The organism is Planctomycetota bacterium (assembly GCA_021414025.1).
GTDB lineage: Bacteria > Planctomycetota > Phycisphaerae > Phycisphaerales > SM1A02 > SYAC01.
In genome coordinates this window covers 57,672-173,014 of the sequence record JAIOPG010000006.1, presented here as the reverse complement: position 1 = coordinate 173,014, position 115,343 = coordinate 57,672, and the positions used below count along the sequence as shown (strand labels likewise).

The window sequence follows — 115,343 nt, the reverse complement described above, 5'->3', positions numbered from 1 at the left end:
ACGCGAAGAAAATTCTGCTGGCCACCAGCGTCTGGCACCTGCCGCGGGCGTCGATGCAGTTCCGCGCGCTGGGCTTCGAGGTGGTGGGCCTGCCCTGCCACTACCTCACCGCGGGCGTCGACGAACAATTCTCTCTGGCCATGCTGCTGCCGCGGGCGCAGGCGCTGGACCAGACCGAGACCTGCGTCAAGGAATATCTGGGACTGCTTTCGGCGCGGCTCTTTCCGCCGCGCGAGACCGCGACCGGGACGACACCATGAGCGGCATCTGCGGCCTGATCGATTTCGGGGCCGGCCTGGAGGGCGACGCGCTGCGCTCGCTGATGTCGCAGATGCAGCAGGCGATGATCCACCGCGGTTTCGAGCGCGATACCTACTGGATCGACCCACAGGCACGCATTGCACTGAGCGACTGCCATCTGCTCTCGTCGCGCAAGCCGGCGTCGAGCGACAGCGACCAATCCATTCACATCGTCTATGACGGCGACGAACTGGAGAGTTCGGGGACCAATGCGATCCTGCCTGGCGATCTTCCCGATTCGCTGCGGGAACTCGTGAAGACATTTTCCAATCCGACCAAGAGTCCGATCGCGGCCCTGCGCGGCATCGAGAGCCCCTTCGCGCTGGCCCTGTGGAACGACCGCCTGAAGAAGCTGCTGCTGGCCCGCGACGCCTTCGACGCGCGGCCGCTTTATTTCGCCAGCGGCCGCGGCTGGTTCGCCTTCGCCAGCGAACTCCGCGCCTTGCGGAGCATGCCGGAACTGGGCGCCGCGCTCGATGCCAAGTCGATCGGCGACTACCTCTCCTCGGGCGGCGTGCGCGGCACGCACACCATCCATCGCGAGGCGAGCAAGGTCGGCGCCGGCTGCTTTGTGGAGCTCGACTGCGCCCCGCTCTTCGCCAGCGCCAGCGTGATCTCCATCCGGGCCAGCGATCCCGGTTCGATCGGCAGCGCCACCCTGCTGGCCCCCACCTGCAGCGAGCTGAACTCTTCGGCCTTCCGCAACGACAACCCGAATGGCGATCCGCGCCTCCAGGATCTGGCCCTCGCCGAGCAGGTGGAACTGCTGCGGCGGGCGCTGCTTGAGTCGCTGCATGGCTCGGACTTGAGCTCCGGCGGCGCGCATGTCATGCCGACCGGAACTCTGGCTGACTTCCTGATCGCGGCCATGTGCCGCGCGGAGCTGGCGCTTCCCACGCACACCTACGGATTGTCCAGCGCGGCTGACGCGGAGTCGGCGGCGCTGGCCCATGATGTCGCCCGCCAGATCGGCGCGACCCACCGCACCTGCGAGCCGCTGGAGGATCTCTCCGAGATGCTCAGCCGCATCGCCGCGTCGCTCGACGAGCCCCTGGCAGCCTCGGAAGTGGTGTCGCTGAACACGATCGCGCCCTTCATCCGCATGAGTTCGCCGCGCGCCGTCAGCGGCGCGGGCGCGACCGACCTGTTCGCGGGCGAGGAGTGGGATGGCACGCACACCCAGGGGCAGGCTTCCTGGTTCGCGTCGCTGCGAGCGCTGCTTCGCAGTCGCGATGAGGCGGAGCCCGTCACGGAGTCCGTCGCGCCCCCGTCCTACTGGACTCCCGCGGATCTCCTGGCCGCCGGTGTCGGCGCTTCACGTGGAGCCATTTCGAACGAACCGCGCCCGCGCTCCGAAACTTCCAACGTGGCGCAGGGCCGCAGATCGCTCCGCACCACCGCCATCCCCCTGCTCAACCAGGTCTGCATGCACCACTCGCTCGCGGTGACCACGCCATTTCTGTGCAACCGCGTCGCGCGGCTTGGCGTTCACGGCGTGATGCCGCAGCCGCATGGCGGCAATGGCGGCGCGCTGGTGCATCTGCTGCGGCGCTACCTGCCCGAATCGATGATCCAGCGCATCGCCGCGCGCAACCGCTCGTCGATTCCGCCGCGCCTCGAGGAAGCGCTCATGGATCTGAGCGAGGCCGCTCTCTTTGAACCCGAGTCGCGCGTTCTCACGCTCACCAATCGGATCGGACTGCGCGGCCTGCTCGCCGCCCCTGCGGCCACTCCGCGTCAGACGGTCGATCGCCGCTGGTCGCTGCTGCTGCTTGAATATTGGCTCCGGCGCCAGCCGGAACTGGCCCCGGCCTAGCGATTCTTGACCGGGTTGGTCTGGTAGCCACCCACCAGCTCGCCCAGCAGGATGCGTACCACGCCATCGTCGCGCTGATCAACCGCGGTCTGCAGACGGTCCAGTCGCGCCTCGAGCGAGCTCCAGGACTCGAAGGGCTCACGCGCCAGCCCGATCGAGGGATGCTCGGTATGGCTGGTGTCGTCGCTGATGAGCAACTCCTCGTAGAGCTTCTCGCCGGGGCGCGTGCCGGTGATCTGGATCTCGATCTCGCCGCTGGGATTGGACTCATCGCGCAGCGTGCGTCCCGCGAGGCGGATCATGTTCTTGGCCAGGTCGAGGATCTTCACCGGCTCGCCCATGTCCAGCACGAAGACCTCGCCGCCGTTGGCCATGGCGCCGGCCTGAATGACCAGCTGCGCCGCCTCGGGAATCGTCATGAAGTAGCGCACCATCTCGGGATGCGTCACGGTGACCGGTCCGCCGCGCTCCAGTTGCTCCTGAAAAAGTGGAATGACGCTGCCGGAGGAGCCCAGCACGTTGCCGAAGCGCACCATCGCGAACTTGGTGCGGCCCTTGGACTGTTCCTGCATCGACTGCAGAAGGATCTCCGCCAGGCGCTTGCTGGCGCCCATGACGCTTGTTGGGCGCACCGCCTTGTCGGTGGAGACGAAGACGAAGGCCTTCACGCCCGCGTGCAGCGCGGCCCGCGCCGCGGTGAGCGTGCCGAAGACATTGGTCTCCACGCCGGCGGTCTCGTGGCGCTCGACCATGGGCACGTGCTTGTAGGCGGCGGCGTGGTAGATGGTCTCGATGCGCTGCGCCGCCAGCAGGCGGTCCAGCAGCACGCGATCGTTCACCGAGCCGAGCGAAGTTTCAAGAATCGTCTCCGAGCGCCGGTTGGCGATCAACGCGCGGATCTGCTTTTCAATCACATACAAGTTGTGCTCCGAGTGGTCGAGCAGGACCAGGCGCGTCGGACTGGCCTCCAGGATTTTCCGGCACAGCTCGGAACCGATCGAGCCGCCGGCGCCGGTCACCAGCACGCTCTTGCCGGTGATGTGGCGGTGCATGAGCTCCTCGTTGGCCGCCACGGGCGTGCGGCCGAGCAGATCGTCCACCTTGACGGGGCGAAGCTGCCCCACCTTGGCCGATCCATCGTCAAGCTCCGCCAGGGTCGGCACGGTGAGCACGCGAATGCCCAGCGCGGTCGCGGTCTCGACCAGCCTGCGGCGGCGCGTGCGACTCGCGGAGGGCAGCGCCAGCAGCAGCGCCTTGATGTTGTGCTTCTCGAAGACTTCCGCGAGATCGTCGCCGCCGTAGACGGGCACATTGCGGATCTTGCGGCCGTGCAGTTTCGGATCGTCGTCCATGAAGGCGACCACCAACTGCTCGCGCCCGTGCACGATCGCCGCGTGCAATCCGACGCCGGCGGCGCCCGCTCCGAAGATCGCCACCGGATAGGCCGGCGCGTAGCCGCTCTTGCCCAGCAGCAGCCAGCGCGCGGCGAGCCGCATGGCGCCGATGGCGAGCGTGGTGATGCTGAAGTAGATGAAGGGCACGGTGCGCGGCAGCGTGGCGAAGCGATCCTCGATGAAGGAGATCAGCAGCAGCGCGATGGTGAGCAGCGCCACCCCCTTGACCACGCGCACCGCGAAGATCGGCCCGATGTAGCGGGTGATCTCCTGGTAGAGGCCGGTCACGTGGTAGCAGACGGGGCCCAGGAAGGCGGCCCAGAACATCAGGTGATTGCAGGAGTTCCACGCCTCGGCAATGTCGCCGTACTTCAGCCAGTAGGCCCCCAGCAGCAGACCGCCCGAAAGCAGGGCGTCGGTCACGCCCGCGACCAGAAGTTTGTTTATTCCCGGCAATCGAACGAGGTAGTTGCGCACGCGGGCATGATACTTGAAGCGGGATCGCGAGCAACGGGCTTCGCGGCATCGAAACCGCGATTGCACGGGCGATAGCATCCGATCATCGAGTGCACGATCGCATGCCCACATTAAAAACAATTCAAACCAACATCGACCCGATGGCCAATGAGCGATCATGTGCGGCATAGCGGGCCTGGTTGATTTCGCGGGGGCCCTGAACAATCCGGAGGGCGTGCTCCGCGAGATGGCGGCAACGCTGCGCCACCGCGGTCCCGACGCGTCGGGTGTGTGGTTCGATGCGAAGTCGCGTGCGGGGCTGGCGCACACGAGATTGAAGATCATCGACTGCACTGACGCCGCGGCGCAGCCGATGCGCAGCATCAGCGGCCGTTTCACGCTGGTCTACAACGGCGAGATCTACAACTTTCACGAGTTGCGCGATGAGCTGCAGATGCTGGGGGCGTCGTTCCGATCTCAATCGGACACCGAGGTGCTGCTGGCCGCCGTCGAGCAATGGGGTGTGCAGGCGGCGGCGCGGCGGACGGTGGGCATGTTCGCCTTCGCCATCCATGATGCGGTGGAGCGCAAGCTGCATCTGGTGCGCGACCGGATCGGCATCAAGCCACTCCACTATGGTTGGATTGGTGCCGGCGAACGGCGCACCTTCGTCTTCGCCAGCGAGCTGAAGGCGATCGCAGGCATGCCCGGCTTCGAACGCGCCGTCGACCGCGAGGCACTGGCCGCCTACTTCCAGTTCCTCTATGTGCCAGCGCCGCGGACCATCTGGAAAGGAATCTCCAAGCTCGAGCCCGCCCGCGTTCTCACACTCAACCTGGATTCGGGCGAAACGCAGACCGCGATCTACTGGAACGCGCGGGCGATTGCGGAGCGCGGCATCGCCGAGCCCTTCGAGGGCGGCGACGAGCAGGCCGAGGAGGCGCTCTTTCGTCGAATCCAGGAAGCGGTCGACGGACACATGGTCGCGGACGTCCCGATCGGCTCGTTTCTTTCCGGCGGCATCGACTCGACGCTGGTGACGGCCATGATGCAGTCGCTCTCGAGCCGGCCGATCCAGACCTTCACGGTTGGTTTCAACGAAGGAAAGTTTGACGAGCGAGTCTTCGCCGACAACATCGCCCGACACCTGCGCACCGACCACACCAGCGTGCAAGTTTCGCCACACGAGATGCGCGAGGCGATTCCGCAGCTTGCGGACATGTACGACGAGCCCTTCGCGGACTCCAGTCAGTTGCCGACCTATGTCATCAGCCGCATGGCGCGGCGGTCGGTCAAGGTGGCGCTCTCCGGCGACGGCGGCGACGAACTCTTTGCCGGCTATAACCGCCACCGCGTGATCGACGAGATGTGGGGAACACTGCAAAGGATTCCCGGGCCGCTGCGAGTCGCCGCGGCGCGAACCATCCAGATGTTCTCCACACGGGCGCTCGACGCGATCGGCAAAGTCGCCACTCCCCTGCTTCCCGAGTCGCTGCGCTCCAGCCAGTTCGGCGACCATCTGCACAAGTTTGCGTCGCTGGCGGAGGCGAAGGAGTGGGGCGACGCCTATGTCGCGCTGGTGAGCGCGTGGAACGAGCCGAGCAAACTGGTCATCGGCGCTCGTGGTGGCGCCAACGGTGGCACCCATATTGGCGAAGGTATTGGCGCGGGCCATTCGCCGGCGCCAGAAGCCGACATGCCCGACGCGCTGCGCGGCATGCAGTGGCTCGACCAGACCACCTATCTCGTCGACGACATCCTGACCAAGGTCGACCGGGCGAGCATGGCCGCGAGTCTGGAAACGCGCGTTCCGCTGCTGGACCATCGACTGGTCGAGTTCGCATGGACGCTGCCCGCGGACATGAAGGTGCGCAACGGCCAGGGCAAGTGGCTGCTGCGGAAGGTGCTCAACCGATTTGTTCCGGCGCCGCTGCATGACCGGCCCAAGATGGGGTTTGCGATTCCGCTGGAAGAGTGGCTGCGCGGGCCGCTGCGAAAGTGGGCCGATGCGCTGCTTGAACCCGGGCGAATCGAGCGGCACGGTTTCCTGAACAAGGACACCGTGGCGCACGAATGGTCGCAGTTGTGCGCTGGCAAGGGCGGACACCAACATCGAATGTGGGCGGTGCTGATGTGGATGAAGTGGGCACAGCGCTGGAAGCCGACCTCATGACGAAGACTCTCGCAATCCTGGGCAAGAACGCCAACCATGTGCTGGCCTTTCGCGGCAGCTTGATCAGGGCGGCGCAGTGCAAGGGTTGCCGCGTGATCGCGCTCACGGCGCCGGGCACCGCGCGTGCGAAGCAGCGACTCAAGGAAGCGGGCGTGGAGCACTTCGACACGCCGCTGCAAGGCGGAAAGATTTCTCCGTGGTCTGATATGCGATTTCAAAACGCTGTCGAAGCAGTCTTGCGGGAGCAACAAGTGGACGCACTCCTCGCGTACAACCCCAAGTGCATCGCTTATGGACCGATCGCGGCGCGGCGGGCGGGCGTGAAGCATGTCGCGGCGATTGTCACCGGACTCGGCTACGCATTCATGGGGGGCTCGCCGATCCGGCGACTCGTGCAGTTCTTCTCGACCCGGCTCTATCGGCGCTCACTCGCGGCATGCAATGCGGTTTTCTTCCAGAATCAGCAGGACCGCGATGAGCTTGCGTCGATGGGCGTGCTCGAGCATGTTGCGAATGATCGCATTCTCATGATTCCAGGTTCGGGTGTCGATCTGACGCACTTCGCGGCTCAACCCGTGCCCTCGCAGACTCACTTCTTAATGGTCAGCCGTCCGCTCAAGGACAAGGGCGTCGCGGAGTTCGCCCATGCGTGCAAGATAGTCCGCACGAAGGATCCGTCGATACGCTGCACGCTGCTCTGCGCGCGGGATGACAATCCGACGAGCTTCAGCCGCGATCAAATCGTGAAGTGGGCAAGCGAGGGTTGCTTCGAAGCCCTCGACGAGGTGGAGGACATCCGCCCGCACCTCGCCGCATGCAGCGTGTTCGTGCTGCCCTCCTACCGCGAGGGCACAAGCAAGGTCGTGCTTGAGGCCATGGCAACCGGTCGCGCAATCATTTCAACGGACGCAATTGGCTGCCGCGATCCGATCCAGGTCGGAGTCAACGGACTACTGGTTCCAGTTCAATCAGCCGAGCGGCTGGCGGAGGCCATGCTTCAACTCGCCCACGATCACGCTCGAACCGCTGCGATGGGCGCGGCGAGCCGCAAGGTCGCAGAAGTGCGCTACGACGCAGCAATCGTCAACACCGCGATTCTGAACGCAATCGGACTCGCCTGAATCGCGCATCCCTAGCCGACCTTTCCATCCTTGTCGAGGTCTTCGCCGAAATGCTTCTCCAGGATTTTCAGGAGATCATGGATGGTTTGTTTGGCGTGATTCAAGTCCTCTTCAAGCTGCGCCACTCGACTCTCAATCGTTGTGGCCCTTGAATGCTGCGCCGAAATCTGACTCTGCTGGATGAGGTCCCAAAATAGTCCCATGGTCTTTCCTTTGTGTTAGGACAATCGTTGCTCACCTACGATACCGACACGCCCCATAGAATCCTCCCATGCTCGTTCTGGTCACCGGCGCCGCTGGATTCATCGGCTCGTTCACGGCGCATCAGCTGCTTGACCGCGGCGACCAGGTGGTCGCCTTCGACAACATGAACGACTACTACGACCCCGCACTCAAGCGGGCCCGCCTCGCCCGCCTGGAGTCGCGCAAGGGCTTCTCGTTCTCGCATCTGGAATTGTGCGACACCATCGGCGTCAAGAAACTCTTCGCTTCCTACAAGTTCGACCGCGTCATTCACCTCGCCGCCCAGGCCGGTGTGCGTCACTCCATGGAGCACCCTCTGGTCTACGCGCAGAGCAACCTGGTCGGCATGACCAACATCCTCGAGGGCTGCCGTCACAGCGAAGTGCCGCACATGGTCTACGCCAGCACCAGCTCCGTCTACGGATTCAACACCACGCAGCCTTTTTCGCCGCACCACACCGCCGACCATCCGATGACTTTCTACGCGGCGACCAAGCGGGCCAACGAGCTCATGGCCCACTCCTACAGCCACATCTTCCGCCTTCCCACCACCGGCCTTCGCTTCTTCTCCGTCTATGGTCCGTGGGGCCGCCCCGACATGGCCCTCTTCATGTTCACCAAGTCCATCCTGGCCGGCCAGCCGATTCGCGTTTTCAACCACGGCAAGCACACACGCGACTTCACCTATGTGGATGACATCGCCCGCGGAGTCATTGCCGCCGCCGATCGCATCGCCACGCCGAACCCCAAGTTCGACCCCGCCAATTCCGACCCCGCCAGCAGCAGCGCGCCGTGGCGCCTCTACAACATCGGCTGCTCCAAACCCGTGCAGCTTCTGCGCTACATCGAGGTGCTGGAGCACTGCCTAGGCCGCAAGGCGATCATGGAAATGCTGCCGCTTCAGCTTGGCGATGTGCCCGACGCCTGCGCCGACACCACCGACCTGGCTCGCGACATGAACTACCAGCCCTCGACGCCGATCGAGACCGGCGTGGCCAAGTTCGTGGAGTGGTACCGCGACTATTACAAAGTTTAGTTTTGCACACGTGCATGCATGCACCAACATGCAAGTGGGCGCGCAAGCACACGGCAGCACGAAGAGCCGCCCCGCCCCTCACGCCCCCGCGCGAGTGCGCAGGTTGTCCAGCACATTCATGAAGTTGATGTAGGCGTCGTACGGACTGTCGTAGGGCGAGAAATACTTGTGCACATCGCCGTCGGACCAGTACTTGGTGCACATGTAATACAGATGGTCGCTGGTGGTCAGCTTGCGCCAATCCTCCAGAATGTATTGGTCGCCCTTCTGATGCTTCTCGCGCACCGCGGGCTCGATGCGGTAGAGCTCCTCGACCGCATTGTCCTGCAGCGGATTGCCAAGCCACGCCGACAGATCGCGCTCCATGTCCGCCCATGAGATCGGCTTGGGCACGTCGTACTCCCCCACCGGCCGGTACTTCTCGATGGCCTGCGACGGCGTGAGGAATTCGTTCTGCCCCGGATTGACATCGAAGATCTTTTCCGGCAGCGCGTCGAGGAAGTCGAAGATGCCCGTCTCCGCCCACTGATGCTCGCCGAAGGTCTCGTAGTCCATGAAGAGATTGCAGAGGTGGCCGTCGCCGTTGATCTGGTTCACCCAGCCCGCGAACTTCTCCGCTGAAAGCGGCCAATCCTTCCAGTCGCGGTTGCTGAAACGGAACGCGATGTCGTCGCTCAGCCGGTAGTTCTTCAGCAGCAGCGGCATCGGCGGCCGCCCCTTGGGCATGCCATGCGTCGGCACCGTGTAGAGATAGTTGGGATTGCGGAAGCCCAGCAGCCGGTCGACTCCCTCGCAGACCACCGCCTTGTGCCGACCCATCCACGCGATGTGTCCGCCGACCTCGTTGGAATAGATCAGCTCGGTGTTGCGAAAGACCTTGGGCTTCTGCCCGAAGAGCCGCTCGATCATGGCCTCCTGGATGGCGACCTGCTCCTCGAACTCCTTGCGGCTGAAGAGGAAGCTGAGCGAATGATGGCTGGTCTCGGCCAGGAACTCGCAGGCGCCGGTGTCGGCAAGCCGCTTGAAAAGGTCGATGAGGTCCGGCGCCCATTGCTCGAACTGCTGCAGCGCCACGCCGCTGATGGAATAACTCACCCGGAAACGGTTGTCATGCCGCTTCACCAGGTCGAGGATCTTCTCGGTGGTCGGTCGGTAGCACTTGTTGGCCACCTTCTGCAGAATCGTGCCGTTGGCCTCGGCGTCGAAATAGAACGGGTCGGTGTCAAAAACCGAGTAGCGTCGCAGCCGAAAGGGCTGATGCACCTGAAAATAAAGGACGACGCTGGCCACGGGGCTGAGAGTGTAGTGGTCTTTTCACCGCATGGCTTCAAGGCTCTATTCTGTGTCGATGGACCGCACCACGCTCGCCGCTGAAATCGCCAAGGTCGCCATGCTGCGCGGAACTTTCACGCTCCGCAGTGGCAAGATCAGCCACTACTACCTGGACAAGTACCTTTTCAGCACGCGGCCGGAAATTCTGCGCGAGCTCGGGGCGATGTTCGCCTCCCGCGTTCCCATGGGCACCACGCGTCTGGCCGGCGCCGAGCTCGGCGGCATTCCGCTGGTCTCGGCGGCCAGCATTTCCAGCGGCCTGCCCTGCGTCTTCGTGCGCAACCAGAAGAAGGACTACGGCACCGCCAAGCAGCTCGAGGGCAAGCTGGAGCGCGGCGACCACGTGATGATCGTCGAAGATGTCGCCACCACCGGCGGCCAGGCGCTGGAGGCCGCCAAGGTGCTGCGCGAGGGCGGCGCCGAAATCTCTTCCATCGTGTGCGTGATCGACCGCATGGAGGGCGCCCGCGAGCACGTCGAGGCCGCGGGAATCAAGTTCGACTCGCTCTTCACGGTGCGCGACCTGGGCATCGTTCCCGACGCCACCGCCGCGGCGCAATGATCGACCTGCTCGAGCAATCAAGTCAGCGCCGCAAGGCCAAGCGCATCGGTCTGGTGATCGGATTGCTCCTGGTCGCCGCCGCCATCTGGACCATCGTGCGAAGCGGCTCGCTGGGCAGCCAGGTCTGGCAGCACCTCTCCAGCGCCTCGCCGCTGTTGCTGGCGGCCCTGCTCGCAGCGATCGCCCTCATTCTGCTCTGCACGTCGCTCTCGATGCAGATCCTGGTCAACCGCACGCTGCCCGCGATCCGCGTGGAGTTCCGCGAGATGATGGCGCTGGTTTCGGCCAGCACCCTGGGCAACTTCGTGCCGCTGCAGCCGGGACTGGTCGGCCGGATCGCCTACCACCATCAGGTGCATGGCGTGCCGGTGCCCATCGGCGTATTGGTGGCCGTTCAATCCACCGTGCTCACCGGCATCGCCGCGCTGTGGATCGGCGTCGGGCTCGCTCTGACGCATGCTCTGCACCTCTCCTGGAGCGCCGCCGTGCTCTCGCCGCTTCTGCTTCTTCCATTTCTGCGCGGCGGCACCGCGCGGCACTTCGCCACTGCCTTCTACATCCGCGTCATCGAGACCTGCGTCTGGGCACTGCGCATCTCCATCTGCTTCAGGGTGGTCGGCCAGCCGATCGAGTTCGACGCAGCCCTGGCCCTGGCCTGCGCCGCCAATGCCGCCAACATCGTGCCCTTCATCGGCAACGGCATCGGCATCCGCGAGTGGTGCGTGGGATTCCTGGCCCCGCTGGTCGCCGGCGTGCCGCTGGCCGACGCGCTGGCCGCCGAATTGCTGGGCCGCGCCGCCGAAATCATTTTCTTCATCCCCGCCGGACTGGCCTCATGGCCGCTCCTGCAGAAGCGCCTTCGCGTCCGCCGCTCCACGCGCAGCGTCGCCGACGCCGAAGTCATCGCCGACGGCTGATCAACGCGGCGTGGGCACGGGCTGGTCGCCGCTCTTCTTTGTGCCGCCCAGCACGCCGGCCTCCTCAAGCGACTGGTTGATCTTGGAGGCCTCGCGCACGCGGCTGTCGATCAGGCTTCGCACGCTGCTGGCGGCGGCGATCAGTTGCTCGTTGCCGCTGCGGGCCACCGTGGCCAGGATCGCATCGTTCTCCGAGTCGACCCAGCGCAGCACGGCGCTCATCTGCACGCGGAAATCCTGCGACTCCTTGGCGGCCTTGGCGATCGGCTCGGTCATGTCCAGCGGTTCGCGCGGCAGCACCATCAGCGTCCACGCCTGCGCCGCCGCCGGCAGTTTCTTCCACGCGGCGACGACCTCCTGCCACCCTTCCTTCACCTCGGCCTCCGCGCCCTTTTCCGCGCTGCGGCTGGCCAGATCCCACGCGAAGAGCACCAGCGTCACCAGATCCTCGACCTTGTCGCAATTGTGGATGCTGCCCAGGGCCTCCTCGCGCCAGGTGGCGTTGCGGATGACCGGCGTGATGCGGATCGAGCTCTTGGGAGTCGAGCGGCCCAGGAATCCCGGCAGCACGTTCTCCAAGGTCAGACGGAAATTGGTGAAGAGCTCCGCCTGCAGATTGGCCCCGTCCAGCGGATGGTTGACCAGATCCATCGTGGCCGGCGTCCGCGCCACGTCCACCACCCAGGACATGCTCTCACCGGAGGCAAGCGCGAGCTTGCGGTCGATCGGGAAGACCAGCGGCGGCAGCGACAGCGGCTGCTTGCCGATGGCGATGGTCTCCAGAATGATCGCGGCACGCGAATCGATCGGCCCATCCGGCGTGATCGAGAGCGTCATCGGGCTCTGGTTGGTGATGTCGATCTTGTAGGGCAGCGGATCGAAGGGCTTCGCGGTGGTGGCCAGGAACGCGGCGCTCACCTTCATGAAGGGAGTTTCGTCCTTGGCGAATTTGATGAAATCCTTGGGGAAACGCGCCACGGCCGCCTGCACCTCGGCGGCCTTGGCGGAAGGACCCGGCCGCGTCTTCACCAGCGCGAAGAGCTGGTCGGAGGCGTAGAGGCCGATGGCGTTGGAGCGCTCGTCGCGGCTGAGGGTGAGGAACTCCTTGGCGGCTTCCTTGGTCTTGCCGGACTTGGCCAGGGCCAGTGCATAGCCCAGCTTGGCGGCGGGGTTGCTCACGCTCAGCGGTTCCAGAATGGCGATCGCCTCGTCGGTCATGCCGGTGCGAAGCTTGATCCATCCGTCGAAGCGAGCCTTCGCCTCCGGCGCGAGTTTGTTGAGCGACTCCGCCTGGGCGATCCAACCCGGCACCGGATCGGCGTCGGGGCCGACCGCAAGAGTCAGCCAGCTCTTGTCCAGCAGCAGGCGCGACTTCTTGACGGCATCCTCGCCCGCCGCCTTCATGTCGTCGTCGACGGTCTGGATGGCCTCGGCGAAGGCCTTGTCGAACTCGGGCAGCGAGCCGCTCTTGCAGATGGCCGCGTTGATCGCGTTCATCGTCTCGGGCATGGCGACGGTGAAATTCTGCGCGTTGCGGCCGTCGTTCTTGCGGCGGAACACGCCGATCAACTCCGACTTGCGCTTGTTGAACAGGTCCGAGGCCTGCTTGTGGTTGCCCATGCCCCAGCGCGCCAGCATTTGCTGCGAGATCAGCTGGTCCAGCTCGATGTTGCGCAGATTCACGTCGGCGACGCGGCAGGCGACGCTGAAGAGGAAGTCCGCCTCCGTGTAGAGGCCCTCGTCCAGGCAGATCGCGCCGAGTTCGCTGAGGTGGGTGATCTCCGTGGGGTTGGCCAGGATCGCGTCGACCAGCGCGTTGGCGATGGTGCCCAGCGGCGCGCCGGACTCGATCTGGTAGGCCGCCAGCTGCGCGGCCGCCGGCGGATAGGAAGGATCCATCTTCGCCGAAGCCCGCAACTGCTCCAGCGCGGCCTCGGTGTCGCCGCGTCGGCGCAGCAGCAGCGAGAAGTCGTAGGCCAGGCGGCTGGCGACCTGCGGCGCAATCTTGGCGGCCGCCTCGGGCTTGAGCAGGTGCTCATAGGCCAGGATGCGGTCGTCGGCGGTGGCGTTTCGGTCCACCGCCTCGGTCAGCCGGTAGAGCCGCAGGACCATGTCGCTCGGGTCCAGCTTGGCCAGGTGATTGATCGCCTCGGTTTCGGCGGTTTTCGCGTTGGGAACGCCGCCGCTGGTGGCCGCCGCGATCGCCAGGACCACTCGCCAGCCCGCGGGATCATCCGGCAGCAGCGCCGCGGTGGCCCGCGCCACCTCCAGCGCCCCGACGAAGTTCTCGGGGGTGGGCTCGGCGGGCTCGGAAATCATCTGGATCGCGGCGCGGCTCCAGGACACGCCGAGCCGCTGCGTGGCCTCCAGCTCGATGCCCTTCTCCGGGCCTCCCGCAAGCACACTGGACAGAAGCAAGACCGCGAATGACAGCATCATTTCCAGAGTGTAACCTTCAACGCTGCACTGTTGACCGATCGAAGTCCCAATCCCGCCCGTGAGTGTTTCCCGTTCCTTGGCACTGAAATGAGACGTTTCCAACACCTCGCCATTCTTTGCACGCTGCTGGCGCCCGCCGCACTTTCGGCGGCGCAGGCCCCTCCCGCGCCGCCCAAGACGGCGCCCACCGCCAAGACGGATGTGAAGCCGCCGAGCAAGGAGCTGGTGACCAGCACCAAGCCGCTCGACGCCGAGGGGCTGAAGCAGATCGCCGACTTCGTCAACAACCGGATGGGCCAGGTGCTGGAGGGCGACCCCGTGCAGGTCCGCCAGGCGACCAGCGATGTGATGGCGGTGCTGCGTCAGCCGATCGCCACGCCAATCTTCCGCCGCGCCTTCGCCGACGCCCTCAAACCCTTCGTCGCCAAGGCGGTCGCCGGCAATGATCCCTTCCGCACCATCAACGTGCTGCAGATTGTCCGCTGGACGCGCACGCCGGACGCCCTGGACATCCTCATCCAGCAGGTGACGCCCGCAAGCCAGAAGGATCCGACCATCCGCATCGGGGCCAGCCGCCTGCTGCCGGGATGCGTCGCCACCGCCAACCTCACTGCGCCGCAGATCGACAGCGCCTCGCGGCGCATCCGCGAGGCCGCCGAAAGCGAAAGCGACTGGATCGTCACCGTCCACGAGCTGCAGTCGCTTTCAGCGATGGTGGTGGTCGCGCAGGAGGGGAAGATGCCCCCCCAGCTTGAGCTGGCCCGCGGCGATTTCCTCAAGGTGCTTCACGGCTCCGCGGTGAAGGTCTCCAAGCCCGACGGCGCCGACCAGGTCTTCGCCCTGCAGCGTGGGCTGCTGATCCTGCGGGACATGCTGCTGAAATCCTCCAAGGACCAAATCGACAAGAAGACCCAGGAAGACATCCGCGAGATCACCAAGCTCGCCGCCGACCTGTCCAAGCTGCCGGCCGAGGGCACGCGCGCCAGCGAGCCCTACATCCAGTCCGCCACCGGCGCCGCGATCGTGGCCGGCGTCATCGACAAGCTCCTGGGCCCCGCGGGCGGCTAGCGTCCCCCGCGGCGACGGACCTCCGTGAGACTCCTCGCTCCATTCCTCTTTCTCGCCGCACTGCTGATGCTCAGCGTCTGGCTTGACCGGCCCTATCCGCGCGCCGACCTGGTCTACGCCAACACCGCGGAATCCTTCACGCTTGATCCGCAGCGGCTGAGCTACCAGCACGATGTGCGCACCGCGCGGAGCCTCTTCGAGGGATTGGTCGACGTCGATGGAGTGAGTGGATCGCCCGTGCCTGCGGTGGCCACGAGCTGGGAGCGCACTCCCGATGGCCGCACGTGGACTTTCCATTTGCGGCCCGAGGCGCGATGGAGCAACGGCGAGCCGGTCACCAGCCGTGACTTCATCTACTCGTGGCGCCGCGCGATCCTTCCCGACCTGGCCGCGGACTACACCGGCTTCTTCCTCGCCATCGACGGCGCGCGAGAGTTCTTCGAGTGGCGCACCAAGGCGCTGGCGGAATTCACCAAGGGTCCCGGCGGCGCGGAGGCGGCTCAGCAACTCTGGAAGGAAACCGAGGAGCGCTTCGCCCGCGATGTCGGACTCAGCGCGCCCGACGACAAGACGCTGGTGGTGAAGCTGGCCCGCCCCGTGGCGTATTGGCTGGACCTCTGCGCTTTTCCGGCGATGTTTCCCATCTATCCGCCGCTGGTCGAGAAATTCGCGCGGATCAATCCACGCACCGGGGCCTTCGAGCAGGATCCGGGCTGGACCAAGGGCGGCGTGCTGGTGGGCAACGGTCCCTACGAGCTGGTCGAGTGGCGGCCCAAGCGCATGATGCGCTTCGAGAAAAACCCCCACTACTGGAACGCCGCCAATGTGCCCAGCCAGACCGTCGAGAGCATTCCCATCGAGGATGCCAACACCGCCGTGCTCGCCTTCGAGAATGGCGACATCGACTGGCTCACCGACACGCTGGTGGAGTACCGCGGCGACATGTTCGACCAGGTCAAGCGCGGCCAGCGCGGCAACCTGCATGTGCTGGACGCCTTCGGCACGGATTTCTTCTCCTTCAACTGCAGGCCGATGCTGGCGGATGGGCGGGTGAATCCCTTCGCCGATCCTGCTGTGCGCCGCGCCTTCGTGATGGCCGTCGACAAGGCGACCATCGTGAGCAAGATCACGCGGCTCGATGAGGATGTCGCCACCACGCTGATCCCGCCCGGCTCGATTCCCGGGTACCAGACGCCGGCGGGGCTTCCCTTCGATCCGGCGCGGGCGCGCGAGGAGCTGGCCTCCGCCGGATGGAAGGACCGCAACGGCGACGGCCTGGTCGAGAACGAGAAGGGCGAGCCCTTCCCGACGGTGGAGATCCTCTTCTCCGCGGGCAGCCCCCGATACCGCGACATGGCCGGGGCTCTGAGCGCCATGTGGCGCGCCCAGCTCGGAATTCAATCCGCCACGCGAAGCCGCGATCCGCGCGGCTACAAGGACGCGCTCAAGCAGGGCGATTTCATGATCGCCCGCGGAGGCTGGTATGGCGACTACGGCGATCCCACCACCTGGCTGGAGTTTTGCCGCACCGGTGACGGCAACAACGATCGCAAGTACGAATGCAAGGAGTTCGACGCGCTGCTGGACAAGGCCGCGATGGAGCTCGATCCGGCGAAGCGATTCGAGATCCTGCGCGAGGCGGAGCGCATGGTTGTGGAGCGCGACGCGCCGATGATTCCGATCTGCCACTACGTCACGGTCTACATGTTCGACCCGCAGAAGCTGACTGGCCTGAGCCGGCATCCGCGGCTCGAGCAATATGTCGGGCACCTGCAGATGAAACGGTGATTGAGCCTCGGCTCGTTGCCTCGCAACTAATTTTTCGGCAACACGTCCGCGGCATCACGCCTGCTGGATGCGCGGATCGATCCAGGCGTAGAGCATGTCCACGGCCAGGTTGAGCACGGCCACCAGCAGCCCGTAGGTCAGCGTGATCCCCATGATCAGCGTGATGTCCTTGCCCAGCACCGCATCCACGAAGTGACGGCCAAGCCCAGGCACGGCAAAAACTTTTTCCACCACGAAGGAACCGGTCAGCGCCACCGCCGTCGCCGGTCCGAGCCAGCTCAGCACCGGAAGAAAGGCGTTCTTCAGGGCGTGCCGCACCGCCACTTGCCGGCGCGACAGGCCCTTGGCCCGCGCGGTCCGCGCGTACTCGGTGGTCATCTGCTCGATCATGCCCACACGCGTCAACCGCGCCACCGCCGCCGAGAATGGCAGCGAGAGCGCGATCGCCGGCAGCACGATGTTGGAGAGGTGCCCCCAGCCGCCGACGGGAAACCACCCCAGCTTCGCCCCGAAGATGAGCAGCAGGAACGCCCCGATGACGAAACTGGGCACGCTCACGCCGACCATGGCGAAGATCTGTCCTCCGGCGTCCACCCAGCCGCGCGGACGCAGGCCGCTGAGCACGCCGGTGATGAGGCCGATCGCCAGCGCCAGCAGCATCGCGGCACACCCCAGCGTCACGCTCACGGGCAGCGCGTCGCGCAGAATTTCGTTCACCGTCCAGTCGGGCTGGCGCAGGCTCGGGCCAAGGTCGAAGGGGCGAGGGGCGTTTCCAAGCGCCCAACTCACACCGGTGGCCTTGCCCAGGTATTCAAAATAGAAACCGACCGGGTCGTCCAGGTGGTACTGCTTCTTCATCGCCTCGACCACTTCAGGCGGAGGCCGGCGTCCCTCGGGGTTTTCCAGCGGATTGCCCGGCACCAGCCAGGCCAGCGCAAAGGTGATGGTGTACATCGCCAGCAGCAGCGGCGGGATCAGCACCAGCCTTCGCAGGAAGAGGGAGAGCATCGGCGCCTCGATGCTAGTCGAGTGATCGATAGTGGATTCCCGCGTCGCGAAAAAGGTGGCACCACCAAGCGAGTTTAGCGCAGGCCAAGTCTGCGATGGCGTGCTTCGTAAAAGAGGTGCCCCAAAAGGGGCGAGTTTAGCGCAGGGGCGAGTCTGCGAGCCCCGGAGCGTTGTCTGAGCCCCTGGGGCACCTCTTTGAAGAAGCACGCACGTTCATCAGAGTTCGGGCGAACACTACACTGCGCGTGCATGGCCCGCGAACTACTCATCAGATGCGTCTTCATGGCCGGCTGCTGCATCGCGCTCATGGGTTGCAACACCATGAGCGGGCCCGCGGTCATCACTCTGGACTCCACCGAATATGACAAGGCCTTCGAGGCGTGCATCGATGCCGCCCGCGGCGCAGGCATGCCTCCGCAGGCGGCTGACCGCTCGACCGGCATCATTGAGACCGAACCGCGCAACATCGGAAGCTGGGTCGAGCCCTGGCGGATGGACTCCTCGGGCCCGGGACAGACCTCGGAAAATACGGTCCAGTACCAGCGCCGCCGCGTCCGCTTCGTCTTCGTGCCGGAGGGCTGGCAACCGGAATCAGTCGAAAACGTCGCGACCATGACCGGGCCGGCCGCGCCGGGATCCAAAGAGGATCTGAGCCGCTTCAACCTGGAGACGTACAAGGGCCCGATCGAACTCCGCGCACGAGTTTATGTGGAGCGCAATTTCACCGACGGCATGCGCATCAACACCTGGAGCGCGACACTGACCTCGCAGACCTACACGCCATCGCCCGGCGCGTACGATGGATCGACGCGACTCCAGACCACCTGGACGCCGATCGGCCGCGACGAGGCCTCGGAGCGCACGCTGATGGCGGAGATCCAGGCGAAGCTGGCCGAGCCCGTGCCGACTACTTCAACCCAGACAGCCGCCGCACCGTCATCATGAACGACCGCTTCATCGCGGCATGCATGCCGATGGTGATGCCCACATAGAGCACGACGCTCATGGTCGCCCCCAGCAGGAACGAGGTGATCAGACCGGATTGAGCCTCAAGGCTCGCGGGAATCGCATTGGCCGGAGTCACCGCGGCGAAGACCAGGTTCATTGGGCTCAGGCAGTTCATGGCCGAACCCAGCAGGGCCACGTCCCCGCCGCTGGCGCTGCCGCAGAGTCCCAGCGTGGTCGCCACTCCCATCACCACGCCGATGGCGCCCACGGTGCTGCCGATCACTCCCTTGGATTTGATGCTCCAGCCCAGCCCGGTCATTACGACGAAGGCGAGAAAGACCGACAGCACGAAGGGAAAGACCATCGCCGCGATCGGCAGCACGATCGGCACGTCGAGCTTGCCGGTGCCCACCAGCTCCGAAGTGGTCACGCCGCCGGCGCCGAGTCCGTTGGTCAGCACATAGAAGGCGCCCAGCACCAGCGTGATCGAGGGCACCGCGATCATCGGCCAGAGCACCGTGATCAGGCCGCGCAGTTTCCCCGCGATGTAGGCCCCGGGCTGGATCGGCGTGGTCAGCAGGAGATCGAGCGATCCATCCTCGCGCTCGCGGCTCACCGCGGTGGCGCTCACTCCCGCGGCCAGCAGCACGGCGATCACCACTTCGCTGATGAGCACGGCCGCAAGAATGATGCGGAGAATGCGCGTGTCCACGGCGCCGCCGCGGTGCATGGCGAAGAGCACGACCGCCAGCAGCGAGCCGACAATCAGATAGCCCCAGCGCATGAAGCGCGCCGCCGGCGTGGAGAGCCTCAGGCTGACCTCCCACCAGGCGATCGGATTCTGCCAGACATGCCGCGGCACCCGCTCGTTCTTGGAGTTCACCCGCCGCAGCAGGCGCGACAGCCAGGTGCTGGCCACTTCGGTGCGGCTGCCGATCAGGCGCACCCGCAGGGCCGCGAAGAGCGTCAAGCCGAAGGAGACCAGCAACACCAGATAGGTCTGGGCCCGCAGCGGATCGCCGAACCAGAGTTGCCGCAGCGAACTCACTTCGTTGGGCGCGAAATCTTGCGGCCGGTAGCGGTTGGTCAGCAGCATGCTCTCCAGCGTCAGGAAGGGATTCAGCGGCGTCCACACCGTGGTCCACGAGGCGTCGGAATCAACCGCGGTCGGCACTCGCGCCACGCGGTCCAGCGCCGTGGTCGCCGCGAGGAAGAGCACCACCACCACGTAGAAGGTGAAAATGCTGCGCTTGTTGGCACTGCGCAACACGCTCAGCGCGATGGCGACCGAGCCCATCAGGATCGCCACCAGGAAGGAGACCTGCAGGCTGGCGAGGACACTGCTACCGCGCACGCCGCCGAAGATCTGCGTCATCAGGAAGAGCGGAAAGGTGGCCAGCAGCAGCGCGAAGACGAAGAAGAGCCGGCCGAACAGGTTGCCCAGAATAATTTGCAGACTCGAGAGTGGCGTGGTCAGCAGGATCTCCCAGGTCTTGGGATTGCTCTCCTGTGCGATCGCGCCGGCCATGAAGACCGGCGTGAGCAGGCAGATCGCGGCGACCTGCCCGAAGCTCATCAGGGTGAAGGCGCTGGCGCCGCGCTGGGCCAGGTCCTTCAGGCTGCCGCTGGGCCCAAGCAGGGCGAAAAAGACCAGGATCATCAGCCCCCCCAGATAGACCGAGCGGATCACCAAGTGGCGCGTCCGGCTGCTGCCCCCCTTGATGATGCGAAGGGCGACTGCGTTGTTGGGGCCAAGGGCAAGAAGCCTGTTCAGCGGATGCGGCACAGACGCAGTCTAAAGGCGGGGCCGAAGTGCGGGCCCAACGGACGGGGACCATCCCGGACTCGGAGTGCCGCGGGTCTGTTGACCCTGAGCGCGATCCAAACCATAATCCGGCTACTTAAACCAATCGGACCGCATCGATTGGATTCTCATTTTCACGAGCCGAGCCGCTTCAGGCTTCGCCCGATTCGCAAACGCGAGGCCACATGCCTTCACCGACGACTTTTCCACCGCATTTCGCGGTGTTAGCCCAGACTTCCACGCTTTCCGCCCCCGAGCTGATTTCGATCGCCGTGGTGGTTATTTCCGGCGCCGCGGTCGTGGCCTTGTGGATTTTGGCCGCCCGCAAGTTGAAGCGCATGCGCCGCGAGGGGGATGAGCTGATCGAGAAGGCCCGCATCGAGGGCACGGCCAAGGCCAGCGCCCTGGAGCTGGCGGCCGAGCGCCGCGTGGCGGAACGGCGGCAGGCGGCCGACAAGCAGATCACCCAGTTGCTGGCCGAGGCCAAGGAGGCTCAGGAGCGGGTCGGCCGGCGCGAGGCGTCGGTGGACAAGCGCTCCGAGCAGTTGGAGAACCGCGAGGCCGCCCTGGAAGTCCGCGGCAAGACACTGCAGGCATCCGAGGCGAAGCAGAAGGAGTTGCTCGAGGAGACGCAGCAGATCTTCGAGCGCACCCGCCAGCGGCTTTCCGAGATCAGCGGCCTGACCCAGGAGCAGGCCCGCGAGCAGTTCCTGAGCGAGGTCCGCGACCTCAGCCAGCGCGACGCGGCCATCCTGCAGCAGAAGATGATCGAGGAGGCGGAGCTGAAGGCCCGCGAACGGAGCCGCGAGATCCTGCTCATGTCGATGCAGCGCTACGCGGGCGAGTCGGCGACGGACGCCACGGTGCGTTCGGTCAAGATTCCGTCCGACGATCTGAAGGGGCGCATCATCGGCCGCGAGGGGCGCAACATCCGCACATTCGAGAGAGTGACCGGCGTCGACGTGCTCATCGACGACACGCCGGGCGTGATCGCCATCAGCTGCTTCGACCGCGTGCGCCAGGCCGTGGCCGTGGAGGCGCTGCAGCGGCTGGTCGCCGACGGGCGCGTGCATCCGGCCCGCATCGAGGAAGTGGTCGAGCAGTCGCGCAAGGACATTCACGAGCGCATGCTCAAGGCGGGCAACGACGCGGCGATCGAGGCGGGCGTGCCGGGCCTGCACGGCAAGATCATCGAGATGATGGGGCGGCTGCATTTCCGCACCAGCTATGGGCAGAACGTGCTGCGGCACTCCATTGAAGTTGCGTTCCTGAGCCAGCTCATCGCGGACCAGCTTGGGCTTGATGGCACCATCGCGCGTCGGGCCGGCTTCCTGCACGACATCGGCAAGGCCATGGACCATGAGATCGAGGGCGGGCACCCCGCCATCGGCTTGGACTTTGCTAAGCGCCACGGCGAGAAGAGCGAAGCTGTGCTCAACGCCATCGGCGGTCACCACAACGACATTCCGACCACGACGCCCTACACGCCGATCGTCACGACGGCCGATGCGCTCAGCGGCGCGAGGCCAGGTGCGCGGCGAGAGAGCATGGAGCACTACATCAAGCGGCTTGAGCAGCTTGAGGAGATCGCCCGCAAGCAGCACGGCGTCTCCGAGGCGTATGCGATCCAGGCGGGCCGTGAGGTGCGCGTGATCGTCAACGCCAAGCAGGCCGACGATGCGCGGTGCTTCATCATCGCGCAGGAGATCGCCAAGCAGGTCGAGGCGGAGATGACTTTCCCCGGCGAGATCAAGGTCACGGTGCTGCGCGAGCACCGGGCCGATGCAATGGCCCGCTGATTCGGCCCGCCGCCCAACCCACCAATTCATCTCAAATTCGGCCATTGCTGGATCACGGGAACCCATGCATTGACTCTGCATAGACCTCTGCCTACACTTGCATGATGACGCATATATGCAAACGTCGCCCGGCGAGCCCTCGACATGCCCTTGATTGCTGTCGGCCTATCGACGACCACCTCAATCCAATGCTTTTTAAGGCTCTTTGCGACCCCACGCGGAACTCGCTCGTCAGGTGCATCGCCAAGTGCGGGCGCAGCTGTTCAGTCAATGAAGTGGCTGAATGTTGCACGGTCGATCAATCCGTGGTTTCACGACATCTCAAGCTGCTTGCCCGCGCCGGCGTTCTGGAAGCCATGAAGAATGGGCGCGAGGTGTTTTACCGCGTCCGCTACGCCGAACTCTGCCGCTCCCTTCGAGCTCTCGCAAACGCGCTGGACGAGTGCTGCCCCGGGACAAAGGGTGCTTGCAAGTGCTGCTAGCCGCGCCAGCCTGCCACAAACTTATAAAGGAGATTTGATCATGAACACCAAATCCGACCGCACCTGCTGCTCTGACTCGTGCTGCACGCCCCCTGTTGCCGCGGCAACTCCGAACGCGGACACCGTGCGGGAAAATGTCCGCGAGGGATATTCCAAGATCGCCAAGGGCGGTTGCTGCGGCCCAAGCGGCAGCGGCGGCGGATGCTGCGGAGCGACCGCCTTCACGCCCGAGCAACTGGCTGCTGCCATCGGCTACACCGGCGACGAATTGGCCGCGTCGCCGGAGGGCGCGAACATGGGCCTCTCCTGCGGCAACCCGACCGCAATCGCCTCGCTGAAATCCGGCGAAGTGGTGCTCGATCTCGGCGCGGGCGGCGGATTTGACTGCTTCGTGGCGGGGCCAAAAGTCGGCGCGGCCGGTCGCGTGATCGGCGTGGACATGACGCCGGACATGGTGACGAAGGCTCGTCGCAATATCGCCGCGTATCAGAAGCAAACCAACCTGGACAATGTCGAGTTCCGTCTGGGCGAGATCGAAGCACTTCCCGTGGCCGATTCGAGCGTGGATGTGGCGATCTCCAACTGCGTGCTTAACCTCTCCCCGGACAAGGCGCGCGTGTGGAAGGAGATTGCCCGCGTGCTGAAGCCGGGCGGCCGGGTGGCCGTCTCCGATCTTGCGCTGGTTCGCCCGCTTCCTGATTCCGTCAAGCAGGATGTCGAAGCCCTCGTCGGATGCGTGGCCGGTGCCGTGATGGTGGAGGAGACGCGAACGATGGCGCTCGCTGCGGGCTTGACCGAATTGAAGTTGACTCCAAAACCGGAATACATCGACGCGATGATGAATTGGGAAGACCCGCTCTACCGGCAGATCGTTGCCAACCTCCCCGCGGGATCGAAGCCCAGCGACTACATCACGAGCCTTGATGTGACGGCTCGCAAGTCGAAGTAAGCTGTTGCGATTTTCGGGCTGCTGATTCGAGCCCAGCGTTTACGTCACGAGCACCTGTTCGGCTCGCCACCCACATCAATCGAACGGCGGCGCCGTCGAGGGATCGATGGCTTTGATGGATGTTGCGCAGGGCGGAAAGAGGGAGATCAGCACCAAATTCGTGTCGTTCCAGTCCGCGGTCAGGTACATGTGGTTCCCCTTGCCCAAGTCGGCGATGGTCGTCCAGGTGAATCTTGAGACGCCCTTGACCCAATTCGGATCGTTCACCTTGATCGTGAAGATTTTTCGAATGGTCTTGGGATCGCTGGGCGGACTCGCCGTGTCGCGCAGCTCCGCGACCACACGCAAGGCCACATCATCGAAGGTGAGTGAGCCGCCGTCGTAGGGATCGACCGGATCCACCCGGAACCAGATGGTTCCATACGCACACTGCATGCGGACGACGCCACTGACCGTGACATAAATCCCGTTGCTGTGGATGACACGCGAGGACTTCCCTGCGTTCCAGAGATCCTCGAGCTTGTAGGCCCAGTGATGCGCGGCAAGCAGCAGCGCCAGCGTGACCGACACGGCGATCGCCGGCGCGAGACGACGGGCCGTGCACTGCGCATCGGGCGACTGCGGGACGGCGCAACCGCACTCCGGGCAGCAGACCGCGCCGGACGGATCCGAAGAAAGCGCCCGCAGCGAATATCCGCAGCGAGCGCACCACAATCGGGTCATTTCCGGATTCCGCTTTATCCGCCAGCGCGCCACGATCACGACAATGACATATGGGACGATGATCGACGCGATGAGCAACGATTCGACATCCTCTGGAAGGGCGAGGGGCACCATTGTGTAGGTCGTTCCAGCCAGCTTGAGCCAAAATTCTCGGAGATCGCACGCGACAATGACTGCGAACCCGGTCAAAATCGCGGCAGCAATGGCGCTCGGCCCCTGCATGCACGCGATCGATCTCCGAAGCGTGTCCTTCCAAAGCGCTGTCGCGGCTGAACCATCGGTGCCTCGGAAGGCGATGCGAGCCGCCTTCGGCGCCATCCACTTGGGCGCTCTGCAAGCAAGTCCAAGCCCAAAGAACACGAAGATAAACAGGAACAGCACCGGACCGATCCAGTATTCCGGAGTCCGCCACGAGTTCTGATATCCGGATTCGGCTATTCGGTGCCCCTGGCGGCCGACATAATTTTCGAATTCCGTGCGTTCGGGCCGCACCTGCTCGACGCCGATTTCCCCGTTGCGGATCGTGGATTCCGCGCGGCTGTTCGCCGTTTCGATCGAGGCGTACGGAGCATCACGCCACTCCAGAAGTGCGATGCCCGCCGCGAATCCGGTGAGGAGCCCGACCACGAACACCGCCGCTCGCAACGCCCTCGCCGAAAGCACCCGCAGTCTGGTGTTGTCAGGCGAAGGTCGCAGCGCTTGATCGCCCACTATTTGACCCACAACCCCAGCAGCATGATTGCGATCACCAGCAGCGACAGCGCGACGTGGAGCCAGTTGCGCTGCTGCAGGAATCCGCACGCGACCACCATCGTGCGCAGGAAGGGCATCGCGATGCCACACAGGATGCCCAGCATCATCATCGCCGCGGGGTTCACGCTTCCGACGGCGTGGAGGTAATCCGCCGGCGTGCTCCAGCTTGCGACCGCCGCGCGGATGTCCGCGTGCGACATGCCTCGCGCCCACGCCATCCCCTGCCCCGTGCAGATCAGCGCGATGGAGACGATGGTCAGCACCCACAGCAGCACGTTCTGCATCACGCGGAAGACCGGTTGCAGCTGTCGCGAGCGCAGATAGGCGATTTCGTCGGCCACCTGCCTTGATTGCGGATCAGCGGACCCATCCGTCGGCGGCGTCATTTCAAAAGCTCCATGCCGCCCCTGAACATCATCTGTAGGCCGATCAGAATGATCACAATCAGGAAGATCTTCTTGAGCAGTCCGACTTTGATTCTTGGGACGAGCCACGATCCCAGCATCGCCCCGGGCACGATGCCGATCAGCACCGGCCCCGCGATGGTCGGGTCGATCTTGCCGCCGCGCAGGTAGACCATCACGCCGCTGGCCGCGGTGATGCCGATCATGAAATTGCTCGTGATCGTGCTCACCCGAAAGGGCATGCGCATGCAGGTGTCCATGGCCGCCACCTTGAACGCGCCGGAGCCGATGCCCAGCATGCCGCTCAGGATCCCGGCGATCGTCATCACGCCCAGTCCCGCCGGCACCCGCTGCACGCGGTAGATGCGCGGGCCATCCGCAGTTTCCTCCACGCCATCCAGCTGCAGCAGCCTCGAGCCTCGCGACTGCGGAAGCCGCTCGGTGGGATCCACAACGCCGCGCCACGACATTGCGGCCGTGACCAACAGGCTGACTCCGAACAGCATCGTCAGCAGGTCGCCCGGCGCAATCGTGGCCAGCCCCGCCCCAACGATGGCTCCGAGCCCCGCGACCACCTCCAGCGTGATGCCCACGCGGTAGTTGGACATCGAATTGCGCCCGCGGATCAGCGCCGCCGCGCCGCTGGTGGTGACCACGGCCACCAGACTTGCAGCGATCGCGCTCTTCACGTCGACGCCCATGCCCGTGACCAGCACTGGAATCAGAATCGCGCCGCCGCCCAGCCCCAGCATCGACCCGAAGCATCCGCTGAGCGCGCTGACCGCGATGATGATCAGGTCGAACAGGATTGGGTTCGCGTCGCGCACGTTCGATGTTGTATCAAATACGCGAAGGTACACTTTTGCGATGATCGAACTTCTCCTCGCCGCGTGCCTTGCCGCCGACGCCCCCGCCGACGGCGTGAGCCTGACCGTCTATTCCACCGCCGACGCCGCCAGCTTCGATCCGCAGACCTGGATCGCACAGCAGCGCCAGGGCTACAACCCCACCGCCGCCTACGAAGTCCCCGGCTTCGGCGTGATCCGCGAGATCCGCGGCGTGGACATGCCCCAAGGCGCGGGCTCGCTGGCCTTCACCGATGTCGCAGCCTTCATCGACCCCACCACCGTCGCCTTCGAGGATCTCACCGACCCCGCGACCGTGGTCACCAATCAGCGCTTCGAGTTCGACCTGGTCAGCCCGGAAAAGTTGCTGGAGAAATACATCGACCACCCGATCTCCGCCATGGTGGACATGAACACCGCTCCAATGAACGTGGAAGGCACGCTGCTGGCGGCCCGAAATGGCCAGCTGGTCGTGCAATCAGCTAGCGGAGGCGTGCAACTGGTGAACCAGGCCAACGCGTCGATCACCCTCGGCGCGCTGCCGGGCGGCCTGCGCACCCGCCCCACCCTGCTCTGGGACGTGATCTCGGCGAGCGCGGGCTCGCACAAAATCCGCACCAGCTACCAGACTTCCGGCATCACCTGGCGCGCCGACTACAACCTGATCCTGGATCCAACCGACACCAAAGCCGACATGACCGCGTGGGTGACCATGCTCAATGTCTCGGGCCGCGCCTACGACAAGGCGCAACTCAAGCTGATCGCCGGCGACGTGCAGCGCGTGCAGCCCGGCTTCCGCCGTGGGGGCAGGGCTCCCATGCCGATGGCCGCCGCCAAGAACATGGAGGCCAGCGATACCGGCTTCCAGGAGAAGGCCTTCTTCGAGTTCCACCTCTACACGCTGCCGCGGCCGGCCAATATTCCGGAGAACTCCAGCGAGCAGATCTCGCTCTTCCCCGCGGCCCGCAACATCCCCATCGAGAGGATCCTGGTCTATGAGGGCTCCGACATGGGCGGCTTTGGCGGCGGCATGGTCGATGACCCCGGTTTCGGGGCGACGGGCAAGACCAAGGTGGACGTGTACGTGCGCTTCAAGAACGAGGCGGCCGCCAACCTAGGCATGCCGCTGCCCGCGGGCAAGCTGCGCGTCTCCAAGCGCGACGACAGCGACGGCACGCTGGAGTTCATCGGCGAGGACCTGATCGGCCACACCCCCAAGGATGAGAAGGTTCTGGTGCGCCTGGGCTCCGCCTTCGATGTGGTCGGCAGCCGCACCCAGACCGACTTCAAGTCCGACCGCGGCCGCCGCGAGATCACCGAGTCCTTCAAGATCGAGATCCGCAATCGCAAGGACAAGCCCGTGACCGTGATCGTGCGCGAGCCGCTCTACCGCTGGAGCAACTGGGAGGTCACCGCCAGCAGCCAGCCCTTCGAGAAGAAGAACGCCAGCAACATCGAGTTCACCCTGGATGTGCCCGCAAACTCCGAGAAGCTGATCACCTACACCGTGCGCTACCGCTGGTGATCGCGTGCAAACGCTCTCCGAAATCAAGGGCCTGCTTCTGTCGCGCGGACTCCGGCCGCGCCACCGCTTCGGCCAGAACTTCCTGCACGACCACAATGTCCTGCGCACGCTGCTCAGCGCCGCCAAGATCCGGCAGGGCGAAGTCATCCTCGAGGTCGGACCCGGCACGGGAGTCCTCACCGACCTGCTGGTCGAGGCCGGCGCCGAAGTCATCGCCTGCGAGCTGGACCGCGACCTGGCGCTGCTGATGCGAGAACGCTTCGGCAAGCGCATCCGGCTGATCGAGGGCGATTGCCTGGCCGGCAAGCACTCGCTCAATCCCGAAATCACCGCGCTCATCGATGGCCGTACCTTCCGCCTGATCGCCAACCTGCCCTACCAGGCGGCCACGCCGCTCATCGCCACGCTGATGAACGACTTTCCCAATTGCGAAGGCATGATCGTCACCATCCAGCGCGAGGTCGCCCAGCGCCTGGCCGCCGCACCCGGCACGCACGACATGGGATTGCTCAGCGTGATGGCGCAGTTCTACGCCGTCATCCGCAAGGTCGCCGACATCCGGCCCGGAAGTTTCTGGCCGGAGCCCGAGGTCGACAGCGCCATCATCGAGATCGCGCCGCACAAGCCGCGCCCAACGCCACCGGCGCGAATGCATGAACTCCTGGAGTGCGCCTACCAGCACCGCCGCAAGCAGCTCGGCTCGAGCCTGGGTGATCGCTTCAGGTTTCCGGAGGGGTTCGACCGCACGCGGCGCCCCGAGACGCTCTCGGTGGCGGAGTGGGTCGCATTGGCAAATTTTCAAACGTGAGCTGCGTCACGCAAGGCAACGCAACACCAGACGCGGGAGCTTCGGTCCGTCACACCGGCCGATCCGGCCCGTTCTTGTAGCTCATGTGCAGGGTGTTGCCCGGCGGGTCGTAGGAGACCTCGCTCATGTAGGCGCGCATCAACATGATGCCGCGGCCCGAAGGGATCTCCAGATTTTCCTCGGCGGTCGGATCGGGGACGCAGCTCGGATCGAATCCGGCCCCCTGGTCCTGCACCTCGAACTCAGCGAGCTCGTCGCTGATCCTGCATCGGAACTTGACCACCTTGTGAGGGTCGTTGCAATTGCCGTGACGGAAGGCGTTCACGATCGCCTCCTCAAGGCAGAGACGGATGGAGAACTGAGCGAACTCGGTGTAGTTGTGCTCGATCAAAGTGGCGGCCACACCTTTTTGCACCGATTCCAGATCTCTCCGAAGATCCGTCAACGTTTGATCTTGGAGATATATTTGCATTTCCATTCCGTGACAATCGAATATAAAAAGACCTTACTTGAAGTTCTTCATGGCAATTTCGACAGAATCAACGATTTGGAACATCTTGTTCAATTTGGTGATTTTGAAGATCTCGAAGATCGGCTTCGAGATATCGCTCAATTGAAGTTGCCCATCCTTCGACTTCACGCGGTTATGGCATGTAATCAGAACTCCAAGTGCCGCTGAGGAAAGGTGATCCACTCCGGCGAAGGAAATCAGGACCTTCGGCTTGGGGGTGCTGTCGATCAATGCCACAATGTCCTTGCCGATCTGGCTGATAATGCCCTCTTCAATGATGCTGCGCTGCGTGAAGGTGATTTTCTTCACCCCCCCGTCGTGCGTGATCTGAATGGCGCTTGAAGAAGTTTTATCCATGATGGGCTCCAATCAACGAAGTTTGATCCAAGATCGTCCGCTCAAGAGAGTCTAGCCGCCATCGTCGCGTGCGTCCGCTCACATGCCGGCGCCGCTCAACTGATTCCGCAGGCCGGGGAACAACACATCCTCGGTCTCCTGCTGAATCAGAATCTCCGGACGAATCATCATCAGCAGCGTCTGCTCGGTCTTGGAATTGATCCGGTTGGTGAAGAAGCGGTTGACGATCGGAATCTTGCTCAGCACCGGCACGCCGACCTCAACCTCATAGTCGGTCGTGAGCCGCTGTCCGCCGAGCACCGCGGTGCCCTTGTCCGGCACCGTGATCGTGGTGCCGATCGAGGTGTTGAGGAACTTCGGGGTCTGGAAGGTGTTGGTGGAGGTGGTTCCCAGCGGCGACTGGCTGCCGGCGGCCACCGACTGCTGGAACTGCACCGGATCGAAGGTGACCGGTCCCTGCAGCGAGAAGTTCACGTTCAGACTCACGTAGCGGCGGTCGGCACTGATCACTCCCTGCAGTCCGAGGGCGAAGCCTTCGGAGATGGTGCTGACGATCGGCGTGCCGGTGACACCCTGGGTCGTCGGCGCCGTGAAGCCCGAGACGTATGAGGTGGTGTTCTGCACCGTGATGTAGGAGATCTGGCCATTCTGCATGGTCAGTCGCGGCGAGGTGAGCAGCACGTTCCGCTGGTCCGCCTGCGTGGCGCGGACCAGCAGGTCGACCTGGATGTCGTCGAGGAAGGTGAGTCCGACGGTGAGAGCCGGGTTGAGCAGCGCGGTCGCGCCGAAGGCACCCTTGATGCCGGCGGCGCCGAGGGCGTTCACCAGCGGCAGGCCTTCCTGTTGCACGTTGACCGCGGAGAGGCCGTTGCTGACCGCGCCGTTGGCGTAGGACTCGCCGTTCTTCACCACGCCGACAGGCACTCCGACAGCGCCGGTCTGGTACTGGATCTGTCCCGCGGTTCCGCCGGGCAGACCGATGGCCTGGCCGGTCGCCGTGGCGTTGGCCGGAGCGGAGGCATTGCCCGCCGTTCCGCCGATGCCCGAGAAGACCACCGGGTTCTTCAGCAGGCCGGTTTTCGCGTCGCCGGCGGCCGTTCCATTGGTGTTCTGGAAGAAGAAGTCGCGCAGGTTGAAGTTGGGATCGGCGGCCCGCGCATTGTCGTACTGGGCGGAGTTGCCGTTGAAGTAGATGTCCAGATCCAGGCCGACCTGCTCGAACCAGTCGGTGTCGATCTTGAGCACGCGCACCTCGACGTTGATCTGCAGGGCGAGATCGGCGCGAAGCTGGGAGAGCAGATCCTCGATGTTGCGATGGGTGTCCGGCCGCGCCGTGATCACCAAGCGGGTGTCGAAGGGCTCCATGCTGGCGCCCAGGTTCCACGCGTCGGGATCGACGGTCTTCTGGATGAGGTCCTTGATGAACTGCACGCGGCCCACCGCGCCATCGCCGGTGATGAAGGGAGTCAGTGGGAAGGTTCCGCCGGTGATACCACCGCCGCCACCACCGCCGCCGCTGCCGCCACCGCTGCCGCCGCCACCGCTGCTGCCGCCGCCGCCACCACCGCCTCCACCACCGCCGCCGCCGCCACCACCGCCGCCACCGTTGTTGGAGGAGAGTTCGGGAAGGGTCACGGTGTCGGGATACTTGAAGACCAGATCGGTGAGGTCATACACCCGCGGCCGCTTGGCTTCGGGAAGGTTCTGCAGGGCGGTGAAGGTTGTCACGGCGACCTGGCCGTTCATGATCTCCGCCACGGCGCGACCGCTGTCGGAGGTCGGGTTGCCGACCTGCTCCAGGATCCGTCCGAGCATGACGCGGGCGCTGACGGTGGCCTTCTCAAGCTGGATGCCTTCGGTCTCCTGGGTGATGTCGATCTCGCCCAGCGCCTTCCAGTTGATGTACATCGGCATCTTGGTGATCTGATGCCAGAAGTCCAGCACTTCGCTCAGCTTCTGATTTGAGGTGGTCTCGGGAAAGTCAAAGACCTGGTCGAACTGCTTGTCGACCATCTGATCCTCCGGCGAGCGCTGCACACCCACCGGCGGGAACTTGCTGTTGGAGAAGGAGAGCTTCGGCCAATCCTCGGGATAGGTGATCACCGCGTTGGTGCTCTTGGGTCCGTTGCCGGCGAGGTTGATCTTGGGCGGAATGGTGGACTGCATGTCCTGCAGTTGAATCTGCCCGAACGCGGCGTTGCGCTGCCGCTGGGCATCGGCCCACTGGCGGTACATCTTGGTGCTCTCCAGCACATCGCGCAGAGCCAGGGCCGCGGGATTGGTCGGGTCCATGAAGAGGATCTGGTCGATGACCTGCAGGGCCTCGTCGTACTTCAGCTCCATCTGCAGCTGGCGCACCCGCATGAGCATCTCGCTGATGGTGGCCACGCGCTTCTGCTGGGCCATGCGCTGCGCGTCGCTTGAGGACTTCTGCGCGTCGCTGCGCTGCTTGGCCTGCTCGAGCGTCTGCCCGGCGATGCGCGACTCGTTGATCTGGTCCAGCTGCGCGTTGACGCGCTCGTTCATCGCGTCGTAGTCCGCGGCGGGAATGATCGAGCGGTCGCGCTCCAGGAGCTGCTTGGCGGTGCTGGCGTCCAACTGGGCCCCGGCGTAGTCGCCACGATTGAGCTTCTCGCCCGCACGAAACATGCTGTTTTCAAAGTTGACGCGGAAACTTTCCAACCGCACCGACATGTCGTCGCTGACCTTGTCGAGCAGGCTGCCGCCGCCCTGATCAAGCTGCGTCTGTGCGTCCTGCAAGCCTTTCTTCGCCTCGGCGTTGGCGGGATTCGCGTTGAGCACTGTGGTCCACGCGTCGATCGCCTGGCGCCATTGCGAGGCGGCCATGGCGGCGCGGGCATTGGCCAGCGCCTCGGCGGGATCGGTGCCGCCGGCAAGTGATGGTGGTGTCGCGGGCTGGCTGTTGGAGGTTCCCGACAATTCGTCAGGAGAGGCGGGCGGCGCATCGGGCGCGGTCGCGGGAGGAGCAGACGCGGGAGTCTCGCTGGGCGGCGGTGTCGTGGGCGCCTTGGTCGCCGGCGGAGTCGGATTGCGCGGCGCTTCGGAGGGCGGCGGCTCGATCGGATCGTTCTGCGCGACCGCGGCTTGGTTGACGCCATGGTTGAAGAGTGGAAGCGCCGGGGCCCAGGCGAGCAGGGCGGCGGCCATCAGCAGATACGAATTGAGTCCGCGGAAGTGTGCGTGTTCCGTCTTGAGTCGAGACATCTTGGTGGGCTCCGAGCGTTGGGCTCGCTTGTTCTGTGTTTGTGGAGAAGTTGAAAGAGGGTCGTGACCGATCGTTTCGTGAAACCAAACCGCACGGTTCCGCAGAAGTGGAGGAAGGTACCTGCCACCCGAAAAACCCGCAACAGACTCGCGGAGGGCACCCGGGACTCCCTCCCCTGTGGATAAATCCGATCGATCGGGGCGGAGAGTCCCATCGCTACACTCGCCTTGATGGCCGAAGCCTCCCACCAAGCCGCGAGACTCGCTTTGGAAGATGGAACGGTCTTTCGGGGCTTTGGCTTCGGCGCCTGCCCACCCTTGCAATCCCGCGCCGCCGCACTGGGAGAGGTGGTCTTCACGACCGCCATGTGCGGCTATCAGGAGGCCCTGAGCGACCCCAGCTATTCGGGGCAGATCCTGGTCATGACCGCGACCGAGATCGGCAATTACGGAATCAATGAAGAGGATGTCGAGAGCCTCAAGCCCCAGGTGGCCGGCTTCGTGGTCCGCGAGCTTTCCGGCCGGAGCTCCAACTACCGGGCGACGCTGGACCTGAGTCCTTGGCTCGCCTCCCACGGTGTTGCCGGCATTCACGGCATCGACACGCGGGCGCTGGTTCGAAAGCTGCGCACCCAGGGAACTCTTCGGGGCGTCATCAGTTTCGATTCGGCGCTGAGCGACGAGCAACTGGTCGCCAGGGCGAAGTCGATTCCCTCCATGGCGGGCCAGAATCTGGCGGCCTGCGCCAGCCCGACGAAGCAGGGCAACTGGACCGAGACGCTGGGCAAGTGGAGTGAACAACCTGCAAGCGGCGCGGACCATTTCAAGGTTGCGGCCCTGGATTGCGGTGCCAAGCGAAACATCTATAGGCACCTTGCCCAGCGCGGTTGCGAAGTTCTGACGCTGCCCCACGACGCCAGCGCGGAGGTCATTCGCACGCTCAAGCCCGACGGTCTCTTCATCTCCAACGGGCCGGGCGACCCCGCCGCGGTCGAGGCGACCGTGCGGACTTTGCAGGAAATCGCGGGGGAAATCCCCACTTTTGGCATCTGCCTCGGGCACCAGCTGCTCGCCCTGAGCCTGGGCGCGTCGACCTGGAAATTGAAGTTCGGCCACCGCGGCGCCAATCAGCCGGTGCGCAATCTGCTGACGCAGCGCGTGGAGATCACCAGCCAGAACCACGGCTTCTGCGTCGACGAGGCGTCGCTTCGCGCCGCGGGCGGCGAGCCCACCCACATCCATCTCAACGACGGCACGCTCGCCGGGTTTCGCCACACCCGCAAGCCGATCTTCTGCGTGCAGTACCACCCCGAGGCGAGCCCCGGCCCGCACGAATCCTCCTACCTCTTCGACTGCTTCATCGACATCATGCGCACCCGCGCGCCGGTGACGGCGGAGCAGATGGAGCTGCATCAATCCGCTTCCGCCCGAGTGGCCTCGGCGGCGACGCGGTGAGCTGAGCCGCATGCGCGGTCTCTACGACGAACCCGTCAGCAGGCACATTCTCGTCGCCGTGGAGCGCGGCGTGGACCGCTATCCGGATGGCCTGACCTACGGCGTGCCGAAATCGCTGTCGCAGGTCCGGGTCGGGCACCGCGTGAAAGTGCCCCTTGGCCGGGGCGATTCAACCACTTTGGGGTGGGTGGTGAAGGAGCTCGATGCTTCGCATGTCGCTTCGATTCCCGAGGATCGGATCAAGACCATTCATTCGATCGAGGAGACTCCGCCCCTGCCGGCGCAGGTGGTGGAGCTGGCCCGCTGGATCAGCGTCTATTACTGCTGTCCGCTGGGCGTGGCCCTGGCCGGAGTGCTGCCCTCTGCGGTCAAGAAGGCGATCGGGCGAGTCGAGTCGGTGTGGATCGACCTGCACGAGTCCGGCGCCGCGGCGCTGGGCGCGGCGGCGGGTGGAAAAATTCGGAAACTCACGAACGAACCCGATGGCGCAGCGGCGGCGGCCAAGCCGGCGCGCCTGTCTCCGGCGCAAAGAAGAATTCTGCAGGCGCTGCGCGACGCGCCGGCAGCGCTTCGCCCCTTCGAGGCGCGCGACCTGCTGAAGAAGGCCGCGGTGGCGACGCGCTCGCCCCTCACATCGCTCATCAAGTCCGGGCTGGTGGTCGCCACCAAGCGATCCAGCGTGGAGGCCGGCGCGCTGACACCGGAAAATGCGCCGAAGGATTTTTCCCTGGAGCGCCCCGCGCTGACCGCCGCGCAGCGCAGCGCGGTGGACTCCATTCATGCCGCGATGAGCAAGGGGTTCTCGCAGCACCTGCTCTTCGGCGTCACCGGCAGCGGCAAGACCGAGGTCTACCTGCAGCTGATCGAACTCTGCAGAAATGCGGGGAAAACCGCGATTTTGCTGGTGCCGGAAATCTCGCTCACACCGCAGACCACCGCCCGCGTGCTGCGGCGATTCCCGCGCGACCGCGTGGCCCTGCTGCACTCGGGGCTGACGGCGGCGCAGCGCAACCAGCAGTGGACGATGGTCGCGCAGGGCGAGGCCAAGATCATCGTCGGCGCCCGCAGCGCCATCTTCGCGCCCGTGCCCGACGGAGAGATTGGACTGGTCCTGGTCGACGAGGAGCATGACTCCTCCGGCTACAAGCAGGATCAGGCGCCGCGCTACCACGGCCGCGACGTCGCCATCCGCCGCGCGCAGATGGCCGGCTGCCCGGTGCTGCTGGGCAGCGCCACGCCCAGCCTGGAGAGCTGGTGGAACGCCACGGAGCGCGGGGTCAGCACGCTGCACCGGCTGCCCGAGCGAGCCCCGGGACTGGTGACGCCAAAAGTTGAAATCATCGATTTTTCGCAGGACCTGAAGCACTTCCGAGACAAGCGCGTGCACCTGCTGGGAGCGCGGCTGGCCGACCGGCTGGCGCACGTCGTTGAAAATGGCGGGCAGGCGCTGATGCTGCTCAACCGGCGCGGCTATGCCAACTGGATCGCCTGCGTGTCGCGCTGCGGCTGGATGATGAAGTGCCAGCATTGCGACACCGGCATGATCTGCCACGCCGGCCCGCGGTCGCGCTTTGTGCGCTGCCACCACTGCCTGACCGAGCAGCTCCTGCCGCAGAAGTGCCCCTCGTGCGGGCAGGGTGTGACGGTCTTCGGCCTGGGAACGCAGCGCGTCGAGGAGGAGCTGGCCCACGTGCATCCCGAGCTGGCCAAGCCGGGAGCCGTGCTGCGCGTCGACGGCGACACCATGCAGAACAGCCGCGACATCTATGAAGCCCTGGCTCAGTTCGCCTCGGGCAAGGCACGGGTCCTGGTGGGAACACAGATCATCGCCAAGGGTCTGGACTACCCCAACGTCCGGCTGGTCGGCGTGGTCAATGCGGACACCGCGATCAATCTGCCGGATTTCCGCGCCGCCGAGCGCACTTTCCAGCTGGTGAGCCAGGTCGCGGGCCGCTGCGGACGCGGCGCCGGCGTGGCGCAGGCGATCGTGCAGACCTTCCAGCCCGACGCGCTGGCCATTCGGCTCGCCGCCTCGCATCAGTTCGAGGAGTTCGCGCGGCAGGAGCTGGAGTCACGCAAGAAATTCAATCTGCCCCCTTACCGGCGCATGGCGCGGATCGTGGTGCGCCACGAGGAACTTTCGCGGGCGCAGGAGATCGTCCTGGAAATTCGCCAGGGGCTGGAGCGACTTCCCGAGGCAGGCGACGTCCACTTCCGCGGACCGCTGCCCTGCCCGATCGCGCGGATCTCCGATCGCTTCCGGATCCAGCTCGAGATCCTGGCGCCCGACGCCAACGCGCTGCAGCGGCTGATCGCCTCGGCCCGCAACCGGGCTCTCTTTCCCGGCGGCGAGCACTGCGCGGTCGATATCGATCCGGTCGCGCTGCTCTAGGCGGCGCCATCGCAATCACCTCGCTTTCGCGGGGCTTTTTGGCTAGAATCAGTCGTTTTCAAGCTCGCCCCAAGGAGCGGTCGCGGGCGGCGTTGCGTCGCCGCAAAAGCACTATCTTTGGGGGCGCCTTTCGGAGCAATTCTCGGTGAGCAACAGTTCGTCCCCCAATCCTTCCCCGTCGCCCCGGAACACCACTCCGTCGGTCAATGGATTGGATCCCGCGCTGCTTGAGGCCTTGTACGCCCAGTGGCAGAGCGACCCCGCAAGCGTTGAGCCCACGTGGCAAAACTTCTTCCAGGGATTTGAACTTGGCTACGAGCGCGCCCCGAATCCGGCGACCGAAACGATCGCGACGACGACCGATGCAGGTTCTACCGCGACATCGTCCGCCGCTTCCTCCGCGCAAGCTCTGAGTCGCGGCTCGCAAAGCAAGGTGGACGCGCTGATCAACGCCTACCGAGCGCGCGGGCACCTGGCGGCGGATCTTGATCCGCTGGGCGTCGAGCGCCCCTTCCCCGAGGAACTGCAGCTGGAGTCCTTCGGCCTGACCGATGGCAACATGGCGGACTCCTTCGATCCCGGGACTCTGCCGCTGCCCAATCCCTGCACCCTGACCGAGATCGTCAATCTGCTCGAGGAGACCTACTGCCGGCACATCGGCGTTGAATATCTGCATGTGATGGACCGCGAAAAGCAGCGCTGGCTCCAGCAGCGCATGGAGAGCGTGCGCAACCAGCCGCGCTTCGACGCCAACGTTCGCAAGCGGCTGCTGGAGCGGCTGATCGCCTCCGAGGGATTCGAATCCTTCCTGGAGAAGCGTTTCATCGGCAAGAAGCGCTTCGGCCTGGAGGGCGGCGAGAGCCTGATTCCCCTGCTTGACGCCATCATCGATCAGGGCCCGGCTCTGGGCGTGCGCGAGTTCGCCTTCGGCATGGCCCATCGCGGCCGGCTGAATGTGCTGGCCAACATTCTGGAGAAGCGCTTCGACCAGATCTTCACCGAGTTTGACGAGGCGTGGACCGAGGACTTCCTCTCCGGCGGCGGCGACGTGAAGTACCACCAGGGATATTCGAGCGACGTGAAGACCACCGGCGGACAGCCCCTGCACATCACGCTTGCGGCCAATCCCAGCCACCTCGAGTTCGTCTCCAGCGTGGTCATGGGTCGCTGCCGCGCCAAACAGCGCCTGGCCAACGACACCGAGCGGCGCACCAGCGTCGTTCCGATTCTCATCCACGGCGATGCGGCGCTGCCGGGCCAGGGCGTGGTGGCCGAGTGCTTCAACATGATGCTGCTGCCGGGCTTCACCGTCGGCGGCACCGTCCATGTGGTCATCAATAACCAGGTCGGATTCACCACCGACTCGCAGGATCTCTTCAGCGGGCGCTACTGCACCGACATCGCCAAAATGGCCAACGCCCCGATCTTCCACGTCAACGGCCAGGATCCCGAGGCCTGCGCCTGGGCGGCGCGGCTGGCGATCGAGTGGCGCCAGACCTTCGGGACCGACATCATGGTGGACATGTGGTGCTGGCGGAAGAACGGTCACAACGAGACCGACGAGCCCTCCTTCACGCAGCCGCTGATGTACAAGCGCGTGCGCCAGCAGATCACGGCGATGACCCACTACGCCAACCGCCTCCAGCAGGAGGGCGTGATCTCCGCCGAGGAGGTGGAGAAGCTTAAGAGCGACCTCTTCACGCGCATGGACGAAGCACAGACGCGCACCAAGAAGACGCCGGTGGTCCCCGGCAAGAAGCCCTTCGAGCACATTTGGAGCGGACTGACCGAGGCCTACTCCGATGCGCCGATCGAAACCGGCGTGAAGGAGACGCGGCTGAAGGAAGTCGCCGCGGCGCTGGCCGGAGTGCCCGCCGGATTCACGCCGCACAAGAATGTCGCCCGCCTGCTGGAAATCCGCGGCAAGCTCGGCGGCAAGAGCGGCGTGGATTGGGGACTCGCGGAGCTGCTCGCCTACGGCACGCTTCTGCTCGAGGGACATCCCATCCGTCTCACCGGACAGGATGTGGAGCGCGGCACTTTCAGTCACCGCCACGCCGTGGTCTGCTGCCAGGAGAGCGGCAAGCCGCACGTCGCTCTCAACGAGCTCGGCCCCAACCAGGCGAAGTTCTGCATCCACAATTCACCGCTCACCGAGCAGGCCGTGGTCGGCTACGAGTATGGCTATTCGCTGACCGATCCGCGCATGTTGATCCTGTGGGAGGCGCAGTTCGGCGATTTCGGCAATGGCGCCCAGGTCATCATCGACCAGTTCATCGCCAGCGCCGAGACCAAGTGGCAGCGCTCCAGTGGCCTGGTGCTGCTGCTGCCCCACGGCTATGAAGGCCAGGGCCCCGAGCACAGCTCCTCGCGCGTCGAGCGCTTCCTGCAATTGTGCGCCGCCAACAACATGGTGGTCTGCCAGCCTTCAACGACGGCGCAGATGTTCCACCTGCTGCGGCGGCAGATGAAGGTGAAGTTCCGCAAGCCGCTGATCGTGCTCACTCCCAAGAGCATGCTGCGGCTGCCGGCGGCGGCCAGCCCGGTGGAGGAGTTCACCAAGGGCGCGTGGAAGCGGACGATCGCCGACACGGCGCCGGAGGCGGCGACCAACGCGCAGCGCCTGCTCTTCTGCAGCGGAAAGATCTACCACGAACTCGTCGCCCAGCGCGCCGCGAACAAGGCGGCGGGCATTGCCATCGTCCGCGTGGAGCAATTGCACCCCTTCCCCGCCGACGAGATCAAGGCGCACCTGGATCACCATCCCAAGGCGGAGGTCTTCTGGGTCCAGGACGAACCGCGCAACATGGGGCCATGGCGCTTCGTGCAGGGGCGCATGATTGATCTCTTCGCGGAGCGTCCGGTGAAATACATCGGACGTCCCGACGCCTCGAGCCCCGCGGTCGGCAGCTCCAAGATGCACGCCCACCAGCAGGAGGCGATCCTGAGCGAGGCCGTCGGAGCCCTTGTGGAAGCCGCCCAACCCGCCGAACTCAAGCATGGAGCCTTGAAATGATCGACATTGTGATCCCAAGTCCCGGAGAGAGCATCACCGAAGTCCGTCTCGGCGCGTGGAAGCGCGGCGACGGCGAGTGGGTCGAGAAGGACGAGGTGCTCACCGAGATCGAGAGCGACAAGGCCACGCTGGAAATTCTGGCGACGGCCTCGGGCGTGCTGAAGGTCGCCGCCAAGAGCGGCGCCGACCTGAAGGTGGGCGCCGTGGTGGCGCGGATCGACGAGAAGGCGGCACGACCCGCCGGCGCGGCGGCCAAGGCAACGGCACCCGCCGCCGCTCCCACCTCGACCAAGGAAGCCTCCAAGACCGCGGTCGTCGAGCCGAAGGTCACCAGCGTCGCCCGCAAGATGGCGGTGGAAAAGGGCGTCGATCTGGGCAAGATCGAGGGCTCGGGTCCCGGCGGCCGCATCACCAAGAACGACATCGAGCACGCACAGCTCGCCCCGAAGAAAGCCGCCGCTTCAAACGAGGGCGCCTCGAGGCCATCCCCGGTTCCCAGTGCCTCCGGCCCGCGCGGATTCCGCCGCGAGCGCATGACCAAGCTGCGCCAGCGCATCGCCGAGCGGCTTGTGGCGGCCAAGAACACCGCGGCCATGCTGACCACCTTCAACGAGGCGGACATGACCCAGGTGATGCGACTCCGCGCCGAGCACAAGGAGGCCTTCGAGAAGCGTCACGGCACCGGCCTGGGCTTCATGGGCTTCTTCGTGAAGGCGGTGGTCGGCGCCCTGGAGAAGTTCCCGCGCCTCAATGCCTTCATCGTCGGCGACGAGGTGGAGTACCACGACTTCATCGACGTCTCCGTCGCCGTCGGCACCGACAAGGGGCTCATGGTTCCGGTGCTGCGCAACGCCAACCGCCTCTCGATCGCCGAGGTCGAGCGAACCATCCGCGAGCTCGCCCTCAAAGCCCGCGACAACAAGCTGACCGTCGAGGACATGACCGGCGGCACCTTCACCATCACCAACGGCGGCGTCTACGGCAGCCTGATGAGCACGCCGATCCTGAATCCGCCGCAGTCAGGCATTCTCGGCATGCACGCCATCAAGAACCGCGCCGTCGAGGATCCGAAGAATCCCGGCCATGTCGCGATCCGCCCCATGATGTACCTGGCCCTGAGCTACGACCACCGCATCGTGGATGGCTCGGAGGCAGTCGGATTCCTGGTCGACGTCAAGAACGCCATCGAGAATCCCGAGCGTCTGCTGCTGGACGTTTGAGTCAGTGCCGATCGGGTTCGTCGCGCTGCTGCACCGCGAGCTTGCCCTGCTTCTCGGGCTGGTCGGGCTCCACGCCCATGTAGTTCAGCGTCGCATCGACGATGTCGCGGCAGACCGGACCGGCGATCGAACCTCCGAAGTGGCCCTTGGCCTTGTCGGGATCATCGATCACGACCAGGCAAACGATGCGCGGATTCTCGAAGGGAGCGCCCGCGATGAAGGAGCTGACGTAGCGATCCTCGAAATAGCCCTTGCCCTGTCCCTTGGGTTTGGGCAGCTGCGCGGTGCCGGACTTGCCGAACATCCGGTAGAACTCGCTCTGCGCCTTGCGGCCGGTGCCCTCGATCATGACGCCTTCCATTCCCTCGCGCGTGGTCAGGGCGATCGCCTCGGGCATCACGCGCTTGCGCGGAATTGAGTATTGATCCTCGGTGCCCTCGGTCCCCAGCGACAAGCGTGCGGGCACCATGGTGCCGTCGCGGCAGAAGGCGGAGAAGGCCTGCACCATCTGGATCGTGGTCACGCCGATTTCGTGGCCCATGCAGACGCTGGTCTGGGTGTAGACGGACCAGTTCTTCGGCGTGGTCACCAGCCCTTCGCTCTCGCCGGGAATGCCCACGCCGGTCTTCTGGCCGAAGCCGAAGCGCTGCAGCATGTCCTGCATCTGGCCGAATTTCATGCGCTCGGCGGCGCAGGCCATGCCGCCGTTGAGCGACTTCATCAGGACTTTCTTCCAGGTCACAGGCCCGGGGTACTTCACGTCGCGGATGACGCGCCCGAACTTGGTGACATAGGGACCGTTGGGCAGCGGCACCATCGACTCAGGCTTGAAGACGCCGATCTCCGTCGCCGTGGCCCACACGAAGGGCTTGAAGGTGGAGCCCGGCTCGTAGGGATCGGTGACATTGCGGTTGCGCCCCAGCGAGGCGTGCAGGTTGCGCCCGGGATCGGTGGTGACTTCCTTCCAGCCCTTGCGTGGATGGAGAAAGTCCGCCATCGCCAGGATGTCGCCGGTCTGCACATCCATCACCACGGCGCGGCCGCCGCCGGCGTTCCATTGCTTCACCGCGCTTTGCAGCAGGCGCTCGGCGATCTCCTGCACGACCAGGTCGAGCGAGAGTCGCACGTCGACGCCGTCGCGCGGCGGCTGATAGTCGTTGCCGTCGATCCACAAGGGCTGACGCTTGACATCGCGCAGGAAGACCAGCTGGCCATCCTGTCCGTGCACTTGAGCGTCATGGTGCAGCTCGGCGCCGGCCTGGCCCTTGTGCTCGGTGCCGACGCGGCCCACGGCCAGGGCCGCCAAATCGCCCGCGGGATATTCGCGGATCGGGCGCGACTCGATGCCAATGCCGGGAAGATTCAGGGCGCGGACCGCCTCCACCTGCTCGGGCGTCAGCATGTCGGCCAGATGCACGTAGCGGTCATCAGCGCGCTTGCGCAGAATATTTTCGATTGACGTTGAGGAGGTGCCCAGCGCGCCGGCGATGGCGGTTGAGGCGTCCTTGAAGGGATCGCCCACCGCCTGCGAATCGGGATCCTCGAGCTTGCCCTTGCGGATCTTCTCCCAGCCGCGCTCCCAGATCATCGCGGGATCCGCGAAGAGACGGCGCCCCATCAGACTCGCCGCCAGCACACGACCGCGGCGGTCCACGATCTGTCCGCGCGAGGCGGGCTCCGGTGCGGTGCTTCGATGCACGCCCGCCGCGGCGAGCAGCTGGGCGTCGTCGGTGGTTTTCAACCAGGCCACCCGCGCCGAAATCGACAGCAGGGCTATCGAGACGGAAAGAATGAGCACGCGGCTCCAGGCGCGGATCCGGCTCGACTGGGCGTCGGCGACTTGATTGGCTCCGAACTCGTTCATCCGCCGAATCCCACGGGGGTCGCGTCGGGATCCTTCACGCCTGGCCGCGTGACGAGCCGGGGCTGCGTCGGGGGCACCGGCGCGTCAAGCCGATGCGGAATGGGCCGCCACTGGACCTTCAGGGAGTTGAGCGCCAGTCGAATGGCGTCGGGTCGCACCTTGGAAGCGACCTCGGCGCGGTATCTCCAGAGGTCACGCTGCTGCTCCATCAGCCGCCAGTGGGCCCGCGAATTCTGCGCGGCCACCTCGTAGCGCTTCTGCCGCGTCGCCAGGAGCGCGGTGGCCATGATTCCCAGGCCCAGCAAGATGGCGATCGATTTTCCGAACATGGTTCGGTCCTTGGCTCAGTTGGTTTTGGGAAGCTTGATGGTCATGCCGGGCGAGAGCGCGGCCGGATTGGAGAGCGTCGACTCGTTGGCGGCGACGATGTCCTGCCATTTGCCGTTTTTCCCCAGCTTTTTCCTGGAAATGGAGGCGAGCGTGTCGCCCTTCTGCACGACGTAGGTGTCGCCGCCCGAGGAGGAAGCCGCCGACTTCGACGCGGACTTCGGCGCCGCGGTCTTCGCGGCCGTCTTGGTCGACTTCGGATCGGGCTCGACCACGCTGCTCTTGGCGGGCGACTTGAGGGACTTCGGTTCGACCTCGACCACGCTGGTGCGCTCGCCGATCACGGGAGGGTTCATGTCCACGCTGGCAAGGTCCGATGCCGCAAGCAACTGAACATTCGGGCTCGCCTTCGAACCGCTCGCGCTGTTCGAATGCAGCGCCGCGTTCTCCTGCTCGCTTGGCGTCGCGCTGACTCTCGCGCCCTTGGTGGTGGAAGCAACCGCCGAGCCATGGCGAAGCTTCTCCGCCGGCGGAAGCCGCAGCGTCACGCCCTTGCGCAGCTGCGCGGGGTTGGGCAGCGCCTTCTTGTTGTACTCGGCCAGTTCCTTCCAGAGCGTGCCGTCGCCATAGGTCTTGGCGCAGATGGAATAGAGGGTCTCGCCCTCGGCGATCGGATGGAGCTGGACGCCGGGCTCGCTCTCCTGCACCTTGGTTGCCTTGGACTTGTCCACAGTGGTCACCGGAGTTTCCGGCGCGGGGTTGGGCAAGTTGGGGATGGGGCGGACATCCGAGTTGGGGGTCCGCGCGTCCGGGGCCGCGGTGTTCTCGTTGGAAGTGCGGCGCACGTCGTTGGGGGTGTTTCCCGGCATCACTTCGGCGGGCTGGATGGCGTTGACGCCGGCCACCGGCATCGCCGCGATGGAGATCGGGCGGCTGACGCGCTCGCGCGTCCGATCCGCGGTCACCAGGTTCGCATTTTCCTGCCGCTGGGCGGTGCTGAAGTGATCGCTCACCAGAATGCCCACGAAAAGCAAAAGTCCGAATCCAACCACCATCGCCAGTTTATTTTCTCGAGTCATCTCGCATCCTTGCGTTGTGGCCCCGCATGGGGGCCCGTGTCCATTTGAAATTCCGGCCAACACCCGTTGCCCGATCTTTGTCCATCCTCAAAACCCAATCGCGCGAATCTACACGCCCGCAATCCGAACCGAGCGAAGCTTGGCGGAGCGAGCCCTTGGATTGGCATCGCACTCCGCGTCGCCCGCGACGAGAGGTTTTCGCGTGAGCCGGGACACCCATCCATGGCGCTCCCACTCAACGAAAGCTCTTTTAATCAATCGGTCTTCCAGGCTGTGGAACGCCAAAATTGCCACGCGCGCATTTTGGTTCAGCCAGCCCCGTTGCGACCCCCCCTGCCCCGTTGCGATCGGGTCCTTTTTATGCGGGCGTCCGGCGCCTGAAATGGAGGGGAACGAGCCCCCCGCTTCCGGCGCGACGACCGGAAAAAACCCGGCAATTTCCCGCTCAAGTGTGCTCAGGAGTGATTCCAGCGACTCCAGCTCCCGGTTCACCGCGATCCGCAGGGCCATGAAGGTGCGCGTCGCCGGATGCATGCGGCTCTGGCGGGCCTTTCCTCCATAGGCCTCCACCACGGCGCGGGCCAGGTCGGCCGTGCTTTTCAGGAGTCCCAGATCCCGCACCTGAATGATCCGCCGGGCGATGCGGCGGGAAAATGGATCCTCGCCCAGTTGATAGATCAGATCCGCCAGCTCCGTCTCCGTGATCCGGGCCAGCAAAGACTGGGCGCTTTCACCGCTGGCCTGGTCCAGCCGCATGTCCAGCGGACCCGGCGCGGAAAATGAAAGACCCCGCGACGGATCGTCCATTTGATTGCTGGCAAACCCCAGATCGGCCAGGATGGCGCTGGCCCGAAGTCCTTTGCTCACAAGGATTTCCGCCACTTCCGTGAAGTTGGCGTGGACCGCCTCCACCCGCGGCGCCTGGGGCAGATTTCGCACCCGCGCGGCAGCAAAATCTAGGTTTCGTTGATCGAGATCCAGCAGCAGCAGGGTTCCGCCGCCCCCGATCGCCCGGGCAATGGCCTCCGCATGTCCGCCCCGTCCCGCGGTCGCATCCACCACGATGTCTCCGGCCACGAGCGCGAGTCCTTCCATGACCTCGGCCGGCATCACCGGAAGATGGTCGATGGCCGCGTCCGGAGCTTCGCCCATCGTCACGACTGGGATCGTTCCTGCGAATTGGCCGATGGAACCGCCTTGCGCTCCGGCGGGTTGCGCTTCAGCCATTCCTGGTACTTCGCGCGTTTCACCGAGAACACCACGACCAGCAGGAACGCCGCCAGCACGCTCGCCTCCACCACGATGCCGCGGACGTCGGTCAGCAGCAGCAGCGAGGAGAGGCCGACGCCCAGGATCGTGAACCCCGCGGCGATGCCGTAGAGCGCCAGCACCGCCTTGCGCACGGTGCCGAAGTGGCGCTTGAGCTTGTGGTGAATGTGGTTGTGGTCCGCGTCCGAGATGGACTTGCCCTCGACCTTCCGACGGATGATCGAGAGCGTCGTGTCCAAAATCGGCAGCCCGAAGCAGAGGATGCCAGCCACGGCGTACTTGGTGGTGCCGTTCTCGCCGAAGGTCATGATGATCACCACGCTCAGGAATCCGATGAGCAGGCTGCCGCAGTCACCCAGGAAGATGATCGCGGGGTTGAAGTTGTAAGGCAGGAATCCCAGCGTCGTGCCCAGCAGCACCAGGCTGAGAATGATGCGAGTCCCCGCGAACGTCCGCTCCGGATGCTCGATGGGGATCGAGTAGGCCATGATCAGGCTGATCGCCAGGAATCCGATCGCCATGATGGTGGTGGTGCCGGTGAGCAGGCCGTCGAGCCCGTCGATCAGGTTGGCCGCGTTGCATCCGCCGATGACGAAAATGGCGGTGATCGCGGTGCCGACCCAGTAGTAGAGCTCCGAGTTGGGTACATGGAACGAGCCGATCGAGAAGAGGATGTCCTGTGGGGCTCCGAAGATCGCGGAGAGAATCCCGGCCGCCAGTTGCGGGCCGACGTCCTCGATGGCCAGGGCCGCCGCAGCGATCAACTGACCGGCGATCTTCAAGCGCGGATCCCACTTCCAGATGTCGTCGGCGAGGCCGGTGAAGACGATCGCCAGCATGCCCACCACGATGCTCAGCGGCACCCCCTGCAGCTCCAAGCTCGAGGCCTGCTCGCCGGGGAAGATCACGCTGGTGCCGATGGCGACCAGCGCGCCGGCGAAGATGGCGAGCCCGCCCAGGTAGGCCACGGGATAGGCGTGCAGCTTGCGGGCCTTGTCGGGCTTGTCGACGATGTCCGCGGAGATCGCCACGCGGCGGACGATCGGCGTGACGATGAGCGTGGTCAGCAGCGCCACCACGAAGACCGGCATGTACCCCGAGAGGATTTCAAGTGGGTGCAGCGTGATCCATGCCGCGGGATCGGTGGCCGTGATCGGCGGCGCCGAGGTTGGAATCATCGCCTGCGTCACGCCGCGTGCTCCTTGGTCCGGCGTCCCCGCAATAATTCCGCGATGTCCAGGATCGTCTGATCCAGGGAGATCTTCGGGGCGAATCCGATGGCGCCGCGAAGGCGCTCCAGGTTGGGCTGGCGCACCAGGAGATCCTCGAAACCCCTGCCGAAGACCTGCTCGTGCGGCACATGGACCACGCGCGACGCGGAGCCGGTCAGCCGGACCACGCGCTCGGCGAGCGCCTCCATGGAGATCATCTGGTCGGAGCCGAGATTGAAGACCCGGCCCTGGCACTCCGCCGAGCCGAGCAACTGGATCAGGGCGGGAACGACGTCCCGGACATCGCAAAAACATCGCTGCTGCGAACCATCGCCATGCACCTCGAGCGGCCGATCCGCGACCGCGGCCTGGACGAACCGCGGCAGCACCATGCCCCAGTCGCCCTTCTGCCTCGGCCCGACGGTGTTGAAGAAGCGAATGATCACTGATTTCAATTTCGACTCGGAGATCGCCGCGAGGGTGAGGAACTCGTCCAGCGCCTTGGAATAGCCGTAACTCCACCGCGAGGAGGTGGTGGGTCCGAAGACCACGTCGTCGGACTCGGAGAAGGGCACGCGCACGCCCTTGCCGTAGACCTCGCTGCTGGAGGCGACCAGCAGCCGGGCTCCATCGCGCACCGCCCAGTGGATGGCGGCGCTGGTCTCGAGCACGTTGGTCTCGATCGAGCGGCTGGGGCGATCCACAATCAGGCGGACGCCGACCGCCGCTGCGAGGTGGTAGATCTCCGCGAAGCGCGGCGAGCCCGTCGCCGCGAAGGCGCCGCTCACCGTGTCGCGGACGAAGCGCAGGCGGTCGCCGCCCAGGCTCCGCGCCGCGGCGAGATTGGCCTCGTCGCCGGTGGAGAGGTCGTCCACCACAGTGATGTGGCCGCCGCGCTCCAGCAGCCGCTCCACCAGGTGGCTTCCGATGAATCCCGCGCCACCCGTGACCAGAATGTGTTGCGTTGGTGCGGGCATGGAGCGCTCACGAGGGAACCGGCGGGTTGGTCCCGTCGTTGGTCAGCATCCTGTGCGTCGTGATCGCAATCTCGGGCTGCTGAAACGCGGTGGTCTCCGAGGCGTATTCGGCGATCGCCTCGGCGTTCTTCTTGAAGTAGCCGCCGGCGGTGTTCTTGAGACGGTTCAGGATCGTCCCCAGGAAGAGGCACTTGCTGTCCTCAAGCTGGTTGGCCAGCTTGATGACGAGCCCCTTCTGATCCTGCCAGGCGCGGGCCACCAGAATGGCGGCGTCCGCCTTGTTGGCAAGGGCCAGGCCCTCACCCGCGACGACGCTGGGCGGCGCGTCCAGGTAGATGCGGTCATAGCGCTGCCGGGCCCACTCAAGGAAGGCATCCATCTTCGGCGTGTTGAGCAATTTGAAAGCGCGGGTCGCGGGATTGCCCGCGCCGATGAAGTGCAGGTTGGGACCGAGCTCAGAGAGGGTGTCCTCCGGCTTGACGGTGCCGTTGAGGATGCAGCCCAGGCCGACCGCGGTCGGATCCATGCCCAGGGCCTTGGAGATGCCGGGGCGGCGCATGTTGGCGCCGACCATCAGGGTCTTGAGTCCCATCGAGGCGTCGCAGGCCGAGAGGTTGAGCACCATGGTCGTGGTGCCCGAGCCCGGCATCGGGCTCATCACCACCACCACCCGCGAGTTGTTGCCGGCCAACTTGCGCTCGACCAGGGTGGCGCACTGCCGGAAGTTCTCCGCGGTCATCGACTGCGGTTTCTCGTAGACCACCAGTTCGGCGCGCTTGGGGTTGGTCGGATCGTCCTCGACGTCGGGGATGATGCCCAGGATCCGGCCCGGCACCGCCGCCAGGTCGCTGGGGTACTTGATCCGCTTGTCCATGATCTCGCGGACGAACAGGATGACGATGTAGATGCCGCACACCAGCACCGCGGTTCCGGGGATCATGAACTTGAGCTGCGGAAAGGTGATTTCGCGCGGCTTGATCGCGGGCTGGACGAATTCCACTCGGTGGGACTCGTCGCGCAAGCGGGCCAGGTTCACGTCGTTGATGGTCTGGGCCACCAGCTTGCGCTGCTCCTCGACCTGGCTCAGCTGCTCGCGCAGGGTGCCCAGCTCGGCCATGTTGGAGGTGAACTCCTCGCTCTTCTTGGAGTTGGTCACGAACTCCTCCTGCTGCATGGTGAGCAGGCTCTTCACGGTCTCGACGCGGTTGATGGCGGAGCGAAGGTCGGCGAGCTTGTTGCGGTTGATGATCTCGTCGCGCTTGGCGTCGCGCTGCTTGGCGATCGCCTCCTTGGCGTTCTTCAGCTGGATCAGCTCGGTGTGCGTCTCGCCGAACTGCACCTTGGCCGCTTCATAGCGGCGGGCCATGTCCTCGTGGTCGCGATTGAGGTTCACCATCACCGGGTCGTTGTCGGCGTCGCGCAGATCCTCATCGGAAAGCCCGACCTCGCCGCGCTGCTTCTGCTCGGCCTGCTTCAGGCGCGACTCCGCGACCGAGAGCTCCTTGGTGGTGTTGGCCAGCTCGTCGCGCAATTTCTCCAGGGTCTTGGAGTTCTCGCTGGAGATTTCGTTCAGGCTGGTCATGCCCTTCTGCCGGACGAAGTCCTGGATCTCCTGCTTCTTCTGCAGAATCTTGTCGTCGAGCACCTTGCGGTTGTCCTCGTAGACGCGCAAGATGGTGGCGAAGCGGCTGTCCTCGCGGCTGCGCACGTCCTTGATGTAGGTTTCGGCGACGGCGTTGAGCACCACCGGCACGTCCTCGGGGACGTGCGTGCTCCAGCCCAGGAAGAAGATCTGCGTACCGCGGCGGTGGGCGGCGCGGAGCGAATTTTCCAGGTCGGTCGCGGCCTCGTCGATGTTGAACACGCCATTCTCATCGCGGAACCAAGTGCCCTTGCTCCATTCGGTCTTCTGCACGTCGCCGCTTCCCAGGGCCTTCTTCAGGTTGTCGCGGCTGATCATTCTGGCCACTTCGGTCTGGGCCAGTCGGATGACGGCTTCCTCGGAGGCCAGATCCTTGGCGTTGAGGGCCTTGGCGTCTTCAAGCTGATTGCGGATCTCCAGATAGGCGGTGCCGGTCCAGAGCGGATAGGTGTAGAGGAAGAGGTAGTGCAGTCCCACGCCGAGGAAGGCGCCGCCCACCAGCGCGATGATGATCCCCTTGATGTGCTCGCGGAGCAGACGGACCGGATCGAGCGTGACCGCCGCCTGGCGGGCGCGCGGGGCCTGGGCGGATTTGGGAGTGGCGAGGGCTTGTGGGGTGGGTGGGATGGCGCGGCTCATGGGGTCTCTCCTTCAGTTCATTTCAGCTTGGCTTCCAGCGCCTTGATCTCGGCGAGCTGGTCGTCGGTGGGCGTGCGGGTCTTGGCCTTTTCCAGGAATTCCCGCGCGTCGGCGGGACGCTTCAGTTCGATAAAGGCCTCGGCCAGATGGATCATGGAGCCCGGCTTCTGGGTCATGACGTAGGCCTTTTGGAAGGGCTCCAGCGACTCCTGCGCCTTGCCGGCCTTGAGCAGCGCAAAGCCCAGCGTGTCCTGGAAATCGTCGACGCCGGGATTGAGCTCAACGCACTTGCGGGCCAGCTCGATGGCCCGGGGGAAGTCGCTGCCGCACTTGGCGATCAGGTAGGAGGCGTTGTTGAGCGCGCTGGGATTTGTGGGAATCAGCGCCAGGGCCTTCTCGAAGTACTGGACACCCTTCTCGCAATTCTTGTCCGCGTAGAGCAGATTGCCCGCCTGCATGTAGGCCACCGCCTGCAACTGGTTCGATTCGGCGCCGCCCTGTGCCTTGGCCAGAGCCGCCGCCTGCTCCAGCAGCTCGACGGCCCGCGACGTGCCCTCGGGACCGAGGTCGGCGTAGAGCGTGGCGATGCCGGTGCAATTCCAGTAGTCCATCTCCTTCTTGCCCAGCAGCGACTTGACAAAGACCTCGGACTCCTGTGGCTTCTTCTCGAAGCAGTTGCCCAGGCCGGAGTACCACATGCCCCACTCGTCGGAGCGCATCGCGCCCGTGGCGATGCCGTCCTGGATCGTCTTGTAGCCGGTGCGCATCGCGGTGAGACCGGGGTCGCGCTGGTTGGTGTTCACCAGGGCCACCGCCAGCAGAATCTGCAGCTTCGGCGAGGTGGCCACCACGATCGCGTTGTTGCGCAACAGCGTGAGCACGCCGGCCCAGTCCTTCTTGTCCTTGCTGCTGCGCAGTCTCTGGTTCACGCAGTCGAAAAGCTGGTTCTCGCCGGGCTGGATGGTGAACGCGGCGTCGAAGGCCGTGGTCGCGCCCGCCATGTCGTTGCGGCGCACGTTCAGGTTGCCCACCAGGGTCTGCCAGGTGGCGTCGCGCGGATTCATGCGCGACCCTTCCTGGGCCAGATCGATGGCGCGCTGGACGTTGTTGGCCCGCAGATGCAACTCGATCAGATCGCGGCGGGCCTCGGTGTTCTGCGACGCGAGGGAGAGGAACTTGTCGACCACCGTGATGGCGTCCTTCACCTTGTCCTGCTCCAGCAGCACCATTTCCTTGTTGCGGATGCCCTGCCAGTAGCCGACCGAAATGTCGGTGGCGCGGTCCGCGGCCTGCTCCGCCGCCTGGATCCGCTTGGGATCGCGGGTGCGCTGGTACATCTTCCGCTCGAAGTCGGAGAGCGAGACCCAGGCCAGGCTGGAGTTGGGCAGCAGCTCGGTGGCGCGGGTCAGGGCTTCCCGCGCCGAGTTGAAGTCCTTGTCGCTGGTGGCGACGTCGCCGTTGATGATCGCCAGTTCGCCGCGGCCCTGGAGGTTGGTGGCGCGCAGCAGCTCGATGGTGCAGAGCGTCTCCTTGGTGGGAGATCCGCTGGCGGCCTTGGCCAGGTACTGCTCGGCCGCGTCGTAGTCGCGCAGGCGGCTGCAGATCTCGGAGAGCCGCATCCACAGGCCGGCATCGTTGATCGCCCCCGCCTTGGCCGCGGTCTCCAACGCCTCGCGGGCATTCTTCCACTGCGACTGGTTGAACCAGTAGTCCGCGATGCGGATGTTGACGCCCATGGTCTTGGGATCCTGCTGCTTCTGCGCCTCCTCGAAGGCGACCCGCGCCGCCTCGGGCTTCTTGTTCTCGTCCAGGTACACACCCAGCGCGATCCAGAGCTCGGCGCTCTTGCCGGGGCCCACCTTGGCGATGTCCCGGCGAATCGCCGCTTCGCCTTCCTTCTCCGAGGCGAACTTCTTCAGCGCCCGCGCATTGATCAGCGAGAGCGTGGTGTCCCCGGGGGCCGCCTCCTGCAGGAAGCGAATGATCTCGAAGCCTTCCTCCAGGTTGGCCTTGGCCGCCGCGGCCAGCGCCGCCTGCATCCGCGGCGTGTTCGCGTCGCGCAGATCCTGCTCGGTGAATTTCTGCTTGTTGTTGGCGTCGACCATCAGGTTCGGGTCGCCGGGCGTCTCCAGCAGCAGCCGGGCTAAAGCCAGGGAGTTCTGCCCGAACGACGGCCGCTCCTTGTAGATCCGCTTGCGCAGCAGGAAGGTGCCGGTGCGGTCACCGATCTGCCCCTCGAGGTCGAGCCAAGCCACGATCAGTTCGTTGTCATCGGGGTTCACGCGGGCCGCCTGCTGCAGCACCTGCAGGGACTTCTGACGGTCGCCGCTGCGCTGAAGAAGTTCCGCGTAGACGCGGGCCGTGGTCGCGTCGTTGGGCCGGCGGTCGTAGCTTTCGCGCACCAGCTCCAGGGCGCCCTCCACGTTGCCGGTCCGCTCGAAGAGCATGCCGAGTTGTCGGAGCATGATCGGGTTCTGATCGCCCTTCTGGCGCGCCGCCTGGATCACGGCGATCGCCTCCTGCAGCTTGTCCTGGGAGACCAGGACGCGCGACCGGATGGTCGCGGCCAGGCCCAGGTCGCCCGCGTCAGCGACCGCGGCGGCGTATTTCTCGACGGCCGCGAAGTCCTTGCGGTCCTGGGCGTCGCCCGAGGCGATCTCCAGCACCAGAAGATTCTTGGGATCCGCCGCCAGGGCCTCATCGAGCGCGGGACCCATCATTTTCTCGCATCGCTCCATCTGTGCCTTCACCGCAGGATCCAACTTGTCCTCGGGAATGTTCGTGACGGCCTGCCGCATTTTGTACATGGCGCTGGAGAGTCCGACGTAAATCTGAACCTTCTGCTCCTTCGGGTCGGTGTTGAGCAGCTTGATCGACGCCACGATCCGGTCGATGGGATCGGTGTTGTCGGTGATCGCCCTCATCTGCAGGAAATAGGTGTTCTTCGGATCCAGGGCCAGGCCCTTGTCGATGAACACCTTGGCCGCAGGAAGGTCGCCCTTGACGATGTTGACCTGGCAGAGCGCCTGCAGGATGCGAACCTCCGAGGGGTTCGCCGCCAGCTCCTTGGCGAGCATGGCGATGGCGCCGTCGAAATTGTGCTTCATCATCTCGCGCTCGGCGGCGCCCAGCGCCGCGGTGACCGCGTTGGTGGCGCGAGTGGCGGCGACCTCGGTGTTGGTCTTCTTGGCGTCGCCCAGCAGCGCCAGCGACTCACGGGCCTCCTTGTCGTCGGGGCTCACCTCGACCAGTTTTTCCAGCGCCTTGCGCGCTTCGTCGTAGCGGCCCATGCCGCCATTGAGCTTGGCGCTCAGATTGAGCAGGGGCGGATAGGTGGGGAAATGCTCAAGGCCGCGGGTCACCAGCGAGAGCGCGGTGCCCGGCTGGTTGCGGAGGATGTTGGCGTAGCCCGCGTAGAAGTACATCTCCTGGGTCGGATCGGGGATCTTCTTCAGCAGGGCGTCGAAGCGGATCGCGGCGTCGTTGGCGTTGCCCTCGGCCAGCGCGGTCCGGGCCTCGATGTCCTCCACCTGCGCGGTCAGCGACTGCGAGGTGAAGTACTTGACCACGCGGTCGCGGGTCTGGCGCACAATCTCGAGCTTGGCTTTCTTGTCGGCTTCGTCGGTGGCCTTGCGCCAATCCTCGAAGGCGAGCGTGTAGAGCAGGTCGCCGGCGGCTTCGCGCGCGCCCAGCTGGGAGACGGACTCGATCGAGGTGGGCAGATTGGGCTGCACGAACACGGCCTCGGCGATGTCCTTGCCGATCCCGGTGCTCATGCCCCGGGCGATGTTGAGATAGACCCGCTGCGTCACGGCGTCGTTGGGGTATTCCTTGAGGCGCTCCTCGATCAGCTTCATGGCCTGCACGTTCGCATCGAAGGAGCGAGCTGAGAAGATCGCCCCCGCCGCCGCCAGGGTCAGCTTCCGGTCATTGCGGATCCGCGGCGCCACTTCGAGCACTTCCTTGAACGCCGCGTCCAGATCCTCCTGCTTGACCTGGCCCGTGCGCTTCGCCTTCAGGTCCTCCAGCCGCGTCACGATCGAGGCCGGGGCGGCGATGCCGCCGGGATTGACCTTCCTGCATTCGACCACCGCGGCGTCGAACTTGCGGAAGGTCTCTTCGGCCAGCGCCTTCTGGTTGCCGCGCTCGTAGGTGTCCGCCTTGACCAGCAGGTAGTCCAGATAGGCAAGCCAGACGCGGTCATTGGTGGGCAGCAGCTTGACGACTTCCGGAAATCCCTTGTCCAACTGGTCGCGCTCCTCGGGCGTCAGGGTCGCGAAGCGCGCGTTGAGGCCGAGGACTTTCCAGAATTTCGCCAAGGCTTGGGCCGGGTCCTCGGCGGGAATCGACCGCGACATGAGCTCGCCGGCGACCGAGAAGTCTCGCCACATCACGTCCGAGTTGTAGAGCTCGCAGCGGTCGCGCAGCGTCTCCATGGCGTCGATCCAGACCTTGGGGTCGGCGCTGGCGGCGCGGGTGCGCGCCATGCGGACGTTCACCCAGCTGTTGTAACGCTCGCTGGCTTCGCTCGAAGTCTTGGGCACCAGCTTCAGCAGCGCGGCCTCCATCGCGTTCAGGTACGTGATGTTGTTCGGCTTCTTGGAGATCGAACGGCCGTAGTAGTTGATGGCCTTGTCGTAGTTGCCCGACTCCATGTACTGGTTGCCGTTGCGGAAATTGCGCTCGGGGCCCAGAACGATTTGGTAGTAGTAGAAGCCCCCGATCAGGATCGCCACCAGCACGGCGACGCTCGAGAAGAGGAGGAAGAATTTCAGGTTGAATTTGCGCTTGGCCATGGTTTAGGAACTCGCGATAGGGGGTGGTGATTCTTGATTTTCAAGCAGTGACCAATCCGGAAGGCTCCGCATCAGCTGGGGCAGGAGCGATTGCAGCAGGTCGCCGGCGAGCTGATCGAACATCACGACCGCCTTGTCGGGCTGCTCGCGGACCCGGTAGGAAAACTGCACCTTGCAGTAGTACGCGTAGCGGTCCGTGAGCTTGAAGGATAGGTTTCGAACCGCCATCGCCGAGGGGGTGATGGAGCCGTTGGCGATGAAAAAATAGGCCCCGATGAGGGTGAATTCGGGCTGTCTGGGATCCTGGAAACAGCTGGCGGTCATGGTGATGTCGCCCAGGGGCAGGTTCACGGTCACGTTCTTTTTGGTGACCGGCTCCTTCACCGTGGCTTGGGGATAGCGGGCCCCGCTCTCCGGCCGGATCGGACCGCTCGTGTAGTCCCAGGCGGAGTCATCGACCTTCTGCTTGCGGAACTCGGGCTGGCCCTGGATGACCATGCCGTTGGCGCCCCAGCAGCGCTCGGGAATGTGCGGCACCGTGTCGATCATGCCGGTGTAGTAGGCCACGTGCACCTGCAACATCCCCTTGGCCGGATCGCCGCGATAGACGTAGGTGCGGTCGAGAAAATTCTTGGTGCCGAGCTCCTCGATCACCGCGTCGGAGAACAGCGCGTCCTTGCCCACCTGCTTCCACTCGCCAAGCGTGCCGGGCAGCTCGTCCAGGGGCAGGCGCAGCGGCACGGGCTCCTTCTGCAGGAACACCTTCAGTTCCATCATCGCCACGCGGAACCCGATGCCCCCGATGGCGAGGGTGGCGCACACCGTGACAAAGGCCTTGATCTCGCTTCGGTCAACGCGCATGGTTCGCTGCTTTCGTGTGATCCTCTTCGACGAGGAACTTGGAGAGAATCCAAAGCACGGCAAGGTAGGAGAAGAACGCCGGGATCAGCCACACCAGCCCGATCATGTGATGAAACTCGCCGGACATGAAGTTCTGGTTGAACATCCCCAGGATGCCCAGCGAGGCGACGCGCAGGACATTCACGAAGATGGAGATGGGGATCCCCATCAACACCAGCAGCGACTGCTGCCAGAGCTTGGGCAGCGAGACGTAGGCCATGGCCACGCCGAGGGCCAGGAACGCCACCAGCATGCGCATGCCGCTGCAGGCCTCCGCGACATTGAGCTGCATGGGCACGCCATCCTTGAGGATCGTGAGCAGGTTGCCCGAGAGGTCCGTCTCGATGCCGATCAGGTTCAGCAACAGGTACGCGCCCTGCGCGGAGATGTCCTGCATCCGGAAGGTCACCATGTTCAGCAGACGCTCGCTCACGGTCTGGAAGAAAATCAGCATGTAGAAAAGCGGGAACCAGACGGGCTTCATCGCCCGCCAGCCCAGCAGCAGCAGGCCCATGCCGATCAGGGTGATGCCCAGCCCCGAGGCGCGGACATTGTGATGGGCCAGGGCGGCCGGGCCGAGGTTGCAGATCATGTACCAGGCGATGCCCAGGATGGTGAGTGGAAGTCCGATCCACGCCGGGCGCCACGGCTGCGCCATGATTTCGTTTCGCTTGGCCCAGACGAAGTAGCCGCTCACGAATGGAATGATGAGCGTGTGCCCCCAGTCCGAGGGTTCATGCGAGGCCCAGGTGACCTGGTGAACGATCCATTCCCAGAAGACCGCGACAAAGAGCACCAGCAGCGCGATGCCCGCCACCAGGGCGGTCCTGGAGGACAACTCGACGACATTCGAATCGCGGGCATCGTGAGCTAGAGCGGGTGCGGTGGTCATGGTTCAGATCACGCTCATCCATCGATCGGTTCGACGCCCGGCTTTATCGTTCTGTTCTGAAAACCCGCTCATTCGGTCCATTTTTGCGTCCATTTCATTCATGCCATAGCACCATGGTTCGCCCTGTGGAGCCATGTCCGCGGGATTATTGGTTCCCGATGTTGGACGGCGGCGCGCCGAAGACGTCGTTGCCGAAGTTGCGGTCAAGCTGGAAGCCAATCGAGTTCGGCATGGAGAAGTCGCGGCGGAACCGGGCCAGCGGCCAGGCCCAGAAATCGGTGCCCACGATGATGTGGTCGTCGGGCTTGAGGAAAATATCGGGCTCGCCGCGGTTGCGGATCGCCGCCAGGCTGATTCTCACGCAGGCTTCCTTGTCGCTTCCAAGCCGCCGGATCAGGTCGCAGCGCTCGGGAATCGCGAGTTCGCTCACGCCACCGGCCGCGGCAACCAGCCGGCTGAGGGTCAGCTTGCCTGAGGTGGGCAGGTTGTAGACGCCCGGCCGGTTGATTTCGCCGTCGATGTAGACCACGCCGACCTGTCCCGAGTCGCAGTAGATCAAGTCGCCCGGTCGGATGACGATGTTGAGCTTTGACTCGCCGCGGACCAGCTGGTTGTAGTCGATGTCGATCACCACCGTCTTTTCCTGCGCCGCGAGGATGCGCTTGTTCTTGCGGATCTGGGCGGCTTCCGCGGAGCGAAGTCCGGCGCTGCCAGGTTCGGCCGCGACCACGTCGGCGGTGCCCTTCGGGTCCTGCGCGGCGGCGGTCTCCGGGGCTCCCGGCGCGGCATCGGGGTGATTGGCGCCCGCGGCCAGCGAGGACTTTCGGATCCACGACTGCGAAGCATTGTCAAAGATGAACTGGTCGCCGGCATTCGCGTCCAGCGGATTCTGAACCGGAGGCTGATTGCCGCGGTCGTCGGACTTCGCCGGCTCGAGCTGGTCGATGTCGACCGGCGGTGCCTGGCGCGTTTCCGCGCGGAGCATGCCCAGTTGCGTCCGTCGCTTGGATGGATCGGTCGATGGCGCCGGCTCCTTGGCCGGATCGGTTGGTGGGGCCGGATCCATTGCGGGATCGGTGGCGGGATCCGCCTTGGGCGGGGCTGCGGGGTCCAGGGCGGGTGCCTTGGCGGGTTCCGAGCTTGGAGGTGCAGCCGGAGGCGCTGCCGGATCATGAGCGGGGTCGGTTGCGGGCGGGATGGCGGCTGGGGTTGCCGGCGCAGCGGGCGCCGAGGACGCGGGAGCGTTGTTGCCCGGCAGTTCATTGATGAGCTGATCAATGTCCACTTCGGATGGCGTCGTGACTTTGGGAGGAGCCGTGGTGGTCGGCGTCGTGGTGGGAGGGGCGGTCGTGGCTGGAGCGGCGGTGGTGCCGCTGGGACTGAGCGCCCGCTGGTCGTAGGAGGCGCGATATTCGTTGGCGATGACTTCGCGTGTGATCAGGATCCGGACGGTGTTCACACTGGCGCCCCGGGCGGTCGCAATGGCATCGAGCAGTCGAAGATCGGGCTTGTTCAGTGCATACAAGCCGGGCTGATCCACGGATCCAAGAATGCGGAACTGAAACGCTCGCCCTTCCTGCAGGGCGACGAACGCCTGAGGATTGGTCAGGATTCCCTTGAGCCGCAGCTCGATGCTGGTCTGAAGTTCCTCTGTGGTCAGTCCGGCCGCCCTCACCTTGTTGATGACGGGCAGCTGGATGTCGCCGGTCTGGTCGACGACGCGCTCGGCCTGCTCGGTCTGGCCCGTCGCCATCAGGCTAGGGATTTCGATTCGAAGGACGTCGCCTGGAGCAAATCGATAGGAGAGATCGCTCGCCTTCAAGTCCGCGGGCGTCGGGCTGACAAATTCCGGCCCGTCGCTGGCCTGCTCGATGACGTCGATCCGGGTGAGGATCGGCATCTCCGAAGGAGTCGTCTCGAAGTAACCGGTTTTGCTTGGATCAAAGAAGCTGTCCGTCTCAATGCATCCCGACAGCAGGACAATCGCCGGCAGCGCAAAAATGCGGGCGCAGGCGCGAAGCCTGAGGAACAGCAACACTGACATTGGTCTCGTGGGAGGAAGGAAAATCAAGTTTTTTACTATCGGTTGAATGAAGGGTTTGAAGTTACCCCGGCGACTAGATTTAGTTTGCAATCACCCGCAAGGAAAGGAGATTTTGTTCGCTTCTGCGGAAGGCTGCTTTGAAAAAAAGCGCTATAAATAAATCGGGTGTGCGACTTAATCTATTGTCTAATAACTTCTTCGAGAACGGCCATTCGAGCGGCAACCCCATGCGTCACCTGACGCAAGATCCTTGTGCCACCGAATTCATCCGCCACTGAGTCATCAATTTCAACACCCCGGTTCACCGGTCCGGGGTGCAAAACCACCGCTCCGCCCTTCAATCGCAGGGCGCGTTCGGAGGTCAAGCCATAGAGTGTCCTATAATCAGATGAAACACCGTAACTTGCTGCCCGTTCAACCTGAAGCCGCAACATCATTATTGCGTCAAGATCCCGTAAATTAGCATCAAGATCGTGTGAGATCGTAATGAGATTGTGATATTTTGTCATTTCTTGGTGTGACTTATTCACCAAAGTCGGTGGCCCAATCAAGACCACCTGGCACCCAAGGATGGCCAGGCCTTGGGTGGCTGACCTTGCAACCCGACTGTTGGCGATGTCCCCGACGATCGCAACTCGCTTGCCTTCGAGTGACCCAAGGGATTCCTGCAAAGTCAAGAGGTCAAGCAGGCCCTGGGTTGGATGTTCATGCCGGCCATCACCTGCGTTGATGACTGGAATGGAAACCCGCTTGGCAACCATGGCCGGTCCGCCCGAGATGGTGGAACGGATGATCAAGCCGCTCACGCCCATGGCCTCGATGTTCAGAGCGGTGTCCACCAGGCTCTCGCCCTTGCTCGCGCTGGATCCGGTAGCGGTCAGCGTGAAAACCTCCCCTCCCAGTCGGTGCACGGCGGTCTCGAAGCTGCATCGGGTGCGCGTCGAATCTTCGAAGAAGAGGTTGGCGATCACCCGGCCTGAAAGGGTGTCCTTGCGGGCGATCCGTTGATCGGCCACGGCGAGATTGCCTTTGGCGACCGCAAGCAGTTTTTGAAGCTGCTCCCGGGTCAGGCCTTCGATCTGAAGAAAGTGCCGGGCCGTGGCCATGTCGGAGAGTTATACCGAATCCGATTCGGCATGGAAGATGCGGCTTCCCAGATTCGGCTGAACCCTTTCGATGCGTCTCCGGCGCTGCCGGTTGCGTTAGCCTTCGCGCCATGGCGAGGACGATCTGGATTTCCGGCGACACGCATTTCGGAGATGCCCACGCCCTCGCGCTTTTTCAGAGGCCCTTCGCGGACGCAGCCGCCATGGATGCCGCCCTGGTCGAAGCTCTGAATCAATCCGTCCGCAAGCGGGATCTGCTCTATCACATCGGGGATTTTTGCGGTCCTTTCGCCGAGGGACGCGACGTGCAAGTCGATCATGCCGAAAAAATCCGCCGGGCCATCCGCTGCAAGTCCATCCGCCTGGTCTGCGGCAACCATGATCCCAAGGGAGCCCGGTTCAAGTCGCTCTTCGACAAGGTTCGGGATCAGTACAGCCTCCGCGCCGAACATTCGGGCGAGCGCCTCCTGCTGTCGCACTATCCGCTTCGCGCCTGGCGCGGGCAGATGGGCGGGGCCATGCATCTGTACGGCCACACCCACGGAGCTCTTGAGGAACTGGGGCGAAGCATGGATGTGGGCGTCGATTGCTGGAATTACTCCCCGCTTCGACTGAGCCATGCGATTGACCTGCTCGCCGCGCGGCCCGTCTCTGCGCCCGATGGTTGGGTGCGCCGACAAAAGTTGCGGATGGGTGCCGTCGGCGCCGAGGGGAGCGCCGCGGACCACGGCCGTTGATTGAACCCGCGCCGATTCGGGATACCATGCCCCGCATGAGGCACTTGGCGTTGCTCGTGGCAATGGCGGCAAGCCTGCTCGGCGGATCCTGCTCCTCGCCCCCGCTGGCGAGCGGGAAAATCGCCTCCGAAATCACGCGCGACGTGGCCGAGGGCACCTGGGCACTGACCGACAGCCAGAACGCCCTCTTCAATGTCAATCTGCTCGAGGATGGCCTGGCCATCAGCACTTGGAGCAAGGGACCCGACGGTGCCAAGGGCGAGCGTGGCACCTGGAAAATCGAGGATGGAGTGCTGGTCATGAACTGGACCGACGGCTGGATGGATGTCATTCAGCTGGGACAGATCGGTTTTGAAAAATATTCCTACGCCCCGCGGGCGAGCCGCCAAGGCATTCCGACCTCCTTCGGGCAGGCCATCAAGGTGCTGGACGGTTCGTCGCCGTGGGTCGGCGTCTGGAGGACTCGCAGCGCGGATCCGAATTACCAGAGCAAGCCCTTCTACATCGTGCTGCAAAGCAACGGCTCCGCGGTGAAGAGCATTGACGCCATCAACACCGGATGCTGGCAGCTGCAACAGGGTGGCATCGCGATCTACTTCAGCGACGGCTGGTTCATGATGGTCAAGCGCGATGGCGACGCCGTCGAGTCGCGGAGCTGGGCGCCGGGCGCTTCGCGCACCGGACCTCCGACCGGCTCCGCCCCGATGGCACAGGTGCTAGAGTGACGCGCATGAACCGACCCCGGAACGCAACGGCATGCGGGACGCTCGCGATGGCGGTCGCAATGTGCTGCGGTTGCCAGAGCCCATCCCCCTGGGGCAACTCGATGTCGCCGACCCAGCAGCAAACCCGTCAGATGGACAAGAACGGCCAGCCCGTTTCGTTCTACGACCTGGACGATGGCGACAACGAGGATCCCAACGTGGATCAAAATGGCGACATGGGTTCAGGCGAGCCCTGGTGGAATTCGCCCGGCTACATCGGCGGCTGAAGCCTCAATTCGCGCAGGTGATTTTCCAGAGCGATCCCGGTCCCCGTTCGCCGCCGTCGAACGAGCAGAGCACCAGCTCGCCATCGAGCAACTCGCCGAAGCTCGACCAGAGATTGGCGCTGCGATGGATGAGCTTTCTCGGCTCGCCCATCTTCGAGCCCTGGCAGCGGGCGCCCCAGATGATGCCGTAGCTGTAGTCGGCAAAGAAATAGATGCCGCTCAGGTCCGGGCATTTCTTGCCGCGATAGACATAACCCCCGGTCACGCTCAAGCCGTCGTTGTGTGAGTACTCGTGCACGGGATCGATGTACTGGTCGCCGAAGGCGCCCTTCTTTCCGCCGGGAAACTCGTGCAGCCCCTCGCGGGGATTCCAGCCGTAGTTGCCGCCCTTGACGATGACATCGATTTCCTCGTACTGATTCTGGCCGACATCGCCTCCCCAGAGCACGCCACTCTCGCGGTCGAAGCTCATGCGCCAGACATTGCGAAGTCCATAGGCCCAGATCTCCTTGCGCGCGCCCTTGGTCGCGAGGAAGGGATTGTCGGAGGGAATCGCGTAGGGTGACTCCTTGCTCACATGGCTCACATCGAGCCGGACGATGGAGGCCAGAAGCGTGCCAAGGTTCTGACCGTTTCCATGCGGATCGTTGGCCGCGCCGCCATCGCCCAAGCTGAGATAGAGCATGCCGTCCGGACCGAAGAGCACCGTGCCTCCGTTGTGATTCGAATAGGGCTGATCAACCTGCAGGATGATCTTCTCGCTGTCCATGTTGATGGTCTTGCGGTCGTCGCTGGCATGAAACTGGCTCAGCACCGAGCGGCGCGGCTTGTCGGCGGTGTAGTAGAGGTAGAGCAATCCGTTGTCGGCGTACTTCGGATCGAAACACAGCGAGAGGAGCCCCTCTTCGTTGTTCCGGTCGTTCACTTCCTTGCGAATGTCGGCGAACACCTCGCCCGACTTCACCTGGTCGTTGTTCAGATCGAGGCGCAGAACCCGGCCGGCCTGCTCGACCACGTAGAGCGTGCCCGGCTCGCCGGGAGCCTGCACCGCCTGGGTCGGACGGCGCAGAGTCAGATTCGGAAACATCCGGACCAGCTTGATCTCGGGCACGCGGAGGGTGAGGTCTTTCGATTCCGCCGCGCCCTGCGGTTTGGCTTGCGGCGATGAGGCGGGCGGAGTCGGCGCCTGCGCCAAAGCGAGGCTTGCCGCAGCCGCGGCAAGCGCCGCAGCGAGGAGTCGGGCGGCGCGGCTTCGCGCGAAGGAGGGACGGTCAATCGCTGAATGGAGTCGCATATGGCGTTCACTGTAGTGCCAACCCGGCGCAACTTGCCGTACGATCTTCGCCATGAATTCCCCCACTCCTTCCATGGAGGCGCCGGGCCGGGGCAGTCGCATTCTCTATTCGGCGGCCGCGGCGATCATCATTCTGGCTGGCCTCAAGGCCGCGGCGCCGCTGGTGGTCCCGATCCTGGCGGCCATTTTTCTCGCGGTGGTGAGCTTGCCTGCGCTGGCGTTCTTCTGCCGCACCGGCATGCCCCGCTGGCTCGCGGCGACCTGCCTGCTGATCGTGATCGTGGCGCTGATCGCCGGCGCGGCCACGATCGCCACGCACAACCTGGGGGCGCTGGCGGAAAAGATTCCGGAATACCGCGTGATCCTGGAGGAGAAGCTGGCCGCCTTGAACGTCGATCTGGCCGCGCGGGGAATCCACATGGACCTGGACACCTTGATCTCCAAGACCAATCCCGGCGACGTGCTGGGCTACGCGAGCAACTTCGTGAAGGGGCTGGCGAACCTGGCCCAGAGCGGGCTCTTCGTCATCCTCACGCTCGCATTCCTCTTGGGCGAGGCGGCCGTGCTGCCGAACAAGATCCGGACGATCACCGGGCGACCCGAGGATGACCTTGGCCGCTACCGAAGCATCGTGAGCGACATCCAGAGCTACCTCGCGGTGAAGTCGCAGACCAACTTCCTCGCGGCGGTGCTGGTGACGCTGAGCTGCTACGTGCTCAACACCCCCTACGCGCTCTTCATCGGCATCGCGGCCTTCTTCCTGAACTACATCCCGACCTTCGGGGCGATCATCACGGCCATCCCCGCGGTGCTGCTCTGCCTGGCGGTGAACGGATGGCAGATGGCGCTGGTGATGGTGATCCTGCAGGTGCTCTTCAACATTGTCATCGGCAGCTGGCTGGAGCCCCGGCTCTTCGGACGCAAGCTTGGACTCAGCGCCGCGGTGGTCTTCCTGAGCCTGGTGTTCTGGGGCTGGATCCTGGGACCGGTGGGCATGTTCCTGAGCGTGCCACTGACGATGCTGGTGAAGATTCTGCTGGACAACACCGAGGAATTCCGCTGGATCTCGATTCTGCTCGGCCCGGGCAGCGCCGCGGCGACCCCGACCCCCGACTCAAAATGATCCGCTGGCGGCCACGTCGCTGCGGACGATCTGCTCCTGGAGCTTGAGGCGCGGAATCGACAGGAAGATTTTTCCCAGCTCGGGATCGAAGTGCCGGCCCAGGCACTTCTGCATCTCGGCCTGCACCTCCTCCACGCTGCGCGCGGGCCGGTAGACGCGGGCGCTGGTCATGGCGTCGAAGCAGTCCGCCAGGCAGATGATCCGACCGAGCAGTGAGATCTTGTCACCGACGAGCCCGTTCGGATAGCCGGAACCGTCCCACTTCTCGTGGTGCTCCAGCACCCCGTGGAGCACGTCGCGCATTTGCGGAATGTCGCGCAGGATCTGGAACCCGGTCGCCGGATGTGCGGTGATCTTGGCGAACTCATCGTCGGTGAGCCGCTCCGCCTTGCACAGCACCGCCTCGGGCACGCCGATCTTTCCGATGTCATGGACCGTGCCGCAAAGATGGGTGCGCTCGACGAGCTCGACGCCCAGGCCCGCAGCTTGGGCGAGCAGCCGGGCGAAGCGGGCCACGCGGACGGAATGGCCGCGCGTGTAGGGATCCTTGGCGTCGATCGCCGAGATCAGCGCGTGCATGGTGCCCCCGAACATGAGCTGCTGCTCCATGGCGAAGCGCTGCGCCATCCGCACGCGCTGCTGATTGCCCAGCCCCTGCGCCGCCATGCGGGCGATGGCGCCGGCGATGCTGGCAACCTCCGCGAGCCGGGCGTCGTCGCGCGGCTTGGCGTCGTCCAGGTAGAGGAAACCAAAGAGCACGCCGGCAAGCTCCACGGGGACGCAGATGGCGCGGCGGACTTCCATGCTTTTCGGCATGACGGTGTGGTTCGGATTGGCTTCGAGCGTCGGATCGGCGGCGCTGAACGCCTTCTCGATCACCGGCCCCTGCCGCGCCTGCCGGAGCATCGACCGGCTGATGCGCGGACGGCCCTGGGCGTCCTTCATCTCGCCGATCTGGGTGAGCACCTCGACCGCGTCTCCCTGGCCGACATTGCGGACGAAGGCGACGTTCGCGAATTGCGTGGCCATCGCCAGCGCATGCACCACCGCGGGATAGACCTCGGCCTCGTGCTCGGCCTGGTGAATGGACTCGCCTGCCTGCAGGAGGATGAGCAGCTGATCCTGGGCGAAGGCCGCGGGCTCGGCAATCTGCACGCGCTCCACCTGCGCCTCGATCCTGGATTTCTCCTCCCCGCTCGACACGTCGATCATGGTCGCCAGATCCAGCGGCACCTCCTGGTCGACCACCTCGAAGGTCCAGGGCGAAATCTCGAGCCGATCGCCATGCCGCAGCGGGAGGGTGCGACCCGCCTGAACCTGCGCGCCATTGATGTAGGTGCCCGCGGAGCTCCCGTCGTCGGAGATGCGCCACATGCCGGGCTCGTCGACGGTGGCGGATGACCAATGCAGCGTGGCGTGATGCCGGCTGACCACTTTCTCGGCGAGGATGATCGTTCGGTCGGTTCCGCGCCCGATGGTGATCGGGCCCGGCGGCGCGAGTCGATGCTTCGCCTCCTTGGTTCCGGCAACGGAAACAAGCCAAAAATCCGACATAAGCCAAGCCTAACCGATCCTCCGGTGGGTTCGAAGGCGGATCCCGCTCACGACTGCAGAATCATTCCGCCGCTCGTCTCGCCTCTACTTGGAATCGATCCGCAGATCTTGCGTCGTGTTCGCCGTGCTGCCGGGAATCCCGGGCAACCCCAGCAGCATGAGGCAGGCGTTGCCGGCGTCGGCGTTGCGGATCGGCGGCGCCTGGCCGGGAGCGAAGCGCTCGGTCGGCGCGGGACGATGGCGGCTGGAGGGATTCATCGCGTAGAGATCGCCGCGCGGAAGGTTCGCGCCATTCCAGATCATGAAGAGAATGGTGTAGTTGACCGGCGCCTCGGGATCGGTGTGGCTGGCGAATGGAACTCCGCCCGCGTGGTCCGAGGTCAGGACGATCGCGACATGGCCGCGCAGATGCGGCGACTCTTCGATCCCCGCGAGCAGCGCCGCGATGGCGTGGTCGATTCGCTGCAGCGCCTCTCGGTAGGGCGAGCCGTCGGCCAGGTCCCATCCGGACCCGTGGCCGTAGAAATCCGGAGTCGGAAGATGGAGAAAGGAGAAGGATCGCTTGCCGCGCTCGCAGGCCCCGTGCAGGAAGGCCAGCTGCTGCCGGACCTCCTCCATCGGATCGGGCGCAAAGACGAAGCAGTCGATCTTGTCCTTGCCGTCGTCGGGCGCGACGCCATCCTTGCCGCCCGCGTCCTCGCCGTAGCTCTGCTCGAAGAGGGCGAATTTCCACTTGCCCGCGATCATGGCTGTGCGCACTCCCGCGTCGTGGGCAACGTCAAAGGCGCTGGCGATGTACCGGCCCTGCTTGGCGTGGAGCGTGCCGCCGAACTTGAGCGAGGGCGGATCCGAGTTCGATGTCCATCCATGCCCAAGTTCCCCGGCGACCAGGCGCCCGGTGATCATGCCGACATGATTGGGAAGCGTGATGGAGATGTCGGGATCGCAACGGGCTTGTGCGGTCCACGCCCCCTGCGTCAGTCGCTTCAGGCCGGGATGCAGTTCGTCCAGCGGCGGCAGTGCCGCTTCGGGACGCAGGCCGTCGACGGAGATGAGCAGGACGTGGTCGATCGATGCGGGCGACGGACTCGTCGCGACGGCCGCCGGCGCCGGCGCATCGGAGGCGGGTGGATTTCCAGATGCTTCCCTGCAGCCCTGCACGGCGACCAGGGCCGCCAGCGCCACCGCGGTCAGCGCGGCGCGGAATGCGGCTCTTCGAAGGTGGCAGGGCGGCGGCGTCATCATGGGGTTCGAAATCGCGGCCGAGTGTAGGGACGCCGGGATCCAAAAGAAAACCCTGTCGTCGTCGATGAACGAGGACAGGGTGTTTCAGTGGACCTGATCGGGATCGAACCGACTACCTCTTCCATGCCATGGAAGCGCTCTCCCAGATGAGCTACAGGCCCAGAAATTCTCGAACCGACCAAACCCCGCCGCGGCACCGGCACAAGCTTCGGGGTCGAACAGTGTACCCGGCGTCAAAGCCAATGCCGATGCCCTTGAACTTGATTTCAGGCCGACTTTGGCCGCTCAGACGGCGTTCATCGCCTCGCTGAGGGTCGCCTTGGGAACCGCGCCGACCCATTTCTTGACCATCTGTCCCTGCTTGAACAGGAGCACGGTGGGAATGCTTTGAATGCCGTACTTCAGGGCGATGCTCTGGTGGTGATCGATGTCGACCTTGCCGACCTTCGCCTTGCCCTTGGACTCCTCCGCGATCTGGTCGATGGTTGGCCCGAGCATCCGGCAGGGCTGGCACCATTCGGCCCAGAAATCCACCAGCACGGGAACGCTGCTCTTCAGGACTTCGGCGTCAAAATTTGCGTCGGTGAATTCGAGTGTGTTTGGGCTGGCCATGGGTTCCTCATCAACTGTGGACGATGCGTCCGAAATCAATTCCGCGCCGGCGGACGACCCGCATGCGAACAACGAATCCTAGCACCCTCCGCCAGCCGCGGTAATCCGCTGGAATTGGCGGTGTTCCGCCACGTCGTGCACGCGCAGGATCGCGGCGCCACCGCGCAGGGCCGCGCCGGCTGCGGCGAGCGTGGCGGGCAGGCGCTCGGCGGGCGGAAGTCCGCCGCAAAGGGCGCCGAGAAAACTTTTCCGGCTCAGGCTGACCAGCACGGGAAAGGGCGCCGCGGCGATCTCGTCCAACCGGCGCAGCAGCTCGAAGTTCTGCTCGACACTCTTGCCGAAACCGAACCCGGGATCGAGGACGATCTGACCGGGCTTCACGCCGAGGCCGACGGCATGATCGACCAGCCGCAGCAGCTCCTTCAGCACCTCCTGGACCACATCGCCGTAGCGCGGCGCGCTCTGGTACTGGTCGCTGTACCGGTCCTGATCCGGCGGTTTCAGCCGATGCATCAACACCAGACCGGCCCCGCGCTCGGCCGCAAGTTTGCAGATCGCGGGATCCTCCATGCCGCCGCTGACGTCGTTGATGATGTTGGCACCCGCGGCAAGCGCGGCCTGTGCGACCGCGCTGAGCGTGGTGTCGACGCTGATGGGGACATCGCACTGGCGCCGCAGGGCGCGGATGACCGGTTCGATCCGCGCGATCTGCTCGGCGGCGCCGACCCGGACCGAACCTGGGCGCGTGCTCTCGCCTCCGACATCCAGAAGATCGGCGCCCTCGCGGACCATGCGCAATCCATGCTCGACCGCGTCGTCCGCGCCGGCGAAACGGCCGCCGTCGAAGAAGGAGTCGGGAGTGCAGTTGAGGATGCCCGCGAGCAGCGGACGCTTGGCAAAGGAGAGCGGCGAGTGCGCGGCGACCAGCCAGTCATGCAGCGCTGGCGTGCCCGGGTGCGTCACGGCGCTGCGGGTGCGGGCGGGTTCTTGGCGGCGGGCGGCGGGGTCGGCGTGTCCTCGTCGGCGTCCTTCGTTGAAGCCGGATCCTTCCGGTCATCAATCTGCGCGTCCCGGCGATCGGCGTAGGCCGCGACCAAAACCGAGATGACGCCGGTGGGAATCATGGTCGCGGTTTCGATCCGTCCGCCCTCAACCGTCATGGCGAAAGCGATCGGCTCTAGGTCAGGCGGCGCGTCGGGAATCTCCAGTCCGCCGCCGGGAAAGGCGTTGGCCGCCTGGCGCACGACGTTCAACAACGAACCCACGCCGATGAATGCCATCGCGTCCGGCTTGGGCATCATCCAGGCGCGAAGCACCGCGAGCACATCATCGCCTTCCAATGATTTTTCCGCGGCACCGGTTGCGCGCTCAAGCACATCGGGCCGCTGACTGAAAGTGACGTAGACGCCGTCCGGGCAGGATTTCACGAATCCGCAGGGCCCCTTCGGTCCATAGAGAAGCGTGCGGAACATCCGCTCCATCGGGTTGGTGCGGCGCGCGGGCTGGCCATTGCGTGGCAGCGGCGTGTCCTTGATCTGGTAGGCGTCCGCGACCGCTCCATTCTTCAGGGTCTTGTCCTTTTCCCAGGTCACCTCGCGCTTCTGTCCATCCGCCTCGCCGTTGAGCGACACCATCCACTGCTCCAGTACCGCCTTGGCCTTGACCCCGTCGGTGGTGGCGAGCCAGAGCATCGCCTCGTTGAGAAGTCCGCCGCCCATGAGGCCGAGCTTGCTGGGATAGATCGCCAGCTGGATCGACGTCAGCAGCGATTTGTTCTGTTCAAGCCATGAGGGCGCCTGCTCGCCGCCGGGGACCAGCGCGGCGAGATCGAGGAAGGTCTGCATGCCGCCCAGTCCGGCGATGTCCGCCGAGAGCGCGAGGACGAAGAAGCCGCGCGGCAGATGGCTGAAGCTGACGCCGGTGTGCGCGCCGCCGTGTGCCGACTTGCCCAACTCGCTTTCAGGGTCGAGCACGTAATAGCTGCGGATCAGCACGCCCAGTGGATCGACATCGACGCTCGCGACGGCGTCGGTCAGGCCCGCCAGGAGTTTTTCTGATCGCAGCTGCCAATCCTCAATTTTTTTCGCCGCGGCCTTGTCATTTTCCTTGGAGGCTTCACTCGGTGCCGCGCCCTTTTCGCCGGGAGCCGCGGTTTTGTCTTGGGGTTTTTCAGCGGCCTGAGGCCGATTGCTGTTTCGCAATTCCGCCAGCGACTCGGGCCCCGCCCACAGTCCGATTTCGCCGTCGCACAGCACCGCGAAACCGCGCTCGCCCAGGCGCTTTTTCAGCCGATCCGCAAGTCCCGGCTTGGCGGCGTAGGCGCGCTCCAGATCGGCGCTCGGGCTCGCCACGACGAAGCCATCAATGACCCGGGCGTAATAGGTCTTGCCCTTACGTCGATAGGCATCCGGTGCGATGTCCGGAGCCGCCTCGAGGTTTGACTGAATGAACTGCGCGCCATCGACGGTGGGAATCAAGGCGCACCACTGCGGAGTTTTATCCGCCGCGATCGAGTACCAGGCGACAATCGGCCCGCGATCATTCATGCCCGGGCCGATGCCCAACTGACTCTTGACCAGGTCCAGCGGCTTGAGTTCGGTGAGAGCCTGCATGCGGTCGAGCTTGGCCGCAAGCTCGCCCATGTCCTCGCCGAGCGACTTGGGATCGGGCGCCACGATCAGAGTGACCGCGTTTTCAGGCGCCAAGTCGATCGCCTTGACAAACGCCGCAACGCCCGGCGTGCGCCGCAGGGGCGCCGGCGCCTGGGCCATTGAGCCCCCGGCGCAGCACGCCGCGCCAAGCAGCGCCCAAACGGGAGCGCGAAGACGGCGGCGCAGGGATGGCGGAAAAACATGCATGGGAGATCTTTGGAATACTGTACCGGAGTGCTGACTCCCGAAACCATCGCGTGGTCGATTTCCGGCGCCTTGATGGCGGGCGCAGCGGCGGCGGGACTGGCCTGGTTGCTGCGAGCCGCGGGGTGGAAGAATTCCTGGATCGCCGCGGGCATCTGCACGGGCGTCTTCTTCGGTCCCCTCTGCGCCGCCACGGTCTTCCCGACGATTCATGAAACGATGATCGATGGCTGCGCGGATGCCCGCAAGGAACTTTTCCGCGCCCGCCGCGCCGCCGAAGCGCTGGCGGTGGCGGTCGCGGCCACGCGGACGGATCCCTCCGATTCGGTCATCGTGGAACTCGACGCCTGGCGGCGCTCCGCGGAAATCCGCCTGCAGCAGGAGCGAATCGATTTCGACCACGGGGCGCTCTGGGTGACGGCGCTGCTGGCGGCCATGGTCACGCTGGCGCGCTCGCCGATGGCCGGACGCAACCGATGGTGGCGCGGCGGCGGCCTGGCCATCGGAGTCTGGTCGGTGATGTTTCCCGTGGCCGCGGTTCTGCTCATCGCGAAGTTGGAGTCCCAGGACGCGGTGACCACCTGGAGCCTGGTGGCGGCCGCGACCGTCGCCTTCGGCGCCGCGGTGCCGCGCGGCGTGGAGCGATGGACGACCCTGGGCCTGCTCGACGAGCACTCCCATTCCATGGACGCGGCACGCGGCACGGCGGGATTCCTCTCGCTGGTGGCGGCGTGCATTGCGGCGTGGGGCATGAACTTCGACTCGGCGGCAGCGTGGCTGCTGCCCTGGGGAACCATGCTCGCGGCGTGGGGATTGCGCGACCATCCCGACAAGTTCCTGACGCGAAGCTTCGGCCCCGCGGCCGCGGCGGCGGTGGCGATCGCGATGTCGAGGATTGACGTGCTGAGCGAGTTCCGCCTGACCCCCTCGATCGGCCTCTACTTTTCCGGCGAGGATCTGCGCTGGATCGCGGCCGCCGCGGGCTTCGCGCTGACTCTGGGTCTTCCATGGATGCGCTCGCTGCGGGTGGCGCTGGCGATCTCAAGCTCGCCGCTGCCGCAGGCCGCGCTGGCCTCGATCGGTCTGATGATCGGCGTGCTTCCCGTCTGGCTGGGACTCTCCATGATCGTGGCGGCCGGAGTGACGGAAGCCCTCTCGCCGCTGCGGCGCATCACCGCGCGACAATTGGACGAAGTCATCCGCGCCGTGCCGAAGTGACTCGCGCGTTCAATGCTTGACGGCGGGCTCGGATGGAGTCGCCGTCGGCTTCGCGTCGGAGGGTGCCGCAGCGGCCAGTCCCAGAGCCTGCTCGACCGCGCTCACCAGGGCCTTGTCTTCGGGAGTGACGTTGCTGGCGTAGAACGCCACCGGCTGTCCATCCTTGTTGACGAGATACTTGCTGAAGTTCCAGCCCGGCAGCTTGCCGACGCGCGTGCCGAGGAACTCGTAGATCTCGCTCTGTCCGGGGCCCGCCTTGGTCTGCGCCTTGGCGAGCATGGGAAAGGTGACCGCGTACTTGGCGGTGCAGAATTCCTTGATCTCCTTCTCGCTGCCGGGCTCCTGCCCGCCGAAGTCGTTGCTGGGAATGCCCAGCACCACGAGCCCCTTGTCCTTGTACGTGTCGTACAGTTTTTGCAGGCCGCTGTACTGGCCGGTGAATCCGCAGCGGCTGGCGACGTTCACCACCAGCACCACCTTGCCCTTGTACTGGGCGAGGTCGATCGGCGCGCCTTCGAGCGAAGTGGCTTTGATGGAGTGCATGGTTCGGTCCTTCCATTTCTGGGTGAGTTCAGGTGATTGCGGAGCCGACTGGGCGCCGGCGAATCCCGCGACGGCGGCGACGGCGACAAGCATGGCGGTGGCGAAAATTGTTTTCATGATGGTGTCCTCATCGCGCCGCGGAGGCGCGCGTTCTCCAAACGAATCCGCTCGCTAGCATTTCCTTCTGTGAGCCAATCCCACGGAAATGAGCCGAAACCGATTGTACCCCCGCCGGGTCCCATGGTCGCGGTCAATTTCACCGAGCCGCAGGCGGAGCACATCCTCCGGAGCGTGCGCCAGCGGGTCGCCATGTGGGGCGACACGGTTCGCGCGATCACTCGTGCCGGCGACGCGGTGCAGACGGCCGACCGGCTGATCGGAGCGGGCCCCGGCGCCATGGGCGCGGAGTTCCGGCCCAACGGCCGGCGCGTGCTCCGGCTCAACGAACTCGCCGAGGGCGAGCCGCTCTGGATCATCGGCGATGTGCGCGGCGACGTGCTCGCGCTGGAGACGGTTTTGGAATTCATCGACGAAGCCACCGGGAAGGGTTCCGCGCCGCAGATCGTCTTCCTGGGCGATCTCTCGGGCGGAACGCTGGGGGACGCGGCGTGCGTGGCCATCGCGCTGGAACGCTTCGCCGCGGCGCCGACCCGGACCTTGGTGATCGCGGGCGATCGCGAGCTCGCCCTGGCATCCCTGGCGGACGACGCGCCGGACGAGCGCAAGGTGCGCGGACTGGCCGAGATGCCGGTTCCCTCCATTCAGCAGCGCTCGCTTGACAATCTGGTCCGCGCCTGCGCGGAGCTCGCGGCCAAGCTTCCGGTGGCGGTGATCTGCCCCGACGGACTCCTGCTGGCCCACAGCGCTCCGCCGCGCGAGTCGCTGCTGGACCCGATCGACCGGCCCGAGACGATGGAGTCCCGACCCGAGGTGCTGCGGGCCTTCGCCTTCGACCGGCTTCATCCGCGCGAGCCCAAGGTGGTGCCCGCAGCTTCCCAAGGCGCGGCGAGCGGCGCTGCCGAGGACTTCGCCGGCTCGATGCGCGGATTGAAGCGCATCTTTGGAATCGACGTGCAGCGCATGGTGCGCTCCCAGGACGCGGCGCCGGAGGGGCATCGCTGGTTCCGCAATTACGGCGAGGGGGTGCTGCTGACCATCAGCACCATGGCCGACGCCCTCGCGCCTGAATTGGGCGGCGGGCGCCGCAAGCCCTGCGTGGCGCGGATCAAGTCCGGGCGCATCCGGGTGGTGCGCTTTGAGATTCCGGAGGAGATTTCCATCACCGCCGAGCAGATTTTTCCGCGGATGGCGAAGTCGCCAATCAAAGTGCCCTCGCCGCGCATGCCCGAACCTCCGCTGATCGCGTCGGCGAGGACGGCACTGCAGTCCGAATCCACGGCCACACCGGGCGAGCAAACTCTTTCGCTCTCGGAACCCGCGGAGGTAGAGCCGGCGAACGCTCCGCTGCTGCTGGAGCCCGAGTTCGGTTCGCCGGCGAAAGCGGCGCCGTCCACCGCCGCGCCATCGCGCGAAGTCCGCGCCGATCAGATTCACTTTGAGCGCGGCGTTCGACTGCTTTCGGCTCGCTCGTGGGCCGGCGCCCGTCAGGCGTTCCAGGAATCCGCCACCTCGACCGGTGACCACGGCGCCTGCCACATGAACGAGGCGGTCGCCTGTCTCTCAATGGGACTGCCCGGACACCAGGACGCGCTGCGACTCTTTCGCGGCTTGCTCCAGTCCGACGCTGCGGATCCCGACGTGCACTTCAACATGGGGGTCACCTACCTGACCAACGAGCGCAATCCCATCGAGGCCGGCCGCGCCTTCAAGATGGCGACGCAGCTGCGTCCGAACTTCGAGGATGCCTGGTGGGCGCTGGGCCTGGCCGCTTCGCTGCGCAGCGACCGCCGCGCCGCCGCGGACGCTTTCGCCAAGGCCGCCGAGCAAGGGTGCCAGATCGTTTCGCCAAGCTCGCTGGAGGGGATCATCCCGGCGCGCGAATTGAGCTCCGTCTTCGACGCTCTGCGCGGGCGCGTGCGATACCACCCGGCCCTGGCCTCCGATCCGGTTCCGCTCTCCAATGCCTGAGTTTTATTGATGGATGCCGCCCGGAAGTCCGCGGTCAGCGCGCGGATTCAAAGCACGTAGCGGATGCCGACGCAATTGCGAAGCGTCTCGAGAAAGGTCTGGCGCTGTTCTTCGTCAACAACGGTGGTGTCGACATTCAGCGAGCACCAACGGCCGCCCGAGCTCTTGCGAAGTTCTCCGACCTTGACCGGATGCTGGCCAAAGGTTTGGCGGATCGCGAGGCGAATATGGGATTCCTGCCCTGCGATCAGGCTGTACCCCCACGCACAGGGATACTTGCAACTGGTTCGTTCACACAAAGATGTGTCCATACTTGCCCTCCAGGAGCACTATCAAAACTATGACTTCATCGTCAAATGCAAACCGCGGGTTCACAAGGATTTAGGCCCTTCGAAACGGAATAGTCCCACCAGTCCGCATTTATGGAACCATATTTTTCAATTGCGCCGGAACCGCGTCACACGGGGATTTCGTTATTGGTTTGGAGAACGTCCGGAATGACGCGATCGCTCAGGAGAGCGGCAGGCGGCGCGCGAGTTCCATGAAGGCGGCGTGCGAGGCCCGGACCTGGATCATGGAATCCCCGCCGAATTTCTCCAGGAACGCCTTGGCAATCTCGAAGGCCACGACATGTTCCATCACCACGCTCGCGGCGGCGATGGCGCTGACGTCCGACCGCTCGTAGGCGCTGGTCACCGCCTCCTTGGTGTTCAGGTCCACGCTGGGCATTCCCCGCAGCAGCGTGCTGATCGGCTTCATCGTGCCGGTCACCACCACCGGCATGCCGTTGGTCATGCCTCCCTCGAGCCCGCCGGCGTTGTTGGTTGGTCGGACAAAGCCGAGGTGCGATTCGCCTTTCTTCGAGGCGTCGAAGTGGATCGGGTCGTGCACCTGGCTGCCGGTGCGGAAGGCGCACTCGCGGCCCAGGCCAATCTCGACGGCCTTGAAGGCTTGAATGCCCATGACCGCGCCGGCGAGGCGCGAGTCGAGCCGTTCATGCCACTGCGCGCATGAGCCCAGCCCGATCGGGCAGTTGAAGACATGCGCCTCGACCAGACCGCCGACGGTGTCTTTGTCGACCTTGGCCTGGCGGATGCGCTCGATCAGCGCCGCGCTGCTTTTGGGGCAGGGCATGGCCACCCCGCTTTGATCCCGCACCGTTCGTTGCTCGCGCCAGGAAGTCCCGTTCACCTCGCCGCTCCAGCGCACATCCAGCGCCCCGCGGACAAAGCCGAAAGTCTCGATGCCGAACTCGCGCAGGAAACACCCGGCCAAGGCTCCGGCCGCCACCCGCGCCGCGGTCTCGCGGGCGCTGGCACGCTCGAGCGTCTCGCGGCAATCCGTCGTGAGCCATTTCACGCTGCCGGCGAGATCGGCGTGACCGGGTCGCGGCTTTGAGATGGCGGGAGTCTTCTGCGCGTCGTCGAGCCGGCTGTCCGCGTTGGCGATGCGGATCGCGATCGGCCCGCCCATCGACACGCCGCGCCGGACACCCGAGACGAACTCCGCATGGTCCGACTCGATGCGCTGCCGCGCGCCGCGGCCGTAGCCCCCCTGGCGGCGCTTGAGCTCAGCGTCGATGTACGTGGAGTCGATGGTGAGGCCCGCCGGGATTCCCTCGACCACCGCAAGCAGCCCGGGTCCGTGACTTTCACCGGCGGTCAGGTAGCGGAGCGACATGGTTTCATCATACGAAAGTGCGCATGCCGTTGAGCGGCGGCATTGGAAACCTAGGCCTTCACGCGCTGCTCCCGGATTGCGCCGAGACACCAAACGATTCCGGAGAGCAGCACAAACGCAGGGATCGCCATGAACGCCATCTTCCAGCCCGAGCCCTCCGAGATCCATCCGATCAGCGGCACGGCCGGCACATCCCCCGCCAGATGCAGCGCCATGATGGCCAGCGCCATGCCGGTGGCGCGCTCGGACGGGTGGAGGATGTTGACCAGATGCGCGTTGACCGGTCCCACGCTCATGACCAGCAGAAACGCGCCGATCGAGAGGCCGCACCACATCGCCGTGACATTGGGCGCGAAGATGACGAAGGTGATCACGCCGGCCGCCAGCAGGCTGGTGATGCCGCAGGTCCAGAGATGCGCCGCGCTGTTGCGGGCGAACCAGCGGTCACTCAGAAATCCGCCGACCAGCGTGCCCACGATGCCGGTGCCGACGATGATCGCGCCAAACATCGTGCTGGAACTTTCCACGCTCAGGCCCCAGGCCTTCTCCAGATAGGTCGGCGTCCAGAAGCCCAGACTTCCGAATCCCGCGGTCTGAAGCGCGTAGCCGGCGGTGGTCCAGAGCCAGCGCGGGCGGGACACGATCTTTGCGGCCGTCTTTGGATTGGGCGGCAGCATCGCGGCGCACTCCGGATCCATGGCGCCGCGTGGTGGATCGCGCAGAAAATAGATCGCGACCGCGAGCACAAGGCCGGGCCCGCCCGCAACAAAGAACGCTTCGCGCCAGCCGTAGCGCGAACCCACCACGCCTCCCAGGGTGAACCCGATCGCGGCGCCCACCGGAATGGCGGCATTGAAGAAGGCCATCACGCGGCTTCGCTTCTTCACCGGGAATTCATCGGCGAGCACGGCGGGCGCCACGCTGGCATAGGCCGCCTCGCCGATGCCGGTGGTGGCGCGCATGATGAGCAGGCTCCAGAAGCCCCAGGCGAATCCGCCGAGCAGCGTGACCACGCTCCAGAAGGCCACCGCCGCGGCGAGAATGTGCAGGCGCGGCAGGCGGTCGGCGAGAAGACCGAAGATCGGCGCCGTCGCCATGTAAACCAGGATGAAGGCGGAGTAGAGCCAGCCGGATTGCGACGATGTGAGCGCGAGGCCGCCCTCGGCGACCGGCCTCTCCAGGAAGGGAACCAGACTGCTCACCACAAAGCGATCTGCGTAGTTCAGCAGGTTGAGGCAGGAGAGCGTGACCAGCGCCACCATCGGAGCTCGCGAAGGCCGCGTGTGCGCGCGGGGCGAACTCATCGGGTGGCGCTCCGCGGACGAAGAATGGTCGGAATTCGCTTCATCGCGGGCCACTCAACTTTTGTTCGAGAAGTTCCGACCACAATTTCATCGGCGGATTCCGGCCCGTGAACATCTGGAACTGGATCGCGGCTTGCCTGAGAAACATCTGCGTGCCGTCGATCACCACGGCTCCCGCCTTGCGGGCGCGCCGGACCAGAGGCGTCTCTCGCGGACGATAGACCATGTCCATGACCGCCATGCCCGGAGCGATCTTGCAATCGGCCGGCAGCGGGTCGCTCGACTCGGAGCCTCCGCCCGTCATTCCAGCGCTGGTGGCATTCACGATGGCATTGAAGGAGTGCGCGGCCAGTTGATCCAGCGGCAGCGCCTTCACGCGAGCCTCGCGCCCGCCGGGATCTTTTCGCTGATTGAATTGGGCCGCGAGTTGGCTGGCCCTTTCGTGGGTTCGATTGGCGACGACCACTTCGGCGCCGGCGAGCAGAAGCCCGGCGACGATGGCGCGGGTCGCGCCGCCGGCGCCCAGCACCGCGACGCGCTGCCGGCTCCAGCGGGCGGCGGCTTCCACATCGGCGGGGCTGGAATGGTCCGCATCTCCCGAGGCGAGTCGCGCCGAGGCCTGCTGGTCAATGCCAAGACCCGTCGCCAGCGCCGCGACGGCGGCGGGCGCGTCGGTGTTGACCGCTGAGATCGTGCCGCTCAAATCTTTCACCAGCGTGTTGGCCGCGCCGCACCATTCGCTGACCGCGTCCGCAGTGCCGCCCCGCTCCTTGCACCATCGAAGTGCGTGCTCCTTGTGGGGCAGCGTGATGCTGAGTCCGCCCAACTGCAGCAGCGGCGATTCGAACAACTCCCCCACCGAAGCCTTGAAGTGCTCCCACTCCGAAGGAACAGCGAAGGGAACATAGGCGCCGTCGAAGTCGGCGGCTGCAAAGGCGGCGTTGTGAAGCAGCGGTGAAAGCGAGTGCTCGACGGGCCAGCCGACGACTCCGAAGACGCGGGTGCTTCGAGTCAACCGCGACAGGTGATAGAGATGCTTCAACTCCTGGACCGAGAGCTGGCCAGGCGCGGTTCCCAGGTCGCCTTCGGCGCGGGCGTAGGTCAGGAAGCCATTGAACTTCGGCGCCAGCACGCGGCTGGCGATCCCGAAGGGACCCATGCACAGGGCGATGGTCGGCTTGTGCTGCGTGTGCAGCAACTCGAAGGCCTCCAGGTTGTCGCGAACGCTGCGGGCGCGCCATGCGACTTTCGCGATCGAACAGAGCGGCTCGCTCCACATCGCCGCGATCCGCTTGTGCAGATCCGCGGGCCGGCCCTCGAAGTCATGCGAACTGAGAATCAGTCGCGTCGAACGTTTGGCGGCTGCGAATTCACGTTGAAATGACGGACTTTTCTGGAACGCGCCAAGCTCCAGGTCGACGCAGCTCGGCGCCGCGTCGAGTTTGCAGACCGCCAGGAGCAGATTGAGCCGCTCCTCCTCATCGCCACTGAATCCGCCTCCCTCCGCGCTGCTTCGAATGGTCACGATGCAGGGCTTCGGAGTGTTCTTGACCAGCCGCGCGATGCTTTCCAGTGCGCCCTCGTGCCCGGCCAGGCCGTCCACGCGCCACTCGATCATGGTGGCGCCGCGTGCCGCCTCGGCCTGCGCGGCCGCAATCGCCCCCTCGACTTCATCCGCGCTGTCCACGGCGATCGCCACCGCGATCAGCGACATGGTCGCTCCCGCCGGCGCGGCGTGCTGCGACTGGAACGGCCGGTGCGACCCTGCATTCGCGGAGTGTACGAAGTGCCGGCGCGGATTAACATGAACTGATGCAGGATGTTTCGATCGATTCCGCACTCGAGTTTCTTCACAGCCACCTGAGCGGGTTCCTGAAGTTCGACGGTGAGCGCGTCGCGGTCAAGATCATCGTGGCCAACAGCGGCCAGCTTTTCATGCCGGTGATGGAGGCCATGCTGCTGGCGGTCGACACCGTGCTCGAGCTGCCGGACGACGCCGACGAGCACATGCAGCTCATCGTCACGCTGGCGCGGCAGGAGGAAGCGGGCCGCTTCTCGACGCTCTGCGACCGGTGGCGCGCCTACCACGGCGAACCGGAGGACGTGCGCTGGGCGAGCGTGACCATCGATTCGGGCCGGCTCAACGGCTGGTTCCTGGATGAAGGCGCCTTGCTGCGGCCCAATCCTTTGGAGAAAGAGGAGTCCGCCCTGCTGCGTCGCCTCAACGCGCAGCCGCGCACCTTTCTGAAGGCCCAGTGCGCCGCCATGAAGGTCCCCTGCGAAAATCCAACCGCGGTCGGCGTCGATCCCGGCGGCATCGACATCCGTCGGCTGCACGATGTGGGCCGACTGAGGTTTCCGGTTCGCTACGAGCAGGCCGCTCAGGTCATCTCCTGGCTCGAGGGCGCGTCGCAAACGCCTGGCCTCGGGATTCCGTGAAGCGCGATCCGCAGACTAGAATCGAATTCAACAGGAGCACCTCATGGATGGATCCCATCATCACAGCGAGAAGAAGTTCGCCGGCAGCCTGAACCACGCGATGATCGACGACACGACGTCGGACGCCGCGCAGAACTACGCCAACAACTTCGGCGCGCCGGGCTACGAGGACATCTCGCGCTGCTACATCACGCAGAAATATGAGGGCTACAACGCAGAGAACCAGGAGACCTGGACCCTCCTCTTCGACCGGCAGATGGCCTTCCTGAAGGAGCACGCGAGCAAAACCTATCTGGATGGCGCGACCCAGATCAACCTGCGGCGCGATCGGATTCCGCCGCTGGACGCCATCAACAGCCGCCTGCAGCCGCTGACCCGCTGGCAGAGCCGCGCGGTTCCCGGATACCTGCCGCCCAAGGCCTTTTTCGCCTGCCTCTCGCGGCGCGAGTTTCCCACGACCATCGTGATCCGCCCGAAAGAGAGCATCGACTACCTGCCCGAGCCCGACATCTTTCACGACATCTTCGGCCATGTGCCGCTGCACGCCGATCCGGTCTTCGCGGATTTTCTGCAGACCTATGGCCGCGCGGCGCTGGAGGCGACCGATCCCAAGGATGTCGAGCGGCTGGCGCGGCTCTTCTGGTTCACCGTCGAGTTCGGCCTGATCCGCGAAGGCGGCCAGATCAAGCTCTATGGAAGCGGCTTGATCTCCAGTCCGGGCGAGTGCCATCACGCCCTTGAGAGCAAGGACGTGGATCGCCGCCCCTTCGATCTCGATCGCGTCTGCGACACCTCGTTCGAGATCGATCACTACCAGCCGATCCTCTATGTGCTGGAGAGCTTCGACCAGCTGCGCGAGGCGATGAACACCTACGCGGGGCGGATCATGGCGAAGACGGCGGCGACGGCCCGGCGCTAGTACCCTTGGCGAATGGCCGCAACGAAGAAACGCACCACCAAGCCCGCCCGCTCCTCATCCAAGATCGCGATCGACCGCGCCGAGTTCGCACGCCGGCGAGCCGCGCTGTTGGAGTCGCTGCGCGGCTCGGTGGGGCTGGTGCTCGCCGGCGAAGCCGACCCGAACCTGCATCATCCCTACGCGGCGCACGCGCACTTCTTCTATCTCACCGGAATCGCCAATGAGCCTGGCGCGTCGCTGCTGCTGGACCCGAAGAATCCGAACCCGGCGCGGCGGATTCAGCTTTTTCTGCGGCCGCTGAATCCGGAGCGCGAAAAGTGGGATGGATTCCGGCCGGAGATCGGCGGCGAACTCCGCGCCCTCGCGGGCATCGAGACGCTCTTTCGGACCAACATGCTGCCGCAGATGCTGCTGGACGCGGCGAAGCGAGTGCGATCGCTGACCCTGCTGATGCCGCTGTCGGCCTACAACAGTCCGGTCAGCGGCGACCTTGAAATTTTCCGCCGCGTCGCCGAGCGCATTCCCACCTGCGGCATCGTCGACGGCTCGGCCATTCTGAACACCATGCGCGCCCGCAAGAGCAAGGCCGAGGCCGCCTGCATCCAGGAGGCGGGCCGCATCACCGCGCTGGGCTTCGACGCCGCCTTCGCCGCGCTGCGGCCGGGCATGAACGAGTTCGAGCTGCAGCGCCACGTCGAGTCGGCCTACCACCAGGGCGGCTCGCGCGAGCTCGCCTTCCGGACCATCGCCGGCGGCGGATTCAACAGCACGGTGCTGCACTACCACGACAACGACCAGATGCTGCGCGACGGCGAACTGGTCTGCCTGGACTCCGGCGCGAAGTGGTGCGGCTACTCCGCCGATGTCACACGCACGCTTCCGGTCAGCGGAACCTTCTCGCCGCGCCAGCGCAAGATTCACGACCTGGTCCTGGAGTCGCAGGCCGCGGCCATCCGCGCCTGCAAGCCGGGCGCCCGCTTCCATCAGATCGACGAAGCGGCGCGCTCCGTCCTTCGCCGCGCGGGACTCGCCGATGCCTTTATCCATGGGATCGGCCACCATCTTGGGCTGGAGACGCACGACGCCAATCCCGACGCGCCGCTGCAGGCCGGCGCCGTGGTCACGATCGAGCCCGGCGTCTACCTGCCCGACGAGCACATCGGCGTCCGCATCGAGGATGACGTGCTGATCACGGCGCGGGGGGCAGTCACGCTGACCCGCGGCATTCCCCGGTCGAGCCGCGAGATCGAAGCGGCGATGGCCAAGTCGCGGCGCCCGCGCAAGGCGCGGAAGTAGCGCTCATTCACGCCGGCGGATTCTGGATCAGGAATCCGTGCATGACCAGCAGCGTCAGGCTCCAGAAAACCGGAAAGGCAGAAGTCGCGATGGCGACGGCGGTCAGCCGGCGCCCCAGCTTGTCCTCGTGGCGACCCACGATCTCGCAGGCCACGATGACGAAGAGCACCAGGCTGAACTTGAAGGCGACCGCGCCGGCGAGTTCCCATTGCTCCAGGACCAGCCGAGCCACCGGATTCACCTCGGTGCCGCCGTGGCGCAGGATGTGCCAGGTCAACATGATGTCGACGCTCGCGAAGAAGAGGAACCAGACATATCCCTCCTGGTAGCGCATGGGCGGGGCGTTCAGCCACGCCGGCGCCTTGCCGGCGGGACGCGGTTTGTCCTGATGGTTGGCGCTGGCCATCATCATCATCGGGGCCAGTATGCCACGGAATGAGCCCCGGCTCGCTAAAGAAGGGGAATTTTTGTGGGAATATTGTGGGCCGGCGAGGTGTTGAGCTGCACCAACTTCTCCTGCTTCTGCCGTGCGTCGGTGGCGTCCACAAAGTCGCTGTGGCAGGTGGCCTTGCCCTCGACCGCGCCGACCGCGGCCCGGGTCTTGGAGGCGAGGCGGTGGATTTCCTCTGGTGAAAGCACGCCGCGCTTGGCCAGCACCTCCTGCTGCTCTGGGGTGAGGGCCGCGGATTTCACGGGCGCGCCGAGCTTGCCGTTGGCGCCGATGCGCTCGAAGCCATCGGCCTTGCCGCTGGCGAACTCCTGGATCTCCTTGCTGATCCGCACGCTGCACCAGTCGTGCCCGCACATGGCGCAGAAGTCGGTGTCCACGTCCAGGTCCTCGTCGTGGTAGGCGCGGGCCGTGTCGGGATCAAACGACAGTTCGAAGTGCTTCTGCCAGTTCAAGGCGGCGCGGGCCTTGGTGAGTTCGTCGTCGCGGTCGCGCGTGCCGGGAATGCCAAGGGCCACGTCGGCTGCGTGGGCCGCGATCTTGTAGGCGATGCAGCCCTGCTTCACATCGTCCTTCTTGGGAAGGCCCAGATGCTCCTTGGGCGTGACATAGCAGAGCATGCTGGCGCCGTGGTAACCCGCGCTGGTGGCCCCGATGCAGCTGGTGATGTGGTCGTAGCCGGGGAAGATGTCGGTGACCAGCGGCCCGAGGACATAGAAGGGTGCGCCATGGCAGATCTTCCGCTGCAGCTTCATGTTGTATTCAATCTGATCCAGCGGCACATGGCCGGGTCCCTCGACCATGACCTGCACGCCCTGGCGCCAAGCGCGCTCGGTCAGCTCGCCGATGGTGGTGAGCTCGGCCAGCTGCGCCGCGTCCGTCGCGTCGGCGAGTCCGCCGGGGCGCAGTCCGTCGCCGATGGAGAAGGTCACGTCGAAGCGCCGCATGACCGCGCAGATTTTTTCCCAGGAGTCGTACATCAGGTTCTGCCGATTGTGGGTCAGCATCCACTTGGCCAGCAGGCTTCCGCCGCGGCTCACGATGCCGATGAGCCGGTCGCGGATCAGTGGCAGGTGCTCCTTGAGCACGCCCGCGTGAATCGTGAAATAGTCCACGCCCTGCTGCGCCTGGTGCTCGAGCGTCTGCAGCACCGTGGCCTCGTCCAGGTCCTCGAGTTTTTTTCCGATGATCATGGAATAGATCGGCACGGTGCCGATGGGCACGCTGCTGGCGCGGATGAGCGCCTGGCGGCAGGCGTCCAGGTCGCCGCCGGTGGAGAGGTCCATCACCGTGTCGGCCCCCCACTTTTCGGCCCACTTCAGCTTCTCGACCTCTTCATCGGTGCCGGAACTGATCGGACTGGCGCCCATGTTGGCGTTGATCTTGGTCTTGCTGGCGCGGCCGATCGCCATCGGATCGAGCTGGTAGCCCAGATGCACGCGGTTGGCGGGGATCACCATGCGGCCCGCGGCGACTTCGTCGCGCACCTGCTCCGGGGTGAGGTGCGTTTCGCGCTGGGCGACGCGGCGCATCTCGTTGGTCACCACACCCAGGCGCGCGAATTCCAGCTGCGTGATGGGCTCGAAGCCGGCTGGTGCCACGGCGCGGATCCAGGTGCCGACTTTCGCGTGCAGGTGCCCGGCGCATCCCGCCTGGTGATTCTTCTCGGCAACGATGCTCCACCCCTCGGGAAGAAAATCCCACGCAGTGAGCGTGGAGGGCGCCGGCATGCCCGGCGTGTCGGGGCTGGAGAAGGCGAGCGGACCTCCGAGGTCGGATTTGAGCGCGAAGGAGCCGGGAGTAGTTCCCTGGGCCAGAGTCGAGGGATTCGCGGCGCCATGCAGCGGGAGCGTTTCATTTTTCATTGGGCACATCCTGAGAAGGCAAGCCCGGACGCGGGCTCGCGAACACGCGCCGCATTCCCTACGCCGATGCGAATCGGTTCAGGTTCCACGGGTGCTTCTCAGCGAACTCCACGGTGGAATCCGCGCCCCGAGCGGCGAAGGCACATCATAGTCGCACTTTCAGGTTTGATTGACCGGCATTTGCTCGCGGGCCATGACGATCGCGTCGCACGCGGGCAGCAGCTGCACGTTGAGTTGTCGCAGCATGTTCACCAACTGGGCGGCGTGGTATTGCTGGTGCATGTTGATGTGGATGAGCACATCCATGACCGTGGTGTGCGTCGCCTTCCCGTCACGCACGCGCTTCACGATGATGTCCAGCACTTCGTCGTTGATCACGGCGAACCACGTCGTCCAGCGCTGGTCGAGCGTCTTCCATGCCTTCTCAAGCTCCTTGATGCCGGCGAAGGTGTCCATGGTGGGGAAGGTCCCCGCCGGATTCCTGAGTTCGAGCACATCCATCCACACGCCTTCCGCGCCGTACAGATGAACAAGGGTGCCGAAGACGCTGCCCATGCCCATTTCAAATGGCCTGCGCATCGCGTCGTTCGACAGCCCCTTGGCCGCCGTCAACAATTTGTTGCGAACCCAGTGGCGGTGCACATTCATGCGCTTGATGGTGTCGAGTCGTGTGCCCATGCGGGCAGGTTACTCTGAGGTCCATGAATCGTCTGCCGATCTCGCTTGCCGATGTCGAGGCCGCCGCGGGGCGGATCCGGGGCCGCGCCCTGCGGACCCCATGTCTTGAAATGCCGGCGCTCTCGGAGGCCGCGGGGCTGCCCATTTTCGCCAAGTGCGAGTTGTTTCAGCGCACCGGAAGTTTCAAGTACCGCGGAGCCGCGCATGCCGTGAGCCGGCTGCCGGAGTCCGCCCGGAGCAGCGGCGTGGCCACGCATTCCAGCGGAAACCACGGTCAGGCGCTGGCGTGCGCGGCGCGCGAGCGCGGATTTCCATGCCATGTCGTGATGCCGCACAACGCCCCGGCGGCCAAGCGCGAGGCGGTGGAGGCGTTCGGCGGGCGCGTGATCGCATGCGAGCCGACGCTCGAGGCGCGCGAGGCGGCGCTAGCGAAGGTGGTGGCGGAGACCGGCGCCGCGTTCATCTCGCCCTACAACAATGCGGATGTGATCGCGGGCCAGGGCACGATCGGGCTGGAGATCGTCGAGGATCTGCCCGATGTCGACGCGATCGTGGTGCCGGTGGGCGGCGGCGGGCTTGTCTCGGGCATCGCGGTGGCGGCGAAGGGCCGGCGAAGCCAGGTCGTCATCATCGGCGCGGAGCCGGCGATCGCGGATGACGCTTCGAGATCGAAGCGCAGCGGCGTGATGCAGCCGTCGACCAACGCGCTGACGATTGCTGATGGACTGCGCGGTGCCCTTGGAACGCTCACCTTTCCGGTTGTGCGGGAGCTCGTCGACCGAATCGAGTTGGCGGATGAGGAGGCGATCGCGCAGTCGATGCGCTTCGCCTGGGAGCAGCTCAAGCTCACGATCGAGGCCAGCGCCGCCGTGGGCGTCGCGGTGGTTCGGTCGCCAGCGTTCCGCGACTTGGCCCGCGAACGCAAGTGGCGCAACGCCGCCATCATCTTTTGCGGAGGCAATGTTGATCTCGATCACTTGCCGTGGTCGAAGTAAGGGGCTAGGGCGACTTCGTCGCCGGTTGCCCCGCGATCATCGCATCCAGCTTCTCCAGCCGCAGCGAGTGCCGCTTCTGATCCGGCTCCAGCCGTGCAAGCGCCGCGATGTGCAGCCTCGCCCGCTTCAGGTCGCCGGCCTCGATCGCCAGGGCCGCGGCCAACTCTCGCGTGGCGGCATCGAAAGGATTGATCCGCGCCGCCTTCTCCGCGCTCTTGAGCGCGGCGGCGGTGTTCTTTTGCAGCCGGTAGAGCCTGGCCAGCTCGAGGGCATAGCTCGGATCCTGCTCCTCGAGCAGGTCGATCGCCTTCAGATGCTCGATCGCCTCCGCCTGATTGCCTGATGTCAAGTTGCCGCGTGCGTAGATGCGATGCGGAAAGGGATCGACCGGCCGCGCCTTGGCGTAGGCCTCCAACAGCGTCCGCGTGATGCCGTCGACCTCCGGGCTCTCCTTCAGTCGTCGGCGCAGCTTCAACTCAAGCAGATCCGGCTGATCGGGATGCTCCACCAGCCATTGGTCGACCATCTCGTCGGTCATCTCGATCGGCGGCTTCTTCACCTTGGGCCAGCGCGACGCCAGCAGCGTGGTCTCCGACGCCCGCAGCGGTTCGCCCACGCGCTGTGCCAGGAAAGTAGCCAGCGCATCCAGCCTCGCCTGCTCCGCCTGGCGCGTGGCCAGCTGCAGCACCGGATCCTTGGCGCGCACCGAGTCGGCCAGCGACTCCAGCGAGGGCTCCGGCGCCAAGCCCCACGACTTGACTTGCTCCGCAGCCCACACCAGAAATCCGGCGAAGAATTCATCGCCGCTCACGCCGACCGTCGCCTCGAAGGCGTGATTCTCATCCATGCCCTGCTTGTATTTCTCCAGCAGCTTCGGCACCGAATCGGCCCCCCACTTCCACTCGAGGTACTCCACCATCCATCGCCCCTGCGCGTAGGCCAGCGGCCGGTCCTGCGGCGACTCCGGCCGCACGAAGGCCCACTTGATCCGATCCAGCGGAAACAACTTTCCATTGGCCAGCGATCGCGCCAGCAACTGACAGGTGTCCAGCGTGCGCGGCTTGGTCTCCATACTCACCGCCAGCGCCTCGGTGAGCCAGTGCGGAATGCGGTTGCCGGTCTGGCTCAGCGTGACCGTGTGCGTGAACTCATGGCGCAGCACCTCGAGCCAATCGAAGAGTCCCAGATGCTTCTTGGGGTTCCCCTCCTTCGGGACCTCCAGCGCGATGACCGGGCCGGTGGCCGCGGCCATGGTGTGGATGCCGGGCATGCCGGTGATGCGCACCGCGAAGAACTCATGGTCGGGCAGCACCTCGATGGTGGTCTTCTGCGCGGGCTCGTGGCCGAAGCGCTCGGTGACGTCGCGGTACATCGACTCCAGCGCGTCGGGCATGAGCTCGGCGACCACTTCGTCCGTGCCGGGCTTCACGCGGATGCGAAAGTGCGGCGATTCAATCTCCTTCCACTTGGAAAGCTCATCCATGAGCCAGAGGCCGAAGGAGCTGCGCGTGTCGAAGGGATCGAGCTCCGCCGCCGCCTTGAGCGTGGCCACCGCCTCCTTGTCGCGCCCCGCCTGCATCAGCAGATAGCCCAGCTCACCGCGCGGCTCGGTCCAGGCGGGCTGCCGGCGAATGGCTTCTTCAAGGGCCTTCTGTCCCCATTCATATTGTCGGTTCAGACTCAGCGTGCGCCCGAGCGTGGCCAGGGCGAGCGCGCTGCCCGGCAGTTTCGCGTCGAACTCCGCCAGCCGCTGCTGCGCGAGCTCAGGATTCCATCGGCGCCCGGCGACCGCCGCGCGCAGGGCCAAGGCCCCGGGGAAATTTGGCTCTCGCGTCAGCAGCCCGTCCAGGATCGCGTCGGCGCGGTCGGGGTCGTCGAGCAGCAGAGCCCTCTCTGCATCAAGCAAGTCCGCCAGTGGATGCGCGGGGTTGAGCAGTCGAAGCCGCTCAGCGGCCCGCGCCCCCGAGTCGAAGTCGAAGTTGTTCAGGGCCACCTGACCCAGCGCGAACCACGCGCGGCTGTTGCGCGGATCCAGCGAGAGCGTCTGCCAGAGCGCGGGAACGCCCTCGGCGCGATTGTGGCGATCGACCAGCAGCAACCCTTCTTCCAGCGGCACGCGCGGATCGAGGCGGTCCGCCTCGCGGGCGCTCGCCAGCCTGTCCACGGCGCCGCGCCAGTCGCTTGCGGGCAACGCCTGAATTTTCCCCAGCTCGATCGTGGCCTGCGCCGCGGCGCGCTGCACGTCGGCGCCTGCGCCGGCGGCCGGTTTGCGGAGCGCCTCAAGTAAGGGCTTTGCCTCCTCCGACTTGCCCAGCCACTCGAGCGCCTCGGCGCGGATCAATGTGCATTCAGCGTCGTCGCACCCGGCAAGCAGCGAGATCGCCTCGGCGGGCCGGCCGCGCCACAGCAACGCCTGCGCCCGCACCGCAAGCGGCGCCTCGGGAGACTCAAGCGATGGATCCTGCAGGTTCCAGACGCGCAGAGCCGCTTGGGCCTTTCGCGCCGGCGTGTTCAGATCGTCGTCCGACCACTGGCCGTGGCGGATGCGCAGGTCGCGTCGCTCGTCCGGCTTGAGCCAGGGCTCGTTGATGGCTTTCACCACCACGGGCGACACGTCGACGCGCGAGGGAACCAGCTCCTGCCGCGCCTGCGCCGTTGAAGCCAGCGCCGCAACGATGATCCCGGCGCAAAGCGGCTTGATGCGGAGGGGATCAATCACCGGTTATTCCTTGGGTGTGGCCTTGTAGGGCCGCACATCGCGGCGCCATGCGGGCGCGCCCGGCACCGCGGCCGGTGGCTCCTTCGAGAGCAGAGTCCGCGCCGCTTCATCGAGCTCCTTGTTCAGCTCGATCTTGTTCAGCAGCAGAATTTTCTTGTCGCCGCCGCGCGTCGACGCCTCGACCGCGACCGGCATGAGCGTGGTCAGGTCGTACCAGACTTTGATCACGCCCAGGTCGGGATCGACGCCCGCGTTCGGCTTGGGCTTCAGCGCGAGCCCTTGGATGTTTTCGAGGCGCTTCAGCAGCGGCTCCGTGGGCGGCGGCGCGAATTTCACCTCGAAGCGCCGCGCGACTTCGTCCTTCTTCTGCCCAATCGGAATCGGCACCGGCCCCTCGCCGATGCGCAGCGGATCGAGCTGCTCGCCCGGCGGCACCAGCTCGCGCTCGATCAACTGCCGGCGGGCGTCGTCGAATTCCAGCAGCCAGCCTCCGGCGAAGAGGAATCGCTGCCGCTCCGGGCTGGCGTGACCTGAGGCGTCGATGAACTGGTCGAAGACGATCGCCAGCGTCCGGCTTTCCGGTTGCATCGGCTTCTGCGCCAGCACGATCTGCCCGGTGCGCCGCTCGCGATTCTCGCTCACCGCGTCGACGCGTTCGTAGATGATGCCGGCGCGGAAGGTGCGGATCGTGTCGCCCGCGGCCTCGAGCGCGCCCAACATCGCCACGGGCGAATCGAATTTTCTCGAAGGCTCCGCGGCCGGCGGCGTGGGCTCCGGCTTCGCGGGCGGCGCGCTGGTCGGTGCGGATTTTAGCGCTGTCGAATCCTGCGCCGTCGGCGCACTCGGCGCAGCGCAGGCCGAAACGCACAACAGAAACGCCGCGAACAATCCGGCGCGGGTCACAGCTTCACCTGGTCGACGATGTCCAGCCCGAAGGCGTGCAGCCCCGGCATCGAGCCCTTGGGATGGTTGGTCAGCAGGCGAAGCTTGGTCAGGCCAAGGTCGCGCAGAATCTGTCCGCCGACTCCGATCTCGCGCAAATCCACCGGATGCACGCTGGCGGCGATGCCGTCGGGGCGCGTCAGGTCCGGCGCATTGGGGTCATCGTGGCCCGGCCGCTGGATGCGCTGCAGCCGTCCCGGCAGATCGAAGCCACTGCCTTCGGTGCGGAGATAGACCAGCGCACCGCGCCCTTCTTGGGCGATGAGCCGAAGGGCGGCGCGGATTTCATCCTGCCCGCTGGCGCTTCCGTTGCGGGAGTCCTTTTGAGTTCCAAAGACGTCGGAGAAAATGTCGCGCCGATGCATGCGCACGAGTGTGGGCTCGCTCTGCTTGATCACCGATCCGTTGGCGCCCAATCGGCCGACGCCGCCCGTGGTGAATGCGATGTGCGGCAGCGCGTCCACCGGACTGCGCCACGCGAAAAGGCGAAACAATCCTTCGGGAGTCTGCAGTTCCTCGCCATCCAGCGGCTCGACGCGCGACACCATCTCCTCACGAGCCAGGCGCCACTGGATCACCTGCTCAACGGAACACATCTTCAACTTGTGCTCGGCGCAGATCGCCTTGAGCTCCGGCATGCGGGCCATCTCGCCGTCCGGCTTGACGATCTCGATGATCGCCGCCGCGGGCTGCAATCCGGCGAGGCGGCAGAGGTCGACGCTGCCCTCGGTCTGACCGGTCCGCACCAGCACGCCGCCTTCGCGGGCGCGGAGCGGGTTCACATGGCCGGGACGGGTGAAGTCCGCCGGTCCGCTCGCGGGGTCGCTGAGAAGCCGAATGGTGGTGGAGCGATCCTTGGCGCTCACGCCGCTGCCGATACCGTGGCGCGGATGCCCCTCCACGCTCACCGTGAAGGCCGTGCTGCGGGCGTTGTTGCGCGACGGGGCCAGGTCCAGCTCCAGGCGAGTGCAGATCGACCCGTCCAGGGCCACGCAGAGGTAGCCGCCGCCCACGCGGGTGAGGAAGTTCACCATCTCCGGAGTGATCTTCTCCGCGGCCACCACGAAGTCCCCCTCGTTCTCGCGGCGCTCGTCATCCACCAGCACGATGGCGCGCCCGGCGGCGAGTTCCTTCAGGATTTCATCGATGGAAGCAAGCGGCATGGCGTGAGTGTAGTTTGCCGGGCCGCACGTTTGCCCGCCCAATGGGCGACGAAATGCAAGGAGCTTTTCACGCCATGAAGACATCGCCGCGCGAACGCCGTCAACTGCTGCAACTCACTTCGCTGCCCACCGCCGCAGGCCGCGAGGAGGCCGTGGTCGCCTTCATCGAGGCGTGGATCTCGAAGAAATCCGCCAAGCTGGTGGTGAAGCGCGACGATGGCGGCAACATTTTGGTCATGCAGCGCGCCTTCCGGAAGTCGCGGCGCCCGCTGCTGATCACCGCGCACCTGGACCATCCCGCCTTTGTCCTGCGCCGCGTTATCAACGAGCGCGAATTGGAACTGGAGTTTCGCGGCGGCGTGCACGAACCCTACTTCAAGAACGCTTCGATTGAAGTGATCGACCGCAAAGGCAAGCGTCACCACGCGATGGTCACGGGCCGCCTAAAGGGCACGCATGTCTTTCCCCGGTACTCCGCCCGGCTTCGTCGCGCTGCACCGACCCTGGTTCCCGGCGACATCGCCCGGTGGCGGCTTCCCAAGTCGCGCATCGCGGGCGGCATGCTGCACACCAACGCCTGCGATGACCTCGCCGCCGCGGCCGCCGCAATGGTCACGCTCGACCGCCTTCTGAAATCGGGAAAGGCGCCGCACGTCGGCCTGCTCTTTACCCGCGCCGAGGAAGTGGGCTTCATCGGCGCGCTGCACTCCATCCGCAGCCGACTCGTGCCCCGCCGCGCGTGGCTGCTCTGCCTGGAGAACTCGCGCTCCTTCCCCCACGACAGCCCGATCGGCGGCGGCGCCATCCTGCGCGTCGGCGATCGCGCCAGCGTCTTCTCGCCGCGGCTCACCAACGCCCTGAGCCTGATCTACGCCGAGGCGAAGAAGGCCGATCCCGACTTCAAGTACCAGCGCAAGCTGATGCCCGGCGGCGCCTGCGAAGCCACTGCCTTCTCGGCGCATGGCTTCGAGAGCACCTGTCTCTGCCTGCCGCTGGGCAATTACCACAACATGCAGGACATCGACGGCGTGCTCAAGGGAAAGGCGAAGGCGCGCGTCGGTCAGGAGATCATCGCGCTGGATGATTTCGCCGGCTTGATCGCCATGCTCGAGCTCGCCGCGACTCGGCTCAAGGACGACGACGAGGGAACCGGCATTCCCCTTCCCCAACTTGACGCCCTCTACCGCAAGCGCAAATTTGTGCTGGCGTCGAAGCCTTCGCGGGCCCGCCGTTAGACTCGAACCATGGCGTCGTGCGATCCCCGCTTCGATCTTGAACAGGCCTTCCGCAAGGGAATTGCCGCAGCGTATGGCGAGGCCGCCGCGGTGGGCGATCCGCAGGTCAAGGCCAGCGGCGACCCGAAGCACGGCGACTACCAATGCAACGCGGCGCTGGCAATCGCGCGCTCTGCGGGAGCGAATCCTCGCGAGGTCGCCGCCAAGATTCTCGCCGCCACGCCGCTGGGCGCGCTGGGCGGCGCAACCATCGCCGGCCCCGGCTTCATCAACGTCCAGTTGGGCGATTCGGCGCTGCGGACCATGCTCGATCGCGTCGCGATGCCGGACCTTGGCATCGAGCCCGCGCCGCGACCGCACGCCGTGGTGGTCGACCTCTGCGGCGTCAACGTGGCCAAGCAGATGCATGTCGGTCATCTGCGCAGCACCATCCTGGGCGATGTGATCGCGCGGCTGCATGAGCGGCTGGGCCGCAAGGTCTTTCGCGAAAATCATCTTGGCGACTGGGGGCTCACGATCGCCATGACCCTTTCGGCGCTGCGCCGGCAGAAGCGCGACCTGAATGCGCTGACGCTGGCCGACCTCAACCAGGCCTACCGCGCCGCCCAGCTCGAGGCCGCAACCGACGACGCCGGGCTCGAGGCCGCGCGCACCCGCGGCGCCGGCCCGCACCGCCTGATCGAGCTCGAGACGCAGCAGGAATTCGCCCGCGCCGCCGAGCAGGACGCCAAGGCCACCCTGCTCAAACTGCAGGCGGGCGATCCCGCCACCGTCGCCGCCTGGCAGCAATTGATCCGCGTCACCATGGCGGATGTGCTGGACACGGCCCGCGTGCTCGGCGTGAACCTGACCGACCAGCACTCGCGCGGCGAGAGCTTCTACCGCGACAAGCTCGCTTCCACGGTGCAAGCTTTCATCGACCGCGGCCTGGCCCAGGAAGACCAGGGCGCCATGGTCGTCCGCTTCGCCGACCGCGAGCGCCCCCTACTCATCCGCAAGGCCGACGGCGGGTTCCTCTATTCAACAACGGATCTCGCCGCGATCCACTATCGCGTCGGCGAGCTCAGGGGCGGCGACATCATCTATGTGGTCGACGCCCGGCAGCGCGACCACTTCCGCGATGTCTTCGACGCCGTCCGCCTGATCGGATGGGACAAGCTTCCCGACGGAACGCAGGCGAAACTTTCGCATCTGGGTTTCGGCAGCGTGCTGGGCACCGACAAGAAACCCCTGAAAACCCGCAGCGGCGAACTCTTCCTGCTGCGCACGCTTCTGGACGAGGCGATCGAGCGCGGCACCGCGCAGGTCCGGCTCCGCGCCCAGCAGACCGACGCGCCGACGCAGGGGCTTACCGAGAAGGAGATCGCCGCCATCGGTCGCGCCGTCGGCATCGCCGCCGTGAAGTACGCCGACCTCTCCGGCGATCCGGTCAAGGATTATGTCTTCGACCTGGACCGCATGATCGCCTTCGAGGGCGACACCGGCCCCTACATCCAGTATGCCCACGCGCGCATCGCCAGCCTCATCGCCCGCAGCGGCGTGACCGAGGCTGCGCTCTCCAAGGCTGAGTGGAAATTCGAACACCCCGCGGAGCGCGCCCTGGCGCTGGCGATCCTCTCCTTCCCCGCCACGATCAAGTCCGCCGCCGACCAGGGCTCGCCGCAGCGCGTCTGCGCGGCGCTGCATGAGCTGGCCAACAGCTACGCAACCTTCTATCAGGCGTGTCCCGTGCTCAAGGCGCCGGACGAAGCCACAAAGATGGCACGGTTGCGTCTCTCGCATCTGACGCGGCGCGTCCTCGCGGAAGGCCTCGCGCTTCTCGGCATGGAGTCACCGGATCGGATGTGAGAGGAAGGACCGCGGGTCGGGAAAGAGATTCACCGCAGCGAAGGCGATTCGACCGCGGGCCGCGCCCGCACTTCGTACTGGACGCCGCTTTCGTGCAGCACCGCTTGCGCCTTCTTGATGCTTTCGAGCCAGTGCGCGTCGGCACCGACCAAGTCAGGCTCCCAGGTCACCACTCGTGCGATGCCCGCCTGCACCATGGCGATCGCGCAGGCAACGCAGGGCGAGAAGGTGGTGAAGACGGCGCAGCCGAGCGGGCTCACTCCGTTGCGGGCGCACTGGATGATCGCGTTCATCTCCGCGTGCACAATCAGCTCGTACTTGGCGGGCCGCTCCAGCCGGTCGGTGCGATCCTCCACGCCGCGCGGCAGACCGTTGAATCCGGTGGCCACGATCTGCCGCGCCGGGCTCACGATCACCGCGCCAACGCCGCGGCTGGGATCCTTGCTCCAGGAGGCGATCTGGTCGGCGAGCCGGAGAAAGCGGATGTCCCACTTCTCGTCGCCGGCGGATTTCATCGGATGGCCCCATTGAGCGTCATGGCGCGACTCACTTGCCGCCGACCGACGCGAGTCCGGTGTGCGTGTCGCCCAGCGCCGCCGCGATCAGCTCCAGGCGCTCCGCGATCGGGCCCATGCCTTGCGCGCGGTCGGAGGGATCCAGCTGCACGCACTCCTGCACCAGGTCGCTCAGCTCCTCGGGAATATTGGGGTTGCGCTTCTTAAGCGGCACGGGCAGCTTGATCATGCTGGTGTTCACGGCGGAGACGGGGACGTTGTCGCCCTGCGGCGGCAGCGCCGTCGGAATGACCTCGCCCGCCATGACCCAGTAGATCGTGGCGCCGAAGTTGTAGACATCGGTCTGGGGCGTGATCGCCTCGCGGTGCGCCTGCTCCGGCGCGATGTAGCCGGGCGTGCCCTGAATCCTCTTCTTCACTTCGTCGATCTTGCAGGCCTGGCCCAGGTCGATGATCTTGACCTTGCGATCCTCGGTCACCATGACGTTGATCGGCTTCATGTCGCCGTGCACGAAGCCGCGCTCGTTCATGTGCTCCAGGCCGCGGGCGACCTGGGCGAAGAGGTTGGCCGCCTCGCCGATGCTGCGGGGCATGCGCTGGTCCATGGTCTCGGCGTCGACCAGCTCCATCAGCAGGCCCACCTCGGTGGTCTTGAAGAGCTTCTTGGTGCGCAGCAGCTTGTTGATGCCGCGGATGTTGGGGTGGTCAAGCTTGGAGCCGATGGCGTACTCCTGCTCCACCTGCTCGATGAAGCGGGCGGACTTGTCGTCCACATACACCACGCGCTTCATGGCCCAGACCTGCTTGCTCTTGATGTCCTGCACCACGAAGACCTCGCTGGCGGCGCCAGTGCCGATCTTCGCGATGACGCGATGGCCAAAAAGTTCGATGGGGAGGGCTGCCATTGGAGTCTTGCTGCTCGAGCGTTTCGAACGGTTGAACCCATTATCCGTTGCGTAAAAGCTCGGGCAATTTTGCAAACCGAGCGTAACAAGGGTTGACCCGTTCCGCAACGACAATTCGTGCCGTTGCCCGGGTTTTCGGCTCTCATTTTGAGTTGGAGATTTCATCCCCGAATCGTCCGCAAACTGCTTGAGGAACGAATCAGGAGCGGATCAGGAGTGCGTCAAGATTTGGTTTGCACCAGCTGCGCCTCGAAGTCCGCGGCGCTGAAGAATCGCCCCGGGCTGCTGACTCCCGCCACATCACTGTGCAGATAGACGCGGTCTGCGGGGATGTTCAGCTCTTTCTGCAGACGGCGAACCAACGTGGCCAGTTCGCTCATCTGGTTCGCGGTGAAGGGGCGGCGGTCGCCGTTGCCGATCAGGCAGATGCCCACGGCGTGGCGGTTGAGTTCGTCGGCGGAGGGCGTGGCGCTGTTCGAAACCAGTGTGGCGCCCGAGGCGGAATGGCCGCGCCGGGCGATGGAGGCGACGTGCGCCCCCGGCTCCTGCCGGTTCCAGCGGCTTGCGACTTCGATGCCGCCGTCGGCGATGCCCTGGCCGTTGCCGATGATGAAGTGGTAGCCGAGGCCGCCCGCGTCGGACGCACCCTGCAGGCGCGCCACCGACGCCGCGTCGCCCGCCGGCGTGCTCGAATGATGGATCACGATGGAGGTCCAGCGCTGGCGGTCCAGCTTGGCCTCGCGCGGAAGAATGCTCGCATCGCTGGAGCCCACGGAGAGGGTCGCCATGGCCAGAGGCCGCGGCCCGTCCGCGTCGCCCAGCACCAGCAGGCTGCTGGTCAGCGTCGCCGCCAGCGCGAATCCCGCCCAGACCGTGCGCGTGCGGCGCGACACAACGCGCCGCAAAACCGCCGGTTTGATGATGGGAATTCGAAGGGCCATGAATGAATTCTTCATGAACACTATCGGACAAATGGGCGCCGGGCTTTGGCGATTTTGAAAACTTTTTGCGCCGCGAATCAAGTCGACGGCGGAGCGAGCCGGGCTCGCAATGCGGGCTTCGGCGTGCCGAAAACATCAGGTTCCGTGACCGGAGTGAATCGATCGCGCAGATTGTCGGAGCGCTCGAACTGATTGCGCGGCTCGCTCTCCGGAAAGAGAACTTTCTGGCATCCGGTCACGCCCGCCATGCAACCCATAGCCACCGAGCACACGATCGCGACCCATCGACCACTAGTGATTGTGGGGCGCGCGGGCCGCGGCAGCGAAAGTCGCCGCGAAGGGTTGGATTCGACTCGTGGCATGGATCCGCCCATGATAATCACTCCGATTTGTCGGGATTTTCCTTTGAGAAATCGTCGTTTGTCAAGGGAACCGTCCGATCGACTTTCATGGTTCGGCCCGTCCAGCCATCGGTGTAGGTCAGGATGACCAGGGCGGTGGCATCCGGCACTTCATGCTGCACAATGATGGGCACCGTCAGCGAGTAATGGGGAGTCCCGAACCCGCTTCGATATCGATCCCGCAGTTGAAGCGGTCCCCATTGGGCTGATGCGAGGCTGGTAAAGCCAAACGGCGTATGCACGGTGGCTTCAAGGTGCAAGTCGCCCGTCAATTGAAATGGGCGGCCCTTTCCATCCTCGACATACAGGAAAACCAAGAGCTCTCCGGGTTTGAAGGGTTCGCCATCGGCTGCGTGTTTCGCCCCGACCCGGGACAGGCTTCCAATGGAAATCTTGGCGAGGCGCGGCGTGGCTTGCTCCACTTCCGCCGTTGGCGACTTCGTGGCAGCGTCACCCTTGATGGCAAGCTGGGCCTGCAGCTCCTCGACCTGGGCTTCAAGCGCGGAATTCTTCGCCTCGAGTTCCTGGTTTTGCTGCCTCAGCGCGTCCGCGGGGCTCGGCGTCAAAACGGTCGCGTGGCAACCCGCGAGGGCGAAGAGGGCGGCGGCGAACATGGATCGGAGCCGGTTCACCTCACGGGCCCTCCAAGGACGTGGACATTCGAATCTCGAAGGCGAGCTGCTCCAACGCATCGGTGAAATCTACATTGACCATGGCCACCCCCCGCGGCAGCTGCAGCCGAATCGGCGCAAAATTCAGGATTCCCTGGATGCCGGCCTCGACCAGGCTTTGGGCGACCTCGGCGGCGGCATCCGGCGGCACCGCGATCAGTCCGATCTGGGCCCGCCTCTGCTTCACGGTCTTCTTCATCTCGCTCATGGGCTGGATGGCCAGCCCCGCGATCCGCTTGCCGACGGTTTTCTTCTCCGCGTCGAAGGCCGCGACGAAATCGAAGCCTTCGTTGCGGAAGCGCGGGTAGGCCAGCAGGGCGCGGCCGATGTTCCCCGCCCCGACCAGTACCGTCCGCCAGGTCTGATCCATGCCCAGGCGCTTCTGCAGGAGACCGTGGAGCTCCGCCACGCGGTAGCCGACGCCGGGCCGCCCCAGCGAGCCGAAACACGCCAGATCCTTGCGCACCTGGGCATCCTTGACGCCGGTCCGGGCGCCGAGCTCCTTGCTGCTGATCGAGGCGCCGGCCTGGTCGAGCTGGCTCTGCAGCACGCGGAAGTACAGGCTCATGCGGCGGCCCGCAGGTTTGGAGATGCGTTCGGAATTGGGCATGGAGGGAATTCGCAATAGACTACCCGCATGCACATCGCGGACATTCTTTCCCGCGACTCGGTCACCGCGAGCTTCGAGTTTTTCCCTCCTCGCACCGACGCGGGTTGGGACTCCCTCTTTCACGACATCGCGGACTTCGAGAAGCTCCAGCCCTCGTTTGTCAGCGTCACCTACGGCGCGGCGGGAAGCACGCGGACGCGCACCCACGAGCTGGTCGCCAAGCTGAAGAGCCAGACCAAACTGGACCCGATTCCGCATCTCACCTGCGTCAGCCATGGCCGCGGCGACATCGAGGAGATCCTGACCCAATACGCACGGAGCGGCGTCTCCAACATTCTCGCCCTGCGCGGGGACGCGCCGGTGGCCGGCAGCGGGGCCAGCGATTTCCCGCACGCCGTTGACCTGGTCAAGTGCATCCGTCAATTCAACGAGCGCGGCGTCCACTCCGATCGGCGCGGCTTCGGCATCGGCGTGGCGGGCTTTCCCGAAGGTCACCCCGAGACCCCCAACACCCTGGTGCAGATGGATCATCTCCGCGCCAAAGTGGACGCCGGCGCCGACTACATCTGCAGCCAGCTCTTCTTCGACAACGCCGCGTTCTTCGACTGGCAGGAGCGCTGCGAACTCGCGGGCATCCGTGTTCCGGTGATGGCCGGCATCATGCCCATTACCAGCGTCGCCGGGCTCAAGCGCATGGCGGACCTGGCCGGTGGCACCCGCTTCCCAGCCAAATTGCTCCGGGCTGTGCAGCGCTGCGGCGACGATGCCGCGGCGGTGGAGCGCGTCGGCATCCACTGGGCGACCGAGCAGTGCCTGGCCCTGCTCGACAAGGGGGTGCGCGGTTTGCACTTCTACACGCTCAACAAGAGCGCGGCCACGCGGGCCATCTTCCAGAATCTGGGTGTGAAGAGCGCCGCGGAATTGCGCTAAACAAAAATGAAAATGGGGTCTGCGACCGCGCTGTAACCCGGCTTAAGGCGTCGTGGTCGGCGGCGGCGCAGGGTCGGCGCTAGGTGCCGAAGCGGGCGCAGGCGCGGGAACCGCGGGCACCGCAGGATCGGCGGCCTTGGGTTCAGGTGCCGGATTGATGCGCTGCGGCGTCCGGTCGGTGGCGGGATCGACCCAGAGCTTCCTCAGGATCTTGGCCATGTTCTCGTCGCCGGGGGTCCCGCGCATGGCGTTGAGGCCGGAGGTCACGGCGTCCTGGTCGCCCAGCAAGTGACCGATGTAGGCCTGCAGCAATCCATACTGGTCCACATCGCGGCCGAGCGTGACGCGGCGGCCCGCTTCGGCCAGCGCCTTCTCAAGTCGCGCCCGCGGCGGCAGCGTCTGCGGCCCCCACTTCACATCCATCATTTCGGGGTGCTGCGCGTAGAGCTTGTGCAGCGTCAGCGCCGCCGAGCCTGCGAGGTTAGCGCCGATCTGGCAATGCAGTAGTCCGGTCAGCGCCAGCGGATCATTGGGGCGGATGGCCAAGGCCACTTCGAAACGCGTCTCGGCGACGAATGAGTTGCCCTCGTACATCGCGCGCTGCCCCTCGGAGAGGAGCTCGTTCAGGCGGTTCTTCTCCTCGCCGGTCATGGTGTCGATGCGCTGCCCATGCTTCAGGATGGCGGCGTAGTCCTCGAGCGTCAGCTCATCGGCCGCCTGCTTCGCCTTGTCTGCATCCGCGGCGGAAGCCGGTGTCGTCTCGCCCTTGGCTGCGTCCGCCGACGGCCGGAGCATCGCGTTGCGGGCGGCCTCTTCTTTGACTTTCTTGTCGTCTTCCTTTCGCTTCTCGGTGATTTTGCCGCGCAGCGCGTCGTAGGCGCTCACCAGCCGATCGCTCGAAGACTCATCCTCTTTTGGCGTGGCCTGGTCGGGTGTGGGGTGCGGCTTCTTCTCGTCGCCCTTGAGCTTGACTTCGAGGCGACCCTTCACTTCCCTGACCACGGCGTCATATCCCCTGCTTCGCGTGTCGAGCGGCTCGCCGCCTTGCGTTTCGTTCTTTGGCCTGGCCTGCGGCGTCTTCATGGCCCCGATCGCGTCGGTGGCCTGGTATGGCCTGAAGGGATCGGATCGCCCCACACCGATGGCATCGGCCCGCATGGTGTTGTTGCGGACATCCTCGCGCAGGCGCGCCGTCTCATAGAGCGTCATTCGCTGCGAACCCAGGCGTTCCTTGTCGCTCTCCAACTTCACTCCGCGCAGATTGCTGGCCGTCAGCGTGCCGGTCTCACCGCCGCGGGTTCGGTACATCGCCATTTGAGTACCGATGTCCTGCTGGGCCCGGGTGGAGGCGGAGGTCAGCGCCAGACCCTGGCTGTCGAACCTCAGCGGATCGGCCTTCTTTTTCCAGTTGTCCCGGTCGGAGAACGAATCCTCCACCGGATAGCGGTCGTTGCGGGCCTGTGGATTTCGGTTGTAGTCATTGGCCCGTGAGTCCTGCGCGTAGTTGCGGTAGAAGTCGGAGTCGGCGTGGTAGCCCGTTCGCTCGGCGTACTCCCGGAGCTCGGAATTGTCGCGCCGAATCCTTGGCCGCGACGGGGATTGGTTGACCACGGTGTTGTTGATGCCGCCGGATCCCAGGTGCAGCGAGTTGTCCAGCGCGTTCTGGGCAAAGGCGATCGTGGCCGCCAGCGACAACACCCCGCCGAGTTTCAGCCCGGTTCGAATGGTCGCTCTTGAGATGGAATCGCGTCGCGTCATCCCATCATCGTAGCCACGATCAATCATCATTAACATGCGCCCTCCTTGGACCACTACCCGCCGACTCCACAGCCCGCGCACCGGATCTCAAAGACCGCCGTGGCGATCGCCCTGCTCATGGTGTTGGCGGCGATTTTATTCGGCATTTACGGCCCGAGAATCGCGGGTCGACTGACGCTGCTGGGCGGCGTTCCCCTGAGCGACGTGGTCGAGGCGGCGGCGAGCCTGCGCGGCGGCGCCGTATTGACCTGCCTCCGGCAGGAGAACAAGCCCGCGCTCAAGCCCGCGGAGCAGACTCCTCTGCTCACCCGCCTGCTCGGCCGCTCCATCCAGCCGCCCGATCTCACCGAAACCGGGTACCAGCTTCGGAAAGTCTCCGCGGCGTCGCTTCCCGGCGCGCCCTACCGCTCGGCGGAGCTGGTCTACCAGCGGCTGACTCCCGACGGTGACCGCTGGATGGTGCTGTATCTCGCCGCGGACGACGGGCAGTACCTGGCCTTCGACACGCTGGGCCGGTCGCGCCCCTTCATGCCAAAGGTGCTTCTGCATGGGGACATCGCCCAGAGCGGCGCCGACGAATCCACCGCCCTCATCTGGAGCGACGGACCGGTGCTCTACCTTGCCTGCGTCGAGGATGAGCATGAGGCCGACAGGGTCGCGGCCTTCTTCGACGCACCGTAAAAGTCCTAGACTCTGCCCCATGTCCCGAACGGCCTGCATCACCACACCCATCTATTACGTCAACGACCACCCGCACATCGGCCACGTCTTCACGACCACGCTGTGCGACGCCTGGGCGCGGGCGATCCGCCTGCAGGATGGCGACGTCTTCTTCCTCACCGGAACCGACGAGCATGGCGTGAAGGTGGAGAAGTCCGCCGCCGCCCACAACATGACGCCGCAGGCGTGGGCCGACATCAACGCCGCGGAGTTCCAGCGCGCCCTCGCCCTCTTTGATCTGACCAACACCGACTTCATCCGCACCACCCAGCCGCGGCACGAAAAGCAGGTGCAGGCTTTCATCGAGCGATTGCAGAAATCGGGCGCGCTCTACAAGGGCGCCTTCGAGGGCTGGTACGACGAGGGCCAGGAGGAATACCTCACCGAGACCCGCGCCAAGGAGTGCGACTTCAAGAGCTCGATCAGCGGCCGGCCGCTGGTCCGGGCCAAGGAGGAGAACTGGTACTTCAAGCTGAGCGCCTTCAGCGACCGGCTGAAGGCCCACTTCGAGAAGCAGCCCGGATTCGTGCAGCCGCTGGCCCGCATGAACGAGGTGGCCGGCCGCCTGCGCGACGGCTTGCAGGACGTGCCGATCACGCGCACCAATTTCAAGTGGGGCATCCCGATGCCGGGCGACCCCGGCCACGTCATCTACGTGTGGATCGACGCGCTCTTCAACTACATCACGGCACTGGACTACGCCGACGACTCCGCGGCCAACACCAAGCGGCGCTACTGGCCCGCCGACTGGCACGTGATCGGCAAGGAAATCCTCTGGTTCCACGCCGTCATCTGGCCGGCGATCCTGATGGCCCTGGAGCTGCCGCTTCCCAAGCACATCCACGCGCACAGCTTCTGGATCAGCGAGGGCCAGAAGATGAGCAAGAGCCTGGGCAATTTCATCGACCTGCCGACGATCGAGGGCTACATCGCGAAGTATGGACTGGATGCGTGGCGCTGGTTCATGCTGACGCGCGGGCCGCTCGACGCCACCGACGCGGATTTCCGCGCCGCGGCGTTTCACGAAACCTACGTCGCCGACCTGGTCAACACCGTCGGCAACTGCTCCAGCCGCGTGACGGCGATGATCGCGAAGACTTTCGACGGCAAGATGCCCGCCGACAGCGAGAAGGGCGGCCCCTGGCCGGCGCGCTGCAAGCAGGCGGTCGCCGACTGGCAGAGGCACTTCGAGCACTTCCATCTTTCGGCGGCGGCCGACGACGCCATGAAATTGCTGCGCGAGGTGGACGGGTTCATCAACCAGACCGAGCCCTTCAAGCTGGTGAAGGATCCTGCCCAGCGCGACCGCGTGGCCTCCATCCTTTCACAGTGCCTGGAGAGCGTCCGCATTGCATCGCTGCTGCTGGAGCCCTTCCTACCGCAGAAAATGGGGGAATTCTCCCGGCTGCTTGGCGTCCCGGAGGATGCCAAATGGGACATTCGCTCCCAGTGGGGCTTTCTGAAGCCTGGCGCCGCAGTCTCCAAGGTCGCCCTCTATCCGCGGGTCGAAGCCGTCATCGCCTGAGCCATCGCCTACCCTTGACTCCGCCCGAGACCGAACGGGCGGCAAGGATCGACATGGAATCAAAAATCATCATCGTGGGCATTTCAGGCGCCAGCGGAGCCGCCTATGCGCAGCGCCTCCTCGAGCATCTGGCCCGCGCCGAATGCGAAATTCACCTGGTCTGCTCGGCGCTGGGCCGGCGCCTGCTGGCGGAGGAAGTCGGCATCAAGAAGCTCGATCCCGACCAGCTCACCGGCGGCCGCGGGGGGCTGCTGACCGTGCACAACGAAAATGACCTGGGAGGCCCGTTGGCCAGCGGATCCTTCCGCCACGATGGAATGATCGTCGTCCCCTGCTCGGGCAACTCCCTTTCCAAGATCGCCTATGGCATGACCGACAACCAGCTCCAGCGCGCCGCCATGGTGACCCTGAAGGAGCGGCGCCGGCTGGTCCTGGCCCACCGCGAGACGCCGCTGAGTCTGGTCGAGATCGACGCTATGCGCGCCGCGACCATGGCCGGGGCAATCGTGCTGCCCCTGTCGCCCGGCTTCTACCTGAATCCCAAGTCGATCGATGACCTGCTGGATTTCATGTCGGCGCGGATGATGGATCTGCTGGGCGTGTCGCACGACTTGGCGGTGCGCTGGGACGAGAAATTGGCCGGCGACCGGGCGTCGCGGCGATCCTGAGAAATCCCTCGGGCTTGAAAAATCATTTCACCCTAAAAATCAAGCAGACGGGCCCAGATGTCTGAACCCGCCTGCTCAAAAAAGGGCGTGGGTGAGGCGATCCGTCTTTACAGACGACGTCGCCTCCCACAAATCATCCCGCCACCACCGAGCATGGCCAGCACGGACATGACTCCGGGCGCGGGAATGAAACGCATATCCAGCGAAGCGGCGTCGAGCGCAGTGCCGACACCGGAGCTGGAATAATTGATTTGCCACTGCGTAGCGGCGATCAGGTTTGCTGGAAGATTCCAAGTGAAAGCGAGCGTTTGATCACGACCTCCAGGAAATGGAGCGTCGAACCGAATATCGGTCAAATTGGGATTCAACTGGACGAAATTTCCCAAATTGTCGTAGAAGGAGAGCTTCACGGTCGCCAGGTTGATCACCGGTCCCTGGGCGGCAATGTTCAGCACCACTTCCACAGGATTCTGCGGGAAGATGATGCCGCCGATCATGGTGATGAAGAGCGGGCTGGTGTTGCCGACGATGTTGTTGGATCCGTTGATCGTGGAGCCGAAACCGAAGTTGTAGAGTCCACCGAGGTTTGCGCTCAAGGGTGCGTCCGGAAGGTTCGCTCCTCCGTAGGCGGCGGTGAAATTTTCCCAACCCATGTAGGTGGTGTTGGCGGTGCCGCGCCAGGCGGGGATCAAGGGATTCACCAGGCCCGCGTTCGCGGCCAATGTGATCGCCCCAATGGCAAAGAATGAAAGACAACGAATTTTCATATTTTCCCTTTCCCTCAACCTCAACTGTCAGCCGAAATGACTGATGCTTTGCAGCATGGAGTCTTCCGCATGGGAAGCAAGCACGGTTCCACAATTTCCCGCGAAACAACAGGAAAATGCCCGGCGCGATGGGCTCAAAAGCCCTGAAAAACAGCCTTATCGGTCAATAGGACTTGGCGAAGATCACCCGCCGCTCGGCGGGCTTCCCCGTGAGGATGCAGGGGCCGGGATCCTTCTCGTGGTCCAGCGGCACTACGCGGACCGTGACCCCCATCTCGTTCTTGAGCTTCTCCTCGGCCGCCACGTCCATGGCGAAGCGGCAACTGGCAAAGCCGCCGTGGATCTCCGTGGGGGCGTTGTCGCTCTCCTCTTTCTTGGGGGTGAAGAAGGCGCGGAATTCGCCGGGATCGTCGATCTTGCGGGTGTGGGCCTCGCGAAAAGCCCGGGCCTTGGCCAGCATGCCCGACTGGATCTCTTCGAGCAGCTTCACGGCACCGGCGACCACAGCGTCGGGGGCGATGCTTTCCCGCTCCTTCACGCCGCGGTCGCGCCGCGAGAGGCTGACCACCCCCTGCTCCAGATCGCGCGGGCCGACCTCGATGCGCACGGGCACACCCTTCTTCACCCAGCTCCACATCTTGTCGCCGCCGCGCATGTCGCGAGTGTCGACCTCCACCTCAATCGTGCGGCCGGCGTAGGGGATCTCCGACAGGCGCGCCGCGAGCTTGCGGCAGGCCTCGAGCACCGCAGCCTGCGTCTCGGGCTTGGGCGAAATGGGAAGGATCACGAAATGCGTGGGGGCCAGGCGCGGCGGCACGATCAGGCCATCGTCGTCGGAGTGCGACATGATCAGACCGCCGATGAGCCGCGTGCTCACCCCCCAGCTGGTGGTCCAGGCGTGCTGCAGCTGTCCTGCCTGGTCGAGGTACTTGATCTCGCTTGCCTTGGCGAAGTTCTGCCCGAGGAAATGGCTGGTTCCCGCCTGCAGCGCCTTGCGGTCCTGCATCATGGACTCGATGGCGTAGGTGTCGACCGCGCCGGGGAAGCGCTCCCCATCGGTCTTGCGACCCGTGATCACGGGCATCGCCATCCAATTCTCGGCGAAGTCGGCGTAGACGCCGAGCATCTTCATGGTCTCCTCGACGGCCTCGGCCTCGGTGGCGTGGGCGGTGTGGCCCTCCTGCCAGAGGAACTCGGTGGTGCGCAGGAAGAGCCGCGTGCGCATCTCCCAGCGCACGATGTTCGCCCATTGGTTGATCAGCAGCGGCAGATCGCGGTAGCTCTGCACCCATTTGGAGAAGCTGGCGCCGATGATTGTTTCGCTGGTCGGACGCACGACCAGGGGCTCCTCAAGCTCGCCCGCGGGGACCAGCTTGCCATCCTTCATCTGCAGGCGGTGGTGGGTGACCACGGCGCACTCCTTGGCGAAGCCATCGACGTGGGTGGCCTCCTTCTGCAGGAAGGAGAGCGGAATGAAGAGCGGGAAGTAGGCGTTCTTGTGGCCGGTGGCCTTGAACATGCGGTCCAGCGTGCGCTGGATATTTTCCCACATGGCGTAGCCCCAGGGCTTGATCACCATGCATCCGCGCACCGCGCTGGTCTCGGCCAGGTCGGCGGCCTTCACCACCTGTTGGTACCACTCGGCGTAGTTCTGCTCGCGGGTGGGGGTGATGGCGGTCTGCACTTTGGCGTTCTGGTTTTTGGCGGCTTGGTTCATGGGGTCTGGACGCGAAGGTAACACGCCGCCGTCACATCGAGCCGGATTGGACTTCGATCTCGCGGAGCACGCGGGCCATGCCGGACTTGAAGGCTTTTTGAACCTGCTTTCGGGCTTCCTTCACGGATTCGAGCTCGGTTCGCAGCGCCTCGGTTCGCAGGAGTGCCAGGGCCGGTGGGAGCGGGCGCGTCAATTCCATCGCGGCGAAGCGGCGGCGGAGCATCGAGAGGTCGCGGAGTTCGCCCATGGATTTTGCGGCGGCGTCGAACCCCTTTTCCAGCTTCAAGCCGCGCTCGCCCGTTCTCCCCCGCAGCAGCCGGAAGGCGATGTGCGTGTGCTGGACTTTCTTGCGCAGGGAATGCAGCCAGGCCTCGCTTCGGCCGGCCCAGGACTTCCCCGACTGGACGCGGGCTCGCCTCCAGATGTGCCGCACCGATCCGGCGAGGAGGCTGGGCGTGAGGTCGCCCAAGCTCAGAGCTTCGGTGAGGGCGATCGCCCGCTCGGTGTCCGCCTCAAGGCTCCGGAGCACTTCCTTGCGATCGGCGTCGGACGACGCGACACATGGCTCCGTAATCGCGGCGCTCCACGCCTGGCGGACTTCTTCGCGCACGTGCGGCGGCAGACGCTCGATCAATTGTCCGACCTTGGCCTGCTGCGCGTCGCTGTCGCGGAAAACTCCGAGCCTGCGCGCGAGCTCCGCCCAGAGGCGATCGAGGTCGCTCCGCTGCATTGAACCCACTCCCCCCGCGGTCAATTGCAGCGCGCAGCGAATCCGCTTGATGCAGCGCCGGAAGCCGAGGATTCCCTCCTCGCAATCCCGCGCCGATCCGCCGAGGGCCTGGGCGATCCGTCCGTGCAGCGATTCGCACTCCTGGCGCAGTAGTCGCTCCATCAATTGCGCCGCGGGCGATGGAAGGGATCGCTTCACGCGACCATGCTACGAGGCGGCCATCCACAAGCCGAGGATGCCGGCGCCGCCGAGCATGAGGCTCACGACCCCGTTGAGCGTGAAGAAGGTGAGCGCCATCCGCGTGGTGCCCCAGCGGCGCACCGTCAGATGCTCGGCCAGCAGCACGCCCGCGGCCAGGGCGATGGCGATTTGAAAGGGCCGACCCAGAGCGGGACACGAAAGCTGCGCCGCGACGAGGCAGGCCACGGCGCCGCCATGCATGAGTCGCGACACCATCATTGCGCGGCCCTCGCCCAGGTCCGCAGGCATGCTGTGCAGCTTGTCGCGGCGGTCGATGTCCACATCCTGCAGGGCGTAGATCACATCGAAGCCCGCGACCCACAGCAGGATCATCCCCGCCAGCCACCACATCACCGGCTGCAGGGCGCCCTCGGGTCGCACCGCCAGCGCCGCCGCGGGCGCGCTCATGGCCAGGCTCAGGCCGAGCCACACGTGGCACATCCACGAGACGCGCTTGACCAACGGGTAGGCGACCAGCCACGCCAGCACAGGCACCGAGAGCATGAGCGGCCACCAATTGCCGCGCAGCACGCCGAAGGCGCCGCACGCGGCGAAGAAAAGCAGCGCCGACGCCGCCGCCATGAGCTTGGCCTGCGCCAGCAGCAGCCGCCCCGACGGAATCGCCCGCCCCGAGGTGCGCGGATTCCGCGCGTCGATCCCCGCGTCGGCGATCCGGTTGGCGAGCATGGCCGTCGTCCGCGCCGCAATCATGGCGACGCAGACCAGGGCGAGCAGAATGGCGAATTGATCCCAGGCAATCCCCGAAGGGGTGCGCGCCGCGATGCAGGCCGCCAGCAGGGCGAATGGCAGGGCGAAAACGCTGTGATGCAACTTGATGTCGCGGGCGGCCTCGCGGATGGCGCCATGAATGGAAGTCATTTGGACACCCCGCGGAACGCACCGTGAATGGCCGTCACTTGGATGCCTCGCGCCGGCTCAAAATTCGGTCAGTGCTGCGACGCCGCGGTCTTCTGCGCATCGCCGGTCGGCGTGCTGGGAATGATCGGCGATGGGGCCGGGGCTTCCGGTGCATCAAAGATGATGCCGGTCAGCGGAGGATTGAACGAGGGCTTCTCCACTGGGATCAGCCAGCGCTGCACGAAGGCCGGTCGGAACTCCGCGCCGAAGTAGCCGTCCAGATGCACGGTGGCCATCTGCCACACGCCCTCGGTGGTGACGTAGACCACGTCCACCTCGGCGCTGCTGCCGTTGAGGCGGGCCTGCTGCAGGGTCATGCCGACCTTGTCGTTCTCCGTCATGGGGCGGGCGCCCTCGCCGAGCCGCTTGCCGATGTCCAGCCACACGCCCTCTGGCGTCTGCGGCGGAAGATTGAAGACCAGGACCTCGCCGGCCGGAGCCAGACGCTGCTGCGCGTAGCGCATGCCGCTGGCCATGATCTGCGGACAGGGCGGCGTGGAGGGTGACAGCACGGTCTTGCCCGCGGTGGGCGGATAAGTCGCGCCGGCCGTGCAGCCGGCCAGCGCCGCGATCAGACTCAGGGCGAGCACAAGCGGTGATGCGATTCGTTGCATAGGGAGGACTCCCGGCCGATTATTTTTCGGCCTTGGCGATCTGCCAGTATTCAAGCTCAACAGGAGCCTGCCGGCCGAAGATGGTAACCAACACGCGAACCAGGCCCTTGTCGGGCAGGGTCTCGTCGACCGTTCCCTCGTAGTTCTGGAATGGGCCTTCCTTGATGATGACCGCGTCGCCCTTGACGAACTCCATGCGGACTGTCGGCGACTCGTCGGGCTTCTTGCTGTCGAAGAGCATCTTCTCGACCTCGGGCGGCGCCATCGGCGTCGGCCGTCCGGCGGTGCCGACGAAATCGCCCACGCCGGTGGTCTCCTTGATGAGGAAGAAGACATCCTGCGGAATGCGGCCGTCCGGCTCCAGCTTCATTTCCACGAAGACGTAGCCGGGATAGAGCTTGGTTTCGGTGACCCGCTGCTTGCCGGCCTTGATGGTCTTGGTCTTCTCGGTCGGCACCATGATGCGGCCGACCAGGTGCTTCATGCCTTCGATCTGGACCTTGCGCTCCAGCGTGGACTGCACGGAGTTCTCCTTGTTGCTGGCGACGCGGAGCACGAACCAGTCCATGCCGTCGCGATACATCGGCAGCTCGGAGTCGGGGTCGACCGGAGTCGCGGAAGCCTCCTCGGCGGAGGGGGTCGGCGGGGCGATGTGCGGCACGGCCTTGTCGCGGTTCTTGGTGGAAGCCGCCTCGAAGGCGCGGCTGGTGGCCACGCCGCCCTTGAGCGGGCCGCTGCTGCGCAGCGCGCCGAGCCCGGCGGAGAGGTTCTTGGTCTTGGCCGGCGCGTCGCCCGCGTCCTCGGCGTGATGGTCGTTCTTTGTCGGTTCTTCAGAGAGCATGTCGATCAACTCCTCATGTCCAAAACTTTCATCCAGACGAACAGGGTGGAAAAGAAAAAGTCAAACATCCAGCAGAACAGCGAGATGATGATGACCACGGCGATCACCACCACGGTGCTGCCCACGAGCTCGTGCCGCGTGGACCAGTTCACCTTCTTCATCTCGCCCTCGGTGGCCACCAGGAAGTCCACGCTGCGCGAGTTCCAGCCCACGTACCACCAGATGAGCGAGCCGACGAGGGCCAGGAAGAGCGTCGCCGCGCCGCTGGCCAGGTAGACGGAGGGGAAGCCGACGTTGACGGTCTCCAGCATGCGCCAGATCCAGATGGCGCCCAGCACGCCCACCAGACCGAAACCCACCACGGACATCACTCGTGTCCAGTAGCCCTGACCGAATTTTCGAATTGCACTTGCCATGATGAACTTTCAGCGATGCGGAGCGATTGCGGCGGAGGCCGACGACGAACGAGGCGGAACAACGGAGCGGACACTGGAGCCTTGGAACGACCCACCACTGCTCTCAACACGCCGGGAGGGGATCGAACCCGCGACCTGCGGATTTGGAATCCGCTGCTCTACCAGCTGAGCTACCGGCGTCTATGCGTCAGCAGGGCTTGGGACCCTTACTTGCGCTTGATCTTGTGAAGCGTGTGCTTGCGGAGGCGCGGCGAGAACTTCTTGAAGCCCTCCTTCACCCTCTCCGAAATGCCGCCCTTCACGCGGATTTCCGTGCGATAGTTGAGATCGCCCGTTTCGGAGCACTGCAGCCAGACGTATTCGCGGTCGAGTGATTTCTTTGCCATGACAAACTCCAGGCCTGAGGCCCTTGATGAATCCCGCCCGCCCCGGTCGGCTCAAAGAGCCGCCGGGACCGGACGGGATGAAACTCACAGATTGATCTTCGTGCAGACTCCCGAACCCACGGTTCGGCCGCCTTCACGAACCGCGAAACGCGTTCCGACTTCCATGGCCACGCCCTTGCCTTCAAGGTCGACGCGCATGGTGATGTCGTCGCCGGGCATGCACATCAGGTCCTTGGAATCCACGCCATCCTTGATCAGCTCGATGCGGCCGGTGATGTCGGAGGTGCGGAAGTAGAACTGAGGCTTGTAGCCGGAGATGAAGGAAGTGGAGCGTCCACCCTCCTCCTTCTTGAGCACATAGACCTGGGCCTCGAACTTGGTGTGCGGCTTGATGGTGCCCGGCTTGCAGAGCACCTGTCCGCGCTCCACGTCGGCCTTTTCGACGCCACGAAGCAGGCAGCCGACGTTGTCGCCGGCGCGGCCTTCATCGAGGGTCTTCTGGAACATCTCGACGCCGGTCACGATGGTCTTGCGGGACTCGGGACGGAGACCGACGATTTCGACTTCGTCGTTCACCTTCACGATGCCGCGCTCGATGCGGCCGGTGGCCACGGTGCCGCGGCCCTTGATGCTGAAGACGTCTTCGACGCTCATCATGAAGGGCTTGTCGGTCTCGCGGACGGGCTCCGGAATGTACTTGTCGATCGCGTCCATCAGCTCGGTGATGCACTTGGTCTTCTCGGCGTCATTCGGGTTGTTCAGCGCCTGGATGGCGGTGCCGCGGATGATCGGAATCTTGTCGCCGGGGAAGCCGTACTTGGTGAGCAACTCGCGGACTTCCATCTCGACGAGCTCGAGGAGCTCCTTGTCGTCGACGAGGTCGCACTTGTTGAGGAACACCACGAGGGCGGGAACGCCGACCTGGCGGGCCAGAAGGATGTGCTCCTTGGTCTGGGGCATGGGGCCGTCGTAGGCGCTGACCACCAGGATCGCGCCGTCCATCTGGGCGGCGCCGGTGATCATGTTCTTCACATAATCGGCGTGGCCTGGGCAGTCGACGTGGGCGTAATGCCGGGTCTTGGTCTCGTACTCGACGTGGCTGGTGGCGATCGTCACGATCTTGGTCGGATCGCGGCGGCCTTCGCTTTCGCTGGCCTTGGCGACCGCGTCATACGCGACGGCCTTGCTCAGCCCCTTCGCCGCCTGGACGGCGGTGATGGCAGCGGTCAGTGTGGTCTTGCCGTGATCGACGTGTCCGATCGTGCCGACGTTGACGTGTGGTTTCGTGCGATTGAAATTTTCCTTGGCCATGGCGATTGCTCCAAACAAGCTTTGAGAGACTCGACGCGTCGGAACTGTTCCGACAAGGCTCGTCGTGTCGCTCGGGCGACGTGCGTCCGAACCGATGTCCGGGCGACTTTGAGTTCGGTTGACGGTCGCCAACATCGACGCCGTCTAAGCCACCGAAGGGGATTGAACCCTCGACCTCACCCTTACCAAGGGTGTGCTCTACCACTGAGCTACGGTGGCACTCACCGATTAAAAACCGCCCGTTGAAGCGGGCGGTGAATGCGAAAGGGTACCTATTTTTCGGCCTCGGTCAAGTGGGGGCCGCGGTCGATTTTTACCGCATATCCAGGTGGCGAAAGCGAATTCCGCGGCCTTGTTCGCCACCCTTGAGTGTGTCGATCATGGCTCCGCTGCTGTTTCGGTTGTTGGCTTCGCCCTCGATGTCCAGCAGGGTGTCCCACTTTGATTCCGCCTGGACGTGGCCATCCAGCAGAAGAATGAGGCAGGTGCCGCCGGGATAGCGGAAGTCGACTTGCACCCGCGTCGGCTCGAGGACTTCGAAGGGCTGCACGCCATTGCCGGCATCGTCGACCGGGTCGATGGTTTCGCCGGCGAGGGAATCGACCAGGTAGGCGCAATTCTCCGGGCGGGCGAGTTCGCCAAAGGTGAAGTACGGTCCCTTGGGCGCGTCGAAGGCGTGGTTGGTCATGTTCCGCTTGGAGGCACGCGAGTCGAAGAAATTGTTGGCCGCGAAGTGGCCGGGCACCCCTGCCGCCTCCGCGTTGCCGCCCAACAGGTTCCCCTCGATCTCCGCATCCTTGCTGATCACATTGGCTTCTTCGAAAGGAGCGATTAAAGATGTCTTGGACCGAAAGGGAGTGCGGTCGAAATTAGGCAATTTCTCGTAGAAACTGTCGTCTGGATTGTCGAAGCGGTAGTGGTAGATGTCGGTCGTCTCGTCGACCACCGCGGGGCCGTAGCCGGCGTCGGTCCAGAGAATGTCCGCCCAGGTCCCCTTGTTCACATTGCCCCGGGGCGGGGCCGTCTCGCTGCGCACCTTGCCCTTGATCGTGGCTGCGGTGTAGTCGAATGAGCTGGGGGTGATCGTTTCCTTGTTCGCCTGGGCATAGGCCTGGATCAGGCTGAAGGTCTGTTTCATGTGGGCCATGCTGCCGGCTCGCGCCGCGTTGCCGCGGACCACGCTGAGGGTGGGCAGAAGGATGCCGATCAGGATGGCGATGATGCTGATCACGACCAGGATCTCGATCAGCGTGAAGCCGATGCGGCGACGGGCGTGGGTGCGGGTCGTGCGGGTGGAGGGCATTGGTTTTCCTTGCAAAGGCGGCGTTTCTCTATACGGGTTCCAAGCCCCTGGGGGTGCAGGCTCGGGCTCAACTGGGGACATTCGCCGCGGGGATCGCGGGTTGGCGGGCGGGAATGCGGGTTTCTCAGCCCATGTTCATGGTCATCAGGAACTCGGCGTTGCTCTTGGTCTTGCCCAGGCGGCTCTTGAGGAGCTCCATGGCCTCGACCACGTTCATGTCGCTGACCACCTTGCGAAGGCGCACGATCAGCTCATGCTCCTTGGGGTCCAGCAGCAATTCCTCGCGGCGGGTGCCGCTGGCGCCGACGTCGATGGCGGGATAGATGCGCTTCTCGACCAGCTTGCGGTCCAGGTGCAACTCGGAGTTGCCGGTGCCCTTGAACTCCTCGAAGATGACTTCGTCGGCGCGGCTGCCGGTGTCCACCAGGGCGGTGGCCAGAATGGTGAGCGAGCCGCCATGCTCGATGTTGCGAGCGGAGCCGAAGAACTTCTTTGGCTTGATCAGGGCGGAGTTGTCCACGCCGCCGGAGCCGATCTTGCCGGAGCCGGACATGTTGTTGTTGTAGCCGCGGGCGAGGCGGGTGATGGAGTCGAGCAGGATCACCACGTGCTGGCCGAATTCGACCATGCGCCGGGCCTTCTCCATCACCATTTCGGCGACCTGGATGTGGCGCGACACTTCCTCGTCGAAGGTGCTGGCGATGACCTCTACGCGCGGCGGGGTGTTGCGGCGGAAATCCGTGACTTCCTCGGGGCGCTCGTCGATGAGCAGCACGATCACATGCACGTCGGGGTGGTTCACGCAGATGGCGTTGGTGATTTGCTGCAGAATCACGGTCTTGCCGGTGCGCGGCGGGGCCACGATCAGGCCGCGCTGGCCGAAGCCCAGCGGCGTGACCATGTCAATGATGCGGGTCTCGAGCTTGGTGGGCTGGCCGACCATTTCCAGGTGGATGCGCTTGTCGGGATGCAGCGGCGTGAGGGCCTCGAAGGTGGGCAGGTCGCGCAGCGCGGAAAGCGGCTTGCCGTTGACCTGGTCGACGCGCAGCAGCGTGAAGAAGACCTCGGTGTCCTTGGGGGCACGCACCAGTCCAGTGATGACCTGACCTTTGCGAAGGCCAAGGCGGCGGATGTGCAGGGCGCTCACATAGATGTCGTCGGGGCTTTCCAGGTAGCTGTATTCGGGGCTGCGCAGGAAGCCGAAGCCCTCGTTCATGATCTCCAGCGTGCCGGTGGCCGTCATCAGCCCCTGCTTGTTGGCGCGAGCCTTCAGGATCTCGAAGACCAGTTTCTGCTTGGGCAGGCCGACCTGCTCGTCGAGCCCTTCCTTGTGGGCGAGCTTGATGATCTCCTCGGCGCCCAGGCGGTGCATGCCGGCGACATCCAGGTCTTCCTTCTTGCCGGCGGTCTTGCCGGCGGCGTCGGAGTCGAGCTCGCGGATCTCGGCGTCCAGCAAATCGTCGGTCGGAATGCTGCCCGGGGCCAGGACCATGACGGGCATGTGCGGCTGGCCGGATTGACCGTGCTGTCCATGCTGACCACCCTTACGACGACGACGCTTGCTCATGTGTGAATCTCTTCTATGTGTTTGAGTGTGTGGGATAACGAACAATCCAATTTTTCTGCGGAGGCACAGGGCCTGTGATCGCAGCGATTGACGGAACTCGAAACTCTGTAAGCGGACGCCCGCCGACGGTTTAGAGCTTTGATCCGGTTGAGGTCACCGGCGGGAGATCCCGCAGAACCTGCAACACCTGTCTCCGCAGCGAGGCCGAATCACCCTCGTTGCGGAGTACATCATGGGCTGCGGAGCGCTTTCGGTCAAGCGGCCATTGGGCCGATTCGCGGCGCTCCAGGTCGGTCGCGGCCCAGCCCCGCGCCTTGTGCACGCGCTCGATTCGGGTGGCCAGGGGCGCGTCGATGAACCAGATCCGGTCGCATTTGGGGCCCAAGCCGGCTTCCAGGAGCAGCGGCGCGTCGATGACCAGGGCGGGCGTGGTCGGCGGAGCCGCGGCGAAGATTTCCTGGCGACGGGCTTCGACGCGCGGATGGATGAGCTGTTCGAGGCGAAGGCGGTCCTCGTTTGATGCGAAGACCAAGTGGGCGACCGCCTTTCGGTTGATCTCGCCATGCGAGTCGAGGATGGTGGGCCCCCACCAATTCACAAGTTCTTGCTTGATCGCGGGTTCGCGAAGAGTCTTGCGGACCAGCGAATCAGAGTCGCAGACGACGCAGCCGACTTCGGCGAGCATGCGGGCGACTTCGCTCTTGCCGCTGCCGATGCCGCCCACAAGTCCGATGACTGGAAGCCGTGGCAAGGTCGACATGGCCCAAGGATAGACGGGGGTGAGGGGCGAAATTTCCAAGCATTTGAATTGCTGGAACCCCCGGTTTCATCGCCTCAATGGCGGGGCTGGCAGCGAATGCCAACAATTCCCGGTTTCAACCCGATAATACGGAACCCCCGCGATAACCCTCCCGAAATGGGTTGAGTCTCATTATCCATATAGATGGGCCGCCGCCCTGCGCCGCGGCCCTGAAACCATTTCGGGAACTTCAAAATGCAACGACGATTCGCTTCGGTCTTCCGCGTGAAAAACTTTTTTCAACTCGTTGCACTTGCAACCATCAGTTTCCTGAACGCCCCGGCTTCGGTGGCGCTGGCCGGTGACGTCGGGCTCGTCAAGGGATGGGGCGACAACAATCACGGTCAATCCGATATTCCGCTCAATTTGGAATCACCCAAGGCCGTCGCCGCAGGCGGCTACCACACCGCCGTCGTCATGGTCCACGGAATGGTCGCGGCATGGGGCAACAATGACTTCGGTCAATGCGATGTGCCCCCCACCCTCGGCACCTGCAAGGCGATCGCCGCTGGCGAATACCACACGATGGCTCTGCGCGATGACGCAACGGTCGTGGTCTGGGGCAGCAACGATTACATGCAGTGTGATCTACCGGTCGCGCTGGGCGCCTGCAAGGCGATCGCGGCGGGCGGTTACCACAGCTTGGCGCTGCGCGAAGATGGGACCGTCGTGGCCTGGGGTTACA

General features: G+C 65.1%; 96 protein-coding genes, 3 tRNA genes and 1 riboswitch (2 of these 100 cut by a window edge). Of the genes, 36 read left to right on the top strand and 63 right to left on the bottom strand.

What is annotated here, in order from left to right; genetic code table 11:
- Both K8R92_08360 and K8R92_08355 read left to right on the top strand, forming a co-directional pair.
- Window positions 1-260 carry the 3' portion of a YdcF family protein gene (locus tag K8R92_08360; GenBank protein MCE9619908.1) on the top strand. It extends 565 nt beyond the left edge of the window, so 260 of the gene's 825 nt are visible here — the last part of the coding sequence; the start codon falls outside the window, past its left edge; the stop codon is at window positions 258-260.
- Window positions 257-2,116, top strand: a complete 1,860-nt coding sequence (locus K8R92_08355; protein MCE9619907.1) for a hypothetical protein — start codon at window positions 257-259, stop codon at window positions 2,114-2,116. The genes K8R92_08360 and K8R92_08355 overlap by 4 nt, the downstream gene beginning before the upstream one ends.
- Here the strand turns inward: K8R92_08355 and K8R92_08350 are convergent.
- Window positions 2,113-3,987 carry a polysaccharide biosynthesis protein gene (locus K8R92_08350; protein MCE9619906.1) on the bottom strand — a complete coding sequence of 625 codons (1,875 nt, stop codon included), beginning with the start codon at window positions 3,985-3,987 and terminating at the stop codon, window positions 2,113-2,115. The two genes, K8R92_08355 and K8R92_08350, sit on opposite strands and share 4 nt — an antisense overlap.
- Window positions 3,988-4,144: 157 nt before the next feature.
- Between K8R92_08350 and asnB the strand changes: the two genes are divergently transcribed.
- On the top strand, window positions 4,145-6,139 hold the full coding sequence (gene asnB, locus K8R92_08345) for an asparagine synthase (glutamine-hydrolyzing) (protein MCE9619905.1): 1,995 nt from the start codon (window positions 4,145-4,147) through the stop codon (window positions 6,137-6,139).
- Complete coding sequence (locus tag K8R92_08340; GenBank protein MCE9619904.1) at window positions 6,136-7,260, top strand: glycosyltransferase family 4 protein; 1,125 nt, start codon at window positions 6,136-6,138, stop codon at window positions 7,258-7,260. Before asnB ends, K8R92_08340 begins: the two co-directional genes overlap by 4 nt.
- Window positions 7,261-7,271: 11 nt before the next feature.
- Here K8R92_08340 and K8R92_08335 read toward each other — a convergent pair whose 3' ends face one another.
- The gene (locus tag K8R92_08335; GenBank protein ID MCE9619903.1) at window positions 7,272-7,463 is read right to left on the bottom strand and encodes a hypothetical protein; all 192 of its coding nucleotides are present in this window, start codon (window positions 7,461-7,463) and stop codon (window positions 7,272-7,274) included.
- A gap of 68 nt (window positions 7,464-7,531) precedes the next feature.
- On the opposite strand from K8R92_08335, the gene K8R92_08330 reads away from it, so the two are divergent.
- Entirely contained in the window at window positions 7,532-8,539 is a 1,008-nt protein-coding gene (locus K8R92_08330) for an NAD-dependent epimerase (protein ID MCE9619902.1), read from the top strand.
- 78 nt (window positions 8,540-8,617) lie between these two features.
- Here the strand turns inward: K8R92_08330 and K8R92_08325 are convergent, their stop codons facing one another.
- The gene (locus tag K8R92_08325) at window positions 8,618-9,829 is read right to left on the bottom strand and encodes a glycoside hydrolase family 57 protein (protein ID MCE9619901.1); all 1,212 of its coding nucleotides are present in this window, start codon (window positions 9,827-9,829) and stop codon (window positions 8,618-8,620) included.
- A 58-nt stretch (window positions 9,830-9,887) separates the two neighbouring features.
- Here K8R92_08325 and pyrE point away from each other — a divergent pair, with 58 nt between their 5' ends.
- Together pyrE and K8R92_08315 are read left to right on the top strand one after the other, a co-directional pair.
- Complete coding sequence (pyrE, locus tag K8R92_08320) at window positions 9,888-10,433, top strand: orotate phosphoribosyltransferase (protein ID MCE9619900.1); 546 nt, start codon at window positions 9,888-9,890, stop codon at window positions 10,431-10,433.
- Window positions 10,430-11,350, top strand: a complete 921-nt coding sequence (locus K8R92_08315) for a hypothetical protein (GenBank protein MCE9619899.1) — start codon at window positions 10,430-10,432, stop codon at window positions 11,348-11,350. The genes pyrE and K8R92_08315 overlap by 4 nt, the downstream gene beginning before the upstream one ends.
- Here K8R92_08315 and K8R92_08310 read toward each other — a convergent pair whose 3' ends face one another.
- Window positions 11,351-13,789, bottom strand: coding sequence for a hypothetical protein (locus K8R92_08310; protein ID MCE9619898.1), 2,439 nt, complete (start codon window positions 13,787-13,789; stop codon window positions 11,351-11,353).
- 87 nt (window positions 13,790-13,876) lie between these two features.
- Here K8R92_08310 and K8R92_08305 point away from each other — a divergent pair, with 87 nt between their 5' ends.
- Both K8R92_08305 and K8R92_08300 read left to right on the top strand, forming a co-directional pair.
- The gene (locus K8R92_08305; GenBank protein MCE9619897.1) at window positions 13,877-14,857 is read left to right on the top strand and encodes a hypothetical protein; all 981 of its coding nucleotides are present in this window, start codon (window positions 13,877-13,879) and stop codon (window positions 14,855-14,857) included.
- A gap of 24 nt (window positions 14,858-14,881) precedes the next feature.
- The gene (locus tag K8R92_08300) at window positions 14,882-16,645 is read left to right on the top strand and encodes a peptide ABC transporter substrate-binding protein (protein MCE9619896.1); all 1,764 of its coding nucleotides are present in this window, start codon (window positions 14,882-14,884) and stop codon (window positions 16,643-16,645) included.
- 54 nt (window positions 16,646-16,699) lie between these two features.
- Here the strand turns inward: K8R92_08300 and K8R92_08295 are convergent, their stop codons facing one another.
- Window positions 16,700-17,653, bottom strand: a complete 954-nt coding sequence (locus K8R92_08295) for an ABC transporter permease (GenBank protein ID MCE9619895.1) — start codon at window positions 17,651-17,653, stop codon at window positions 16,700-16,702.
- A gap of 249 nt (window positions 17,654-17,902) precedes the next feature.
- Here K8R92_08295 and K8R92_08290 point away from each other — a divergent pair, with 249 nt between their 5' ends.
- Window positions 17,903-18,598 (top strand): hypothetical protein, encoded by a 696-nt coding sequence (locus K8R92_08290; protein MCE9619894.1) that lies wholly within the window; start codon window positions 17,903-17,905, stop codon window positions 18,596-18,598.
- On the opposite strand, the gene K8R92_08285 is transcribed toward K8R92_08290, so the two are convergent.
- A complete protein-coding gene (locus K8R92_08285; protein MCE9619893.1) occupies window positions 18,561-20,387 on the bottom strand; it encodes an ABC transporter permease in 1,827 nt (608 codons plus the stop codon). The two genes, K8R92_08290 and K8R92_08285, sit on opposite strands and share 38 nt — an antisense overlap.
- A 239-nt stretch (window positions 20,388-20,626) precedes the next feature.
- Between K8R92_08285 and rny the strand changes: the two genes are divergently transcribed.
- The 3 genes from rny (at window position 20,627) to arsM (ending at window position 23,635) form a co-directional block, all read left to right on the top strand.
- Entirely contained in the window at window positions 20,627-22,204 is a 1,578-nt protein-coding gene (rny, locus tag K8R92_08280; protein ID MCE9619892.1) for a ribonuclease Y, read from the top strand.
- Window positions 22,205-22,392: 188 nt separating this feature from the next.
- Entirely contained in the window at window positions 22,393-22,686 is a 294-nt protein-coding gene (locus K8R92_08275) for a metalloregulator ArsR/SmtB family transcription factor (protein ID MCE9619891.1), read from the top strand.
- 40 nt (window positions 22,687-22,726) lie between these two features.
- On the top strand, window positions 22,727-23,635 hold the full coding sequence (gene arsM, locus K8R92_08270) for an arsenite methyltransferase (protein MCE9619890.1): 909 nt from the start codon (window positions 22,727-22,729) through the stop codon (window positions 23,633-23,635).
- 75 nt (window positions 23,636-23,710) lie between these two features.
- Here arsM and K8R92_08265 read toward each other — a convergent pair whose 3' ends face one another.
- The 3 genes from K8R92_08265 to K8R92_08255 form a co-directional block, all read right to left on the bottom strand.
- A complete protein-coding gene (locus tag K8R92_08265; protein ID MCE9619889.1) occupies window positions 23,711-24,985 on the bottom strand; it encodes a hypothetical protein in 1,275 nt (424 codons plus the stop codon).
- Between the two features lie 83 nt (window positions 24,986-25,068).
- Complete coding sequence (locus K8R92_08260) at window positions 25,069-25,497, bottom strand: DUF1634 domain-containing protein (GenBank protein MCE9619888.1); 429 nt, start codon at window positions 25,495-25,497, stop codon at window positions 25,069-25,071.
- Window positions 25,494-26,342 carry a sulfite exporter TauE/SafE family protein gene (locus K8R92_08255; GenBank protein MCE9619887.1) on the bottom strand — a complete coding sequence of 283 codons (849 nt, stop codon included), beginning with the start codon at window positions 26,340-26,342 and terminating at the stop codon, window positions 25,494-25,496. The genes K8R92_08260 and K8R92_08255 overlap by 4 nt, the downstream gene beginning before the upstream one ends.
- A 40-nt stretch (window positions 26,343-26,382) precedes the next feature.
- Between K8R92_08255 and K8R92_08250 the strand changes: the two genes are divergently transcribed.
- Together K8R92_08250 and rsmA are read left to right on the top strand one after the other, a co-directional pair.
- Window positions 26,383-27,885 carry a DUF4139 domain-containing protein gene (locus K8R92_08250; GenBank protein MCE9619886.1) on the top strand — a complete coding sequence of 501 codons (1,503 nt, stop codon included), beginning with the start codon at window positions 26,383-26,385 and terminating at the stop codon, window positions 27,883-27,885.
- 4 nt (window positions 27,886-27,889) lie between these two features.
- Window positions 27,890-28,693: a 16S rRNA (adenine(1518)-N(6)/adenine(1519)-N(6))-dimethyltransferase RsmA gene (rsmA, locus tag K8R92_08245; protein MCE9619885.1), complete on the top strand. Its 804-nt coding sequence runs from the start codon at window positions 27,890-27,892 to the stop codon at window positions 28,691-28,693.
- A 49-nt stretch (window positions 28,694-28,742) separates the two neighbouring features.
- Here rsmA and K8R92_08240 read toward each other — a convergent pair whose 3' ends face one another.
- The 3 genes from K8R92_08240 to K8R92_08230 form a co-directional block, all read right to left on the bottom strand.
- Window positions 28,743-29,165 carry an ATP-binding protein gene (locus K8R92_08240; protein ID MCE9619884.1) on the bottom strand — a complete coding sequence of 141 codons (423 nt, stop codon included), beginning with the start codon at window positions 29,163-29,165 and terminating at the stop codon, window positions 28,743-28,745.
- A 33-nt stretch (window positions 29,166-29,198) separates the two neighbouring features.
- Window positions 29,199-29,561 carry an STAS domain-containing protein gene (locus tag K8R92_08235; GenBank protein ID MCE9619883.1) on the bottom strand — a complete coding sequence of 121 codons (363 nt, stop codon included), beginning with the start codon at window positions 29,559-29,561 and terminating at the stop codon, window positions 29,199-29,201.
- 78 nt (window positions 29,562-29,639) lie between these two features.
- Window positions 29,640-32,786, bottom strand: a complete 3,147-nt coding sequence (locus tag K8R92_08230; GenBank protein ID MCE9619882.1) for a hypothetical protein — start codon at window positions 32,784-32,786, stop codon at window positions 29,640-29,642.
- A gap of 231 nt (window positions 32,787-33,017) precedes the next feature.
- On the opposite strand from K8R92_08230, the gene carA reads away from it, so the two are divergent.
- The 4 genes from carA (at window position 33,018) to odhB (ending at window position 40,869) form a co-directional block, all read left to right on the top strand.
- The gene (gene carA, locus K8R92_08225) at window positions 33,018-34,241 is read left to right on the top strand and encodes a glutamine-hydrolyzing carbamoyl-phosphate synthase small subunit (protein ID MCE9619881.1); all 1,224 of its coding nucleotides are present in this window, start codon (window positions 33,018-33,020) and stop codon (window positions 34,239-34,241) included.
- Window positions 34,242-34,251: 10 nt separating this feature from the next.
- The gene (gene priA, locus K8R92_08220; GenBank protein ID MCE9619880.1) at window positions 34,252-36,633 is read left to right on the top strand and encodes a primosomal protein N'; all 2,382 of its coding nucleotides are present in this window, start codon (window positions 34,252-34,254) and stop codon (window positions 36,631-36,633) included.
- A gap of 145 nt (window positions 36,634-36,778) precedes the next feature.
- Window positions 36,779-39,649 carry a 2-oxoglutarate dehydrogenase E1 component gene (locus K8R92_08215; protein MCE9619879.1) on the top strand — a complete coding sequence of 957 codons (2,871 nt, stop codon included), beginning with the start codon at window positions 36,779-36,781 and terminating at the stop codon, window positions 39,647-39,649.
- Entirely contained in the window at window positions 39,646-40,869 is a 1,224-nt protein-coding gene (gene odhB, locus K8R92_08210) for a 2-oxoglutarate dehydrogenase complex dihydrolipoyllysine-residue succinyltransferase (GenBank protein MCE9619878.1), read from the top strand. The genes K8R92_08215 and odhB overlap by 4 nt, the downstream gene beginning before the upstream one ends.
- Window position 40,870: 1 nt before the next feature.
- On the opposite strand, the gene K8R92_08205 is transcribed toward odhB, so the two are convergent.
- The 12 genes from K8R92_08205 to K8R92_08150 all read right to left on the bottom strand — a co-directional run bounded on the left by K8R92_08205 (window position 40,871) and on the right by K8R92_08150 (window position 59,615).
- A complete protein-coding gene (locus K8R92_08205) occupies window positions 40,871-42,733 on the bottom strand; it encodes a penicillin-binding protein 2 (protein MCE9619877.1) in 1,863 nt (620 codons plus the stop codon).
- Window positions 42,730-43,062 carry a hypothetical protein gene (locus K8R92_08200; protein MCE9619876.1) on the bottom strand — a complete coding sequence of 111 codons (333 nt, stop codon included), beginning with the start codon at window positions 43,060-43,062 and terminating at the stop codon, window positions 42,730-42,732. The genes K8R92_08205 and K8R92_08200 overlap by 4 nt, the downstream gene beginning before the upstream one ends.
- Before the next feature lie 15 nt (window positions 43,063-43,077).
- Window positions 43,078-44,139 (bottom strand): LysM peptidoglycan-binding domain-containing protein, encoded by a 1,062-nt coding sequence (locus K8R92_08195; GenBank protein ID MCE9619875.1) that lies wholly within the window; start codon window positions 44,137-44,139, stop codon window positions 43,078-43,080.
- 108 nt (window positions 44,140-44,247) lie between these two features.
- Window positions 44,248-44,649 carry a 16S rRNA (cytosine(1402)-N(4))-methyltransferase gene (gene mraW / locus K8R92_08190; GenBank protein ID MCE9619874.1) on the bottom strand — a complete coding sequence of 134 codons (402 nt, stop codon included), beginning with the start codon at window positions 44,647-44,649 and terminating at the stop codon, window positions 44,248-44,250.
- A gap of 644 nt (window positions 44,650-45,293) precedes the next feature.
- Window positions 45,294-46,598 (bottom strand): undecaprenyl/decaprenyl-phosphate alpha-N-acetylglucosaminyl 1-phosphate transferase, encoded by a 1,305-nt coding sequence (locus K8R92_08185; GenBank protein ID MCE9619873.1) that lies wholly within the window; start codon window positions 46,596-46,598, stop codon window positions 45,294-45,296.
- Window positions 46,595-47,596 carry an NAD-dependent epimerase/dehydratase family protein gene (locus tag K8R92_08180; protein MCE9619872.1) on the bottom strand — a complete coding sequence of 334 codons (1,002 nt, stop codon included), beginning with the start codon at window positions 47,594-47,596 and terminating at the stop codon, window positions 46,595-46,597. The genes K8R92_08185 and K8R92_08180 overlap by 4 nt, the downstream gene beginning before the upstream one ends.
- Before the next feature lie 7 nt (window positions 47,597-47,603).
- Window positions 47,604-49,877 (bottom strand): hypothetical protein, encoded by a 2,274-nt coding sequence (locus K8R92_08175; GenBank protein ID MCE9619871.1) that lies wholly within the window; start codon window positions 49,875-49,877, stop codon window positions 47,604-47,606.
- 17 nt (window positions 49,878-49,894) lie between these two features.
- Window positions 49,895-54,673, bottom strand: coding sequence for a tetratricopeptide repeat protein (locus tag K8R92_08170; protein ID MCE9619870.1), 4,779 nt, complete (start codon window positions 54,671-54,673; stop codon window positions 49,895-49,897).
- Window positions 54,674-54,676: 3 nt separating this feature from the next.
- Window positions 54,677-55,534, bottom strand: coding sequence for an EpsI family protein (locus tag K8R92_08165; protein ID MCE9619869.1), 858 nt, complete (start codon window positions 55,532-55,534; stop codon window positions 54,677-54,679).
- The gene (locus K8R92_08160; GenBank protein ID MCE9619868.1) at window positions 55,524-56,465 is read right to left on the bottom strand and encodes an exosortase/archaeosortase family protein; all 942 of its coding nucleotides are present in this window, start codon (window positions 56,463-56,465) and stop codon (window positions 55,524-55,526) included. The genes K8R92_08165 and K8R92_08160 overlap by 11 nt, the downstream gene beginning before the upstream one ends.
- A gap of 145 nt (window positions 56,466-56,610) precedes the next feature.
- The gene (locus tag K8R92_08155) at window positions 56,611-58,509 is read right to left on the bottom strand and encodes a polysaccharide biosynthesis/export family protein (GenBank protein ID MCE9619867.1); all 1,899 of its coding nucleotides are present in this window, start codon (window positions 58,507-58,509) and stop codon (window positions 56,611-56,613) included.
- A gap of 179 nt (window positions 58,510-58,688) precedes the next feature.
- Window positions 58,689-59,615: an aspartate carbamoyltransferase catalytic subunit gene (locus tag K8R92_08150; protein ID MCE9619866.1), complete on the bottom strand. Its 927-nt coding sequence runs from the start codon at window positions 59,613-59,615 to the stop codon at window positions 58,689-58,691.
- Between the two features lie 110 nt (window positions 59,616-59,725).
- On the opposite strand from K8R92_08150, the gene K8R92_08145 reads away from it, so the two are divergent.
- Genes K8R92_08145 through K8R92_08135 form a run of 3 tightly spaced genes read left to right on the top strand, consistent with a single transcriptional unit; the run spans window position 59,726 to window position 61,343 of the window.
- Window positions 59,726-60,352 (top strand): metallophosphoesterase family protein, encoded by a 627-nt coding sequence (locus K8R92_08145; GenBank protein ID MCE9619865.1) that lies wholly within the window; start codon window positions 59,726-59,728, stop codon window positions 60,350-60,352.
- A 35-nt stretch (window positions 60,353-60,387) separates the two neighbouring features.
- Complete coding sequence (locus K8R92_08140; GenBank protein ID MCE9619864.1) at window positions 60,388-61,077, top strand: hypothetical protein; 690 nt, start codon at window positions 60,388-60,390, stop codon at window positions 61,075-61,077.
- 5 nt (window positions 61,078-61,082) lie between these two features.
- A complete protein-coding gene (locus K8R92_08135) occupies window positions 61,083-61,343 on the top strand; it encodes a hypothetical protein (protein MCE9619863.1) in 261 nt (86 codons plus the stop codon).
- 4 nt (window positions 61,344-61,347) lie between these two features.
- Here K8R92_08135 and K8R92_08130 read toward each other — a convergent pair whose 3' ends face one another.
- Complete coding sequence (locus K8R92_08130; protein ID MCE9619862.1) at window positions 61,348-62,637, bottom strand: PQQ-dependent sugar dehydrogenase; 1,290 nt, start codon at window positions 62,635-62,637, stop codon at window positions 61,348-61,350.
- A 52-nt stretch (window positions 62,638-62,689) separates the two neighbouring features.
- On the opposite strand from K8R92_08130, the gene K8R92_08125 reads away from it, so the two are divergent.
- On the top strand, window positions 62,690-63,760 hold the full coding sequence (locus K8R92_08125) for an AI-2E family transporter (GenBank protein ID MCE9619861.1): 1,071 nt from the start codon (window positions 62,690-62,692) through the stop codon (window positions 63,758-63,760).
- Here K8R92_08125 and K8R92_08120 read toward each other — a convergent pair.
- From K8R92_08120 to K8R92_08095, 6 genes are all read right to left on the bottom strand, one after another.
- Window positions 63,752-65,314, bottom strand: a complete 1,563-nt coding sequence (locus tag K8R92_08120) for an HD domain-containing protein (GenBank protein MCE9619860.1) — start codon at window positions 65,312-65,314, stop codon at window positions 63,752-63,754. The genes K8R92_08125 and K8R92_08120 overlap by 9 nt on opposite strands.
- A gap of 84 nt (window positions 65,315-65,398) precedes the next feature.
- The gene (locus K8R92_08115; GenBank protein ID MCE9619859.1) at window positions 65,399-66,559 is read right to left on the bottom strand and encodes an alkaline phosphatase family protein; all 1,161 of its coding nucleotides are present in this window, start codon (window positions 66,557-66,559) and stop codon (window positions 65,399-65,401) included.
- Window positions 66,560-66,647: 88 nt separating this feature from the next.
- Window positions 66,648-66,720: transfer RNA gene (locus K8R92_08110), tRNA-Ala, on the bottom strand.
- Between the two features lie 124 nt (window positions 66,721-66,844).
- On the bottom strand, window positions 66,845-67,171 hold the full coding sequence (gene trxA / locus K8R92_08105) for a thioredoxin (protein MCE9619858.1): 327 nt from the start codon (window positions 67,169-67,171) through the stop codon (window positions 66,845-66,847).
- A 78-nt stretch (window positions 67,172-67,249) separates the two neighbouring features.
- Window positions 67,250-68,098, bottom strand: a complete 849-nt coding sequence (gene folP, locus K8R92_08100; protein ID MCE9619857.1) for a dihydropteroate synthase — start codon at window positions 68,096-68,098, stop codon at window positions 67,250-67,252.
- Window positions 68,099-68,130: 32 nt separating this feature from the next.
- Complete coding sequence (locus K8R92_08095) at window positions 68,131-70,029, bottom strand: hypothetical protein (GenBank protein ID MCE9619856.1); 1,899 nt, start codon at window positions 70,027-70,029, stop codon at window positions 68,131-68,133.
- 27 nt (window positions 70,030-70,056) lie between these two features.
- Between K8R92_08095 and K8R92_08090 the strand changes: the two genes are divergently transcribed.
- Window positions 70,057-71,244 (top strand): hypothetical protein, encoded by a 1,188-nt coding sequence (locus K8R92_08090; GenBank protein ID MCE9619855.1) that lies wholly within the window; start codon window positions 70,057-70,059, stop codon window positions 71,242-71,244.
- Between the two features lie 9 nt (window positions 71,245-71,253).
- Here K8R92_08090 and K8R92_08085 read toward each other — a convergent pair whose 3' ends face one another.
- Window positions 71,254-71,904: a glutathione peroxidase gene (locus K8R92_08085; protein ID MCE9619854.1), complete on the bottom strand. Its 651-nt coding sequence runs from the start codon at window positions 71,902-71,904 to the stop codon at window positions 71,254-71,256.
- A gap of 123 nt (window positions 71,905-72,027) precedes the next feature.
- Between K8R92_08085 and K8R92_08080 the strand changes: the two genes are divergently transcribed.
- Window positions 72,028-73,875, top strand: coding sequence for a hypothetical protein (locus K8R92_08080; protein ID MCE9619853.1), 1,848 nt, complete (start codon window positions 72,028-72,030; stop codon window positions 73,873-73,875).
- A 47-nt stretch (window positions 73,876-73,922) separates the two neighbouring features.
- Here the strand turns inward: K8R92_08080 and K8R92_08075 are convergent, their stop codons facing one another.
- The 4 genes from K8R92_08075 to K8R92_08060 all read right to left on the bottom strand — a co-directional run bounded on the left by K8R92_08075 (window position 73,923) and on the right by K8R92_08060 (window position 78,573).
- Window positions 73,923-74,174 (bottom strand): DUF493 domain-containing protein, encoded by a 252-nt coding sequence (locus K8R92_08075; GenBank protein MCE9619852.1) that lies wholly within the window; start codon window positions 74,172-74,174, stop codon window positions 73,923-73,925.
- Window positions 74,175-74,385: 211 nt separating this feature from the next.
- Entirely contained in the window at window positions 74,386-75,555 is a 1,170-nt protein-coding gene (gene aroC / locus K8R92_08070) for a chorismate synthase (protein MCE9619851.1), read from the bottom strand.
- 50 nt (window positions 75,556-75,605) lie between these two features.
- Window positions 75,606-76,859, bottom strand: coding sequence for an MFS transporter (locus K8R92_08065; GenBank protein ID MCE9619850.1), 1,254 nt, complete (start codon window positions 76,857-76,859; stop codon window positions 75,606-75,608).
- 40 nt (window positions 76,860-76,899) lie between these two features.
- The gene (locus K8R92_08060; GenBank protein ID MCE9619849.1) at window positions 76,900-78,573 is read right to left on the bottom strand and encodes a type I 3-dehydroquinate dehydratase; all 1,674 of its coding nucleotides are present in this window, start codon (window positions 78,571-78,573) and stop codon (window positions 76,900-76,902) included.
- A gap of 98 nt (window positions 78,574-78,671) precedes the next feature.
- Here K8R92_08060 and K8R92_08055 point away from each other — a divergent pair, with 98 nt between their 5' ends.
- The 3 genes from K8R92_08055 to K8R92_08045 are packed head-to-tail and all read left to right on the top strand — an operon-like array spanning window position 78,672 to window position 81,513.
- Window positions 78,672-79,298 carry a hypothetical protein gene (locus K8R92_08055; protein ID MCE9619848.1) on the top strand — a complete coding sequence of 209 codons (627 nt, stop codon included), beginning with the start codon at window positions 78,672-78,674 and terminating at the stop codon, window positions 79,296-79,298.
- A 43-nt stretch (window positions 79,299-79,341) separates the two neighbouring features.
- Window positions 79,342-80,217, top strand: a complete 876-nt coding sequence (locus tag K8R92_08050) for a phenylalanine 4-monooxygenase (GenBank protein ID MCE9619847.1) — start codon at window positions 79,342-79,344, stop codon at window positions 80,215-80,217.
- A 12-nt stretch (window positions 80,218-80,229) separates the two neighbouring features.
- Entirely contained in the window at window positions 80,230-81,513 is a 1,284-nt protein-coding gene (locus K8R92_08045; GenBank protein ID MCE9619846.1) for a Xaa-Pro peptidase family protein, read from the top strand.
- 7 nt (window positions 81,514-81,520) lie between these two features.
- On the opposite strand, the gene K8R92_08040 is transcribed toward K8R92_08045, so the two are convergent.
- The 3 genes from K8R92_08040 to K8R92_08030 all read right to left on the bottom strand — a co-directional run bounded on the left by K8R92_08040 (window position 81,521) and on the right by K8R92_08030 (window position 84,504).
- Window positions 81,521-81,928: a DUF5658 family protein gene (locus K8R92_08040; protein ID MCE9619845.1), complete on the bottom strand. Its 408-nt coding sequence runs from the start codon at window positions 81,926-81,928 to the stop codon at window positions 81,521-81,523.
- Window positions 81,929-81,963: 35 nt separating this feature from the next.
- Window positions 81,964-83,826: a phosphomethylpyrimidine synthase ThiC gene (thiC, locus tag K8R92_08035; protein ID MCE9619844.1), complete on the bottom strand. Its 1,863-nt coding sequence runs from the start codon at window positions 83,824-83,826 to the stop codon at window positions 81,964-81,966.
- A gap of 37 nt (window positions 83,827-83,863) precedes the next feature.
- Window positions 83,864-83,966, bottom strand: a riboswitch (TPP riboswitch).
- 19 nt (window positions 83,967-83,985) lie between these two features.
- Window positions 83,986-84,504 (bottom strand): DinB family protein, encoded by a 519-nt coding sequence (locus tag K8R92_08030; GenBank protein MCE9619843.1) that lies wholly within the window; start codon window positions 84,502-84,504, stop codon window positions 83,986-83,988.
- 23 nt (window positions 84,505-84,527) lie between these two features.
- Here K8R92_08030 and K8R92_08025 point away from each other — a divergent pair, with 23 nt between their 5' ends.
- Window positions 84,528-85,499: a pyridoxal-phosphate dependent enzyme gene (locus K8R92_08025; GenBank protein ID MCE9619842.1), complete on the top strand. Its 972-nt coding sequence runs from the start codon at window positions 84,528-84,530 to the stop codon at window positions 85,497-85,499.
- A 4-nt stretch (window positions 85,500-85,503) separates the two neighbouring features.
- On the opposite strand, the gene K8R92_08020 is transcribed toward K8R92_08025, so the two are convergent.
- The 3 genes from K8R92_08020 to ribB are packed head-to-tail and all read right to left on the bottom strand — an operon-like array spanning window position 85,504 to window position 90,323.
- Window positions 85,504-88,218, bottom strand: coding sequence for a hypothetical protein (locus K8R92_08020; GenBank protein MCE9619841.1), 2,715 nt, complete (start codon window positions 88,216-88,218; stop codon window positions 85,504-85,506).
- Between the two features lie 3 nt (window positions 88,219-88,221).
- On the bottom strand, window positions 88,222-89,121 hold the full coding sequence (locus K8R92_08015; GenBank protein ID MCE9619840.1) for a hypothetical protein: 900 nt from the start codon (window positions 89,119-89,121) through the stop codon (window positions 88,222-88,224).
- Window positions 89,118-90,323, bottom strand: coding sequence for a 3,4-dihydroxy-2-butanone-4-phosphate synthase (gene ribB, locus K8R92_08010; GenBank protein ID MCE9619839.1), 1,206 nt, complete (start codon window positions 90,321-90,323; stop codon window positions 89,118-89,120). The genes K8R92_08015 and ribB overlap by 4 nt, the downstream gene beginning before the upstream one ends.
- A gap of 74 nt (window positions 90,324-90,397) precedes the next feature.
- Here ribB and K8R92_08005 point away from each other — a divergent pair, with 74 nt between their 5' ends.
- Together K8R92_08005 and argS are read left to right on the top strand one after the other, a co-directional pair.
- The gene (locus tag K8R92_08005) at window positions 90,398-91,558 is read left to right on the top strand and encodes a hypothetical protein (protein ID MCE9619838.1); all 1,161 of its coding nucleotides are present in this window, start codon (window positions 90,398-90,400) and stop codon (window positions 91,556-91,558) included.
- Between the two features lie 9 nt (window positions 91,559-91,567).
- Window positions 91,568-93,406, top strand: coding sequence for an arginine--tRNA ligase (gene argS / locus K8R92_08000; GenBank protein ID MCE9619837.1), 1,839 nt, complete (start codon window positions 91,568-91,570; stop codon window positions 93,404-93,406).
- Window positions 93,407-93,435: 29 nt separating this feature from the next.
- On the opposite strand, the gene K8R92_07995 is transcribed toward argS, so the two are convergent.
- From K8R92_07995 to K8R92_07970, 6 genes are all read right to left on the bottom strand, one after another.
- Window positions 93,436-93,921 carry a dCMP deaminase family protein gene (locus tag K8R92_07995; protein MCE9619836.1) on the bottom strand — a complete coding sequence of 162 codons (486 nt, stop codon included), beginning with the start codon at window positions 93,919-93,921 and terminating at the stop codon, window positions 93,436-93,438.
- A 31-nt stretch (window positions 93,922-93,952) separates the two neighbouring features.
- Window positions 93,953-94,825, bottom strand: coding sequence for a serine/threonine protein kinase (locus tag K8R92_07990; protein MCE9619835.1), 873 nt, complete (start codon window positions 94,823-94,825; stop codon window positions 93,953-93,955).
- Window positions 94,826-95,046: 221 nt separating this feature from the next.
- Window positions 95,047-95,766: a peptidoglycan recognition protein family protein gene (locus K8R92_07985; protein MCE9619834.1), complete on the bottom strand. Its 720-nt coding sequence runs from the start codon at window positions 95,764-95,766 to the stop codon at window positions 95,047-95,049.
- A 77-nt stretch (window positions 95,767-95,843) separates the two neighbouring features.
- Entirely contained in the window at window positions 95,844-96,014 is a 171-nt protein-coding gene (locus K8R92_07980) for a hypothetical protein (protein ID MCE9619833.1), read from the bottom strand.
- Window positions 96,015-96,145: 131 nt separating this feature from the next.
- A complete protein-coding gene (locus tag K8R92_07975) occupies window positions 96,146-96,781 on the bottom strand; it encodes a hypothetical protein (protein MCE9619832.1) in 636 nt (211 codons plus the stop codon).
- A 19-nt stretch (window positions 96,782-96,800) separates the two neighbouring features.
- Window positions 96,801-97,448: a redox-sensing transcriptional repressor Rex gene (locus tag K8R92_07970; protein MCE9619831.1), complete on the bottom strand. Its 648-nt coding sequence runs from the start codon at window positions 97,446-97,448 to the stop codon at window positions 96,801-96,803.
- A gap of 27 nt (window positions 97,449-97,475) precedes the next feature.
- Between K8R92_07970 and metF the strand changes: the two genes are divergently transcribed.
- Window positions 97,476-98,378 (top strand): methylenetetrahydrofolate reductase [NAD(P)H], encoded by a 903-nt coding sequence (gene metF, locus K8R92_07965; GenBank protein ID MCE9619830.1) that lies wholly within the window; start codon window positions 97,476-97,478, stop codon window positions 98,376-98,378.
- A 42-nt stretch (window positions 98,379-98,420) separates the two neighbouring features.
- Here the strand turns inward: metF and K8R92_07960 are convergent, their stop codons facing one another.
- Window positions 98,421-100,136 (bottom strand): hypothetical protein, encoded by a 1,716-nt coding sequence (locus K8R92_07960; GenBank protein ID MCE9619829.1) that lies wholly within the window; start codon window positions 100,134-100,136, stop codon window positions 98,421-98,423.
- 45 nt (window positions 100,137-100,181) lie between these two features.
- Between K8R92_07960 and K8R92_07955 the strand changes: the two genes are divergently transcribed.
- From K8R92_07955 to K8R92_07945, 3 genes are read left to right on the top strand one after another with little or no spacing between them, the layout of a single operon-like run.
- The gene (locus K8R92_07955; GenBank protein ID MCE9619828.1) at window positions 100,182-100,817 is read left to right on the top strand and encodes a hypothetical protein; all 636 of its coding nucleotides are present in this window, start codon (window positions 100,182-100,184) and stop codon (window positions 100,815-100,817) included.
- A 19-nt stretch (window positions 100,818-100,836) separates the two neighbouring features.
- Complete coding sequence (metG, locus tag K8R92_07950; protein MCE9619827.1) at window positions 100,837-102,381, top strand: methionine--tRNA ligase; 1,545 nt, start codon at window positions 100,837-100,839, stop codon at window positions 102,379-102,381.
- Between the two features lie 53 nt (window positions 102,382-102,434).
- Entirely contained in the window at window positions 102,435-103,049 is a 615-nt protein-coding gene (locus tag K8R92_07945) for a UbiX family flavin prenyltransferase (protein ID MCE9619826.1), read from the top strand.
- A gap of 107 nt (window positions 103,050-103,156) precedes the next feature.
- On the opposite strand, the gene K8R92_07940 is transcribed toward K8R92_07945, so the two are convergent.
- The 14 genes from K8R92_07940 to coaE form a co-directional block, all read right to left on the bottom strand.
- On the bottom strand, window positions 103,157-103,741 hold the full coding sequence (locus K8R92_07940; protein ID MCE9619825.1) for a hypothetical protein: 585 nt from the start codon (window positions 103,739-103,741) through the stop codon (window positions 103,157-103,159).
- 238 nt (window positions 103,742-103,979) lie between these two features.
- Window positions 103,980-105,533 (bottom strand): proline--tRNA ligase, encoded by a 1,554-nt coding sequence (gene proS / locus K8R92_07935; GenBank protein MCE9619824.1) that lies wholly within the window; start codon window positions 105,531-105,533, stop codon window positions 103,980-103,982.
- Between the two features lie 31 nt (window positions 105,534-105,564).
- On the bottom strand, window positions 105,565-106,461 hold the full coding sequence (locus K8R92_07930; GenBank protein ID MCE9619823.1) for a CHAD domain-containing protein: 897 nt from the start codon (window positions 106,459-106,461) through the stop codon (window positions 105,565-105,567).
- Between the two features lie 9 nt (window positions 106,462-106,470).
- The gene (ubiA, locus tag K8R92_07925) at window positions 106,471-107,382 is read right to left on the bottom strand and encodes a putative 4-hydroxybenzoate polyprenyltransferase (protein MCE9619822.1); all 912 of its coding nucleotides are present in this window, start codon (window positions 107,380-107,382) and stop codon (window positions 106,471-106,473) included.
- 68 nt (window positions 107,383-107,450) lie between these two features.
- Entirely contained in the window at window positions 107,451-108,035 is a 585-nt protein-coding gene (locus K8R92_07920; protein ID MCE9619821.1) for a hypothetical protein, read from the bottom strand.
- 19 nt (window positions 108,036-108,054) lie between these two features.
- Window positions 108,055-108,618 (bottom strand): transcription termination/antitermination protein NusG, encoded by a 564-nt coding sequence (nusG, locus tag K8R92_07915; protein ID MCE9619820.1) that lies wholly within the window; start codon window positions 108,616-108,618, stop codon window positions 108,055-108,057.
- Window positions 108,619-108,881: 263 nt separating this feature from the next.
- Window positions 108,882-109,292: a preprotein translocase subunit SecE gene (gene secE, locus K8R92_07910; GenBank protein ID MCE9619819.1), complete on the bottom strand. Its 411-nt coding sequence runs from the start codon at window positions 109,290-109,292 to the stop codon at window positions 108,882-108,884.
- 107 nt (window positions 109,293-109,399) lie between these two features.
- Window positions 109,400-109,472: transfer RNA gene (locus tag K8R92_07905), tRNA-Trp, on the bottom strand.
- Window positions 109,473-109,498: 26 nt separating this feature from the next.
- Complete coding sequence (gene rpmG, locus K8R92_07900) at window positions 109,499-109,678, bottom strand: 50S ribosomal protein L33 (protein ID MCE9619818.1); 180 nt, start codon at window positions 109,676-109,678, stop codon at window positions 109,499-109,501.
- A gap of 84 nt (window positions 109,679-109,762) precedes the next feature.
- Window positions 109,763-110,989: an elongation factor Tu gene (tuf, locus tag K8R92_07895; protein MCE9619817.1), complete on the bottom strand. Its 1,227-nt coding sequence runs from the start codon at window positions 110,987-110,989 to the stop codon at window positions 109,763-109,765.
- 147 nt (window positions 110,990-111,136) lie between these two features.
- Window positions 111,137-111,208 (bottom strand) — tRNA-Thr (locus K8R92_07890).
- A 94-nt stretch (window positions 111,209-111,302) separates the two neighbouring features.
- Window positions 111,303-112,292, bottom strand: coding sequence for a prepilin-type N-terminal cleavage/methylation domain-containing protein (locus K8R92_07885; GenBank protein MCE9619816.1), 990 nt, complete (start codon window positions 112,290-112,292; stop codon window positions 111,303-111,305).
- Between the two features lie 124 nt (window positions 112,293-112,416).
- Complete coding sequence (gene rho / locus K8R92_07880) at window positions 112,417-113,859, bottom strand: transcription termination factor Rho (protein ID MCE9619815.1); 1,443 nt, start codon at window positions 113,857-113,859, stop codon at window positions 112,417-112,419.
- 130 nt (window positions 113,860-113,989) lie between these two features.
- On the bottom strand, window positions 113,990-114,619 hold the full coding sequence (coaE, locus tag K8R92_07875; protein MCE9619814.1) for a dephospho-CoA kinase: 630 nt from the start codon (window positions 114,617-114,619) through the stop codon (window positions 113,990-113,992).
- Window positions 114,620-114,853: 234 nt separating this feature from the next.
- On the opposite strand from coaE, the gene K8R92_07870 reads away from it, so the two are divergent.
- A protein-coding gene (locus tag K8R92_07870; protein ID MCE9619813.1) for a hypothetical protein crosses the window boundary here: on the top strand, window positions 114,854-115,343 show its beginning. Its footprint extends 1,493 nt past the window's final position; 490 of the gene's 1,983 nt are visible here — the first part of the coding sequence; the start codon lies at window positions 114,854-114,856; its stop codon lies off the right edge, out of view.

What these genes read in the sequence shown, in the direction of transcription:
- aroC (MCE9619851.1), bottom strand. Translation starts at nt 75,555, where the DNA reads ATGTCGCTCCGCTACCTGACCGCCGGTGAAAGTCACGGACCCGGGCTG.
- K8R92_08065 (MCE9619850.1), bottom strand. Translation starts at nt 76,859, where the DNA reads ATGAGTTCGCCCCGCGCGCACACGCGGCCTTCGCGAGCTCCGATGGTG.
- K8R92_08295 (MCE9619895.1), bottom strand. Translation starts at nt 17,653, where the DNA reads ATGCTCTCCCTCTTCCTGCGAAGGCTGGTGCTGATCCCGCCGCTGCTG.
- K8R92_08240 (MCE9619884.1), bottom strand. Translation starts at nt 29,165, where the DNA reads ATGCAAATATATCTCCAAGATCAAACGTTGACGGATCTTCGGAGAGAT.
- K8R92_08235 (MCE9619883.1), bottom strand. Translation starts at nt 29,561, where the DNA reads ATGGATAAAACTTCTTCAAGCGCCATTCAGATCACGCACGACGGGGGG.
- rho (MCE9619815.1), bottom strand. Translation starts at nt 113,859, where the DNA reads ATGAGCAAGCGTCGTCGTCGTAAGGGTGGTCAGCATGGACAGCACGGT.
- K8R92_08260 (MCE9619888.1), bottom strand. Translation starts at nt 25,497, where the DNA reads ATGACGCCGCCGACGGATGGGTCCGCTGATCCGCAATCAAGGCAGGTG.
- K8R92_08040 (MCE9619845.1), bottom strand. Translation starts at nt 81,928, where the DNA reads ATGATGATGATGGCCAGCGCCAACCATCAGGACAAACCGCGTCCCGCC.
- K8R92_07960 (MCE9619829.1), bottom strand. Translation starts at nt 100,136, where the DNA reads ATGACGCGACGCGATTCCATCTCAAGAGCGACCATTCGAACCGGGCTG.
- K8R92_08125 (MCE9619861.1), top strand. Translation starts at nt 62,690, where the DNA reads ATGAATTCCCCCACTCCTTCCATGGAGGCGCCGGGCCGGGGCAGTCGC.
- K8R92_08355 (MCE9619907.1), top strand. Translation starts at nt 257, where the DNA reads ATGAGCGGCATCTGCGGCCTGATCGATTTCGGGGCCGGCCTGGAGGGC.
- arsM (MCE9619890.1), top strand. Translation starts at nt 22,727, where the DNA reads ATGAACACCAAATCCGACCGCACCTGCTGCTCTGACTCGTGCTGCACG.
- K8R92_08095 (MCE9619856.1), bottom strand. Translation starts at nt 70,029, where the DNA reads ATGCATGTTTTTCCGCCATCCCTGCGCCGCCGTCTTCGCGCTCCCGTT.
- K8R92_08140 (MCE9619864.1), top strand. Translation starts at nt 60,388, where the DNA reads ATGAGGCACTTGGCGTTGCTCGTGGCAATGGCGGCAAGCCTGCTCGGC.
- K8R92_08080 (MCE9619853.1), top strand. Translation starts at nt 72,028, where the DNA reads ATGGTCGCGGTCAATTTCACCGAGCCGCAGGCGGAGCACATCCTCCGG.
- tuf (MCE9619817.1), bottom strand. Translation starts at nt 110,989, where the DNA reads ATGGCCAAGGAAAATTTCAATCGCACGAAACCACACGTCAACGTCGGC.
- K8R92_08120 (MCE9619860.1), bottom strand. Translation starts at nt 65,314, where the DNA reads ATGTCGGATTTTTGGCTTGTTTCCGTTGCCGGAACCAAGGAGGCGAAG.
- K8R92_08135 (MCE9619863.1), top strand. Translation starts at nt 61,083, where the DNA reads ATGAACCGACCCCGGAACGCAACGGCATGCGGGACGCTCGCGATGGCG.
- K8R92_07995 (MCE9619836.1), bottom strand. Translation starts at nt 93,921, where the DNA reads ATGAAATCCGCCGGCGACGAGAAGTGGGACATCCGCTTTCTCCGGCTC.
- K8R92_08275 (MCE9619891.1), top strand. Translation starts at nt 22,393, where the DNA reads ATGCTTTTTAAGGCTCTTTGCGACCCCACGCGGAACTCGCTCGTCAGG.
- pyrE (MCE9619900.1), top strand. Translation starts at nt 9,888, where the DNA reads ATGGACCGCACCACGCTCGCCGCTGAAATCGCCAAGGTCGCCATGCTG.
- K8R92_08205 (MCE9619877.1), bottom strand. Translation starts at nt 42,733, where the DNA reads ATGAACGAGTTCGGAGCCAATCAAGTCGCCGACGCCCAGTCGAGCCGG.
- K8R92_08180 (MCE9619872.1), bottom strand. Translation starts at nt 47,596, where the DNA reads ATGCCCGCACCAACGCAACACATTCTGGTCACGGGTGGCGCGGGATTC.
- K8R92_07980 (MCE9619833.1), bottom strand. Translation starts at nt 96,014, where the DNA reads ATGGCGGGCGTGACCGGATGCCAGAAAGTTCTCTTTCCGGAGAGCGAG.
- K8R92_08290 (MCE9619894.1), top strand. Translation starts at nt 17,903, where the DNA reads ATGGCCCGCGAACTACTCATCAGATGCGTCTTCATGGCCGGCTGCTGC.
- carA (MCE9619881.1), top strand. Translation starts at nt 33,018, where the DNA reads ATGGCCGAAGCCTCCCACCAAGCCGCGAGACTCGCTTTGGAAGATGGA.
- nusG (MCE9619820.1), bottom strand. Translation starts at nt 108,618, where the DNA reads ATGTATCGCGACGGCATGGACTGGTTCGTGCTCCGCGTCGCCAGCAAC.
- K8R92_08200 (MCE9619876.1), bottom strand. Translation starts at nt 43,062, where the DNA reads ATGTTCGGAAAATCGATCGCCATCTTGCTGGGCCTGGGAATCATGGCC.
- thiC (MCE9619844.1), bottom strand. Translation starts at nt 83,826, where the DNA reads ATGAAAAATGAAACGCTCCCGCTGCATGGCGCCGCGAATCCCTCGACT.
- K8R92_08145 (MCE9619865.1), top strand. Translation starts at nt 59,726, where the DNA reads ATGGCGAGGACGATCTGGATTTCCGGCGACACGCATTTCGGAGATGCC.
- priA (MCE9619880.1), top strand. Translation starts at nt 34,252, where the DNA reads ATGCGCGGTCTCTACGACGAACCCGTCAGCAGGCACATTCTCGTCGCC.
- K8R92_07920 (MCE9619821.1), bottom strand. Translation starts at nt 108,035, where the DNA reads ATGCAACGAATCGCATCACCGCTTGTGCTCGCCCTGAGTCTGATCGCG.
- K8R92_08085 (MCE9619854.1), bottom strand. Translation starts at nt 71,904, where the DNA reads ATGAAAACAATTTTCGCCACCGCCATGCTTGTCGCCGTCGCCGCCGTC.
- trxA (MCE9619858.1), bottom strand. Translation starts at nt 67,171, where the DNA reads ATGGCCAGCCCAAACACACTCGAATTCACCGACGCAAATTTTGACGCC.
- K8R92_08025 (MCE9619842.1), top strand. Translation starts at nt 84,528, where the DNA reads ATGAATCGTCTGCCGATCTCGCTTGCCGATGTCGAGGCCGCCGCGGGG.
- K8R92_08335 (MCE9619903.1), bottom strand. Translation starts at nt 7,463, where the DNA reads ATGGGACTATTTTGGGACCTCATCCAGCAGAGTCAGATTTCGGCGCAG.
- K8R92_07885 (MCE9619816.1), bottom strand. Translation starts at nt 112,292, where the DNA reads ATGCCCTCCACCCGCACGACCCGCACCCACGCCCGTCGCCGCATCGGC.
- K8R92_08330 (MCE9619902.1), top strand. Translation starts at nt 7,532, where the DNA reads ATGCTCGTTCTGGTCACCGGCGCCGCTGGATTCATCGGCTCGTTCACG.
- K8R92_07945 (MCE9619826.1), top strand. Translation starts at nt 102,435, where the DNA reads ATGGAATCAAAAATCATCATCGTGGGCATTTCAGGCGCCAGCGGAGCC.
- K8R92_08130 (MCE9619862.1), bottom strand. Translation starts at nt 62,637, where the DNA reads ATGCGACTCCATTCAGCGATTGACCGTCCCTCCTTCGCGCGAAGCCGC.
- K8R92_08060 (MCE9619849.1), bottom strand. Translation starts at nt 78,573, where the DNA reads ATGTCGCTGATCGCGGTGGCGATCGCCGTGGACAGCGCGGATGAAGTC.
- K8R92_07985 (MCE9619834.1), bottom strand. Translation starts at nt 95,766, where the DNA reads ATGGCCCTTCGAATTCCCATCATCAAACCGGCGGTTTTGCGGCGCGTT.
- K8R92_08005 (MCE9619838.1), top strand. Translation starts at nt 90,398, where the DNA reads ATGAAGACATCGCCGCGCGAACGCCGTCAACTGCTGCAACTCACTTCG.
- K8R92_08160 (MCE9619868.1), bottom strand. Translation starts at nt 56,465, where the DNA reads ATGACCACCGCACCCGCTCTAGCTCACGATGCCCGCGATTCGAATGTC.
- K8R92_07970 (MCE9619831.1), bottom strand. Translation starts at nt 97,448, where the DNA reads ATGCCCAATTCCGAACGCATCTCCAAACCTGCGGGCCGCCGCATGAGC.
- rpmG (MCE9619818.1), bottom strand. Translation starts at nt 109,678, where the DNA reads ATGGCAAAGAAATCACTCGACCGCGAATACGTCTGGCTGCAGTGCTCC.
- K8R92_07975 (MCE9619832.1), bottom strand. Translation starts at nt 96,781, where the DNA reads ATGTTCGCCGCCGCCCTCTTCGCCCTCGCGGGTTGCCACGCGACCGTT.
- K8R92_08175 (MCE9619871.1), bottom strand. Translation starts at nt 49,877, where the DNA reads ATGAGCCGCGCCATCCCACCCACCCCACAAGCCCTCGCCACTCCCAAA.
- K8R92_08250 (MCE9619886.1), top strand. Translation starts at nt 26,383, where the DNA reads ATGATCGAACTTCTCCTCGCCGCGTGCCTTGCCGCCGACGCCCCCGCC.
- metG (MCE9619827.1), top strand. Translation starts at nt 100,837, where the DNA reads ATGTCCCGAACGGCCTGCATCACCACACCCATCTATTACGTCAACGAC.
- K8R92_08030 (MCE9619843.1), bottom strand. Translation starts at nt 84,504, where the DNA reads ATGGGCACACGACTCGACACCATCAAGCGCATGAATGTGCACCGCCAC.
- K8R92_08195 (MCE9619875.1), bottom strand. Translation starts at nt 44,139, where the DNA reads ATGACTCGAGAAAATAAACTGGCGATGGTGGTTGGATTCGGACTTTTG.
- K8R92_08170 (MCE9619870.1), bottom strand. Translation starts at nt 54,673, where the DNA reads ATGGCCAAGCGCAAATTCAACCTGAAATTCTTCCTCCTCTTCTCGAGC.
- K8R92_08310 (MCE9619898.1), bottom strand. Translation starts at nt 13,789, where the DNA reads ATGATGCTGTCATTCGCGGTCTTGCTTCTGTCCAGTGTGCTTGCGGGA.
- asnB (MCE9619905.1), top strand. Translation starts at nt 4,145, where the DNA reads ATGTGCGGCATAGCGGGCCTGGTTGATTTCGCGGGGGCCCTGAACAAT.
- K8R92_08045 (MCE9619846.1), top strand. Translation starts at nt 80,230, where the DNA reads ATGGCCGCAACGAAGAAACGCACCACCAAGCCCGCCCGCTCCTCATCC.
- metF (MCE9619830.1), top strand. Translation starts at nt 97,476, where the DNA reads ATGCACATCGCGGACATTCTTTCCCGCGACTCGGTCACCGCGAGCTTC.
- coaE (MCE9619814.1), bottom strand. Translation starts at nt 114,619, where the DNA reads ATGTCGACCTTGCCACGGCTTCCAGTCATCGGACTTGTGGGCGGCATC.
- proS (MCE9619824.1), bottom strand. Translation starts at nt 105,533, where the DNA reads ATGAACCAAGCCGCCAAAAACCAGAACGCCAAAGTGCAGACCGCCATC.
- ubiA (MCE9619822.1), bottom strand. Translation starts at nt 107,382, where the DNA reads ATGACTTCCATTCATGGCGCCATCCGCGAGGCCGCCCGCGACATCAAG.
- K8R92_08050 (MCE9619847.1), top strand. Translation starts at nt 79,342, where the DNA reads ATGGATGGATCCCATCATCACAGCGAGAAGAAGTTCGCCGGCAGCCTG.
- K8R92_08115 (MCE9619859.1), bottom strand. Translation starts at nt 66,559, where the DNA reads ATGATGACGCCGCCGCCCTGCCACCTTCGAAGAGCCGCATTCCGCGCC.
- K8R92_08155 (MCE9619867.1), bottom strand. Translation starts at nt 58,509, where the DNA reads ATGTCAGTGTTGCTGTTCCTCAGGCTTCGCGCCTGCGCCCGCATTTTT.
- K8R92_08165 (MCE9619869.1), bottom strand. Translation starts at nt 55,534, where the DNA reads ATGCGCGTTGACCGAAGCGAGATCAAGGCCTTTGTCACGGTGTGCGCC.
- argS (MCE9619837.1), top strand. Translation starts at nt 91,568, where the DNA reads ATGGCGTCGTGCGATCCCCGCTTCGATCTTGAACAGGCCTTCCGCAAG.
- ribB (MCE9619839.1), bottom strand. Translation starts at nt 90,323, where the DNA reads ATGCCGCTTGCTTCCATCGATGAAATCCTGAAGGAACTCGCCGCCGGG.
- K8R92_08340 (MCE9619904.1), top strand. Translation starts at nt 6,136, where the DNA reads ATGACGAAGACTCTCGCAATCCTGGGCAAGAACGCCAACCATGTGCTG.
- K8R92_08315 (MCE9619899.1), top strand. Translation starts at nt 10,430, where the DNA reads ATGATCGACCTGCTCGAGCAATCAAGTCAGCGCCGCAAGGCCAAGCGC.
- K8R92_07990 (MCE9619835.1), bottom strand. Translation starts at nt 94,825, where the DNA reads ATGGCAGCCCTCCCCATCGAACTTTTTGGCCATCGCGTCATCGCGAAG.
- secE (MCE9619819.1), bottom strand. Translation starts at nt 109,292, where the DNA reads ATGGCAAGTGCAATTCGAAAATTCGGTCAGGGCTACTGGACACGAGTG.
- K8R92_08150 (MCE9619866.1), bottom strand. Translation starts at nt 59,615, where the DNA reads ATGGCCACGGCCCGGCACTTTCTTCAGATCGAAGGCCTGACCCGGGAG.
- K8R92_08230 (MCE9619882.1), bottom strand. Translation starts at nt 32,786, where the DNA reads ATGTCTCGACTCAAGACGGAACACGCACACTTCCGCGGACTCAATTCG.
- K8R92_08055 (MCE9619848.1), top strand. Translation starts at nt 78,672, where the DNA reads ATGCAGGATGTTTCGATCGATTCCGCACTCGAGTTTCTTCACAGCCAC.
- mraW (MCE9619874.1), bottom strand. Translation starts at nt 44,649, where the DNA reads ATGGCCCTGCGGATCGCGGTGAACCGGGAGCTGGAGTCGCTGGAATCA.
- K8R92_08305 (MCE9619897.1), top strand. Translation starts at nt 13,877, where the DNA reads ATGAGACGTTTCCAACACCTCGCCATTCTTTGCACGCTGCTGGCGCCC.
- odhB (MCE9619878.1), top strand. Translation starts at nt 39,646, where the DNA reads ATGATCGACATTGTGATCCCAAGTCCCGGAGAGAGCATCACCGAAGTC.